This is a genomic window from Duganella sp. CF458 (genome assembly GCF_900113115.1).
Lineage (GTDB): Bacteria > Pseudomonadota > Gammaproteobacteria > Burkholderiales > Burkholderiaceae_D > Rugamonas.
On record NZ_FOOF01000010.1, the window covers coordinates 1 to 114,091 of the forward strand.

The window sequence follows — 114,091 nt, forward strand, 5'->3', positions numbered from 1 at the left end:
GCCGTTGGCGGCATCCAGCGTGCCCTGGCTGTTGTAGGTGCGCACGGTGGCGATATCGAAACCCTGGCCGGCCAGCAGGTCGTCGCGGTCTTGCAAGACCAGGTTACCGGTGGCGGTATTGACATAGGCCTTTTCGCCGCTGCTGCCCAACGTGGCATTTCCAGCAACTCCACCACCCAGGGTTGATGCCGACACCAGATTCAGACCGAGACCGTTACCGCTGATAATCGCTACCATGGCTTACCTTATATTGATCAATTTACAATTATTGAGGCAGCATTTCACATGGCCTCAAGCAATATATCCATGGCATTCAAAAAAAGTTTAGGGAATTGATAAGATTCCTGGCTCGTGGGCATAAAAAAAGCGAGCCGAAGCTCGCTTTCTTATTGCCAGGAAGGCCGCAAGGATTACTTGCGGTCTTTCAGCGGAGGCACGTCGCGCACTGCCGAGCCGACGAACAGCTGGCGTGGGCGGCCGATCTTCTGCTCCGGGTCGGCGATCATTTCGTTCCACTGGGCGATCCAGCCGATGGTACGGGCCATGGCGAAGATACCGGTGAACAGGGACACTGGGATGCCCAGGGCCGATTGCACGATGCCGGAGTAGAAGTCCACGTTCGGGTACAGCTTGCGCGACACGAAGTATTCGTCGTTCAGCGCAATCTTTTCCAGTTCCATGGCCAGCTTGAACAGTGGGTCGTCTTGCAGGCCCAGTTCGTTCAGCACCTCGTGGCAGGTTTCGCGCATCAGCTTCGCACGCGGGTCGAAGTTCTTGTACACGCGGTGACCGAAGCCCATCAGCTTGACGCCGGAGTTCTTATCCTTCACCTGGGCGATGAACGCCGGGATGTTGTCGACGGTGCCGATTTCCTTCAGCATGTTCAGTGCAGCTTCGTTGGCGCCGCCGTGGGCAGGACCCCACAGGCAGGCGATACCGGCAGCGATACAGGCGAACGGGTTGGCGCCCGAGGAACCGGCCAGGCGGACGGTCGAGGTCGAAGCGTTCTGCTCGTGGTCTGCGTGCAGGATCAGGATGCGGTCCAGGGCGCGTACCAGCACTTCATTGACCTTGTACTCTTCGCATGGGTTGCCGAACATCATGCGCATGAAGTTGGCGGAGTACGACAGGTCGTTGCGTGGGTACACGAACGGCTGGCCGATCGAGTACTTGTACGCCATGGCGACCAGGGTCGGCAGCTTGGCGATCAGGCGGATAGCCGAAATTTCACGCTGCTTGGCATCGTTGATGTCCAGCGAGTCGTGGTAGAACGATGCCAGCGCGCCGACGGTACCAACCAGTACCGACATCGGGTGCGCGTCGCGACGGAAGCCGCGGAAGAAGAATTGCATCTGTTCGTGCACCATGGTGTGCTTGGTCACCGTGTCGACGAACTGCTTCTTCTGCACTGCGTTCGGCAGGTCGCCGTTCAGCAGCAGGTAGCACGATTCCATGAAGTCGGCGTTCACGGCCAGTTGCTCGATCGGGTAGCCGCGGTATTGCAGCTCGCCCTTGTCACCGTCGATGTAGGTGATGGAGGAGTTGCACGACGCGGTCGACATGAAGCCTGGGTCGTAGGTGAATTTGCCGGTGGTGCCGTACAGCTTGCGGATGTCGATGACGTCCGGGCCCACGGTGCCCTTGTAGATCGGCATTTCGACCGATGGGCTGCCGTCGGAGAACGATAGCGTTGCTTTGGTATCAGAGATGTTCATGGACTCTTCCTTTGGGAGAGATGCAGCAAATAAAAAAACTTAACTCAGGCTTGGCGCAGGCGTGCCAGTAACGCATGTACATGCGGCAGGTCTATTTCGCCTTCCGGCTCCTTACGGGCCAAGACCAGATCCATCAGTGCATTGTCCGACAAATCGAGGAGCCGCGTGAACGCGTCCACTTCCTCGTCGGTCAATCCTGCTTCGTGCGCATCGAGGAAACGAGTCAGGATAAGGTCGTTTTCCAGCAGGCCCCGTCGTGCGCGCCAGCGTAGGCGCGCACGGTTGGTCGGATCGGCCTGATGCGCTCGTTTTTCGAGTTCGGCCATGTTTATTAAATGGCGCGACGTACCATCAGTTCCTTGATCTTGCCGATCGCCTTGTTAGGGTTCAGGCCTTTCGGGCACACGTCGACGCAGTTCATGATCGAGTGGCAACGGAACAGTCGGTACGGGTCTTCCAGGTTATCCAGGCGTTGGCCGGTGGCTTCGTCGCGCGAGTCGGCGATGAAGCGGTAGGCTTGCAGCAGGCCGGCCGGGCCGACGAACTTGTCCGGGTTCCACCAGAACGATGGGCAGGAAGTCGAGCAGCAGGCGCACAAGATGCACTCGTACAGGCCGTCCAGTTCTTCGCGTTCCGCAGGCGACTGCAGGCGCTCTTTCTCTGGTGGGATCGAGTCGTTGATCAGGAACGGCTTGATCGAGTGGTATTGCTTGAAGAACTGGGTCATGTCGACGATCAGGTCGCGCACCACCGGCAGGCCTGGCAGCGGACGCAGCACGATCGGCTCGCTCAGCTCGTTCAGGTTGGTGGTGCAGGCCAGGCCGTTCTTGCCGTTGATGTTCATCGCGTCGGAACCGCACACGCCTTCGCGGCAGGAGCGGCGCAGCGACAGCGAGTCGTCAACGTCGGACTTGATTCGCTGCAGTGCGTCGAGCAGCATCTTGTCGGTATCTTTCAGCTCGACCGTCAGGTCTTGCATGTACGGCTTGGCGTCCTTGTCAGGATCGTAACGGTAAATCTTGAATTTGAGAGTGCGTGCCATGTTGTGAGGCCCTTGCTTAGAAAGTGCGTGGTTTCGGTTTGAAGGTATCAACCGTCAGCGGTTTGGTGACGACAGCCTTGTATTCCAGGCGGTTGCCTTCCGAGAACCACAGCGTGTGCTTCATCCATTCTTCGTCGTTGCGGTTCGGGTGATCGTCCTGGGCGTGGGCGCCGCGGGATTCCTTACGCGCGTTGGCCGAGACGATGGTCGCTTTCGCAGTTTCGATCAGGTTGTCCAGTTCCAGCGCTTCCACGCGGGCGGTGTTGAATACCTTGGACTTGTCGTTGTACGACACGTGCTTGCGGCGTTCGTCCAGCTTCAGGATCTCTTCCACGCCCTTGGCCAGCATTTCGTCGGTACGGAACACGCCGCAGTACTTCTGCATGGCGGCGCGGATGTCGTTGGCAACGTCTTGCACGCGCTCGCCACCGGTGGAGGTTTCCAAGTGGTTCAGGCGGTTCATGGCGAAGTCGGCGGCGTCCTTCGGCAGCGGCTTGTTTTCCTTCTGCTTCAGGTTCTGCGCGACCACGTGGTTGCCGGCTGCGCGGCCGAACACCACCAGGTCCAGCAGGGAGTTGGTGCCCAGGCGGTTGGCGCCGTGTACGGAGACGCAGGCGCATTCGCCGATTGCGTACAGGCCGTTCACCACTTTCTGGCTGCCGTCGCCGGCAGGTACTACAACCTGGCCGTGGATATTGGTCGGGATGCCGCCCATCTGGTAGTGGATGGTCGGGACCACCGGGATCGGTTCCTTGGTCGCGTCGACGTTGGCGAACTTGTGGCCGATCTCCAGGATGGAAGGCAGGCGCTTCTGGATGGTCTCGGAGCCGATGTGGCGCAGGTCCAGCAGAACGTGGTCTTTGTTGGGACCGCAGCCGCGGCCTTCCTTGATCTCCTGGTCCATCGAGCGCGACACGAAGTCGCGCGGCGCCAGGTCTTTCAGGGTCGGAGCGTAGCGCTCCATGAAGCGTTCGCCGTTCGAGTTGATCAGGATGCCGCCTTCGCCGCGCACGCCTTCGGTGATCAGCACGCCCGCGCCGGACACGCCGGTCGGGTGGAACTGCCAGAATTCCATGTCCTGCAGCGGCAGGCCGGCACGTGCCGCCATGCCCATGCCGTCACCGGTGTTGATGAAGGCGTTGGTCGATGCGGCGAAGATGCGGCCCGCGCCGCCGGTTGCGAAGATGGTGGTCTTGGCTTCCAGGATCATGCATTCGCCGGTTTCCATTTCCAGGGCCACCACGCCAACCACGTCGCCGTCGGCATCGCGCACCAGGTCCAGGGCCATCCACTCAACGAAGAAGTGGGTGCGGGCGCGCACGTTGCGCTGGTACAGGGTGTGCAGCAGTGCGTGGCCGGTACGGTCCGCCGCGGCGCAAGCGCGCTGCACCGGCTTCTCGCCCAGGTTGGCGGTGTGGCCGCCGAACGGACGCTGGTAGATGGTGCCGTCCGGGTTACGGTCGAACGGCATGCCGAAGTGTTCCAGCTCGTAGACGACTTTCGGTGCTTCGCGGCACATGAATTCGATGGCATCCTGGTCGCCGAGGTAGTCGCCACCCTTGACGGTGTCGAACATGTGCCAGTACCAGTTGTCTTCCGACATATTGCCCAGCGAGGCGCCGATGCCGCCCTGCGCTGCCACGGTGTGGGAGCGGGTCGGGAACACCTTGGACAGCACGGCCACGTTCAGGCCGGCTTCCGCCAGTTGCAGGGAGGCGCGCATGCCGGAACCGCCGGCGCCAACGATCACCGCGTCAAAGCGGCGGGTAGGGATTGCAGATTTGATAGCTGCCACGATTTACACACTCCACAGAATTTGCAGCGACCAGGCGGCGCAGGCGATCAGCCAGCCAATGGTAGCGATTTGCAGGAACAGGCGCAGGCCGACCGGCTTGATGTAGTCCATCCAGATGTCACGGATGCCGACCCAGGCGTGGTAGAACAGGGCCAGCAGGGTCACCGCGCTGAACAGCTTGAACCACTGCTGCGCGAACAGGCCCGCCCAGCCTTCGTACGATGGATTCGACGAAGTGAAGATGAGGAAGAACAGGACGGCGGTGTAGACCACCATCAGCACGGCGGTCACACGCTGGACCAGCCAATCCTTGACGCCGTAGTGGGCGCCGACAACCAGGCGTTTTGGGCCGATGTTATTGTTAGCCATTAGAACACTCCAAACAGTTTCAGTGCGACCAGCGCGGTGACGACAACGGTGATCACGATCACGGCGGTAGCGGACTTGCGGGCCGAATCCTTATCCAGGCCAACGTGGGTGTCCATGACCAGGTGGCGCACGCCGGCGCAGAAGTGCTGGGTATAGCCCCAGATCAGGGCCAGCATGACCAGCTTGGCGAACGGGTGGGAGGCGATGAGCATGAAATTGCCGAAGGTCGACTCGGAGCGCAGCGATTCCTGCAGCAGGTACAGCACGAACGGCAACAGCAGGAACATCAGGGCGCCGCTGATGCGGTGCAAGATGGAGACGATGCCAGCCAGTGGCAGTCGGTAGTTCATCAGATCCGTAACGTGGATGTTACGGAATTCTGGCCGCTCTTTTTTTGGGGTTTCCCGCACGGCTTCAGTCATATACAACCTCCCTATGCTTTATTACTAATGATTTGCCAAACTTGGCGAAGCTACGATTTTCGCCGATTTTTGCTGTTACGACCAATATGTATTGTTACATATCACCAAAATATTATTGCAGCGCACCCTAACTGAGATCATTTTGATAATGATGGCGCTCCGTCAGGTACAGGCCGCGGCGCAATTCGACCGGTTTATCGCCGTAAGTGAAGGAAACGCGCTCGGCGCATAGCAGCGGCGTGCCGGCCGCAACTTTCAGCAGCGCGGCATCGCCCTCCTCGGCGCACACGGCGCGGATCTTTTCTTCCGCACGGATCATGCGGGTACCGAATTCGGATTCGAACAGGCCGTACATCGGGCCTTTGTACTCATTCAGGCGTTCCGCCGTCAGGCCCTTGAAGATCACGCCGGGCAGCCACAGTTCTTCCACGATGGTGGGCACGTTGTCGAAACTTTGCACGCGCTTGATGTAGACCACGGCATCGCCCGACTTCAGGTCGAGCAGGCGCGCCACCTCGGCCGGCGCGCGCAGGCGCTTGACTTCAATGAACCGGGATTCCGGGTAATGCGGCACACCTTCGTCCGGCACCAGGCGCAGGAAGCGAAAATGCGCGCGCGCCTCGTGGTGGGTGGACACGAACGTCCCCTTGCCCTGGCGACGCATGACCAGGTTTTCCGCCGCCAGTTCGTCGATCGCCTTGCGCACGGTGCCCTGGCTGACCTTGAAGCGGTTGGCCAATTCGACTTCGCTGGGGATCATCTCGCCCGGCTTCCATTCGCCGGACTGCAGGCTCTGGGTGATCAGGCCTTTGATCTGCTGGTACAGGGGAGAAAAAGTGGGGGACGGAGCGCCGGCCGCGCCAATGGCGTCAGAAGTGGTCTGGTTGGGCGTGACGGGATTCATAGCCCGCTATTCCACCACATCCAACCCCTCACGTCCAGAAAAATCCTATAACTTATATGTCTTATATAAGACATAAGATAGGATTGACAGGCAGTCGACAGGAGCCTACACTCGCCCGAATTGTCGTATCATTACGAGCTTACACCGTTTTCACGTCCACTTTGGAGATTCACCATGGCTAAAACCCCAATGCGTGTTGCCGTTACCGGCGCCGCCGGCCAGATCGGCTATTCCCTGCTGTTCCGTATCGCCAACGGCGACATGCTGGGCAAAGACCAGCCAGTCATCCTGCAACTGCTGGAAATCCCTGACGAGAAGGCCCAGAAAGCGCTGAAAGGCGTGATGATGGAAATCGACGACTGCGCGTTCCCGCTGGTTGCCGGCATGAGCGCCCACGCCGACCCGATGACCGCTTTCAAAGATGTAGACGTAGCCCTGCTGGTTGGCGCCCGTCCACGCGGTCCTGGCATGGAGCGTAAAGACCTGCTGGAAGCCAACGCACAAATCTTCACCGTGCAAGGCAAGGCGCTGGACGCCGTCGCGTCGCGCAACGTCAAAGTCCTGGTGGTCGGCAACCCGGCCAACACCAACGCCTACATCGCCATGAAGTCCGCGCCATCCCTGCCGGCGAAGAACTTCACCGCCATGCTGCGCCTGGACCACAACCGCGCCCTGTCCCAGATCGCCACCAAGACCGGCAAGGCCGTCAAGGACATCGAGAAGATGTGCGTATGGGGCAACCACTCCCCAACCATGTACGCCGACTACCGCTTCGCCACCATCGCCGGCGCATCGGTCAAGGACATGATCAACGACCAGGAATGGAACGCCAACACCTTCCTGCCAACCGTGGGCAAGCGCGGCGCAGCGATCATCGAAGCACGCGGCCTGTCCTCGGCAGCGTCGGCAGCTTCGGCAGCCATCGACCACGTGCGTGACTGGGTGCTGGGCACCAACGGCAAGTGGACCACCATGGGCATCCCATCCGACGGTTCCTACGGCATCCCTGAAGGCACCATGTTCGGCTTCCCGGTGACCTGCGAAAACGGCGAATACAAGATCGTGCAAGGCCTGGCGATCGACGAGTTCTCGCAAGAGCGCATCAACATCACGCTTAAGGAACTGACCGAAGAGCGTGAAGGCGTGAAGCACCTGCTGCCATAATCGTTTCTTACAGTGGAACCGGTTAAACCACCGATCCGCCGTACCCGCCGCGCTGCCGATGGCAGCGCGGCTGCTGTTTCATCTAACGCACCAATGCATCCATCCGAGGTTTTATTCCAGGGCACACGCCAGCCGCTGCTGCTCCCTGCCTGCGACCACTACGCCGGCAGCGAAAAGCTGATGCGCAAATCCATGGCCCTGCAACAAGAGCTTGGTCCCCTGTTCGACATCACCTTCGATTGCGAGGACGGCGCCGCCGCCGGCAACGAAGAATCCCACGCCAAGCTGGTCGCCCTGCTGCTGCTGGACGAAGCCAACGCATTCAACCGCATCGGCGCGCGCGTGCATGACGTGAACAGCCCGTTCTTCGAGCGCGACGTCGAAATCATCTGCACCGAAGCCGGCCACAAGCTGGCCTACATCGTGATCCCCAAGCCGGAAAGCGTGCAGGAAGTCGCGCACGCCATCGAGCTGGTCAACAAACATGCCGCCAAGGCCGGCCGCAGCTCGCCTGTTCCAGTCCACGTCTTGATCGAAACCCACGGCGCGCTGCGCGACGTGCACGATATCGCCGCCCTGCCCCAGGTTGAATGCCTGTCCTTCGGCATCATGGACTTCGTCTCGGCCCATTACGGCGCCGTGCCGGGCAGCGCCATGCGCACGCCGGGCCAGTTCACCCACCCGCTGGTGGTGCGCGCCAAGCTGGAGATCGCCGCCGCCTGCCACGCGCACGGCAAGGTGCCGTCGCATAACGTGACCACTGAAATCAAGGACTCCGCCGTGGTGGCGACCGATGCCCAGCGCGCAGCCGCGGAATTCGGCTTCACCCGCATGTGGAGCATCCACCCGAGCCAGATAAAACCTGTCATAAAAGCATTTACGCCGCGCGCATCCGAGGTAAACGAGGCCGCAACCATCCTGCATGAGGCAGAGAAGGTACAGTGGGGCCCGATTAACCAGCATGGTCGCTTGCATGACCGCGCGAGCTATCGCTATTATTGGACGGTTCTGCAGCGAGCCAAGCTCGCAGGCCTGCCGCTGCCGGACTCCGTTGCCGCCCTAGTCGGGGCGGCCGAATCAAAAGGAACCCAATAATGTCGTTTATGAAACTGATCACCGCCTGCGCCATGGCTTGCGCCGCAGCCACCGCCGCCCCCCTCGCCACCGCCGCTGAGAGCGCAGCTGCCGCCCAGCCGGCAGCCAAGGCCATCACCGCCAAGAAGCCTGCCTCGAAAAAGGCCAAAGCCGCCAAAGCCGCGGGCGCTGCCGGTGCCGTCGGCGCCGCGGCCGCCGTGTCCGAGTCGAGCCTGGCTGAACACAAGGCCACCAGCTACGCCTGCGAACTGGGCAACAAGATCACCATTTACAGCAACGCGGACGACAGCAACAGCATCGTCATGCGCTGGAAAAACCGCCTGCACCGCCTGACTCGCGAAGCCACCTCCACCGGTGCGCAACGCTTCGAGAACAAGATTGCAGGCCTGATCTGGATCGGCATCCCTGCCAAGGGCATGCTGCTGGATTCCAAGGTGAACCGCCAACTGGCGAACGAATGCAAGACATCTGATCAAGCGCTCGGACTTTAATCAATAAGGAGAGGACATGTCCCGCAACACACTGAATACGCTTAAGGATTTCCCGATCGGGGCAAAGAAGGGTAAGTTCTACTCCCTGCCAGCCCTGGAAAAGGAACTGGGCGCCAAGATTTCCCGCCTGCCGGTATCGATTCGCGTCGTACTGGAATCCGTTCTGCGTAACTGCGACGGTAAGAAAGTGACCGAAGAGCACGTCAAGCAGTTGGCTAACTGGGGCGCTACCGCTGCCCGCACCGACGAAATCCCATTCGTCGTAGCCCGCGTTGTGCTGCAGGACTTCACCGGCGTTCCGCTGCTGGCCGACCTGGCTGCCATGCGTAACGTCGCCTCCAAGATGGGCGTCAACCCTAAGAAGATCGAACCCCTGGTGCCGGTTGACCTGGTGGTCGACCACTCGGTCACCATCGACCACTTCCGCGAGCCGAAGGCCCTGGACCTGAACATGAAGCTGGAATTCTCGCGCAACAACGAGCGCTACCAGTTCATGAAGTGGGGCATGCAAGCGTTCGACACCTTCGGCGTGGTGCCACCAGGCTTCGGCATCGTTCACCAGGTGAACCTGGAATACCTGGCGCGCGGCGTGCACAACGGCGCCGGCGTGTACTACCCTGACTCGCTGGTGGGCACCGACTCCCACACCACCATGATCAACGGTATCGGCGTGGTGGGCTGGGGCGTGGGCGGCATCGAGGCGGAAGCCGGCATGCTGGGCCAGCCGGTGTACTTCCTGACCCCGGACGTGATCGGCGTCAACCTGACCGGCGCGCTGCGCGAAGGCTGCACCGCGACCGACCTGGTGCTGACCATCACCGAAATGCTGCGTAAAGAGAAAGTCGTGGGCAAGTTCGTCGAGTTCTTCGGCGAAGGCACCGAGTCCCTGTCCGTGACCGACCGCGCAACCATCGCCAACATGGCGCCGGAATACGGCGCGACCATGGGCTTCTTCCCGGTCGACGACGCGACCATCGAATACTTCGAAGGCACCGGCCGCACCAAGGAAGAAATCGCTGCATTCCAGTCCTACTTCAAGGCACAGGGCATGTACGGCGTGCCGAAGAAAGGCGAAATCGACTTCACCCGCGAACTGCACCTGGACCTGTCCACCGTTGCTCCTTCGCTGGCCGGTCCTAAGCGTCCGCAAGACCGTATCGAAATCGGCAACGTCAAGTCCACCTTCACCGAACTGTTCTCCAAGCCAACCACCGAGAACGGCTTCAACAAGAAGGCCGACGAACTGACCAAGACCTACACCACCAGCAATGGCGTGAACGTCAAGAACGGTGACGTGCTGATCGCCGCTATCACCTCCTGCACCAACACCTCGAACCCGAGCGTGCTGCTGGCAGCTGGCCTGCTGGCCAAGAAAGCTGTGGAAGCCGGCCTGACCGTGGCTCCGCACATCAAGTCGTCCCTGGCTCCTGGCTCCCGCGTTGTGACCGAGTACCTGACCGCCGCCGGCCTGCTGCCATACCTGGAAAAACTGGGCTTCGGCGTGACAGCTTACGGCTGCACCACCTGCATCGGCAACGCTGGCGACCTGACCCCGGAACTGAACGCCACCATCACCGGCAACGACATCGTCGCCGCTGCCGTGCTGTCCGGTAACCGTAACTTTGAAGCGCGTATCCACCCGAACATCCGCTCCAACTTCCTGGCATCGCCACCGCTGGTCGTCGCTTACGCGATCGCCGGCAACGTGACGCGCGACCTGATGACCGAACCGGTCGGCCAGGGCAAGGATGGCAAGGACGTGTACCTGGGCGACATCTGGCCGACCTCGAAAGAGATCGCCGCCCTGATGAAGTTCGCGATGAACTCCAAGGTCTTCAAGTCCAACTACGCCGACGTCAAAGGCAACCCAGGCAAGCTGTGGGAAGCCGTATCGTCGACCGAAGGCCAAGTGTACAACTGGCCTGATTCGACCTACATCGCAGAACCGCCATTCTTCGACGGCTTCGAGATGAAGCCTAAGGCAGCGGAAGCCGGCATCAAAGGCGCACGCGCACTGGGCGTGTTCGGCGACTCCATCACCACCGACCACATCTCGCCGGCAGGCTCGATCAAGGAAGACGGCCCGGCAGGCAAGTGGCTGAAGGAAAACGGCGTGATGAAGGCCGACTTCAACTCCTACGGCTCGCGCCGCGGCAACCACGAGATCATGATGCGCGGCACCTTCGCCAACGTGCGTATCAAGAACAAGATGATCCCTGCCAAGGCCGACGGTTCCGCGGTGGAAGGCGGCATCACCCTGCACCAGCCATCGGGCGAACAGCTGTCGATCTACGACGCAGCAATGCGCTACGTTGAAGAAGGCACCCCGACCATGATCTTCGGCGGCGAAGAATACGGTACCGGCTCCTCGCGTGACTGGGCGGCCAAGGGCACCCAGCTGCTGGGCGTAAAAGCGGTGATCTGCCGCTCCTTCGAGCGTATCCACCGTTCCAACCTGGTAGGCATGGGCGTGCTGCCGCTGCAATTCATCGGCAACGACTCGGTTGAATCGCTGGGCATCACCGGCAAGGGCGAAACCTACGACCTGAAGGGCCTGGAAGGCGACATCAAGCCGCAACAGCAAGCCACCCTGGTGATCCACCGCGCCGACGGCTCGCAGAAAGAAGTGCAAGTACTGCTGCGTATCGACACCCCGATCGAAGTCGACTACTACAAGCACGGCGGCATCCTGCCATTCGTGCTGCGCCAACTGCTGGCTGCGTAAAAAATGGGGACGTACCCCATTTTTTAAGCAACAAAACGCCACCCTCGGGTGGCGTTTTTTATTGCCAAACAAATGGGGACGTACCCCATTTTTTATTGCTGCGCTCATTTGCCGCCAACTCTTGCCGAATCCACTACAATAAGGGTACCAAGGTTTCCCTTTTGACTAAGAAAAGCGCTATGCGTCGCCCATCCAAAGATTCAACCCATAAATTATCTGCCGACAGCCAGCGCCTTATCTCCCTCGCCCAAGCCCTGGGCCAGGCCGCCAGCCGCATTGAAGAGCGTAACTGGGAAAGGGTGCTGGATGCCCAACTGCACAAATTGCTGCGCACCGGACACCAGGATACTGTCGACACGGCACTGAACTCGCTGTTCAGCCTGGACCTGCCCGCCTATGACATCCTGATGGACAGCGTGGAAGCGGTCAGCGAATCCGACACCATCGTGGTGGAAGTCGATGGCGAATCGCGCGAGTACGACATCCTGCTGGTAGCGGCCCCGGTGCTGGCCTGGACGCGCTTCTCGATCGCTTCGGGCCAGATCCCGGCCGACATCCTGAACACGCTGTCGGCCCACTTCTCCGCCCACCTGCTGGCGGACGGCACGCACATGGCGATGTCGTCCACCCTGTATTCGATCGACCATCTGCCGCGCACCCACGCTGAAGCCTATTCGAAGGTGCACAAGCTGGCGCAGGCGGCCTTGAAAGGCCAGGCCGTCAAATCCGACACCAAGGCGGTGGAAACCGCGCCCTTCCTGGCCGACACCCGCTACCTGATGGTGGCCGTGGTGACCCCGCATAACGCTCCGATCTTCCGCTGGCAAATGCCGGCCCACCACGCCGCGCAAGCCGAAGCGCGCCGCGATGCGCTGGCCGCCTGGACCACGCAGGCTACGCCGACCGTGGCGCGCCTGCTGCCCGGCTGCGGCATCGAGCTGCTGCTGCCGGAAGCCTATTACACCGGCTGCCGCGAAGCCGACAAGCTGATTCGCCCGGTCTCGATCCGCGCAGCCGTGCATTACCTGACGCATTCGCTGGCTTGCGAGCCATCGGACCTGCGTGCGGTGATCGCCGGCTTCGGCGACGAGTCCGCACCGGACGGCCAGATCGACGAGTACCGCGTTGCCTTCACCCGCCGCTCCGACAGCGACGTGATGTACGGCGTGGTGTGGCCACTGTACGGCCAGGAAGACGAGGAAGGCACGCCGGCCGAGGGCCTGTCCGGCAGCATGGCCGAACTGCTCAAACCGCGTACCCCGGTCGAGGAAATCGTCGAGCACCTGAACGCCGCCGGCGTGTCGCAGGTGAAGAAGCTGGGTGAGAAGTATGTCGCCGAGTACTGCGACGATTGTGGCGCGCCCCTGTTCGCCGATCCGTCAGGCGAGCTGGTCCACGCTGAAATGCCGGAAGACGCCGCCACCGGCAGCGAGCACTTCCATTAAAGCAAAAAGCCCGCAAATCAACGCGGGCTTTTTTCTTGGAGCACTCACTCCCAAGTGGAATACGGCTGCTTGATCAGGTTGGAATTGAGGTAACGCGCATCGTGCGAGACCTCCTCGCCAGCCCAGTCCGGCTTGTCGAACCTGGCGTCTTCCACCGGCAATTCGATTTCGGCGACGACGAGGCCGGCGTTCTCGCCGAGGAACTCGTCCACTTCCCAGACAAAACCGCCGTAAGGGATACGGCGGCGGTACTTCTCGATCAGCGGCCGCTCGCACAGCCGGTCCAGCAATTCAGCGGCGTCGGCGACGGGCACGGGATATTCCCATTCACCGCGCGCCGCGCCCACATTCTTGCTCTTGATGGTCAAGAGCGCCCGCCCGCCCTCGATCCGCACGCGCACCGTGCGTTCAACATGCGAGGAAAGGTAGCCCTGGCGTAGCAGCACCGGCACGCCTTGCGTACGCCAGCCCTCGCCTTTCACCAGGAACTTGCGTTCGATCTCGACGCCCATCCGCTTACTCGTCCAGCGACAGCAGGATAGGCTGCAGGATCGCAGCGCCCAGCGCCGCACTGCGGGCGCCATTCCAGCCCACGGCCGGAACCGGCAGGTCCGCGTTATCCTTGAACGGCATTTCCAGCGTCAGCGACAAGACCTGGAAATGGTGGCCGATGTACTTGGACGCCAAGGTCAGCATGTCTTCCTTGTACTTGGAAGGCGCGTAGCCCACCGCATCCTGGAAGTCCGGCGTGGCGTTCTTGTAGCGGTCGATGAAGTTCTTCTGGCGCGCCATCTGTTCCGGCGTGAAGTTCTCCAGCATTTCATTGCCTGCCACGAAGTTGTAAGGCAGCGCCTCATCGCCGTGGATGTCGAAGAACATGTCGACGCCGGTCTCGTGGATCTTCTCTTTCACGCACAGTACTTCAGGGGAGCGCTCCAGCGAAGGCGTCATCCACTCGCGGTTCAGGTTCGCGCCGGCGGCGTTGGTACGCAGGTTGCCGCGCGCCGAGCCGTCCGGATTCATGTTCGGCACGATATAGAAGCAGCAGCGCTGCAGCAGCTTGCGCGCGATCGGGTTGGCGTCGTCCAGCAGGGAGTCGATCAGGCCTTCGGTGAACCATTCGGCCATCGACTCGCCCGGGTGCTGGCGGGCGATGAACCAGATTTTCTTTTCGGCTTCCGGCTCGCCGATGACGACCAGGTTCATGTCGCGGCCATCAATCGAGGAACCGATGTCCAGCACGCGTGCAATCGGGTTCTCGGCCACTTCGCCCAGCAGGCGCAGGTGGCGCTCCCACGAATACGGCTCGAAGTAGGCGTAGTACACGCTGTCGTTATGCGGCGTGTGCTTGATCGTCATTACCTGGCCATCGAACGAGGTCGGGACGCGGAACCAGTTCTCGCCATCGTAGCTGGCAGCAGCGTTGTAGTCTTCGAAGCCTTTGGCGTAGGTCGCGTCGCCTGCGTTCAGGAACTTCATCGTCACCGCTTCGCCACGCGCGCCCTGCAGGCGGAAGTGGAACCACTGGTGGATGTCGGCGGCGTTGTCCTTGCGGAGTTTCAGCTCGATGTTCGCGGCGTTGTCGGCGCGGACTACTTCGATGGCGCCAGAGTCGAAATTCTGGCTGATTTTGATGGTCATTACGGTCCCGTTCAGAAGCTTGGGTTGATCGGAACCGCTATTGTACACATCCAAACCGGCAACCCGGTGGCAGCGGACCAAGTGTCTGACCCTGTGGGTCAGACACTGCACTTCCGGTTTTAGTCGACGTTGCGGCCACGCGCCTTCAACGCCGCCCGCACGCCCGCGCCATACGCCGCATCCGCCTTGTCGAAATGCTCCAGCTGCCGCTGAATAATCTCATCACTAACCTGGCTCAACGGGCCGGCAATATTGTCGAACAGGTTTTGCTGCTCCTGCGCCGGCAGCAGTCGGAACAGGTTACCCGCTTGGGTGTAGTCGTCTTCCCTGCCGCGCCCATCGTAGCGCCCGGCCCCGCCGCCCAGCGCCAGCACCGGCTCGCCATGCCCCATGCCCTCGGGGTTACTGCCGTTCGCCTCGGTCGGCGCATAATTCTGCTCCGCACCGCCGAAGCCGGCCGCCATCGCACCGTCGCGCTGCTGGTTATGGAAAGGGCAACGCGGTGCATTGACCGGCAGGTGCTGATGATTGGTCCCCACCCGGTACAACTGCGCATCGTGGTAAGCGAACAAGCGCGCCTGCAGCATCTTGTCCGGCGAATAGCCCATGCCCGGCACCACATTGGCCGGCGACAGCGCCGCCTGCTCCACCTCCGCATGGTAATTGACCGGATTGCGGTTCAACTCCAGCACGCCGACAGGCATCAAGGGGAAGTCCGCATGCGGCCACACCTTGGTCAGGTCGAACGGATTCCAGCCGGAACGCTTTTCCCACACCGCCAATTGCTGTTCGGTCGCTAGCTGGACCTTCACCTCCCACTGCGGGAAATCGCCGGATGCGATGGCGTTGAACAGGTCGCGTTGCGCATGGTCCGGATCCGCGCCGGCCAGGCGCGTTGCCTCCGCCGCATCCAGGTTCTTGATGCCTTGCCTGGTCTTGAGGTGCCACTTCACGTACACGCGCTCACCGGCGGCGCTAACCAGGCTGAAGGTATGGCTGCCGAAACCGTCCATGTGGCGGTAGCCATCCGGCGTGCCGCGGTCGCTGAACAGCATGGTGACCTGGTGTAGCGACTCCGGCGTCTTGCTCCAGAAATCGAACATCATGGTCGGCGATTTCAGGTTGGTGTGCGGGTCGCGTTTCTGGGTGTGGATGAAGTCGGGGAACTTGATGCCGTCCTTGATGAAGAACATCGGCGTGTTGTTGCCGACCAGGTCCCAGTTGCCTTCTTCGGTGTAGAAACGCACTGCGAATCCGCGCGGATCGCGCTCGGTGTCCGCACTGCCACGCTCGCCGCCGACGGTGGAGAAACGCACAAAAGTTTCAGTCTGCTTGCCGATGGCCGAAAACAGCTTGGCCTTGGTGTATTTGCTGATGTCATGGGTGACGGTGAAGGTGCCGTAAGCGCCCGAGCCTTTGGCATGCACGACACGCTCAGGGATGCGCTCGCGGTTGAAATGCTGGAGCTTTTCAATCAGGTGGAAGTCCTGCAGCAGGACAGGGCCACGCGGGCCGGCAGTCAGCGAGTTCTGGTTATCGACAACTGGAATGCCGGATGCGGTGGTGATGGGGGTCTGGCTCATGTACTGGCTCCTTCATGTGATCGGTGAAATCATTCTAAAGAGACACGGACGATTAATAAATTTGATTAATACTATGAAACCGATAGTTAAAATTGCTCGTGAATAGCAATCCCCTCGAACGTGTCCGCTGCCGCGGTCCACGGCCTTGCCTTGAATGCCCGCTGCGCATCCGCGTAGCCGGCCTGCCAGCGCTGGTTGATGCCGGCGCTCGAGAAGTCGATGTCCTTGGTATGGTCTTCGCAACTCAAGTGCGGTGCCTTCAGCAGCACCACGTGCATCGACGTGCCGCAGCCCCACAGCGCCAGCTCGCGCACTTCCGGCGTGGTACGCACTCCTTCCGGCAGCTTCATCGCCAGCTCGCGGATCACGCGCCGCAGGCGGTGCAGCTTGCGCTGCTGTTCGATATGGCTGGCGCGGCTGGCGTACTGGATTTCCTTGTGCTTCTCGAGGACATCGAGCACGCTTTGCGGCTCGCTGCCGTCCGGGTTCCATACCTGGACCGAGAAAATCACCGAGTCACGGCGCGGTTCGTCATCCAGCACCGCTTCGATCGGCGTGTTGGAATAGATGCCGCCGTCCCAATACGGCTCGCTGCCGATACGCACCGCCGGAAAGGCCGGTGGAATGGCGCCGGACGCGATCACATGCGACAGCTCCAGCGCTTCCATGCGCGAGTCGAAATAGCGCATGACGCCATTGCGCGCATTCACCGCGCCGACGGTAAGGCGCGTGTGGCGCTCGTTCAGGTAGGCCAGGTCGACCAGCCCTTCGAGCGTATTGCGCAGCGCATTGGTCCGGTAAAACGAGGCATTCTCCACGCCCAGCGGCGCAGCAGGATTCCACCAGGCGAGCGGGTTCGGGTCGAAGAAAGCGGGAATGCCTTGTGCCAGTGTGAGCGCGTTGGCGAATGCCGGCGGCAGGCTGCCGAAAATATCGTGCCGCTCCATCGCTTCCCAGAAGGCGCGCAGGCGCGGCAAGCGCTGCTCGGGCGGATTGCCGGCGATGATGGCGCCGTTCAGTGCGCCGATCGAGGTCCCGATCACCCAGTCCGGCTCGACACCCGCTTCGTGCATGGCCTGGTAAACGCCAAGCTGGTAGGCGCCCAGTGCTCCGCCGCCCTGCAGCACCAGTACCACTTGTCCCGGCATGCCCTTCTTCACAGGCGCACCGACAGGCCGACGGTGAATGCCAGGTCCGGCGTGCGATGGTTCAGGCCGAGCATGACGCCGGCGTCGACATGCAGGTCGCGCGTGAATGAATAGCCGCCGCCGAAGTCGAAGCTGGCCATGGTGCCGCCATCGCGCGCGTGGGAGATGCGGGGCGTCGCCAGTTCGACAAAGGTGTAGGCGCGCTCGCCAAGGTTTTTCGCCAGGGTGATGCCGAACTGGCCGGTGGAGACATGGCGCCCGCGTTCATCGCGATCGAGGTAGTAACCGGGCATGACGCCCAGTTCCAGGTCGTGCGGCAGCTCCCATTCTATCGGGATACGGAACGACGGCCGGGTGCCGTTGCCTTTGAAGGCGCGCGATCCCGTCGCGAAATCCGCTTGCATGATCAAGCCAACCGAAGGCGCGCCGCCTGCCCCCTCGTGCATCTGCCATTTAAAGCTTACGGCGGCATCGCCCCAGCCTTGCTGGCGCGCCAGGTCGCTGCGGTCGGCCAGGCGGCCGTCCGATTCCAGGCGCACTTCCAGGTCATCCGTTACGCCAACGCGCAGCAGCAAGGGCGTACTGCGTGCTTGCTTCGATTGCAGGACGCCGGTCTCCAACTGGATACGGCCTTTGCCAACCACCTCGGGCGCATCCACGAAATCAGGCCTGTCGGTGGTGATCCAGCTATCGGGCTCCGCCGCCGCGCAACACCAAGGCAAGGTGAAGGCAAAGACAGCGCACAGTACACGATTCGGCATTTCGCTCTCCAAAGCATTTCCGGCTTAGGATAGAAATATGCCATTAATACTGAAGATCAACAATGAAGCTTAACCATATTGATTTGCCCGTCACGGACCTGGAGGCGGCAGCCGACTATTTCCAGCGCGGTTTTGGTTTTGATCGGGTACATGTTCCCGCCCAAGGCATGGCGATCCTGCGCGGCGACGACGGTTTCGCCCTGGTCCTGCAACAGGCAAAGCAGGTTGACTACCCGGCAGGATTCCACATCGGCTTCCTGCAGCCCTCCGACGCGGCCGTGCACGCCGCCTACCAGCGCCTGGCCGATGCCGGACTTCCCCTGCCCCCGGCCCCTGCGGTGAGTTATGGCTGCCTGGCTTTCTGGTGCCAGGCTCCCGGCGGCATCGTCATCGAAGTCAGCCACCGGCCCGGCTAGCCCATTCGGCCAGTGCGCAGGGCAAACGCCCACTCGGGACGGCCGTGGCGTTGCGCCACCTCCGCAGCGGCATGCCAGTCGTATACGACAGCATATTGCTCGACTGCCCAAGCGCTGGCAGTACGTTCGACAATCGCGTAGCGCGCGTGCGGCGTGCCATTTTCAGCCTTGTGCGGGTAAGGCAAATCGTCGTCGTAAGCCTGCAAGCCGACGCTGCCCGGATTCACGATCAGCCGCCCATCATCCAGCAGCACCGAGCGCGGCACATGGGTATGGCCGCACAGGATCAGCGACGCCGGCGCAACGCCTGCCCGCTCCAGCACTTCGGCATAAGTGGCGGCACGCTGCCCTGCAGGATCGACGCTCTCCATCCAGTACACCAGGTCCGAGCCGGGCGTTCCGTGCACCATCAGCACATCGTCCTGCAAGCGCATGGAAGAAGGCAGCGAAGCGATCCACTCGCGGTGGGCGGGCGCGATATGCTCGTGCGCCCAACGGTCCGAGGCCCCCATGCGTGCAGGGTCATGTTCCAGCACCTGGCGCTCGTGATTGCCGCGAATGGTCGGCAAGTCCAGCGCCATCAGGCGTTCGGCGGTTTCGGCCGGCAGCAAGGGGCCGGACAGGATATCGCCCAGGTTCACCGTCACATCAACATTGCGCCGTGCGATGTCGGCCAGCACCGCATCCAAGGCCCACAGGTTTCCATGGATATCCGACATCACTGCAATGCGCATCGCTTAACTCCTAGGTGGCCAAGGCGGCGACTTCCGCCGCGCTGAGGGCACCATTATAGATGCGGAAGTCGTCGATTTTCCCGTTGAAGTAAGGGTCGGCCGAATACTGCGACCGTCCTATCCAGTTCTGGGTCGTGCTGCGCATGCGGAACGGTGCATGGGTCATCTGGCTGTTGGTAGCGACCGCACTGCCGTTCACGTACAAGGTACCCGTGCTGCCCGATAAGGTCACGGCCACATGCACCCATTGCCCGGATGGCAGCGGGGCCGACGACAGGGACTGGTCGCCCCAGCCATTGGCAAGACTGATGGAGAAACGGAGACCAGCGCCAGCAGCCTGCGGCGTCAGGAACATGTAATGCGTGGTGCCGGAGCCGAAGTCGAAAATGCGCGCCCAGTTGCGGCCACCGTCCCAGAACACCCGGACCGCAATGGTGAAGTCGGCCACGCCATCCATCAGCTTCGCCGGCAACGCGACATAATCGTCCACCCCGTCGAGCAGGACGGCATTGCCCTGCTTCCCTGCCGTCCATTGCGCGCCATTCAACAGGCTTGCATGGCGCGCATTGCCGCTGGTATCCGATGCTGTCGTGCCCTGGGTTTCGCTGAACTGCAGTACCGTGTGGGGCGCGGTGCCGGTGACCACGCGCGCCTCGGCGGAGACTGAACTATTACCGGCCGCTGTCTGGGCAGTGACCGCATAGTAATAGGTATTCGGCGCCATGCCGCTATCGGTGTATGTCAGCAGGCCGCTGATCCCGCTGGCAACGGTGGAATACGGGCCGCCGGCGACAGTCGAGCGCAGGACGGTGTAGCTGGTGGCCGTTGCCGTTCCCCACCAGGAGAGCTCGACCTTGCCACCCACCAGGCGTGCGGTCAGGCCGCTCGGTGCCACACTTGCCGCCAGCGGATCGCGGCTGAATGCGAGGGTGCCTCCCCCCAGCTGGTCGCCGTTGCCGCCATCGCCTTCCGCCCGGACCTTGGCCGCCATCTGCGCGCAGAACGGCGCGGCCAGGCCGCGCCGGTTCACGTAGTGGTTATAGATCATTTCCCACCCCGGGCGAATGCTTGGCAGCCCTGCCGGGGAAATGCCCGTGCCAGTGCCCTGCTTGTTGATGTAGGTATCGAAGGGCATCGCGGTGTAATAGGGATTGCCATTCGCGTCGCTCAGATTTGACTTGGCCACATACTCGGCGCCAGCCAGGAAGCGGTTGTTATCGTAGCCATAGAAATCATCGCCCTGGTTCCATGCCATTTCGCAGAACACCCCGGCCAGTCCAATGCCGAGGGTGCAGTGGCCCTGGTCACGCGAGCTCTCCTGCCATTGGCCAAGGTAACCGGAATGGACGAAAGGCACGGCCTGGCTCGACGAGCCATTGCCGCGGCCAGTCCGGTAATAGGAGACCGCCTCGTTATACAGGTCTTCGCGGTCGCACAGTACGCCGATGGCGAGGACGGCCGCCAGGTTGCACTGGTCCCAGTTAGCCCAATAGTTGGTGATATCGGCACCATTATGCTGTTCCAGGAACTGGTGGCTCAGGGGATAGAACACATTCAGCATCATCGACTGGAAGCGCTGCAGGTCGGCGGCGGCCCAGCCCGCATAGCTGCGCATGATTTCCGCGGCGTTGGCGAACTGGAAGCCGTAAATCCCGGCAGCCAGGAACCGGTCGGCGTTGCCGGTAATCGATGTCAACGTGGACGACCATGCGTTCAGGAATTCGACGGCCTTGTTGGCGTAGGCTGAGTCGCCGGAAACCTTCCAGCGCAGCGCCAACTGGTAGGCACGCGCCACGTCGATATAGAGCTGGGCAAAATTGCTGTCGGCGCCGCCGCGGATCACGGTCTGCAAGGGGCGCGGGCTGTTGTTCAGGTGCGAGCGGCCGGTGCCAAGCAAGGCATTCCACCCGTCCGTCCATGGCTGCGCGCCAGCGGCCACCTTGCTGCGCATGCGGGCAAAATCTTCTTCGGTATGCAGCAGGCCAGGATGTTTGAAGCGACGGCCCTGCGCGTTTTGCGGCGGCTGCGGCGCTTGAGTGGGCGGCGCCGGTTGTGCAGCTTGCTGGCTGGCGGATCCTGTTGCATCTGCTGCGCGCTGTCCTCCGCCACCGCAGCCGCCGAGCGCCAATGGGCCGAGCGTTGCCAAGCCGAGCGAGCCGGCGCAAAAGGTCCTGCGGGGAAGGGAAAAAGCTTGGTCTTGCTTGGACATGGTTACCTTTCGAACGACGCGCGGGCAAGACGCCGCGCGGCTTCGATGGTAACTTACCTCAAGGAAACATTTCTATGCGTACATTGATGAAATTTTGCCCGCCAAATGGCATGACGCGGGGTATTTTGGTAATCAGTTACCCGCCAGTGCGTCCGCCACCTTGTCCATTTGGGACGCCTTGGCAATGGCATTGGCAGGCTGCTTACCACTCTTCTGTAATTCCTTGGCCTGCACCGGCGGCGGCACCGCCAAACTTGAGGCCACGCGTACGGTATCCATGGCATACATGGATATCCCAAGTCCCACAGTTCCGATCAATAACCAGCGTACCCACGAGGACAACACGATAATCTCCCGGCCAAAGTTATCTACTAATCAGTTTAGTGTGGAAATTTGCCGGGATTCTATTCTTTTGTCACATGTGCCAGAATTTTTATTGCTGAGGTTGCTGAAACGCCAGGTGCAGAACCAGGCTGCCAATTACGGCCAAGGCCAAGGCAGCTGATTATTGCCCACTGCACCCCGAAAGCTGCAGGCCAGCTTTCGGGGCCGGGGCCCAGCGAAGTCTTTTACTGTTGTGGCTGCTCCGCCATGAAGATCAGTTCCCAGATATGGCCGTCCAAGTCTTCGAACCCGTGGGCGTACATGAAGCCATAGTCCTTCGGCTCGCGCGGCGTCTTGCCGCCGGCAGCCACCGCTTTCCGTACCAGTTCATCCACCTCTTCACGGCTTTCGCAGGACAGGCAGACCAGCACTTCGGTCGCCTCTTTTGCACTGGCGATCGGCTTCGTGGTGAACGTGCGGAAGAAGTCCTCGACCAGCAGCATCGCATAGATGCTGCCATCGTGGATCACCATGCTCGCTGCGTTTTCATCGGTGAACTGCGGATTGAAGGTGTAGCCCAATGCGGCGAAGAACGCCTTGGATTTTTCCAGGTTCTTGACTGGCAGGTTGACGAAGATTTGCTTGTTCATGCTGGCCTCTCTAAAAAGGGATTAACAGGGTGGTTTGTAATCCTACGACGCGCCAGCTTTCCAGAAATCGACACCAAAGGCAAAAGAATTCAGTCTTTCTTTAAGAGGCCGGCGGGCGGCCAACATCGACTGCGCCCGCCGCCCCTTTTCATCAATGGCAGGCCGGGCAAGGCATCGCCAACGCGAACGCCGCATGGTCGCCCTGGTCATAGCTATCCAGCTCGCCGTAGCCATTGGTCGCCGTCGCACTCACATACAGCAGTTCGGAGAACGCTGCATTCGGACACGTCTCCAGCAGGCTGGAAACGACCACCGGCTTCGCATACTGGAAAGCACCCGCCGGCACGAAGCCGTTGCTGCCCATATCGCCGACCGTACCGCTGGTGCTGGCCACAAACAGGTCCGGGCCTGCACCACGCGCTGTCCTGAACGAATAGGTGGCGAAGTTGTTCGGATGGCGCGCCGTGAACGAGAGCAGCGCGGTGTCACCCGGATCGCTGTAATTGTGGAAGCCGCACAGCGGGTCAGGCGAGACACTGCCGCCGACAGGATGCACCTCCGCCTGGCAGCGGTTGTTGTCCACCCTGACCACCATCCGGAATCCCATCGTGTCACCGCCTGGCGACAGGATGCGGTTATAGGCAGGTGCCTGCAATGTGGGCACCGTGCCGGTGGCGAACGGCGCGTCGGCAGCGGTGATGCGCAGGTCGATGCCTTTTGCAGTCCAATTCACCAGTGCCCCAGCCGCATCGAACAGTTCCAGCCGCATTTCGTAGCGGCCCGCGGCCATGTCGTCGGACACCGGAATGCCGCTCGGCGTCCCGGCCAGGCCATCCGTCTGGAAGTATGCCGTCGCCAGGTCGACATGCTCGTTCAGGACAATCCATTCATCGCCCGATGGCGACACCGGAGGACGGATGCGGAACAGGTTGGACAACGGTGCAGGACTTGGCCCGGTGGTCGGCATCGGCCCCATCAGGTCCGACGAATAGCTGGTGCCTGTCTTATAGTGGCGATACACATCGGCCGCCATGGCTTTCGGCGCGGCCAGCAGCGGCTCCGAACCCGGGGCGATCATGCCGGACACGCCGTCCGGTCCACTCAGGCGGCGATACGACCAGCGGTAGTACGGCACACCTTTCGTGGAAATGAGTTCGGTGCGGCTGAAATCGACGCGCGGCTCCAGGGTACCGCCGAATGGCCTGCCGTCGTTGGTCAAGCCTTCCACACCAGCGCTCTGGATCTCGCGCACTGCAACGCCGTTACCGATCGACAGCACGACAACCTGGCATCCCGGCAGATCCGGTTCCTCATCGCAGCCCGGCACGCGCGGATCGGTGATGCGAATCGTGACCTCGCTGCCACACTGGTAGTTCCAGTAGGTATGGCAGTACTTGGACGGATGGTAAATCACCTCGAATCCGTTGCCGAAGTCATACTCGACCCAGAAATACAGGTCGGGATGGTCGCCGCCGCAACGATAGAACAACGTGGTCTCGAAATTGCCGAATTCGTCGGTCATGACCACGGCCATCTCGTCGCAGCGGAACAGCCACCACCAGTGTGGCCAGTGGCAGAACCAAGGCACCAGCAATTTCCAGTTCTCGGCCAGCGCATTGCGCAGCAGCTCGGCCGAACCGCTGCGCAGGTGGCGGGACAGGTCGAAAGACATGTCGATCGCGGCGGGCGGATCGGGTTGCGGATCGAAGCGCAATGCCACGCGGCGCGGGCCGGGACCAGGAAGCGGGATCGGAGGTCGTTCCAGTACTTTGATCAGGTCATCGCGCAGGCGGAAGATGTCAGGATCCGGCAGCTTCAGGATCCACAGCGGAATCCGGTCGACTTCACAGATGTGGACGCGCGCATTGCAGACCGCCCGGTTGTCGGATTGACGCACGACCTTCCCATGCACCCAGCAGAAGCAGAACGGCCACCAGTCGATAATGGCGCCCGGGATCTCGATGCGCGTGAAATCGCGTTCACGCTGCAGTACCGGTTCGTACGCGCCCATACGCTTCAGCCGATCGGCGCTGGGCTTGGCCGCGTCGATGCGTTCGTTCACGGGCGCGATGAGCACCCGGGAAGCGCCCATGCCCCGCGGCGGCATGGGCAGCTCGACCTTGCCGTCGCGGATGTCGATGCGCTGCATCTCCTGTCCGCGCTTGTCGTACACATAGGCCGCGAGCGGCAGTTTGAATTCCGGACGTTCGCCAGTTGAAACCTGGATGGCGAGCGGTTTCGCTGAAACTTGGGATTGCTTGCTCATGGTGTTCCTCGCTCAAGTGATCTGCAGCACAGCAAGGCGGCGCTGCATGCAATGCACTTTAGGGAAGCGAGGACAAGCACGAATTGGTACTGGCACCCAGTTTGCCGGGTGCGCAGCACCTATTTTCTTTGCGTCAGCTACACAGGTAATCAAGCTTTACGCGCCCGCCCGGCAGTTGTTTGACCCCATTCGCGCGCAGCCAATGACGTTCAGGCAGCGGTTCAAACAGTGGCTTGCCGGCTCCAAGCAGTACCGGATGAACCACCAGTTGGAGCTCATCCAGTAAACCCGCTTTCAGCAAACTGGAGACCAACGAGGCGCCGCCCACTGCGTGGATGGCCTTTCCCTCCGACCGCTTCAATTCGCGCACCTGGCTGAGGTCATGCAGGATGGTAGTGTGGGCCCATCCAACCTCGTCCAGGCTGTTTGACAGTACGTAATGCGGTGTTCGCGCGGCGAAATCTGCGTACTCTATTTCTTCCGGAGCGGGCCGGCGTCCGGTGTTCTCAAGCACGGCTACCGGGTTGGCGAGAATGGCCGTCCAATACCCCTCATACGCCGGGTACATGCGGGCACCGAGCAGGCAGGCATCGATACGCGGCGCCAGGTCAAAGCAGTCGCCCCAGCTTTCAACCCAATCAAGTTCTACATCCTCGCCCTCGATGAAGCCATCAAGAGAGACTTGCAAGGCAGCGATAATCTTCCTCATTTTGTCCTCCGTACGGTTTGAGCGCGCCTGAAGTGCACACCTATTCGCACGACGGATCAGCGTCATGAAATTCGACAAATCGCGAGTTCGTTACCGATTAATGACGAAGAATTGGCGTAGGCAGTCTTGCTGTGCCTGCGGGAAATGGGTGTGCGCATCTTCAAATACGGGGCTTGGCCCGGGAGCGGGCTGCCGTAGATCTAATTGCCCGAAATCCAGCGACTGAACGGCTCGGCACTCACACCTTGTGGAACGTACCATTTCTTGCGAGTGGGATCCCATTTCGCGCCCAGTCTCTTGGCCTCATCCTTCTCGGCGTAGGGCACGTTCAGAACTGTGAACTGGGGCTTTTTGGAGGTGGTTGAAGTAGAAGGCGATGTCGCCGCTGCTTCACTGGAATGCAAGGACCAATGCAAGGGTGCCTCGCATGGGACTTCTGTCCCGTCCTTACATACTTCGACCCACCGATCACCATCTTGGCTATTAATCTTAAGTATGTATGGTGGATCAAAAGGCACTGAGTCGTACATATCTCTGCAGTTAAATGGTGGACAACAAATTGTAGCACCTGCTCATAAGGTCCCTTCGCAGTTGTTTCGGGCGAAAGCAAAGTACGGCACAGACGCGTAAAAACAAAAAAGGGCTACAGTCCAAAAACTGTAACCCTTTGATTTGATTGGTCGGGGCGAGAAGATTCGAACTTCCGACCCCTTGCACCCCATGCAAGTACGCTACCAGGCTGCGCTACGCCCCGACTCGAGTTTCAGATTATATCAGAGCAATTTGTGGTTTTGTCAAAGTTACCTCAAACTATACGAATGACGATCGAGCCACACCTGGCCGCACGTGCGGCCGAACTCATTGCGCAAGCCGATGGACTGGTGATTGCTGCCGGTGCCGGCATGGGCGTCGACTCGGGCTTGCCGGACTTCCGCGGCAATGAGGGATTCTGGAAAGCTTACCCTGCCTTGGCCCCCGCGCGCATGGAATTCACCAGCGTGGCGTCGCCGCGCACTTTCCAAGAAGACCCGGCCCTCGCCTGGGGTTTCTATGGCCACCGCCTGAAGCTATATCGCGAGACCGTGCCGCACGAAGGATTTGCGCTTCTGAAGGCATGGGGCGAAGCTATGGAACATGCCAGTTTCGTCTTCACCAGCAATGTGGACGGCCAGTTCCAGAAGGCGGGTTTCGATTCGCGCGCTATTTATGAATGCCACGGTTCGATCCATCATCTGCAATGCCTGGAGCCATGTTGCGGCAATATCTGGCCTGCGGACGATTTCGTGCCGGACGTGGACGGCGACGCGTGCCGCCTTCGCAATCAGCCGCCGCGCTGCCCCGATTGCGGCGGGTTGGCGCGGCCGAATATCCTGATGTTTGGCGATTGGGGCTGGATCGAGCGCCGCAGCGAGATGCAGGCGGGGCGGCTGGAGGGTTGGCTGGCGAACGTGCGGCGGCCGCTGGTGATTGAGCTAGGCGCGGGGACGGCGATTCCTTCGGTGCGGCAGTTCGGGCAAAACGTGGTGCTGCGGGGCGGGCGGATGGTGCGCATTAATCCACGCGAATATGCGGTTGGTGGTGCAGAGGACGTGGGGATCGCCGCAGGTGCGCTGGAGGGATTGCTTGCGATTTCTGCGGCGCTGGGTCAAAACCGGTAAACCTGGCTCAGACCGGCAGGCTCAGACCCAAAGGGTCCGACCCGCCTGGATTCTTCGGTTTATACGAACGTGACCGACAAGCTGGATAGGCCTTCGACGCTGGCGATTAGCGTCTGGCCGCGCGTGACGGCGCCGACGCCCTCCGGCGTGCCGGTGAAAACCAGGTCGCCGGGTTCGAGGCGGAACAGCGTGGAGAGGTTGGCAATAGTCTCGGCTACCGACCAGATCATGTGGTCGGTGCTGCTGGACTGCTTGACCTTGCCATCCAGCGCCACGGCAATGGCAGCACTGTCAATGCCTGGCGCGTCGGCTGCACGGAGCAATTCGCCTACCGGCGCGGAATAGTCGAAGGCCTTGCCGATTTCCCACGGCCGCCCGGCATCCTTCATCTTGCCCTGCAGGTCGCGGCGCGTCATGTCCAGGCCCACGGCGTAGCCGAAGACGTGCTTCGGGGCGTCAGCCACGGGAATATTGCTGCCGCCGGCACCGATTGCCACCACCAGTTCGCACTCGTAGTGGTAATTGCTGGTCTGGGGCGGGTACGGCAGTTCAGCCACGGCGCCTGGCGCCACCGGCACCACGGCTGCCGCATCGCCCGGTTTGCAAAAGAAAAATGGCGGTTCGCGATCCGGGTCCGAACCCATTTCGCGCGCGTGCCCGGCGTAATTGCGGCCTACGCAATAGACGCGGCGCACCGGGAAGCGTTCGTCCGCTCCAGCGATGTGGAGTGCCGCAATCTGGTGTGGTGGGAAAATGTAATTGGCCATGCGTTTGATCCTCAGGTAAGTAGAAGCGCCCTCATTGCAATGCGGAAGGAGGCAACCAGTTCGTCGACCGGCAGGCCGGGATAGTTCAACACCCGCAATTGCAGGCCTTGATACAGGCAGATCACCGCTTGCATGCGTCCTTCGACAGTGGCGTCGTCCGCAGCCAGGCCGTGCTTCTCGCGGCCGGCCTTCAGCATGGCGAGAAAGCGCACGCACATGCGGCGGTCGGCCTCCTGGCTCAGGGCGGCGATGGCCGGGTTGCGGGCGCTTTCGGCGGCGATCTCCAGCGGCAGCGCCCAGTGGTCGGGGTCGAGGTTGTCGCGGACGCTTTGCGCCACGTCGTCGATGATTGCCTGCAGCGGGTCGGGCTGGCTGCCGATATCGCTGATGATGTCCATCACCCGCGTTTCGTTCTCTTCCACGAAGGCGGCAATGATGGCGTCTTTGCTGGCGAAGTAGTTATAGATATGGCCGGCGCTCATGCCGGCCGTCTTGGATATCTCGGACATGCTGGCGCCGTGGAATCCGCTACGGCGGAAACAGGTGGCGGCGGCGTCCAGTACCTGGCGGCGGCGATTGGCGGCGCGCTCTGGATCAATGTGGCGTTTTTCAGTCATAAGGCGTAACTCTGGCCAAGGTAATGAGCTTTGTCAAATTACAACGTGCTATGATGGAACGGCAGTTACTTCATTCTTAAAGGAAAGAGTGATATGCCCTCCCGTACCTCTCGCTCGATTGAGATGCGGCCCGCCGAAGCGGGCGACCTGGCGTTCATGCAGCAGCTTTATTCCAGCACGCGCAGCGCCGAAATTCGGATGGGGGGCTGTGACCTCGCCACCGAAACCCTGCTGCAAGGCTTGCAATTCAAGGCGCAGCAGACCTGGTATGAAACCCGCTACCCCAATGCCGACCTGGCGCTGATCATGGATCGCGAACGCCCGATCGGGCGCCTGTACGTCGATTACGGCCCGGACGAATTGCGCATCCTCGATATTTGCCTGCTGCCCGAATACCGCAATCGCGGCATCGGGCTTGGCCTGCTGCGCAGCCTGCAAGCCCAGGGCGAGCGCCTGCGACTGCCGGTGCTGATCAACATTCCGCTGGGTAGTCCGGCGCAGCGCCTGCTGCTGCGCTGCGGTTTCGACATCCTGGCGGCAGACGGCATCTACAACATCATGGAATGGATGCCGCCAGCCGGCATCGACTAAACCCGGATCAAGCCCAGCCACCAAGCACTTTGTACAGGGTGACCTGGTTGGTCGCCTTCGCCAGGCGCACGCTGATCAGGCTTTGCTGCGCGGCGTAGAGGGTGCGCTGCGACACCAGGGCATTCAGGTAAGACTCCGCCCCTTTCTGGTAACGCGCCTCGTGAATGCGATAGCTGCGGCTTGCCGCTTCGGTCAGCGCCGTCTGCGATTCCACGCGCTCGTCCAGCGTACCGCGTTGCGCCAGCGCATCCGCCACTTCACGGAAAGCCGATTGGATCGCCTTTTCGTAGCGCGCCACGGCGATACCGTTGTCCGCCTTGGCGATATCCAGCCTTGCTTTGTTGGCGCCGGAATCGAACAGCGGCAGCGTCAGTTGCGGCAAGAAGGTCCATGCGCCGGTGCCGGCCTTGAACAGGTTGCCGAGGCTGCTGCTTGCGCTGCCTGCCGTGCCGGTCAGCGTGATGCTCGGGAAGAAGGCGGCGCGCGCCACGCCGATGTTGGCGTTGGCGGCTCTCAGCGTATGCTCGGCTTCCAGCACGTCCGGGCGTTGCAGCAGCACCGAGGACGGCACGCCTTCCGGCAGTTCGGCCAGCGTGCTCACCGCGCTCGGCAAGGCTTGCGGCAGCAGGCTGGCCGGCACTTGGGTACCGACCAGCAGGGCCAGCGCGTTCTCGCCGGCCGCTACCTGGGCGGTGTACAGGGCCATGTCGTTGCGCGCGGCTTCGACACTGGTTTGTGCTTCATACATATCGAGGCCCGATGTAGCGCCGGATTCGAAACGGCGCTTGCTCAGTTCAAACGTGACCTGCTGGCTTTTCAGCGTATCCTGCGCCAGCAGCAGGCGCTCCTTGTCGGCAGCCAGGCCAAGCCAGGTGCTGGCTACTTCGGCCACCAGGCTAAGGCGCTGTGCGCGCTGCGCCTCCTGCGTGCCAAGATACGTTTGCAAGCCCGCTTCCGACGAGTTGCGCAGTTTGCCGAACAGGTCCAACTCATAGGCCGGAATCGCCAGGCCGCCGGTGTACTGGCGGCTGATGTCGCCGCCAGGTGCGCGGGCAGCGCTCTGGCCTACTTGGGCGTTCACCTTGGGCAGTTGTGCGGACCGGTCGATTCCGTACTGCGCCCTCGCCTTCTCGATGTTCAGCGCCGATACGCGCAAGTCGCGGTTGTTCTTCAACGCCAGCTCAACGACTTCGCGCAGTTGCTGGTCGCCGATGAAGTCTTGCCAGGCGATTTCGCTGGCTGGCTTGGCATCGGCCGCCGTATTGGCCGGCTTGTATGCCTCGCCCTGCGGCCAGGCCGCCGCCACCGGCGAATCAGGACGCTGGTAGGTCGGCGCCAGGCTGCAGCCGGCCAGCAAGGCTGCCGCTGCCAGGGTAAAGAGAGTCTTGTTCATATCAGTTCGCCTCCGAAGCGAGGGCCGGTGCGGCAGGTGCGGCCTTGGAGGTCCGGCGACCTATCCATGCACGCACCACCACGAAGAACACCGGCACAAAGAAGATGCCGAGGAAAGTAGCGGTCAGCATGCCGCCCAGCACGCCCACGCCGATCGCGTTCTGGCTGCCGGAACCTGCACCGCTTGCCAGCGCCAGCGGCAGTACGCCGAGGCCGAAGGCGATGGACGTCATCAGGATCGGGCGCAGGCGCAGCTTGACTGCCTGCAGCGTGGCTTCACGCAGTTCGATGCCTTTTTCCTGCAGTTCCTTGGCGAATTCCACGATCAGGATCGCGTTCTTCGCCGACAGGCCGACCACGGTCAGCAGGCCAACCTGGAAGTACACGTCGTTGGCCAGGTGGAAGCCCCAGGTGGCCAGCACGGTGCCGATCACGCCGAGCGGCACCACCAGCAGCACCGAGAACGGCACCGACCAGCTTTCATACAGCGCGGCCAGGCACAGGAATACGATCAGCACGGAGATGGTGTACAGCACCGTGGTCTGCGAACCGGAGTCGCGTTCTTCCACCGACAGGCCGGTCCATTCGAAGCCGATACCTGCCGGCAGTTGCGCCACCAGCTTCTCCATTTCAGCCATGGCCACACCGGAGCTGACGCCAGGTGCCGGCATGCCCTGCACGTTCATCGACGGCACGCCGTTATAACGTTCCAGCCGCGGCGAAGCGTAGATCCAGCGGCCGGAGGCGAAAGCGGAAAACGGCACCATCTCGCCCTGCGCATTGCGCACGGACCACTTGTTCAGGTCTTCCGGGGCCATGCGCGACTCCGGCGTGCCTTGCAGGTAGACGCGCTTGACGCGGCCACGGTCGACGAAGTCGTTCACGTAGGAGGAGCCCCAGCCCACGCTCAATACGCGGTTCACGTCCGCCACGGACAGGCCCAGCGCAGTGGCTTTCTGCTGGTCGATATCCAGCTTGAACTGCGGGGTATCTTCCTGGCCGTTGGGGCGCACTGCCATCAGCAGAGGATTCTTGGCGGCCATGCCGAGCAGCTGGTTACGCGCAGCCATCAGCGCCTCGTGGCCGACGCCGCCCTGGTCCTGCAGTTGCAGGTCGAAGCCGCTGGCGTTACCAAGTTCCATCACTGCTGGCGGAGCAAAGGCGAACACCATCGCTTCGCGGATTTGCGAGAAGGTGCCCATGGCACGGCCGGCAATCGCTTTCACCTTCTGGTCCGGACTCTTGCGCTCGGACCAGTCCTTCAGCCGCACAAAGGCCAGGCCGGCGTTCTGGCCGTTACCGGCAAAGCTGAAGCCCGCCACGGTGAACACGGAAGCCACCGAAGCTTTTTCATCTTCCAGGAAGTGGTGTTCCAGCTTCTCCAGCACTTTCAGGGTGCGCTGCTGGGTGGCGCCGGTTGGCAACTGCACCATCGAGAACAGCACGCCCTGGTCTTCCTCCGGCAGGAAGGAAGTCGGCAGGCGCATAAAGGACACGGCCAGCACTGCCAGCAGTGCGCCATACACCAGCAAGGAGCGCCCGCTGCGCGAGATCATTTTGCCGACCCAGCCCTGGTACTTGGTGCTGCTGCGGTCGAAGCTGCGGTTGAACCAGGCGAAGAAGCCCTTCTCGGAAACGTGGGAGCCGGGTTTCAGGAAAGTCGCGCACAGCGCCGGGGTGAACACCATTGCCACCAGCACCGACAGCACCATGGCAGACACGATGGTCACCGAGAACTGGCGGTAGATCACGCCAGTCGAACCACCGAAGAAAGCCATCGGCACGAACACGGCGGACAGCACCAGCGCGATACCTACCAGCGCGCCGGAGATCTGGCCCATGGACTTGATGGTCGCCTCTTTCGGCGACAAGCCCTCCTCCGTCATCACACGCTCAACGTTCTCCACCACCACGATGGCATCGTCCACCAGCAGGCCGATGGCAAGTACCATGGCGAACATGGTCAGGGTATTGATCGAGTAACCGAGCGAGAACAGCACGCCGAAAGTACCAAGCAGCACCACCGGTACCGCAAGGGTCGGGATCAGGGTGGCGCGGAAGTTCTGCAGGAAGACGTACATCACGATGAACACCAGGATCACCGCTTCAACCAGGGTCTTGACCACTTCTTCGATAGACAGCTCGACGAAAGGCGTGGTGTCGAAAGCCACTGCGGCCTTCATCCCTTGCGGGAACTGCTTGCCCATCACTTCGATTTTCTTCTTCACCGCTTCGGCGGTATCCAGCGCGTTCGCACCGGTAGCCAGCTTGATCGCCACACCCACTGCCGGCGAGCCGTTGTAGCGCGCCACGGTGTTGTAGTTTTCGTTGCCCAGTTCAATGCGCGCCACGTCGCGCAGGTGCACGGTAGCGCCGCTGGCCGTGGTTTTCAGCAGGATGGCGCCAAACTGCTCCGGCGTCTGCAGGCGGCTTTGCGCCGTCACGGTGGCGTTCAGTTGCTGGTCCGGCATGGCAGGCGCGCCGCCCAGTTCACCGGCCGAGACCTCGGCATTCTGCGCCTGGATGGCTGCCGTCACGTCCGCTGGGGTGAGCTGGAAGCCTTGCAGCTTCTGCGGGTCAAGCCAGATACGCATCGCGTACTGCGAACCGAACAAGGTCACGTCGCCCACGCCTTGCACACGGCTTAGCGGGTCGATCACGTTGGCGGCCACATAGTCGCCCAGGTCGGACTGCTTCATCTTGCCGTCTTCAGAGACGAAGCCCAGCACCAGCAGGAAGTTGCGGGTCGCTTTCGACACCACCAGGCCTTGCTGGGTCACTGCGCCAGGCAGCAGCGGCGTTGCCAGCTGCAGCTTGTTCTGCACCTGCACCTGTGCGATGTCCGGATTGGTGCCGCTGTTGAAGGTCAACGTAATGTTGATGCCGCCGGTCGAATCGCTGTTCGACGACATATAACGCAAGCCGTCGATGCCCTTCATCTTCTGTTCGATGATCTGGGTGACGGCGTCTTCCACCGTCTTGGCCGACGCGCCCGGATAGGAACCGGTGATCGAGATCGATGGCGGGGCAATACTTGGGTACTGCGAAATTGGCAGCCCCTTGATCGCCATCACACCCGCCAGCATCACAACGATGGCGAGAACCCAGGCGAAAATGGGGCGGTTGATAAAGAAGCGGGACATGATGGAAACCTCCGCTTAGCGCGCCGCGATGGCCGGCTTGTCGGCAGCTGCGGTGGTGGTCGAACCGGTGGTATTCTTGGCCACGACGGCCGGCGCACCAGGCTTCACTTTCTGCAGGCCTTCAACGATGACGCGATCGCCCGCTACCAGGCCGGACTTCACCAGCCATTTGTCGCCGATCGTGCCGCCGGTCTGCAGCAGGCGCTGTTCAACCTTGCCTTCCTTGTTCAGCACCAAGGCCGTGGCCTCGCCTTTCGGGTTGCGGGTCACGCCCATTTGCGGCACCGCGATGGCTTGCTCGCTGACGCCGGTTTCCAGCACCGCGCGCACAAACATACCGGGCAGCAGGTCATGCTTCGGGTTCGGGAACAGCGCGCGCAGGGTGACGTTGCCGGTGCCCGGATCAACGCTCACGTCGGAGAACTGCAGCTTGCCCGGCAGCGCGTATTTGCTGCCGTCAGCCAGCAGCAACGTCACTGCGGCCTGGCCGTTGGCTTTCTTGAGCGAGCCGCTATCCATTTCGCGCTTCAGGCGCAGCAGCTCTTCGCTGGACTGGGTGACGTCGACATACATCGGGTCCAGTTGCTGCACGGTGGTCAGTGCAGTGGCCTGGCCGGCAGTCACCAGTGCACCTGGCGTTACATTCGAGCGGCTGATGCGGCCGGAGATCGGCGACGCCACCTTGGCGTAATCGACATTGATGCGCGCCGAATCGACAGCAGCTTGTGCGGCTTCCACTTCGGCCTTGGCCTGTTCGTGGGCGGCGACGGCATCGTCGTAATCCTGGCGGCTCACGCCTTCGATTGCCACCAGCTCTTTATAGCGGGCGACTTTCGGAGCGGCGGCAGCCAGGTTGGCTTTGGCCTTGGCCAGGTTGGCCTTGGCGGAATTAAAGGCCGCCTCGTAGGTCGCGGCATCGATCTGGTAAAGCTGGACGCCGGCCTTGACGTCGCCGCCTTCAGTGAACAGGCGCTTCTGGATCAAGCCGCCAACCTGCGGCCGCACTTCGGCAACCTGGTAGGCCGCGGTGCGGCCTGGCAGCTCGGTGCTCATGGCCAGCGCTTGCGGCGCCACGGTGAACACCGCCACTTCGGGCGCCTGCTGGGCGCCGCCCTGGGCTGGACCAGCCTGTTTGCCGCCGCAACCGGCGACCGTTGCGACTACCGCAGCAGCGGCACCCAGCAGCATTAAATTCTTTTGCATGTTTTTCATCTTTTTTCCAGAAAGACTTAGAATGAACGATCATTCTAACATGATTTGGAACTCTGACCCATTGGTCAGTAATTCTACGGAGATGTCGGATCATCGGAGGCGCAGGCATAATCCTGGCTGCGGGCGGTTGGAGCGCCGCCCCGCTTTTTCGGGACCTTCAAATGAAACCGCTGCCTCACACTACGCTTGTACCGGAATTAAGCGCCTGCGCTACATGGCAGGAGGTCTGCAATTTCGTCGATATCTCCCGCGGCGCCGGGACGACCGCCTGGACCTGCGCCGCACAATACGCCATGGTGCTCGCTGCGCGAAATGCCGTCGGCACGACGAACTATTTTGAAGACGCGCTACAGGTGGTGAATAGCTTGGCGCGGGCAAAAGCGGAGATTGACATTGTTTCCTGGCACGCGAACCACGTGATCGCGGAGACCCAATACCTCCTGCGCGCCGCACAGGACTTCCTGGATCAGAACACGATTGCGTGCAACGAATGGCCTCGCCCTCAAGAGATTGCCGATGAAGTGGAAAACATCGCTCGGCGCCGTGCCGCGGGAAACCTGGCCGTTTCAACACTTAAGATACGCTAAGCAAGGACTTCCGGAAAATTCGCAGTGTGGCCGAACGCGTAGAATGGAGCCTTTGATTTGGAGAACGATGTGAAGAAAACAGACTTGGCGAAGAACGACGCGAAGAAGCTGATGGGCAAGATGGTGGCGCCGGGAGCCGCTTCGTTTGGTGCATCCGCCGGTCCTGCCATCGACAAGCGCGAACAACGCAAACGCGATCAGGCACTTGGCCTGGTACCATTCGCAGTCAAACTCAATAGCGATCTGGTGAAACGCTTGCACGCGGTAGCAAGCGAACGCGGGGTTGACCTGAATACTGCCGTCGCCGATGTTCTTGCCAAGGGTCTCGACGCGCCTTAACCAGGCCGAAAATGCTTTCTACGCGCCAGCTCGCGATCAAGAGCATTGGCAAAGTTCTGCCGGTCGCCTTGACTGAACGCGGCGGGCCCGCCGGTGTCGACACCGGCGCCGCGCAATTCTTCCATGAACGCCCGCATCGTCAGCTGCTGCGCGATGGTGTCTTTGGTGTACCACTCGCCGCGGGGATTGAGCGGAAGGCCGCCCTTCTCCAACACCAGGGAGGCCAGCGGGATATCAGCGGTAACGACAATATCGCCGGCGCTGACACGCTCGACGATTTCCGCATCGGCTGCATCGGCACCCGCCGGAACTTGCAGAGCGCGAATAAAGCGCGAGCCCGGAACACGGATCAACTGGTTCGCCACCAGCGTGACGCTGATCTGCGTACGCTCCGCTACGCGGAACAGGATGTCCTTGACTACAGCGGGACAGGCGTCCGCATCTACCCAAATGTGCATGAATTACATCGAATACGAATAAAAGAATCAGACATTGTAATCAAGTTGGCCAAACTATATTCCCCAACAGCCGCTGCAGCTTGGCTGCGCGGTCCGAATTGACCATCGCAACATACGAAATCCTGCCTGCGAGGTATGCCTGGAAGTTGGGATGGTTCTCCCGGTTCTGGGATTCCGGGCCATGGCGCACGCAATTCGTCAGCGTGGCTTTAAGTTTGTCGTACTCGTCGCGCGCGATATTCGGATGAGCATTGACGACGATGCCCGTCACTTGCTGCCGCGTCGCTCCACGCATCAGCCGGGTTTTGCGGGTGTTCACACGGAAGCCCTCTTCGAGCGCAATCGCCGCCACCTGGATGTGGAAGCGCTCGGCGGAGCGCGCAAACGCGTCCCCTCCCGAAAAGGCCAGGTCGTCGGCATACCGGCTGTACGTCGCGCCAAGCGAACGCGCCAGCGAATCGAGCCGCATGTCGAGCCGGTAAGCACACAGGTTGGCCAGCGCGGGCGAGCACGGTGAGCCTTGCGGCAGGTGCGGCGATTTCAGGGCCTGGCGTTCAGGCCAGGACAAGGAACCGCCTGCCTGCTTGTCGCGGAACAGTCCATGGGGCGCGCGGTTGACGCAGATGCGCGCAAGCGTTCCGGCCACGCTCTGCGGGTAGCCGAGCTTTTCAAACAGCGCCTGGATGCGAGAGTGCTGAATGCTTGGGAAGAAATCCTTCAGGTCCATGCGGATGACGGCGTGCCGGCCCGTGTGCCGCGCGGCGTGCGTGACGCAGGAGTGCCCGCGCCTGAAGCCATGCGCGGATGCATGCGGCGGCACCAGGTCCAGGATCTGGCGCAGGATTTTTTGCTGGATACGGCGCAGGCGTTCCTTGGGAATTTCGATCAAGCGCAGCCCACCGCTGCGCTTTGGCACCCAGCGATAGTGGTAATGCTGGAGGCTTGATTGTTCGTCGCGTGCGATGCGCCATTGGTCGGCAAACCAACGCAATGCACCCACCGGCTCATTCAACCATGCGGCCAGGTCTCCGGCTGTCGGCAGCTCCGGCAGCGCGAGTGCGGCCAGCCATGCCGGCTTTGGCGGGCGTATGGGCTGGTCGAGGCAGTAGCGCCGAACGTCCGGCAGCTCGACGAAAGGTGGCTCGTCGCCTTCGTCGCCTTCGTCGCCGTCATCGTCCTCGCCCTCATCATCTTCATCAAGGTCGACGCAGCCACGACCGAGCAGCTCCCAAAGGAGGTCCGCCAACTCGTGCCGGCTGAAGTAATGGAAGTTCTCGCCCGTGCGCGAGATGAGCGCCATGCAGACGCCGGGCGCCCATGGCTGCGCTGCATCGAAAACCCGGGTACACGCCGCGATCAGGTTCTCCTGGCTGCCATCCGTGGCCAGCATCGTGTCGGCAAGGGCCAGCGCGGTAAGTTTTTCGATATTCATGAATAGAAGGAGCGGAGAGCCGTCAACGAGTCTCGTGATGCGTGAGCGGACTATGCGTGGGAACGCAATGCGGCTCATGCGGCGAAATGCAGAACATCAAACATCCCGCGGGGTAACCCCGCAGAGGCTGTCCCTGCACGAGGCAAAGACAGGCCGGCTTGGCGGTTCCGCCCCGCCGACACAGTAGGTTAAATTTGCTTGAAGGTCAACATCGTGACGATTACTGCGTCACTGGAGTCGCGTCGAGCTGCACGCTTTGCAGGAACACCTGCGAATACGACTCGAAGCCGGAATCGATGCCCAGGATAATCCACACCGCGCCATTCGCATCGGTCGTCACCTTCTGGGCCTTTTCGCTCTTCACGGTCTTGCTGGCATACGACACCGCAGTACCGCAAGCCTGGCCATTGGCAATATTACCGATCACCTGCGCATCCTTGCCGCCACCACCCTGGTTGCCGCGATCGATGTTCATGCGAATCTCATTATTGACTGTCATTGCTTTTGGTTCCGTGGCGGTGGCGCCTGCAAAAACCCACACGGCTTCGCCCGGCGCGCCGCCCACACCCATACAACCGGTCTGCGCGTTGCTGGCAAGCTTGAGCGAGAAATTGATGTTGTAAGTGGTGTTCTTTTCCAGTCCGAAGAACTGCTTCTTCACGAACAGGAACAGGTCGTCGCTGCGATTGGTGCCGCCAACCAGGTAGCCCTTGCCGGTCAGCGGGGCAGGCAGGGAGCGCTGCTCGAATACGACATTGGTCGGCGCGGTCTCCGGCGTGTAATCGGAGGAACTGCCGGTCCAGCCGGTAACGCCATCCTTGTCGAAGTCCACCGTCGCCGAGACCTGCTTGGGCCCTTTGTCGGTCTCGTTGCCACCACCGCACGCGGCCAGCACAGACAGCATGGCGACGGAGACGCCGGTTTTCAGGATTGTTTTCATTGACTGCCCTTCTCACAAAAGTTTTTGGAAAACCAATTGTAAAAAGGACCAAAGGCGCCGGGATGGCGCCTTTGTATGTAGAGGTATGTAGCCCTCCCAGACCATTGACTACATTTTTCTACTTCCAGTCACCGCGCAGTTCTGCTACCTGGCGATACAGCAGTTCCGGGCTCACTTCCGTAGGTTCGACTGGTTGGCCAACCGCCAGCGAGAGGTGCGAACGGAAGCCTTTGCGGAAGGCGCGTTCCAGCAGGCCGTCCTTGCTGCGGCTAAGCAGGTGACCCCACAGGCCGCGCAGCGCCATTGGGATCACTGGCACTTGGGTGCGCTCGATGATCTTGCTGATGCCACCCTTGAACTCATTCATCTCGCCGGTGCTGGTCAGCTTACCTTCCGGGAATATGCAAACCAGCTCGCCCTCATGCAGTGCTTGCGCGATATCGACAAAGGCCTTCTCCATCAGCCATGGGTCTTCCTTGGCAGGCGCAATCGGAATCGCCTTGGCGGTACGGAAGATCCAGCCGAAGAACGGAGTCTTGAAAATACGGTGGTCCATCACGAAGCGGATCGGGCGCGGGCTGGCGGCCACGATCACGAGCGCGTCGACATAGCTGACGTGGTTGCACACCAGGACAGCGCCACCCTCTTCGGGAATGCGATGGGCGTCGACTGTCTTCACGTTGTGCACGGTATGGATCAGGAGCCACGCCAGGAAGCGCATCAGGAATTCAGGCACCAGCGAGAAGATGTACACCGCCACGATAGCGTTCATGATCGCGGTGGCCAGGAAAACTTCGGGAATAGTGAAGCCCTGGCCCAGCAGCACGATTGCCACGCCGGTTGCCACCACCATGAACAGCGCGTTCATGATATTCATGCCGGCAATGGTGCGCGACAGGTGCTGCGGGTCGGCGCGCAACTGGATCAGCGCGAACAGTGGGACGATGAAGAAGCCGCCGAACACGCCGATCATCACCACGTCGAAGATGATGCGCCATGCGCCAGGCAGCATCGCCATGGCATAGGCATTCACTTCGCCGGGCGCGCCGTAGCCCTGGCTTGCCAGGTACAGGTCGATGCCGAACACCGACAGGCCGATGGAGCCGAACGGCACCAGGCCGATTTCCACCTTGCGGCCGGAGAGCTTTTCGCACAGCAGCGAGCCGGCGCCGATACCCAGCGAGAACATCGTCAGCAGCAGCACGAAGACACTGTTGTCGCCTTTCAGGTAATCCTTGGCGTATACCGGGAACTGGGCCAGCACGATCGCGCCGTAGAACCAGAACCAGGAGTTGCCAAGCATCGAGAGGAAAACGGAACGGTTGCCGGCCGAGAAACGCAGGTTGCGGATCGATTCGGTGAAGGGGTTCCAGTTTACTTTCAGGTCGGGCTGCGGTGCCGGCGTTTTCGGAATGCCGTGCGCAGTGACCAGGCCGACAATCGCAAAGAACACCGTGGCGACAGCCAGCCAGGTAATGCCGTCCGGCTTGTGGTTGACGATGATCGCGCCGAACACCTGGCCAAGCAGGATGCCGACGAAAGTGCCCATTTCAACGATGCCGTTGCCGCCGGTGAGTTCTTCCGGCTTCAGGTGCTGCGGCATATAAGCGTATTTGACAGGGCCAAACAGGGTCGAGTGCATGCCCATGCCGAAGACGGCGATCATCAACAGGACCAGCGTGTGGCTGAACCAGCCGATGGCCGCCACGCCCATGATGCCGATCTCCAGCCACTTAATAAAGCGCGCCAGCTTGCCCTTCTCTACTTTTTCGGCGATCTGGCCGGAGGTGGCCGAGAACAACACGTAGGGCAGGATGAACAGGCCAGGTACCAGGTTGGTGACCAGCGAAGGATCCAGGGTGGTCCAATTGGATGCCTCGAACGCCAGCGCCACGATCAGGGCGGTTTTGAACAGGTTGTCGTTAAACGCGCCGAGAAACTGGGTCCAGAAAAACGGTGCGAAACGGCGCTGCTTCAGGAGATCGAACTGGCTGGGATGGCTCATGTTGCGTCACGGGAATAGTGAAAATATCGACAACATACAGCACATTGCGCAAGCTCTCAACCCGACTTGCCAAAGTATCGGAATTCAATACTTTACGACAGCTGCATCACATGCGTAGCAGCCGGAGCACGGCGCCTGCGAAGCGCAACGCAGCGCTGGCAAACAGTGGACCTGTCAGCCACGGCAACGGCGCATCAAGCCACCTGCAAAAAAAAGCGGCCAGCAAGCCGGCCGCTAAAGCTTGGAGGAAGCAACGGTGGCGGGTCAGAAGACCCACAGCTTGTCGGCCGGCAGTTGCAGCCAATACTGGCCGTCCTGCAGGCGGTACTTGGAATGGGCGCGCACGCTGATATCGCCTCGTTTGAACAGGCATTCCCAGCGGTCGCCCAGGTACATGCAGGTGACCAGGGCGAGCTGCAGCGAGTTCTCGACCTGGCTGCCATGCACGCGCACCTCTTCAACGCGGATCAGCGGTGCAATCGAATCGCCGCCTTTGCCGCGCGCCGTGGCCTGCAGTTGGTTGCCGGCCACGTCGATCAGCATGCTGTCGCCTTCGCGCGAAACCAGCGTGCCGGGCAGGCGATTGTTGCTGCCCATGAATTCAGCGGTAAACAAGGTTTCCGGCGTTTCGTACATCGACTGCGGCGTGCCCTGCTGCTCGATCTTGCCATTATTGAGCAGCAGAATACGGTCGGAGATCGCCATCGCCTCATCCTGGTCGTGCGTCACCATCAGCGCCGACAGGCCAAGACGCACGATCAGTTCGCGCAGGAAGGCGCGCGCCTCTTCGCGCAGCTTCGCGTCCAGGTTGGACAGCGGCTCGTCCAGCAGGATCACCGGCGGGTTGTACACCAGCGCGCGGGCAATCGCCACGCGCTGTTGCTGGCCGCCCGACAACTGGTGCGGGAAGCGTTCGCCCAGGTGGCCCAGTCCGAGCTGCTTCAGCACCTCGGTCACGCGGCGGCCGATTTCTTCCTTGTTCATCTTGCGCAGCTTCAGGCCGTAGGCCACGTTCTCCGACACGGTCTTGTGCGGCCACAGCGCATAGGACTGGAACACCAGGCCCAGGTTGCGCTGTTCCGCCGGCATTTCAAAGCCTTTGCCGCCATCGAACACGCGGCGCTCGCCGATGTCGATGCAGCCCAGGCGCGGGCTTTCCAGGCCGGCGACGGCGCGCAGCAGCGTGGTCTTGCCGCTGCCCGAGGGGCCCAGCAGCGCCACCACTTCGCCCTTCTGCAGATGCATCGACACGCCCTTCAGGATCGGGTTGGCATGGGTGCCGGTGCCGTAATCCAGGTGCAGGTCTTCGACGGACAGTTCGTTCATTGTGAGGTCTCGTTTCATGATCGTGGTCTCAGTTATGCAGCTTGACGCCGAAGCGCAGCGCGATACCCAGGCCGATGCCGACCAGGGTGATGTTGATAAAGGACAGTGCCGCCACCAGGTCGGTAGAGCCACCCGCCCACAGCGACACGATCAGCGCGCCAATCACTTCGGTACCCGGCGAGAGCAGGTACACGCCGGTGGAATACTCCCGTTCGAAGATCAGGAAAATCATCAGCCATGCGCCCAGCAAGCCGTATTTGATCAGCGGCAGGGTCACGTCGCGGGTCACCTGGCCGCGGCGGGCGCCAACCGCGCGCGCCGCTTCTTCCAGCTCAGGGCCAACCTGCAGCAGCGCAGTGGAAATCAGGCGCATGCCGTAGGCCATCCACACCACCGAATACGCCAGCCACACGGCGAAGATCGTGGTGCGCAGGCTGCGCAGCGCGGGAATGGCGTGCTCCACCAGCCACGCCGCCAGGCCGTTGTCGGAGCCTTTCAGCATGCCGTCCAGCCAGCTGGGCACGAACAGGAACACCCACAGAAAGGCCAGGCCGGCCAGCAGGCCAGGCACTGCACGCGGTACCAGAACGCTGTAGTCCAGGATTCGGGTCAGCAGGTCCGGCTTGCGGTGCATGGCCAAGGCGATGAAGCTGTAGCAGAAGATCGCCAGGCCGCCGCCGATCACGCCGATCAGCACCGTGTTGATGATGCCGCGGATCAGGGCATGCTGTTCGAAGATGTCGCGGAAGTGCTGCAGCGTCAGGACGTCGGCCAGCTTCACGCCCTCGCCCCAGTACTGCACGAAGGAGCGCAGCGCAATGCCGGACAGCGGCATGACGATGGTGAACAACAGCCACGCGCCCAACACTGCAAACGCCAGCCACTTCCAGCGGCCCAGCGGCAGTGCCTTGCTGCGCGCGCCCTTGCCCTTGATCGACACATATTTGTTGGCCGATTTCAGCAGCCAGCGCTGGATCATCACCAGCGGCATGGTCACTGCCACCAGGCACACGGCCACCGCCGCCATCAGGTGATAGGACGGCGTACCCAGCTTGTTGGTCAGCTTGTACAGGTAGGTCGGCAGCACCAGGTGGCCCTCCGGGTCGCCCAGTACCAGCACCAGCCCAAACACTTCGAAGCCGAGGAAGAACACCAGCACGCCCGCGTAGGCCAGCGCCGGCATGATCATCGGCAGCGATACGTTGAACATCACCTGCAGCGGCGAGGCGCCAGCCACGCGGGCCGCTTCTTCCACGTCCGAACCAAGGCTCTTCAGCGCTGACGACGCGTACAGGTAGACGTGCGGCACGTGGGTCAGGCCGGCAATGATCACAATGCTGGTGAAGGAATACACATTCCATGGGATAAAGCCGATCAGGTCTTTCACCCAGGTGGAGTAGAAGCCCACCGGGCCCATCGACACCACGTAGCCAAAACCCATCACCATCGGCGACACAAAGATCGGCACCAGCAGCAGCGGGGAGATCCAGCCGCGACCCGGCAGGTCGGTACGCACCATCAGGAAGGCCAGCATGCCGCCCAACGGCACGGCGATGGCGGCCAGGCCTGCCGCCAGCAGCAAGCCGTTCTTGAACGCCACGGCAAAGTCCGGGTCGTCGAAGATGAAGCGGAAGGCATCCAGCCCAGCTTCCTTGCCGGGCATGAAGAACGGCGCCGACAGGAAGCTCTGGTAAAAGATCAGGAACAGCGGCAGGAAGATGGCGGTGCAGGTCAGCACTGCCACAATCCCGCGCGGCCAATTGATGTTGGCAATGCCGGCACGCCCCGTTCCCTGCAAAGTCGCGGTTGTCATTGGCTGCTCCTTATTTCTTGCCGGCGGTTTCTTTCCACTGTTTCAGGAAAGCCATGCGCTTCTGCGGGCCGAGGAACTGCAGCAGGATCGGGTGCACAGGCACGGGCTTGATCTTGTCCTGGCCGATCTGCTTGACCAGGTCGGACGACGTGGTTTCGCCAGTCACGTCGGCGCGGATGGCGAACAGTTTGGATTCGTTGGCGATGATGGTCTGGCCGCGGTGCGACAGGGTGTAGTCCAGCCACAGCTTGGCGGCGTTGACGTTCTTCGCGCCTTTGTTGATGAAGATCACGCGCGACATCACCAGGGTGTAGTCCTTCGGTAGCTGCACGCCGATCGAAGGGTCGGTCTTGGCACGCACCAGGGCATAGGAACCCAGCACGTTGTAGCCGATCAGGTTTTCGCCGGAGGAGATGCGCTCCATCATGGTGCCGGTGGAGGACTGCACGCGCACCTTCGCTTCGCCGAAGGCGTTCTCCAGCTCCAGGAATTTCGGGTACTCCTTGGCGTCCTGGCTCATGAACATGAAGCCGACGCCGGACTTTTCGATATCATAGGTGGTGACCTTGTCCTTGAACTTCGGCTGCTGGATCAGCTTGACGAAGTCGGCGTGGGTCTGCGGTACTTCCTTGGCATCGACCAGGCGCTTGTTGTAGACAATGGCGGCCGGCTCGAAGGTGGTGCCGTAAGCCTGGTCGTCCCACACCGCCCAGCCGGGAATCTTGGACGCTTCCACCGATTTGTACTTCAGCGCGTAGCCGTCGGAGGCCAGGCGCATCTGCAAATCCATCGCGGAGGACCACATCACGTCGGCGGTATTGCCGCCGGCTGCCATCTCGGAGATGAATCGGTTGTATACCTCGGTCGAATTCATGTCGTTGTATTCGACGGTGATGCCCGGGTACATGGCGTTGAAGTCGCGCACCAGCGGCTGTGCAGCCTTGCTGTCGGTAGCGCCGTACACCACCAACTTGCCCTCTTTCTTTGCCGCCTCGATCACCTTTTGGTAATCGGCCGGATACCCGGCGGGCGATTGTGCGAATGCGGTGCACGCGAACAGGCCCGCGGCGGCCACCAGGGTCGTCTTGATCATTTGTGTCTCCTAGATTTTTTGAGGGATGTTTAGCGCACCAGGCCCAGATGGCTGGCGCGTTTGCCGTAATCGTCCACGGCCTTGTGCACATACTCGTTGAGCGCCTGTCCTGTCAGGCTGAAGGGATATAGTCCCGCTTCCGTCCGCAGCTTTGCGAACTCGGGCGTTGCCATGATGTGTTCGAAGGTTTTCACCCATTGCAGGTAATCGGCATCGGCTACCTGAGGTCCCATCCACACACCGCGAATCACCGGCCAGACAAGGTTGTAGCCTTGCTCGCGCGCCGTCGGCACTGCTGAAAGCTTGCCTGGCAGGCGCTCTTCCGACATCACGGCCAGTACGCGGATCGCGTTGCCGGCCAGGCTGGCTTCCGAGGCATCGCCCGACACGACCTGCACGTAGTTGGCCTGCATTGCGGTGAAGGACTCGCCGCCGCCTTCCAGCGCCACGAAGCGCAGCACTTTCGGATCCAGGCCTGCCTGGCGCACCAGCAGTGCCACCTTCAGCCAGTCCTGGCTGCCGATGGTGCCGCTGACGCCGATCAGCACTTTGGAAGGATCGCGTTTGAGCGCTGCCACCAGGTCGCCCAGAGACTTATACGGAGAATCGGCGCGCACTGCGATCATGCCGTAGTCCGCACCCAACGCCGCTACCCAGCGTACATCGTCCGCCTTGGCCTTGCCGAACTTGCCCTGCGCGAGGTTCAGCAGCGAACCGCCGGAAAACGCCACCAGGGTGTTCGGTTCGGCGCGGCGCTGCGATACCAGCGAGTGCCATGCCACCGCGCCGATCCCGCCCGGGCGATACACCAGCTTCATGGACTGGCCGCCCGGCACCGTCGCCAGGCCTTTCTGGGCCAGCTTGCACGTCAGGTCCATCGCGCCGCCCGGTTTGGACGGCACGATGCACTCAGCGGCTTGCACCTGCCCTGTCAACAGCAGGACCGTAGCGAAGATGGAGAACAGGATCTTCATGGCTTCATTATTATCAGAAGCGGTGCTGGATGCCAACCATGACGCCGTGCTGGCTGTCGCCGAAGCCCGCGTCGTCGCGCGACAGGCCGACCAGCTGGTCATGCTTGCCTTTGGTGTAAGCGACAGTCGCATACAGGTCGGTGCGCTTGGACGCGGCGTAGCGATAACGCAGCACATACATGGTCGGATCGGCGTCAATGCCGGCAGCCAGGTTGCGCTGGTCGATGTGGTAGACCGCGCCGGTGATCGTGACGTTCGGCTGGGGCTTGTATGCCACGCCGGCCCACAGGGTGTTGCCTTTTATGTCAGCCGTGGCGGCTTTGCCGGACGCCAGCTTGTAGCCGCGGCCACCGAGCCAGAATTTGAAATCGCCGGTGGCGTAATAGCCGCCCAGGTGGAACGCGGTGGTCTCGTCGCGATTGCCGGTAGCGACCACGTTGTTGCCGTTGATGCGCTCTGCGGTGAACATGGCGCCCAGCGACTCGGACTGGTAGCTGACGGCGCCGGCGTACTTGGCACTGTCGGCCGAGCTGGTCCCGGCGCCCTGCTGCTCGCCCATGCCGTAGCTGAAGCCATAGTTCCAGTCGCCGGTCTTGCCGGAGTATTTGATCAGGTTATCGAAACCGGTGGTCATGCCGTATTTGCTGGCGAACGTGGCGCTACCGCCGGTCGCCCAGGAGTAGTAAGGCGCAAAGCCCATCGGGTCGAAGCGGATGACGGTGTCGTACACGCTGGTGAAGGAACGGCCCAGCACCACGCGGCCCCAGCTGCCTTCCAGGCCGACGTTGGCCTGGCGCTTGAACAGGTTGCCGTCCTGCGCGCCGGTATCCATCAGGATGCCGCTTTCCAGCTGGTACACCGCTTTCAATCCACCGCCCAGGTCTTCGCTGCCTTTGATGCCCCAACGCGAAGTGTTCATGCCGCCGGAACTGACGTGGGTGACGCTGCCGCCGCCTGGCTTGGCATCGGAAGTGATGTCGACACCCATGTCCAGCAGGCCGTAGACCTGCACATTGGATTGGGCGTTGGCGGAAGAATAGGCGGCAAACATCAATGCGACGGCCGCTGCCATCGAAGTTCTTTTCACAATCAGTCTCCTGGGTTTATAGTTATTTCAGTCATGCCTCGCTCTGGCACGGTTCAACTATAAAATCGCCAACCTTTCAAACGCCTTTCAGGCAAATGCCATGCGAATACTGTTAGTGGAAGACCACACCGAATTACAACACTGGCTTTCCAAAGCCCTGCGCGATGCCAACCTTTCAGTCGAATGCGCCGATAACGGTGCCGACGCCGACTCGTTGCTGCTGACCCAGGACTATGCCCTGGTGATCCTCGACCTGACCCTGCCCCGCATGGACGGACTGGAAGTGCTGAAACGCCTGCGCGCGCGCGGCGGCAAGACGCCCGTGTTGATCCTGACCGCGCGCGGCGGGCTGGAAGACCGCGTGCAGGGCCTGAATCTTGGGGCCGATGATTATCTCGCCAAGCCTTTCGAACTGGCCGAACTGGAAGCGCGCGTGAAGGCCTTGCTGCGCCGCAGCGCAGGCAACGAATCGCTGGTGTACGAATGCGGCGCGCTGCGTTTCGATACCGTCAGCCGCATGTTTTCCTATTTCGGCGAGAACCTGCAGCTCACGCCGCGCGAGCATGCGGTGCTGGAAGCGCTGATCACCAAAGGCGGCAAGCCGGTGGCGAAAGAAAGACTGTTCGACCAGGTGTTTTCGCTGGCCGATGATGCCAACCTCGACGCCATCGAGCTGTACATTCATCGCGTGCGCAAGAAGCTTGACCGCAAGGAGCCTGGTGCCGCCGCCATCACCACCTTGCGCGGCATCGGCTACCTGCTGCAGCCGGCCGAAGCGAAAGCCTGATGAAAGCCATGCTTGCCATGGGCAGCCTGCGCGGCCAGTTGCTGCGCTGGCTGCTGCTGCCGCTGGTCCTGCTGGAAATCATCAACACCATCTCCGTCTATTACAACGCGGTCGATGCGGCCGACATGGCTTACGACCGCTCGCTGCTGGCCTCCACCCGCGCGCTGGCGGAACGCGTCTCGGTGGAGAGCGGCAAGGTGGTGGTCGACGTGCCCTACGTTGCGCTGGACAGCTTTGAGACCGATACCCTGGGCCGCATCTACTACAAGGTCACCGGGATCAAGGGCGAAACGGTGTCCGGCTACGACGACCTGCCCGCAGTACCGGCAAATGTGCCGCGTTCCGAGAACTACCCCGCCCTGGTGCGCTTCTATCACGCCAACTACAACGGACAGCCGATCCGTATCGCGGCGCTGCTGCAGCCGGTGTATGACGACAATATGCGCGGCATCGCGCTGATCCAGGTCGGCGAGACGCTCGATGCGCGCAAAGGGCTGACACTGAAGATCCTGTACGACACCATTGCATGGCAATCCAGCGTGGTGCTGCTGGCGGGCTTGCTGGTGTGGTTCGCGGTCAAGCTGGTGCTACGCCCGTTGATGCGCTTGAAGCACGAGGTGGAATCGCGCGACGTCTCCGACCTGTCCGACCTCGATCCGGCGCTGGTGCATAAGGAAGTGCGGCCCCTGGTGCAGGCCATGAACGCCTCGACCACGCGCATCGCGGGCCTGATCGCCAGCCAGCGCCGCTTCATCGCCGACGCTTCGCACCAGCTGCGCACCCCGCTGACGGTGCTCAAGACCCAGGCCGAACTTGCGCAGCGCGAGTTGGAGCGGGCGGCATCGGCCTCGCCGGAGCTGCGCAATGTGGTGGCCAGCATGGCCGCCACGACCGACTCCACGGTGCACCTGGCGAACCGCCTGCTGATGCTGGCGCGCATCGAGCATGGCGAGAATCGCGAACCGGTGCCGGTGCCGATGCGCGAGACGGTGCAGCAAGTGGCGCTGGAACTGGCTTTGTCAGCTGTGAACCGGGGCATCGACCTTTCGCTGGAAGGCGAAGGAGAAGCCAGCGTCAATGGCCAGGCCTTGCTGCTGCACGAACTGGTGTCGAACCTGGTCGACAACGCCCTGCACTACACGCCGCGCGGTGGCAGCGTGGTGCTGCGCGTGATGCATGGCGAAGCGCAGGTGGTGCTGGAAGTGGAAGACAGCGGTCCCGGCATTCCGCCGGAAGACCGCGACCGCGTATTCTCCCCCTTTTATCGCGCAGCGTCGACCATGCAGGCCAATCCGGGCGGTTCCGGCCTGGGGCTGGCGATTGTGCGCGATATCGCTGTGCTGCACCATGCCGGGCTTGAACTCGACCAGGGTGCGGGCGGGCGCGGCTTGCTGGTGCGCGTCAGGTTCCCGCGCGCCACGCCTCCACCGGCAGCGTGATGGCAATGCGGGTGCCCGACGAGCAGTCCATCGCGAAGCTGCCGCCCAGGGCCTGCACCCGCTCGCGCATGCCCGCCAGGCCCACGCCCGCAGCGGTACGCGCGGGGTCGAAGCCGGTACCGTCGTCGGCTACCGCGATCCGCAAGGCGTCGCCGTGCCGCGCGACCTCCACGCTGGCCGTGCCGGCGCGGGCATGCTTCACTATATTCGACAGCGCTTCCTGCACGATGCGGTAGGCCGAGATTGCGGCATCGCCATCGAGCCCGGCGAAATCGCCCTCGGTGCGCAACGAGAAACGGCAAGCAGGATGGCTGCTGCCGACCTGGCGCAGCATTTCTTCCAGCGCACCCTGCAGGCCAAGCATGTCGAGCATCTCCGGCCGCAAGCGGCGCACCAGTGTGCGGCCGCTGTTGTACAAGCCCAGGGCCAGCTTGGTGATCGCCTGCGCCTTGTCGCGAACCTGCTCCGCTGGTTCGGCCGGCTGCAGCGCGACGGCCAGGCCCGCAATCTGCTGCGCCTCCAGCCGCACCGCAATCAGCGTCGCATTCAATTCATCGTGGATCTCCAACGCGATGGCCTTGCGTTCATCTTCCACCGCAGTGGTCACGCGCTGCAGCAGGCGACGCTTCTCCGCATCCGCAGCGCGTACCGCCTGCATCGATGCCTGCAGCGACGAGGCAAACCCGCTGGTCATCTGCCAAGCCAGCGCCGCGCACGCGAGCAACCCGGCCAGCGCCACGGCCAATTCGAGCTGGAAGCGCGAGCGCGCCTTGCGCAGCAGGGCCGTCGGCGACATCCGAACCTGCACGTATCCCATCGTGCCCACATTGCGATTGCCGCCCCCGGTCACGTACAGCAAGCGCTTATGCACTGCCGCTTCGTAATAGCGCGCCTCGGGCATCGCGTCACCGCGCGGCGCGACTTCCAGCAGCGGCTTGCGCTCCGCATCGAGCAGGGTCACGCGATTGATCGCACTGTCGGTCTGCAGCATGCCGTTGATCGTTACCCGCAGCTCGTCGAACTGCCCGTGCACCAGGCTGATCTCGCTGCTCGCCACCAGCGCGCTGGCCAGTAGCTGCCCGCGCTCCGCCAGCTCCGCATGGACCTCGGACTGGCGCGACTGGTAGTTGTACCAGGTGAGCGTCGCAAACAAGGCCAGCACGGGCAACAAGGTAATCGCCAGCAGCCGCGCGCGCGTGCCGGGGCGCCATTTGGCCCGCATCAGGCTTGCAGCACGCCGTGGCGCACCGCCAGGCGGGTGATGTCGGCCGCGCGTTCAACGCCCAGCTTGTCCTTGATCGACTGGCTGGAATTGCTGATCGTCTTGCTGGAGACGCCGAGCTTATCGGCGATTTCCGCGTTGGTCAGGCCTTCCGCCATCAGCTTGAAGATTTCCAGCGAACGTTCATCGAGCAGGGCCTGCGGCGATTGCTCGCCGAGCACCGACAGGCTGGCCAGTCGCTCCGCGATGGCGGGCATGAAATACAGCTCGCCTTGCGAAGCTCGCTGCACGGCGGTGAAAAGCTCGGACGGGTCGCAGTCTTTCGTCACCAGCGCGCGCGCCCCGATCCGGTAGGCCTCCTTGACCAGGGCGTCCTGGTCGAACTGGGTGAGGAAGATGATGTGCGCCTTGGGGGCCGCCGCCAGGATCTGGCGCGCGGCGTCAAGGCCCGTCATCTGCTCGCCGAAGCGCATATCGAGGATGGCAACATCCGGTGCCAGGGCCTGGTAAGCCTCGACCGCCTCGGTCGGCGTCCGGGCCTGAGCAACGACGTCCACGCCAAACCCGGCCAGTGCCATGGCAAAACCGCCCATGACGACGGGGTGATCATCTGCCAGCAGTACCTTGATCTTATTCATAGCATTCCTCGTTTCCAGATGATGGAAGGATACCACGCCAAGGGGTAGCAAGAAAAATTGCTTGCTTATTTCCATTGAATGGAAGAATATCTTGCCATGGACTGGCAATTCAGCCTACCAACAAGAAGAAAGGAGCATTTCCATGAACTTCGACACCTCCCGCAAAAACTACTCTGGGTTGGCGTTCGTCGCCGTCTTGCACCTGGTTGCCGCCGGTATCGCGCTGAAGAATTCGACGATCCTGATCACACGCGAGGAACCGATTCTGGTGGAGTATTACCCCGACCCGCAGATGCCTGAGCCGAAAGTCTTGCCGCCAAAGGTGCCCGACATTCCGCCGACAAAGTTGCCGGTGATCACGCCGCCCGAATTCCCCATCCTGGAGATAGCGCCGGTCGATCCGCCGATCACCACCGTGCCGCCCGATGGCCCGCCGCGTGAGAAAACGTTGCCCGGCCCGTCAGGTCCCGGCCCCAAAGGCGATCCAGTCGAACCTGCGCGCCGCCAGCCGGTGAACGTGGCCGCGGTGATCGACGCGGCAAGCTGCGCCAAGCCCGCCTACCCTGCGGCAGCGCTGCGCAACGGCGATGAAGGCACGGTCACTCTGGCCTTCCTGATTGGCAAAGACGGCCACGTGGCCAGCGCCAAGGTTGAGCGCACCAGCGGCCACCGCGACCTGGACCGCGCTGCCATGCAAGGCCTCTCGATGTGCGCCTTCAAGCCCGGCACCATCGACGGCGTGGCGCAGGAATCGTGGGCCCGCATGCAATACGCCTGGCGTCTCGACGAGTGAGCAATAGAGCGCGGCAGTAAGGCGAATTCCCCTATCATGCGCCGGTTAACCATGTGGTTGCCGGCGCATGCTCTATGTTCATCAAGCTTTCTTTCCGCCAATTACTTCTCGGCGTCTTCCTGCTGATCGCCCTGCTGCTCAGCGCCACCTCGATCCAGGCCTTGTTGACATTGGACCGGCTGGCCGCTGAAAGCCGCGACGTCGGCCAGCACGCCGTGGTGCTGACCGCGAACGTGCAACGCCTGGCCGAACGCAGCGTGGCCATGGAGCGCAGCGCGCGCCAGTTCCTGGTGCTGGACGATCCCGCCTTCCGCGACCGCTACGCCGCCGCATGGCGCGATGGCGAAGCTGCGCTGGCCGCGCTGTCGGCCGGTCTGCCCTCCGTGCCCAAGGCCAGTTTCGCCGCCTGGCGCGACCAGGGCGAGCAAGCCTGGCACGCGCTGCAGGCGCCGAACACCAAACGCACGCAACGCCAGCAAATGCTGAACGTCGCGCTGGCCGGCCTGTCCCCGATCAATGAAGAACTGGCGGACGAAGTCAAACGCGAAGTCGACCAGCGCAACCAGCGCATCCTGCTTGGCCTGGAACACCGCCGCAGCGTGCTGGCCGGGCAACTGCTTGCCTCCATCAGCCTTGCCGCCGCACTGGCACTCGGCTGCGGCATGTGGCTGGCGCGCCCGCTCGCGCAGATCGAAGGCGCCATCGATCGCCTGGGCGGCAACCGCTACGACCAGCCGATCGACGTCGAGGGCCCCGACGACTTGCGCCGCCTTGGCCAGCAACTGAATTGGCTGCGCCAGCGCCTGGCCAGCCTGGAGGCCGACAAATCGCGTTTCCTGCGCCATATCTCGCACGAGCTGAAAACCCCGCTGGCCGCGCTGGTGGAAGGCGTGGCACTGCTGGAAGATGAAGTAGCCGGCACGCTGACGCCAAACCAGCGCGAGGTGGCCGGCATCCTGCGCCAGAATACGGCCTCGCTGCAAAACCAGATCGAAGACCTGCTGCGCTATAACACCGCCACCTTCGCCGCCCAGCACCTGCAGCGCCAGCCCACCGATATTGCCGCCCTGCTGCGCGACACCGTCGATGCCCAGCGCCTGCAATGGCAGGCGCGCCGCCTGGACGTTTCGCTGGAAGGCAGCGCCCCGACGATCTCGGCCGACCCGGGCAAGCTCGCCATCGCAACCAGCAACCTGTTGACAAACGCCGTGCGCTACAGCCCCGAAGGCGGGGCCGTGCGTTTCGTCATCGGCGAACAGGCCGGCACGCTGGCCATCGATTGCATCGACCAGGGTCCCGGCGTGGCGCCGGAAGATGCGGCCCATATTTTCGAACCCTTCTACCAGGGGATGCGCCAGCCGCCCGGCGCGCGGCGCGGCAACGGCGTCGGCCTGTCCATCGTGCTCGAATACGTCAGCGCCCACGGCGGATCGCTGCAATTGCTGCCGGCCCACTCCGGCGCTCACTTCCGGATTGAACTGCCCTATGAACATTAAAGCCCTGCCTTTGCTGCTGCTCATGACGCTCGCCGCCTGCGCGCAACGGCAGCCCATCACGCCGGCACTGCCGCCATTGCCGCCGCCGCCCGCCCCCGCGCCGTTGACGCTGCTGGTCGCGCCGCAAGACGAAGTTGCTCCGCTGCTGGCCTATCACCAGTCGCTGCGCCGCATGACGCAGGGCGAGCTGCTGAAAGAATTAAGCAATCTGTCGCAGCAGCAGAAAACCCCCAAGGTGCTGCTGCAATCGGCCATGGTGCTATCGCTCACGCGCGGCAGTGGCGACCTGGCAAAGGCCCAGGCGCAATTCGATATCGTCGCCACCGCGCCGGAGCCGGAAGCGCAAGGTTTGCGGCAACTGGCGCAACTGCTGTCGGCACAATGCGCCGACACGCGCCGCCTGGTCGACGACGGCGACCGCTTGCGCGCGCAATTGAAAGACAACCAACGCAAGAACGAACAATTGAACGAAACCCTGGAAGCGCTGAAAGAAATCGAGCGCGGCCTGCCTGCGAGAGCCAGTAAATGATTACCGAAATGCGCGCACCAATCTCCCCCCGCCTGCTGCTGGTCGACGACGACAGCGACCTTTTGCGCCTGCTTTCAATGCGCCTGAGCGCCAACGGCTACCAGGTCACCGCCGTCGGCAGCGCCGAGGCCGCGCTGGCCAACCTCTCGATTGCCCTGCCCGCGCTGGTGATCAGCGACGTGCGGCTGCCAGAGCGCGACGGCATGTCCCTGTTCCAGCAGATCCGCAACCAGCACCCCGCGCTGCCGGTCATCCTGCTGACCGCCCATGGCACCATACCCGACGCGGTGGAGGCCACCTCGCTTGGCGCCTACGCCTACCTGACCAAACCCTTCGACGCCAAGGTGCTGCTGGAGCGCATCGGCCAGGCATTGAGCGTGGCGGCACCACAGGCGGCGCCGGACGCGGGCAGCGGCGCGTGGCGCGCCGATATCATCAGCCGTAGCCGCGTCATGGAAGAAGTGCTGCACGAAGCGCAACTGGTCGCCGCGTCCGACGCCAGCGTATTGATACGCGGCGAAAGCGGCACCGGCAAGGAACTGCTGGCGCGCGCCATCCACCGCGCCAGCCGGCGTGCCGCAGCACCCTTCATCGCTGTCAACTGCGGCGCGATCCCCGAGCAATTGCTCGAGTCCGAACTGTTCGGCCATGTAAAAGGCGCCTTCACCGGCGCTGTCGCCAGCCGTGAAGGCCTGCTGCAAGCGGCGGATGGCGGCACGCTCTTCCTCGACGAGATCGGCGATATGCCGCTGCTGCTGCAAGTGAAGCTGCTGCGGGTGCTGCAGGAACGCGTGGTGCGCCAGGTCGGCTCGGACCACGGCCGCCCGGTCAATGTGCGCGTGCTGTCCGCCACCCACCGCGACCTGGAAGCAGCCATGCTGGAAGGCCAATTCCGCGAAGACTTGTATTACCGCCTCAACGTGATCACGCTTACCCTGCCCTCGCTGGCGGACCGGCGCGAAGACATCGGCCTGCTGGCCACGCGCTTCCTGCACATGCTGGCCGACAAATACGGCAAGACCGTCAACGGCTTTGCGCCTGAAGCGTTGGAGGCATTGTCGCGCGCGTCCTGGCCCGGCAACGTGCGCCAACTCTACAACGTGGTGGAACATGCCTGCGCCCTGGCCACCGCGCCGCTGGTGCCGCTGTCGCTGGTGCAGCGTGCGCTGCGCGTGCCCGCGCTGGAAGTGCTCAGCTATACGGAAGCCAAGCAGCGCTTCGAACGCAATTACCTGGTGCAGCTGCTCAAGCTCACCGACGGCAACGTGGCCGACGCCGCGCGCCTGGCGGAACGCAACCGGACCGAGTTCTACCGCCTGCTGCAAAAGCATGAATTGAACGCCGCGCAGTTCCGCAATGACCCTGTCGTCGAGGGGCGACAGCCATAAAGCCCGTCAAATCAAGACCTTGCGCCCAGGGCCTCGATTCCTGTCGCCATGCAGCGACAAACTTCATGTTGCCGCACAGCTAAGTCATTGATTTCTCTACATGGCACGCGCCTTGCAATGCAAAGGACAACGCACCAGCGTTGACTGCCAACTTAACAATGGAGAGATAGACCATGAAGGATTCCAAACTGATCGCAGGCCTGTTCGCAGCAGCAGCATTCGCCCTCGCCTCGCTGTCCGCGCATGCGCAGCAAGAAGGCGCCATGGCCGGTGCCGCCATCGCCACCGCCGATTCCTCGCTGCAGGCCAAGGTCAAGGCTGCCCTCTCGGACCAGAAAGAGATCATCGTGTCGGCCAACCAGGGCGTCGTGGTCCTGAGCGGCACTGTGCCAAACTCCGATGCCGGCGCCAAGGCGATCCAGGCGGCATCCGCCGTGGCCGGAGTGAAGGAAGTGAAGAGTGAGCTAACTGTCGCCGGCAAGTAATGCCTTTGCTGCAGTAGTACCTCCCTTATCGGGCGACCTGGTGTCGCCCGTTTTTTTCCGGGCTTCGGCCATCCGCAACAACAGGCGCAGCCCGATCCTGTCGGTCCAGTTGAAGTTATTCTGCAGAACCACCACCGCCGTCCGCGTCTGCGCATCGATGCCGATGTAAGCGGTATAGCCGGCCACCAGCCCGATCTGGTGGGCAATCTTGTGGCCATCGATCTGGTCGACGAACCAGGCGCTTGCCGCGGCCTCGGTCTTGCGCTCGTATTGGACTGTCAGCGTCTCGCGCAGGCCTGCATCGAGCAGGCTGTTACCGGTCGCAGACAAGTGCGCATTCGCGTAAGCCAGCAGGTCGCGCGCGTTGGAATAGACTGCCGCCGAGCCGCTCATGATGTCGGTGAACTGCCAGTCCGGGACCAGCGTTCCGCGCCGGATGAACTTGGGCTGGTCGCCTGCGTGACCCAGCGCCCGTTCGCCATAGCCCGGCAATTCCTGCGGCACGTATCCTGTACTTTGCAGGTGTAGCGGATCGAGTACTTTCTCGTGCACCAGCGCATCGACCTTCTTGCCGGTCTTCAGTTCCAGCACATATCCGAGCACGCCGTAGCCGATGTTCGAGTACTGCGGCACGCCGCCATTATGCTTCTTGAACGTCGTCAGGTACTCCAGCAGATAGGGCCGGTCGAAATGGCGGTAGAAGCTTTTGCCGGTAAACAGATACTCCAGAAAATAGAGCAAGGTCCGTTCCGTCATCGGCTGGCGCGGCAGGCCGGCGGTATGCGTGACGAGCTGGCGCAAGGTGATGCGCTTGGCATCCGCGCTCAGTTGCACCTCCGGCGGCAGCAGCGATTCGAGGGTATCCTCCCAATGCAGCACGCCCTCTTGCACCAACACCGACGTTGTCGCCGCCAGGAAGCCTTTGCTCAGCGAACCGACTGCGAACAAGGTATCCCCATCGGGCTGGTGCCCGTTCTCCTGGTGCGTCGTGCCGAAGCCGAAGAACTGCTGTTTTCCATCAGGCGTCAGCACGCCCACCACCAGTCCGGTCGTTTCCCGGGAATCGATCATCGGCTGCGCCATGCCGGCGACTTCGGCGCCGATGTCGCCGCTCAGCGCGAGCCGCTGGGCGGCGCTGGAATCAGTGTCCAGCTGGGTATCGGACAAGGTGCCGCATCCGGCCAGAACGAATGCGATGCCGGCCAAACAAAGAATGCGAAACCAGTTCAATTTGAGCAATGATGTATTCTAATTGGAAACAATTATATCAAAACTTAATGATCTCCCCGTTTGGACGAGCTCAAAGAAAATGGCCCCAGCGGGGCCATTTGAGTTCCGGTTGCCGGGAAAATCAGGCGAGGTTCTCGAGGCGGATCTTGGTGACGTTGCCCACCACGCTGGTCAGCTTTTCGATTTTCTCGATGGCGGCCACCACGTTTTTCTCCTGCGTCTGGTGCGTCAGCAGGATGATGTCGGTGTGCGTTTCGCCCTCCGCAGGTTCCTTTTGCATCATCGCGTCGATGGAGATCGATGCGTCGGCCAGGATACGGGTCAGTTCCGCCAGCACGCCCGGACGGTCGGCCACCGTCATGCGCAGGTAGTAGCTGGTGGTGATCTCGGACATCGGCAGGATCTTGATGTCGGTCATCGCGTTCGGCTGGAAGGCCAGGTGCGGCACGCGGTGCTCGGGGTCGGCCGTCGCCAGGCGGGTGATGTCGACCAGGTCGGCGATCACGGCGGAAGCGGTCGGTTCGGGGCCGGCGCCTTTGCCGTAATACATGGTGGCGCCAATCGCGTCACCCTGGACCAGCACTGCATTCATCGCACCTTCCACGTTGGCGATCAGGCGCTTGGCCGGGATCAGGGTCGGGTGCACGCGCAGTTCGATGCCCTCGCCGCCGTTCACTTGCGCGCGGCGTGCGATGCCCAGCAGCTTGATGCGGTAGCCCAGTTGTTCGGCATACTTGATGTCGATCGCCTGCAGCTTGGTGATGCCCTCGATATGGGCTTTGTCGAACTGCACCGGAATGCCGAAGGCGATTGCCGACAGGATGGTCGCCTTGTGCGCCGCGTCCACGCCTTCGATATCGAAGGTCGGATCGGCTTCGGCATAACCCAGGCGCTGCGCTTCCTTCAGCACGGTGGCGAAGTCCAGGCCCTTGTCGCGCATCTCGGACAGGATGAAGTTGGTGGTTCCGTTGATGATGCCGGCGATCCATTCGATGCGGTTGGCGGTCAGGCCTTCACGCAGCGCCTTGATGATCGGGATGCCGCCCGCCACAGCCGCTTCGAAGGCCACCATCACGCCTTTGGCCTGGGCTGCGGCAAAGATCTCGGTGCCGTGCATCGCCAGCAGCGCCTTGTTGGCGGTGACCACGTGCTTGCCGTTGGCGATGGCCTGCATCACCAGTTCCTTGGCGGTGCCATAGCCGCCAATCAGCTCCACGACGATATCGATTTCCGGATCATTGACGATCGCGAACGGGTCTGCCACTACCCTGCACTGGCCTTCGGTGCGCTCTTTTGCGCGCTCCAGGTTGCGGGCCGATACGGCCACAATCTCGATGCCGCGGCCGGCGCGGCGGCGGATCTCTTCCTGGTTGCGCCGCAATACACTGAACGTCCCGGCGCCTACATTGCCTACGCCCAGCAAACCTACTTTAATCGATTTCATCTTTTAATCCCTGGTTTTGTTAGCTGTGCCCGTGCCGTTTTCGGTAGCCTTCCATGAAGCGCGCGATGCGGCCGAATGCATCTTCCATATCGTCCGAGTTCGGCAGGAACACCACACGGAAGTGGTCCGGGCTATGCCAGTTGAAGCCGGTGCCCTGCACGATAAGGACCTTGGTTTCTTCCAGCAGTTCATAGGCGAATTGCTGGTCGTCCGCGATCGGGTAGATCTTCGGATCGAGGCGGGGGAACATATACAGTGCAGCTTTTGGCTTGACCACGCTGACACCCGGAATCTCGGACAGCAGCTTGTATGCAAGGTCGCGCTGCTTGAGCAGGCGCCCGCCAGGGGCCACCAGGTCATTGATGCTCTGGTAGCCGCCGAGCGCAGTCTGGATCGCAAACTGCCCCGGAGCGTTGGCGCAAAGGCGCATCGAAGCCAGCATGTTCAGGCCCCAGATGTAATCCTTCGCATATTTCTTGTTTTCGCCCGACAGCACCATCCAGCCGGCGCGATAGCCGCAGGAACGGTAGCTCTTGGACAGGCCGTTGAAGGTTACGCAGAACACGTCGTCGCACAGCGCGGCGATCGAGGTGTGGGTGACGCCGTCATACAGCACCTTGTCGTAGATTTCGTCGGCGTAGATGATCAGCTGGTGCTGGCGCGCCAGTTCGATAATCTGCAGCAGCACGTCGTCCGGATACAGCGCCCCGGTCGGGTTGTTCGGGTTGATGACGACGATCGCCTTGGTGTTCGGCGTGATCTTCTTGCGCATGTCGTCGATGTCCGGGAACCAGTCCTGCTGTTCGTCGCAGACGTAGTGCACCGGTCTCCCGCCGGACAGGCTGACCGCCGCCGTCCACAACGGATAGTCCGGCGCCGGCACCAGCACCTCGTCGCCGTTGTTCAGCAGCGCATTCATGGACATCACGATCAGCTCGGACGCGCCGTTGCCCAGGTAAATGTCGTCCATGGTGACATTGGCGACTTTTTTCTGCTGGGTGTAATGCATCACCGCCTTGCGCGGCGCGAACAAGCCTTTGGAATCGGTATAACCCGCCGCGTTGGGCAGGTTGACGATCATGTCGTGGACAATTTCGTCGGGCGGATCGAAACCGAACGGCTGCATATTGCCGATGTTCAGTTTGATGATCTTGTGGCCCTCTTCTTCCATCAGGCGGGCCTTCTCCGGCACAGGGCCGCGGATCTCGTAACAAATCTCGTTAAGCTTGTTGGATTTCTGAACCGGACGCAAAATCAATCCCTTACGTATAAATGCTGCATTGCGAAAATGCCCATTCTGCCGAATTAAATTGGTTTAATCAACCATCGATATGCGCAAAACGTTACAATAAGATCTCTATTGTATTTAAATATAGCGAAAAGTTATGAAGCTCCACTCCAGCACCACCGGCCAGTACCAGACCGTTTCCGGTTATTTCGCAGGTGGAGTCGAGATCAACGGCCGGCCTTTCGACTACAGCCTGCTGGTGCTGCCGGAACGCGCACCGCGCCCCTGGCCGGTGGCGAAATTCGAGGAACTGACGGTCGAACACTTCGAACAACTGCTGGCCGAACAGCCGGATGTGGTCATCCTCGGCACCGGCGAGCGCCAGCGCTTTGTCCATCCACGCCTGGCCGCGCCGCTGATCGGCAAGCAGATCGGCGTTGAATGCATGGACACCAATGCCGCCTGCCGCACCTACAACATCCTGATGGGCGAAGGCCGCAAAGCCCTGCTGGCATTGATCATTGAAAAATAACACTTTGCTCCCATATAAACGCGCATGAGCCAAACCATCCCCGACTTCAGCGCCGCCATGACCAGCGGCCAAACCTTCCAGCTTTCGGGCCGTCCCGCCAAATCCACCGTGCTGTTCTTCTACCCCAAGGACAACACCCCGGGCTGCACCACCGAGAACATGGCCTTCCGCGACCTGCATGACCAGTTCAGCGCAGCCGGTGCTGAAATTTATGGCATCAGCCGCGATTCGCTGCGTTCGCACGAAAACTTCAAGGCGAAACTGGGCCTGCCGTTCGAACTGATCTCCGATCCGGACGAAGCGGTATGCCTGGCCTTCAATGTCATGAAGATGAAAAAAATGTACGGTAAAGATGTACGCGGCGTTGAACGCAGCACGTTTGTGATTGACGCAAAAGGCCGATTGGTGAAAGAATGGAGAGGCGTGAAAGTACCAGGTCACGTCGATGAAGTGCTGGAATTCGTGGCAAACCTGGGCTGATGGCAAGGCCCTCGCTGCGAATGTGTTAGCTCAACGGGAGCTTGTCATTTGAACGTGTCAGCCAGATTTTGAGTCGAGTAAGTCCTTCCACCCACTGTCCCCGGTGGCATGCCCACCGGCTTTCGGGCGACGCAGACGCCCGCCAGGCATCCTTTAGTTTTTCCGAACCACCCCACAGTTCATCCATGCCGGGCAATCGCCCCCGCGTGGATGCATCTTTTTTAGATTGAGATCCTGATGCCACTGCCAAAACTGCCTAGCAAGCCAGCCACCCTGCTGCTGGCTAAAGACTACCCGAAGGCCAGCGGAGCAAATCCGGTTCCCTTCCCTACTGAAGAAAAGGCAGCACCCGCGCCGAAGAAAGCGGCGCCCAAGACTGCTGCCAAAGCAGTAAAAGAACCGGTCGCGAAAAAGACCGCAGCCAAGAAGGCGCCTGCCCTGAAGGCCGTCAAGCTGCCGGACGACGTGCCGGCGCCACCACGCACCAAGGCTGCGCCGCAAGCCCGCGCCAAAGTCACGCCGATCAAGGCCGATGCGCCGCACCCGGCAAAACACAAAGCCCACGAAGTGGTGCTCAAGTCCGCCTCCAGCCGCAAAGCTGATGTGCTGGGCAGCACCAAGCTGTTCGTGCTCGACACCAATGTGCTGATGCACGACCCGTCCTCGCTGTTCCGCTTCGAGGAGCACGATGTCTTCCTGCCGATGATGACGTTGGAAGAATTGGACAACCACAAGAAAGGCATGACCGAAGTCGCCCGTAATGCGCGCCAGGTATCGCGTACGCTGGATGCCTTGATCAGCAACACGGAAGACGACGACATGGAAACCGGCATCCCGCTGAACAAGCTGGGGAACAAGGATGCCAAGGGCCACCTGTACTTCCAGACCAAGGTGCAGGTTGCCGACCTGCCGGAAGGCCTGCCGCAAGGTAAGGCCGACAACCAGATCCTGGCCGTGGTGCGCTCGTTGGAAGCCGAGCAGCCAGGCCGCGCCGTGGTGCTGGTGTCGAAAGACATCAACATGCGCATCAAGGCGCGCGCCCTGGGCCTGCCGGCGGAAGACTATTTCAACGACCATGTGCTGGAAGACACCGACCTGCTGTACTCGGGCATCGTCCAGCTGCCGGACGATTTCTGGAACAAGCACGGCAAGGACATGGAGTCCTGGCAGGAGAACAAGCACGGCCAGTCCAGCACCTTCTACCGCGTGACCGGCCCGTTCATCCCGTCCCTGCTGGTGAACCAGTTCGTCTACCTGGAACCGAACAACGGCGAGTCGCCGTTCTACGCGCAGGTGAAGCAGATCAACGGCAAGACCGCCGTGCTGCAAACCCTGCGCGACTACTCGCACAACAAGAACAGCGTGTGGGGTGTGACTGCCCGCAACCGCGAGCAGAACTTCGCGCTGAACCTGTTGATGAACCCGGAGTGCGACTTCATCACCCTGCTGGGCCAGGCCGGTACCGGCAAGACCCTGCTCGCGCTGGCCGCCGGCCTGGCGCAGGTGCTGGAGACCAAGCTGTATAACGAGATCATCGTCACCCGCGTTACGGTGCCGGTGGGCGAAGACATCGGCTTCCTGCCGGGGACCGAGGAAGAGAAGATGGGTCCTTGGATGGGCGCCTTCGACGACAACCTGGAAGTGCTGAACAAGTCCGACGGCGAAGGCGGCGAATGGGGCCGTGCGGCGACGCAGGACCTGATTCGTTCGCGCATCAAGATCAAGTCGCTGAACTTCATGCGCGGCCGCACCTTCGTCAACAAATTCCTCATCATCGACGAGGCGCAGAACCTGACGCCGAAGCAGATGAAGACCCTGGTGACGCGCGCCGGCCCTGGCACCAAGATCCTGTGCCTGGGTAATATCGCCCAGATCGACACGCCTTACCTGACCGAAGGCTCGTCCGGCCTGACCTATGTGGTCGACCGCTTCAAGGGCTGGGCGCACAGCGGCCACGTAACGCTGGCACGCGGCGAGCGTTCCCGCCTGGCAGACCACGCGAGCGACGTGCTGTAATCCAGCCCGCTGCCGCCCACCAAGCCCCGCCAAGTGCGGGGCTTTTTTCTTGCGCTCTGGCTTCAATCAATATATGATTCATATATGTTTCATATATAAGGAAAAAAATGGGCATTGTGAACATCGAAGACGAATTGCACGACCAGATCCGCAAGGCGAGTGCGGTATCGTGCCGCTCCATCAACGCGCAAGCGGCCTTCTGGGTCAAGATCGGCATGCTGTGCGAAATGAATCCAACCTTGACCTTCAACGAGGTTGTGGCGCAGGAGTTGCGCGCGGCAGGTGTCGAAGTACCGCCGCTGCGGATAACGTCCGTATGACCAAGCGGCCGGAAGAAATCGCGCTAATGGCAGAAGCGGGCAGGCTGCTGGCAAGCGTGTTTGCATTCCTCGACAGAATCAGCCTTCACGGCAAGTCGACCATGCAGGTGAACGACATAGTGGACGACTTCATCGTGCATGAACTTAAAGCACGTCCGGCCAGCAAGGGACAGTACGGCTATGCCTACGCGCTGAACTCCTCGCGCAATAACGTCGTTTGCCATGGCGTCCCCTCACCCACGGAGATCATGCAGGACGGCGATATCGTGAACTTCGACATCACGCTCGAGAAGAACGGCTTCATTGCCGATTCAAGCAAGACCTATTTCGTCGGCAGCGTTTCGCCATCCGCCAAGCGCCTGGTGCAGGCGACCTATGAGGCCATGTGGAAGGGAATCAGGGCTGTCCGCCCCGGCGCCCAGCTTGGCGACATCGGCCACGCCATCGAGCGCCACGCGCGCCGCAGCGGCTACTCGGTAGTGCGGGATTATTGTGGCCACGGCATCGGGCGGAAAATGCACGAACCTCCCCAGGTGCTGCATTGGGGCCGGCCAAAGACCGGCCTTGTACTGCGCGAGGGCATGGTATTCACCATCGAGCCAATGCTCAACGAAGGTGATCACACGGTCCAGACCGAAGACGATGGCTGGACCGTCGTCACAAGGGATGGAAAGCTGTCCGCCCAGTTTGAACATACCGTGGCCGTCACCCGCAGCGGTGTTCAGGTACTGACCCTGAGGCCGGGAGAAAGACCGCTCAACTGAATTCGTCAATCAATTCGGGTCACCGCCGGCGTGCAATCGGGTGCTCGGGATTCAGTTGCAGCAAATCCCACAGGTTGCCGTACAAATCTGCGAAGACCGCAACCATGCCGTAGTCCTGCTGTTTCGGCTCCCGCACAATCTGCACGCCATTCGCTTTCAGGCGTTCGAAGTCGCGCCAGAAATCGTCCGTATTCAGGAACAGGAATACCCGGCCGCCAGCCTGGTTGCCGACAAAGGGCTCCTGCTCCGGCTTGGACGCACGCGCCAACAGGATCGTGGTGCCACAGCCACCCGGTGGCGCCACCACCACCCAGCGTTTGTCCTGCTCCGCCTGGTAGGTATCGTCGAGCAGTTCGAAGCCGAGCGTCTTGACATAGAAATCTATCGCCTCGTCGTAATCGCGCACGACGAGGGCAATGTGGACGATTGATTGTTTCATCTCAAGGTTGCCTTTGTACGTAGTCTTGCACTGCGTGAAAAATCTTCCCCACGTCCGCCGCATACAGACGCGATGCATTCCAGCAGTTGTATTCAATGATGCGGATGCCTTCCGACGTCTCCGCAAGATCCATCGTGAACACTGCGTGGGGGTGATACAGATGCGCGAATTCGCGCGCGGCCGCGAAGATGTCGGCAGGAATATTCGCGTTGAAATTTGCCGTCCCCGCAAAGCGGTACATCGAACCTGTAACGACTTCGCCCTCTACTACGAAAAAGCGATACTCCGCAATGATCGTCTTGCAGGAGGCGATGACCACCGTTTCGTCGCACCAGTTGCGGGCCTGCGGTTGCCTGGCAATGAAAGCTTGAATCGTCTCGCCGGCTGCAAGAATTCCAGCATCGAATGCCTTCTCGTCCTTGCTTGGCTTGATGAACTTGTCACGATCGAATGCCAGCATCAAATTGGCCGCAACCGGATACATCGTCGCGTCGCTGTTCAACAAAGGCAGGCCCAGCCCAGCGTAATAAGCCTGGTCGAATTTCTGCTCGTCATAGAAGATCCCATTCCTGAGCTGGTCCAGGTATCGCGGCCCGTGGCTCAGTTGGTCAGCGAAAATCCCCTCGGCCAGCTCGGAAATCCCGGTAGCGGTATTCAGTAGCGCGTGCAGCCGAGTGCCGCCCCGAACGATAATCTTTTCGTCGGGGTCCGTCAGGATGTACTCGAGGTTTAACACCTTGCTCGAGGATGGCAAGATGCCAAAGCCGTCATATGCAAATCCGAACCGTTCGAGGGCCTCGATCGCATCCGCGCGGTTTGCCATCGAAAAGCCTTCTTTCTGCACCAGCCATTTGACTTTTCCGGTCATTGCTTGCGCACCTTGCGCCAGACCTTGCGTACCACCAGGCCGAGCACGAACAGGATCAGCGCCCACGGCAGCATGTATGCCGTACCCGTGATTGCGGTGGCGATGCCTTCCGACAGGTTGCTGCCATAATCGCCGAGCGAGCGTTTGACCGGCGACCAGAAACCGCGCTGGGTGCGGGACTGGATCGAAATGTTCAGCAAGTCCATATTGACTCGTTCCATCAGCCGCGCTTCGACGCCGGTCGCGGATTCGAGTTCGCTTTGCACCGTCGCCAGCTCCTGCGACAGTTTGATCAGCGCGTCGGCGTTGTTGCCGGCCTTGGCCTCCAGCGCCAGCAGCTTCTCGCGGTAGGAACGCAGCATGTCCAGGCGCTTGGCATTGTCGCGGATCGGGCTTTCCAGGTCTTCCGCCGCCGTGTTGCGCGACGCCACCTCGCCACCGCTTGCCGCCAGCGCGACCAGCGGCTCCACGCCGGCCTTCTTGATGCGGACGCGGATGTGAGCGCGCGATTCGCGGCCGCCCTCGACGCCGGAGGCCAGCAGCGTACACTGGCTGGTCACGTCGGCCTGGCAAGCCGCCACCAGCTTGTCGAGCAGCGGCTTGACGCCGCCTTCAGGGGAGTCGACCGTGACAGAGTGTTCATATGCCAGGTATTTTCCACGTGCTTGCGCGCCGGCAGCTGCGGCATGCTTCCCTGGCGGCCCGCTGTATGCGAGCTCCCCGGCCGCGCCCGAAGGGTGATGCTGTGAGCAGCCCTGCAGTGAAAACAGCAAAAGCAACGCCAGCACGCTTGACCTTACCATGGTAGGAAGGACTAAAGTATGTTTACCCATAAGACGAAAGGAACTCCAAATGTATGAACTGACTGTGGAAAATATGACTTGCGGCCACTGCGTCTCGGCCGTGACGCAAGCCGTGCACACCGTTGACCCGGCAGCGTTTGTCGAGGTGGACCTGAAGGGCAAGCACGTCAAGGTCAACTCCGCCTCGGCGCTGGAACCGATCAAGGCGGCCATCGTGGACGCGGGCTATCCCGTCACCCGTGCGGCTTGATGCGGACACCCTGCTCCAGTTCCGGGTAATGCCGGAACACGTCGTCCTCGTTGTTGACGAGGCGGCGCTTGGATGCCAGGTAGGCCGCGACCCTGGGACGCGAGGCCACGCGTCCGGCTAGCCGCTGCAAGCCAGGCCAACGGCCGTCATAGGCCGCCATCGCCTTCGGGAAGGCATAGCGCAAGCCGTCCAGCAGCTGGAACAGCGACAGGTCGACATAACTGAGCTTGGAACCGACCATCCAGCCGCCGCGCGACTGGTTGACCCGCAGCACAGTTTCGAAATAGTCCAGGTACTTGGGGATGCGCTCGATCACAAAATCACGCGCCCGCGTCTTCGATTCCCGCGCCTGCTCTTCGTAATACATATTGACCGAGATCGGGTGGTGCGTATCGTGCGCCTCGCCGACGATGTCCGCGATGGTGAGCTGTAGTTGGTTGCACCACAGCCGCCCTGCTTCGGAGCGCGGCGCGAGCTTGTGCCGCGCCCCGAGGAACATCAGGATATTCGCTGTCTGCCCGATCATGAGTTCGCCCGCCTGCAGGATGGGTGGGGCAAACGCTGCACGCGGGTGGATGCCGCCGGCGATCAACTCGGTCATCGCCTTCATGCCGCCTTTGCCACGCGCCACATCGATGTAGGGGACGTCGGCCTCCTCCAGCGCCAATCGCACGAATTCGCCGCGCCCCTGGATCGTCGGCCAGTAGTAAAGCTTGTAAGGCTCCATCAGTGCACCTCCTGTGCCAGCAGCCATGCTTCAACGGCGCGCACTTCCTCGCGCGGATCGTCGCCCTCCGGCCGTACAACATAAAAGTCGAATCCGCCCAGCACCGGGCCTACCGGCGCTTCCAGCAGCCCCATACTGATTTCTTCACGCACCAGCGGTAAGGCGGTAAGCACCACGCCCTGCCCCGCGATCGCTGCCTGCACTGCATGCGACTCCTCCGAAAAGCGCGCGCCTGCGGCGAGGTCCAGCGCGACGCCTGCCGCTTTCGCCCATTTATCCCAGGTAATCGCGCTCTTCAAGCCACGCTGCCAATCGAAATGAATCAGAGGATGTCGCGCCACGTCGCCGGCCTTGCGCAGCTTCAGGCGCGGACTGGCGACCGGTGCGAATCCCGCCTGCAGCAGGCGCTCAGCATGCAAGCCCGTGAAGTGCCCGCCGCCGCCGCGTACCGCCAGGTCCGCCGCGCCTCCAGCCAGGTCAACCGGACTATTACTGGCCTGGATGTTGAGGGCGATGCCGGGGTGGGCCGCGTTGAACGAAGCGAGCCGCGGCACCAGCCAGCGCGCCGCGAAAGACGGCGTAGTCGACAAAGTGACGCTGCGGCGCTGCTCGCGCCGCAGCCGTTCAACACCCGCGGCAATGGCGTCAAAGCCGTTGCCGGTCGCTTGCAGCAGGATGCGCCCTTCGGGCGTCAATTCGACAGCACGGGTCTTGCGCAGGAACAGCCTCACTTCCAGCGCCTCCTCCAGCGCACGCACCTGGTGGCTGATCGAGGTGGCGCTGACCGAAAGCTCCTCGGCAGCCAACTTGAAGCTTTGCAGCCGCGCGGCTGCTTCAAAGCTGCGCAGGGCGGGCAGGGATGGCAGGCGGCGTTTCATGCTATTTACTATACATGAATTCAGTTCATCCATCCGCTGAGAATTGATCGTTTGTCACCGTCCGTGGCCAGGCGCACAGTATGCCCATCGCAACGTGACGGAGAAAGACAAATGACCACCATCCTGCATATTGATTCCAGCGCCCGGCCGGGCCGTTCCGGCGAACAATCGCATGGCTCGCATACGCGGCGCCTGACTGCACATTTCATCGAGCGTTACCTGCAGCTCGATAGCAGCACAAAAGTCATCTATCGCGACGTCGGGGCGGCGCCGCCATCGCCGGTTTCCGGCAGTTGGGTGCATGCCGCATTCACCCCGCCTGCAGCCCGCGAGCCGTGGATGAAGGAAGCCCTGGCCCAGAGCGATACGCTGGTTGATGAACTGCTGGCGGCCGATATCATCGTCGCCGGCGTACCGATGTATAACTTTGGCCCACCGGCCCAGTTCAAGGCATGGATCGACAACATCGTGCGCGTCGGGCGAACTTTCGGTTTCGACCGCTCACGGGCTGGCGAACCTTATTGGCCGCTGCTGGCGGATGCCGGCAAGCAGCTTGTGATCCTGTCCTCGCGCGGCGACCATGGCTACGATCCCGGCCAGCGGCTGGAGGGCATCAACCACGTCGAAGCTTCGGTGCGCAGCGCGTTCCGCTACCTGGGCGTGACGCAGGCATATGGCGCGGCCATCGAATACGATGAATTCGGCGACGACCGGTTGCAGCGCTCCATTGCCGATGCCGAACGCGCCACCGCGCGCCTTGCGGAAGCCGTCGCAGCCCCGCGCATCGCGGCCAGCCGCCGCGCCGCCTGAGCGCCGGCAGGACTCGGGCAGCTTGGCTATAATGGCCTGATGCCCGAACTCCACACCATCTTACTGCTCGCCGCAGCTGGACTTTTCGCCGGCACGCAGAATGCGTTGGCCGGCGGCGGTTCCTTCATCACCTTCCCGGCCCTGCTTCTGGCCGGCCTGAATCCCGTCGCCGCGAACATGACTTCCACGGTCGCCATGTTCCCGAGCCAGGCGACATCGGCCATCGCCGGACGCAAGTTCGCCGAAGGTGTCAGCGGCCTGACCTTCCCCCAGCTTTTCACGATCAGTATCGTCGGCGGCATTTTTGGCGCCATCCTGTTGTGGATCACGCCCCCGACCTTTTTCGCCAAACTGGTGCCCTGGCTGGTCCTGTTTGCCACCACCATGTTCGCCTGGGGCGCCTTCCGCCGCCAGCCGGTGCAGGCGGCATCCAGCATGCCGAAGTGGGTGCTGGCGGTGATCCAATCCTGTATTGCGGTCTACGGCGGCTACTTCGGCGGCGGCATCGGCTTCCTGATGCTGGCAGCACTGACCATCGCCGGCCAGCAGATCCGTGCCGCCACGGCCACCAAGAATATGCTGGCCATGGCGATGAACGCCTCCGCCACCCTGATCTTCGCCTTCTCCGGCATGATCAGCTGGCCCGCCGCCCTGGCCTTATGCGCGGGTGGTATTGCGGGCGGTCTTCTGGGTTCGTGGCTGATCTACCGTCTTCCCCCGCAACTGATGCGCATCTTTGTGGTGATCGTCGGCGCAGTGCTCACCGTGTACATGTTCCTGCGCTGAACCGAGGGTCTGCAGGATCGGGCAATCCGGGCGGTCGTCGCCGTGGCAGGTTTTCGCCAGGCTTGCCAGGGTGTCGCGCATTTCGGTCAGCTCCACGATGCGCTGGTTCAGCTCATCCACATGGCTCATCGCGATAGTCTTCACGTCCGAGCTGGCACGGCCGGTGTCCTGCCATAGCGACAACAGGTCGCCAATCTGCTCCAGCGAGAACCCCAGGTTGCGGGCGCGCTTGATGAAGCGCAGCGTATGCAGGTCATTTTCGGCGTAAACGCGGTATCCGCTGTCGGTGCGCGCGGTTTCGCGCACCAGGCCAATGCTCTCGTAGTAGCGGATCATTTTGGCGCTGACGCCGGATGCGCCGGCGGCTTGTCCGATATTCATTCCTTTACTCCTTCGAAGGTTGCCAGCGGCGCAGCAGCAAGGCATTGCTGATCACGCTGACCGAGCTGAATGCCATTGCCGCGCCGGCCAGCAAAGGATTCAACATGCCGAGCGCCGCCAGCGGAATCCCTGCCACATTGTAGATGAAGGCCCAGAACAGGTTCTGGCGGATCTTGCTGAAGGTGCGATGCGAGATGTCAATCGCGTCCGCCACCAGCAGCGGTTCGCCGCGCATCAGCGTGATGCCTGCGGCATTCATGGCCACGTCGGTACCGGTGGCCATGGCGATGCCAACGTGCGCCGCCGCCAGCGCCGGCGCATCGTTGATGCCATCGCCGACCATGGCCACGCGCTTGCCTTGCGCCTTCAGCCTGGCGATGACAGTGGTCTTGTCGGCTGGCAGGAGGTTGGCTTCCACGCTGCCGATCCCCATTGCCAATGCCACCCCTTGCGCACTGCCCAGATTGTCGCCGGTCAGCATGACAGTGGCGATGCCGCGGGCATGCAGCCGCGCGACGGCGGCACGGGCATGTTGTTTCGGCTGGTCGGCGAAGGCCAGCAGGCCAAGCAACTGCTTGCCGCCGGCGTCGGCCAACCAGGAAACCGTGTGGCCGGACGCCTCCAGCTCGCCGGCATGCCGCTGCAACGGCGCCAGGTCGACGCCGCGTTCCGCCATCAGGCGTCCACTGCCCAGCAGCAGTGCCAGGCCGTCAACGGTCGCCGCCACGCCGCGCCCGGCCAGCGTGGTGACAGCGTGTGCGGTGAGCGTGGGCAATGCGTCAGGGGCACCGGTTTCCGCATCGAGCACTGCACGGGCCAGCGCATGCTCGCTGCCGCGTTGGATCGCCGCGGCAAGTTGCAGCGCTCGAGCGGCCGGCACGCCATTCGGCAGCATGTGCGCCAGCACCGGCTTGCCTTGCGTGAGCGTGCCCGTCTTGTCGAACACCACGGTATCGACCTGGCGCGCCATCTCCAGCGCTTCGGCATTCTTGATGAGAATCCCATGCCGCGCCGCGACGCCGGTACCGGCCATGATCGCAGCCGGCGTGGCAAGACCCAGCGCACATGGGCAGGCAATCACCATCACCACCACCGCATTGATCACGGCCTGTTCGACGTTGCCGGCCCCCAGCCACCAGCCGGCAAAGGTCAGCGCCGCGATCACCAGCACCACCGGCACGAACACCGCCGCCACTTGATCGACCAGCTTTTGCACCGGCGCCTTGGCCGACTGCGCGTCTTCCACCAAACGGATGATTCGCGACAGCATGGTCTCTGCGCCGGTTGCGCCGGTACGTACCAGCAGCAAGCCCTCGCCATTGATTGCGCCGCCGGTGACATGGTCGCCAAGCTGTTTCGCAACCGGCAGGCTCTCGCCGGTAATCAAGGACTCGTCGACGTGGCTGGCGCCATCCACCACGTCGCCATCCACCGCCACGCGCTCGCCGGCGCGGATCACCACGATATCGCCCACCCGCACCTGGTCGATCGGCAGGTCGGCATCCGGCTCGCCGTGTCTGCGGACGCGTGCAGTCGCCGGCCGCAGGTCCTGCAATGCCCGGATGGCGGAAGCGGTCTGTCGCTTGGCGCGGGCCTCCAGCCATTTACCCAGCAGGACCAAGGTCAGCACCACCGCCGAAGCTTCGAAATACAGGTGTGCCATGCCCTGCGACGGCGCCAGCACCAGGTAGACGCTCAAGCCATACGCTGCCGAAGTGCCCAGCGCCACCAGCAAGTCCATGTTGCCGGCACCTGCTTTCAGCGCCTTCCAGCCCGCGCGATAGAAGCGCGCACCGAACACAAACTGCACCGGTGTCGCGAGCAGCCATTGCAGCCAGGCCGGCATCATCAGGTGCATCCCAAACCACTCCGCCACCATCGGGACCAGCAGTGGCGCCGACAGCGCGGCGGACAGGATCACGGCCAGGCCTTCAGCAATGCGCGGCGTGGCACCGCCTGCCGGAGCGGCCACTTCGCTGGCGGCGTAGCCCGCCTTGCCGATGGCCTGCTGCAAGGCGGCAAAGGCCAGCGGCGCATCGGAATCGACGCGCGCGCTCTCGGTTGCCAGGTTGACAGCGGCATGCGCCACGCCCGGCACGCTCGCCAGCGCCTTTTCGACGCGGCGCACGCACGATGCGCAACTCATGCCTTCGATACGGACGGTTTGCTGGAACTGACTCATGGGATACTCCTCGCCTATGCTCTGGCGACCAGTATCAAGTATCCCATGATGGGAAGGTCAAGGCTTTTTTATCGGACTTCGCAGTCGACGGCCCGTGGTGGCTGGCTGTTGGCCGTCGACTTACCACCTTGCACGGTGGTATTGAAGATCGGCGGCGGATTGAACTGCATGCCCGGGTTCTGCGGCAAGATCACGGGCGGCATCGCCGTGCCCGGCGTAAAACCGAACTGGCCGGCATTAAAGCTGAGGTTGCCGCCCCCATTGTTGAGATGGATCATGCCGTCCAGCACCTGTACGTACAGGCCGGGCGCGCGTGCTGTTTCTGCCGCCGGCAACCTGGCGCCCGGCGGCACCATTTCGGCCACGAACAAGGTACCGCGGATGCCGATGGTCGCGGCCGGCGTCTTCAGCTCGAACTTTTCCTTGCTGCGCTTGCCCAGCAGGCCCGACACCGAGCGCAAGCCGCCCTTGACCAGGTTGAACTGGGCCCGGTCCGCCTCCTGCCTGCCGCTGTCAAAGCTGAAATTCTCAATGGTCAGCGTGCTGTCGGGCCGTAAGGTGATCTCGCTATTGTCGATAAAGCGCACCAGGGCATAGGTATTTTTCTGCGTCACCAGCGTATCGCCGTTCTCGACTTCCGACTTGATGGAGAGCACTTTCGCCGTGCCGTCGGCCTTGCGCGCCATCAGCGGTCCGCTCAACTGGATCACGGTGCCTGCCACAGGGGCCGCCAACGCCAGCGCGGCGCTCAGCCACAGCAGCGCCAGCACCAGGCCGTGGCCGGCCAGCTTAGTTGCAGTACATTTTTGCAGGGGCATCATGCTGTTTCGCTCCGCTGGATTTTTCCTGGGACAGTTGGTCGCTCTTGTCGTCTTTCTTGGCTTTGTCTTTTCCTTCATCCGGTGCACTGGTCAGCGAAGCCTGGCCGGGCGCGGCGCCGTCGCTGGCGCTATTGATCACCTGGATGGTCTGGTTGACGGCGGCCTGCACCGGGTTGGTGGGCTGGGCCTGCGTCGGCGGAAGGACCAGTTGGCAGCCCGGCAAGGTCGGGTCCAGCTGGCACTGGTCGATGGACGTCGGCGGAATCGTCGGCGGATTCACGGTTGCGCCATTGACGCCGATGCTGCCGCCGGGCGCCTGCACGGTGCCGGGCGCATAGCTGACCTGGGTAGCGGCAAGCAGCGTAACGTTGCCCTGCTGGCTTTTCACCAGTGCACCGCCGTCTATCAGCAAATTGTCCCCGCCGCTGCCGCTATTTCCCGCTTCCAGCAGGATATTGCCTGAAGTGGATAGCACACTGCCGTAAATACTGAGCGGGCTGTGCGCGCTCAGGCGGATATCGCCGCTGTCGCTGTTCACCAGGGCGCCGGGCGCCAGCGTCGTGGGGCCGTAATTGTCGAGCGCGATCGCACCGCCATTGCCGGACGCCAGCTTCAACTGCAGCACGGTGAGCGGCGCCGGTGCCCCGGCATTGTTGCTGATGACGATAGGCGCCAGTCCGCTGGCCGCCGTGCTTTCGGCATCCAGCTCGGACACGAAGGTCTGCAGCGCCGCCGCAGCGCTCCCGATATTGGCGCCCGAGCGCGCCACCAGCTTGTTGGCCTTGATGGCCGCGCCGTCGGTCGCCAGCGCACCATCCGAACGCAGCGTCGCGGTCCCGGCAACCTGGACGCCGTTGATATCGTAGCCGCTGCCCTTGCTCGTATCGCCCCCTTGCAGGCGCAGCACCGACAGCGCCTGGTCGCTGCGGAAGTCGAGGTTGCCGGAGGAGACCACGGCTGCGATATGCGCCACCTGGTTGCCGCTGTGGTCGAGCTGCACATTGCCACCGGCTTCAATGCCCAGTTCCAGCACCTTCAGGGCCGCTGCCGCATTGGCGCTGTCCTGCGTGATGCCGGCAGTGGTGAGCAGGCCCAGGCGCGTGGTCAGCGGATTCAGGTTGGCCGCGCCGCCAATGTGGATGGCGCCTGCGCCAAAGTTGCTACCGGCGCCGGTGTCGGCAGCGGTGCTGCCCGCGTTCGCGCCCGGTTTGGTGCCCGGCATGGGTTCGCCGCTGCCGTCATCGCGGTTGCCGATGCCTACCGTTGCGGCGGCAATCCTGTTCAACTGGGTCAGCGACAGGCACGCCGTACCGCAGGCGGCGCCGATGCTGATGCTGTGGCCGGCCGTGGCCGGCGTCAGCGAGGCCAGGTTGGCCGTCACGTCGGCCGTAAAGTCCATCGCATCGGCATTCAGGTGCACGACATCGGCCTGCAGCGGCGCCGCCACCTGCAGCAAGCCCGAGCGCGCTTCCAGTTCCAGCTCGCGGCCCGGCAAGTTGAGCGCACCGCCCACCTTCATGCCGCTGGCGGCGGTGATGAACAGGCGCGGCGTGGCCAGTGTCGCCAGGCCGTTGCTGGCCAGGTAGGTGGTGGGCGCGCCGCTCGGGGCACTGCCGCCCAGCTCGATGGTGCCGGCGCTATCGATCCCGATCATGCCTGCCGCCATGCCGGTACCGGCCGCGCCGGTCAGGACCACGGAGCCGCCGCGCACCTTGATGCTGTGCGCGCTGACCATGGCATTGTTGGTCAGGATGCCGCCTGCCTCGGCGCCCAGGCCGGCAGCGGCGGGCAGCTTGAGCGTTCCCAGCAAGTCCACATTGCCGCTCGTCTGCAGTACCAGCGAAGTGAGCGCCGCAGAACCGCTGAGGTCCAACTGGTCTGCAGTGATATTGCCGGAATGGAAAACGGGCTTGCCACTGGAGTCGAATATGACACCCCCGATCACCAGGTTGGGCGCCGCCAGGCGGCCCAGATCGGCATTGCCCAGCACCAGCCCGCCACTCTCGTTGACGGGCGTGCCGCCCACCCGGATGGCGGCGCCGCCCATGCTGGAAACACGTATGCTATGTGCGGCATTGGCCTGGCCCGCCAGGCTCATCGCATTGGCCTCCAGGCCGATATCGCCGCCACTGAGCTGGGAGCCGATTTCACTGACCAGGCTGCCGTTTGTGGCACGCAGCAGCATGGCGCCGCCGCTGACCGCGGCCGTCCGGGCCAGCCGCAGCGAGGCGCCTTCCAGCTGGACCGGTTTGCCATTGCCATTGACCGGGCCGTTGATCAGCAAATCGTTGGCGCGCACGCGCAGCTTGGCAAAACCGGCAGCATTGCCGGCATCGGATTGGCTCAGCGCCAGCACCGCGAGCGTGCCGCTATCGACATAGTCCAGGCTGCCCACCCCATCGGCCCGCAGGCTGCCTACCTGGTTGCCGCTGCTGCCCAGGTTGACCTGGCCGCTGCCATCCAAGGTCAGGCTGGCCGCGCGCACCGGCGTGCTGATGTCCTGGTTCAGGCTGCTCGCTTTCAAGCGGACATTGCCGGGCGTTTGCACGCCGCCCTGGCCGTTGCCAAATGTCAGGTTCAGGTTGCCGATGTTGCTGAAACTGATATCGCCGGAAGCCGAGGCCGCCAGGCCCATCACTTGGTTGGCCCCGTCCAGCGCCACCGAGCCGGCGTTGATCAGCAGGACCGGCGCGATGATCGCACCGCCGCCACTGACGGCGCCACCGGTCTGCAGGTAAAGTCCGGACTTGGGCTTCAGCACCCCGTTCACCGCGATGGCGCTGCTGGCCAGGGTCAGCAGCGCATTGCCGGCATTGCTGCCCGCCAGGTCCAGCATGCCTTCCACGCTCAGCAGTCCGCCATGCTGGGCGAAGCCGATATTCAGGTTTTGCGTGATGATCGATGCCAGTTCCGCACCGTCCAGGCCCAGTACGCCAGGCGTGCCGTCGCTGGCCTGGCCCAGCTTGATGGCCGTGCTGGCGTGATACGGGTTGAGCGAGACGCTGTTGGCCGCTTGTAGCTGGGCGCCACTGCCGATGCGCATGCTGTCGGCCTTCCAGCGCATTTCCTGCCCCGCCAGCAAGACGCCCGCGCCCACCTCGATTTCCGCGCCGCTCAGCTCGATGACGCCGATGCCGGTCTCGATCCCGGCCGTCAGTTTCACCGCGCCGCTGCCGCTTGCTGCGCCGGATGCCTGGTCATTCGCTTGCAGCCGCAACATGCCCCCGTTGGTGGCCAGCTTGCCCTTGACCATGATGTGGTTGCCGGCCTGCGCCAGCAAGCCCACGCCCGGCGCGGCAATGGCAACCGGGTCGACAAAGGTGATGTCGTGCCGCGCCTGCAAGGTGACATCGGCGCTGGCACCGTTCAACAGCGCGGTGGCCAGTTCCGTGACGCCGGTGGTGGGCCCGGAGAAAAAGGAGGCGACATCGGACAGCGTGGCCGGCATGGTCGGCGTCAGCTTCACTTCGATATCGAAGGGGTCGAGCAGCCACTGGCCGCGCCGGCCCTGTGGCGCGCCCGCGTCGACGCGCAGGCCGCCCAGTTCCAAGCGGTGCGCCGAGGTTTCCACCAGGCCGCCGTCGCCGCCCAGCGCCCCGCCGCGCGCCGAAATACTGCCCTGCACGCTGGCCACCTCGTCGGCCCAGACGATCACCTTGCCGCCCTTGCCGCTACTGAGGGCATCGGCCGCCAGCACCACGTCCTTGCCGACATACACCTGGCGTGCATTGGGCACCTGCGGGTTGGCGCCGCGGTAGTCGCCGCCCACCAGCACGCTGCCGCCGCCCGCCTCGCCGCTGGCGTCGAGGCGGGCATCGCCAACCAGGCCGACCTGCGGCCCCAGTACGGCCAGCGCGCCGCCGCCGCGCGCCGTGGTGCGGCTGCCCCCTTCCAGCATGGTGCGTCCGCTGGCGCGCAAGAGTACCTGGCCTTGTGCACCGCGCACGGCGCTGTCGGCACTGACCGTGCCGCGCTGATTGACCAGCGCGCCGAACATGCCGATGCGGCCGCCTTGCGCCACCACTTGCCCCAGGTTCAGGGCTTGGTCGGACGGCGCCGACAGCACGACCTGCAGGGCCGGGTCGGCGCTGTCCACCAATTGCACGCTGTGGCCGGCGGCCAGCATCACCGCGCCGCCCGGGGCATGGATGATGCCGCTGTTTTCCACTTGCGGCGCCACCAGGTAGACCTGGCCGCCTTGCGGCGTATTGATCAGCCCCTGGTGCGCGACCTTGCCGGCACCGGCGCCGCCGCTGAAATGCAGGCGCCCGGCCAGGAAGTCGGCATCGGACAAGGCCAGGCTCGACGCCACCAGGCCTTGCACGTCGATACGGGCGCCCTGCCCGAACAGCACACCGTTCGGGTTGAGCAGGTAGACCTGGCCGTTCGACTGCAAGCTGCCCAGGATGCGGCTGGGATCCTGCCCGGTGATACGGTTCAGTACCTTGCTGCCGGCGCCCTGTTGCACAAAGCGCGTGAGCTCGTCGGCGCCGATCGAAAAGCTGCGCCAGTTGATGATGGTGTTGGGTGCATTGGCCACGGTGAAGACGTTGCCTTGCTGGCTGAAGCTGGCCTGGCCGGCAGCCACTTGGGGCGCCACGGGATTGGCCTGCGCGCCGCCGAAGCAGGCCGTAAGGGCCACGCCGAGCAGCCTGCGCTGCAATGTGCTGTGCTTGCTGTAGTCCATGTCGATATCCTCAATAGGCAAGGCCGAGCCGCAGGTGCAGCCTGCCGCTGCCGTCGCGCCCGCTTGGGCCGCCTTGCACCACGTGCCCGTAATCGAGTTGCAGGTTGGCCTGGCTGCCCAGCAACAAGCGTAGCCCCAGGCCGATACTTGCCACGCTGGCAGTGCGCAATTCGCCCGGCAGCGCATCGTTGCGCCGCACATGGGCGCGGTCATGGAAGGCCAGCAGGCGGCATTGCCAGCGTTCACCGCACAGGGGCGGCGTGTACAGTTCCAGGTTGAGGCCTGCCCCTTTGTCGTTGGCCAGTTCGCGCTCGGGCAAGCCGCGCACCGAGGCGCCGCCACCGACGCCGAACTGCTCGCCCGGCACCAGGGCGTCCAGGGTGTACTGGGCGTTGGCGATGGCGCGCCATTGCCACTCGCCCGGCAAGAGCCGGCTGATGCTGGCGCCCGCGCGCAGGATGGTGTAGTCGTCTGGCGCCCCGGCGCGCGCGCGGTGGAAATCGTCCTGGCCGCCGCGCTTGCCCCCCGGCAGGTTGCGCAGCAAGGTCAGCGACAGTCCGCTGTCGCCGCGCGGCGAGCTCCAGCTTCCCTGGTAGCCTACGCTCAGCGGGCGCACGGTGACATGGTTGCCCAGCTCCTGGCCGAGCAACAGCACGCTGTTGCGGAACGCCTTCGACTCGGCGCCGAACAGCAGCTTCCCTTCGTAACCGGCATGGCGCGCCAGGTAATGACTGTAGCGCGCGCCGAATACCGTGCCCTGGCCGCTGACCGCCACGCTGAAGGCGCCCACCGCCACCGTGCCGGAATCGATGTTCGAGTAGCTGGCGTAGAAGTCCAGCGTGTCGCCCAGCTTGTAGAGCGGTATGTGGTAGCCCAGTCCGTACACCTTGACCCGCCCCGGCTCTTTGGCCGAGGTGGTGTATTGCAGGCTGGCCAGGTGGTCGAGGCCAAACAGGTTGGCGTGCTGCAGGCCGAACCCGATGTGGGCGCGGCCGGTCTGCTCGGTGCCGCTGTTGTCGACATTAAGCATGGCCTTCCACTGCCGTTCATCGGCCACCTCCAGCAGCGCGTCGACCTCGTCCTCCCGCGCGCCGCTTTGCAGCTTCATGGTGACCTGGCGGGCGGGATGTTCATTGGCCAGCTTCAGCGCCGCCGAAATGTCGTCCAGGTTCGGCACCTCGCCCGCGCGCAGTTGCGGCAATGCGCGCCGCACATTGGCCTCGTCCACGTGGCGCTGGCCGCGCACCTGGACCTGCCCGATACGGGTCTGCACCACCTCCAGCCGCACTGCCCCGCGCGCCAGTTCCTGCTCCGGCAGCGTGACGGCGACCAGGCGATAGCCGGCCGCCTGGTAGGCCGCCGTCAGCGCCTCCAGCGCCTGCTGCACGTCGCCGAAGTCGCGCCCGCGGCCCGTATAGGGCGCCAGCAGCCGCGCCACCTGTTCCGGCGGCAGCAAGGTATTGCCGCGCACATCGTAGCGCTCGATGTCGAAACGCACGATCTCCGGATCGGGGACGGGAGCGGCGGCCGCATGGGTGGCCGCAAGCAGTGTGACAGCAGAAAGCAGCGCAAGGCGTCGTGGGATTTTTTTCATGTCAGGGGAAGGAAGGGACAGCAGCCGCAGCCGGGCGGCCGAGGCTTGCAAATGCCAAGGATGTGCAGCAGGCGCGAAAAAGGGAGGCTTTATCCAGTGAGTTGGCGCTGGCCACGTCACCATGCATAGCCATAACGCAGCGTCAGGCGGCTGCGCGCGTCGTCCGGCATGATGTCCGAACGCACCACACGGCCAAGGTCAAGCTGCATGCTGGAGTTCCTGTCGATCTTCATGCGCACCCCGATGCCGGCACTGCCCACATTGCGGCTACGCAGCTGGCCATTGGACGCGCGGTTGTAGCGCAGCGCATTGCGGTCGTAATACAGCAAGGCGCGGCAATGGCGGGCGGCGCCCAGGCAGATATCGGGGGAATACAGTTCGACGTTGCTGCCCAGGCCGCCGTCCCGCACCGCGTCGCGGTTGGCCATCAGGCGCAAGGCTGTCGAGGCGGCCGGCGCCAGGCTGTCCTGCAGCGAAACGGCGCCGGCGGTGTAATGGGTATTGACGCTGGCCCGCACCATCCAGTCGCGCGGCAGGGTCTGCGTCAGCGACGCCGCCAGGCGCGTGGTCGGGGTGGTACCGGGCAGGCCGGGCAGATTCGATTGCGGATAGGCGGTCGCGGAAAAATCGAAAGAAGGCGCACTCCGGTCGCGCTCACGTTCAAGATTGCGTTCGTGGCCGGGCGGCGCGGCAAGCGCGCCGGTGCAGGCGGCAAGGGCCAGGATCGGCACAAGGCTAGGCTTCATGATCGTTCTCCCGGCATGCGATTGCCTGGCAAAGAAGCAACTCTTCTTACCTTCAGTTTAGGACATAAATGCCCCAACCACAGCTACATTCTACGCCTGCGCAGGTGCGCGCACCGTTGAGTGTTGCTTATTTGCTGTCGAAATTTGTGACCCCATCCCACCCCGCTCCGGGCGGCTGTTGCCGGTAGTGCGCGATGCGTTCCAGGTACAAGGTGTACAGGGTGCTTTGCGGCGTTGCAGCAGCCAGCGGCGCCAGCACAGCCTCGGCCGCCTGCCAGTCCTGGGCACGCACCAGGGCCAGCGCTTGGTGCCACTGCTGCAAGCCGGCCCGAGCTGGTGCATCCAGCTCGCCTTGCAGTCCCAGCGGCTCGAAGATGGCCACCGGCTCCAGCTTGCCCTTGACCCGCACCAGGTCCAGCTCGCGCCAGGCAAACCCAGACGCCGCCGCCCGCGTCGCGGCGCCCGCCACGATGCCCGCCCCGTACACCTTGGTGATGCCCTCCAGGCGCGAAGCCAGGTTCACCGCGTCGCCCATCACCGTATAGGCGCGGCGGATGCGCGAACCCATGTCGCCCACGTGCATCGGGCCGCTGTTGATGCCAATGCCGATGCGCAGCGCAGGCCAGCCGCGCTGTTCGAATTCCCGGCTCAGGCGAGCTGCCGTGGCTTGCATCGCCAAGGCGGTTGCCACCGCCCGTTCGGCATGGTCGGCGCAGGCCACCGGCGCGCCCCAGAAGGCCATCACGGCGTCGCCGATATATTTGTCCAGGGTGCCGCGGTGGCGGTCGCGGATCTCCTCCGACATGGCGGTCAGGTAGCGGTTGATGTATTCGCGCAGCTCCTGCGGCGACAGGCCCTCGGCAATGGTGGTGAAGCCGCGCACGTCGACGAACATCACGCTCAGCTCACGGCTGGCGCCTTCCATGCTGTACTGGGCCGGGTTCTCCGCCATCTCCGCCACCAGCTCCGGCGCCACGTACTCGCCGAAGCGCGACACCAGCGCGCGCCCGCGCCGGACTTCGAAGAAATAGCCCCAAGCCAGGTTCAGCACGAACAGCGCCATGCCAAGCAGCAGCAAGGTGGCCAGGTTCAGCACCGCGTCATAGCGGCGGTACAACAGGAAATTCAAGGCCACCGTGCCGGCCAGCGCCGCCAGCGACAGCAGGATGCCCCAGGCCGGCGCCAGTACCGGCAACGCCAGCGCCAGCACGCCGCCCAGCACCAGCGCCTGCAGCACTTCGATCTGCGTGGCCACGTCGGGCCGCTGCTTGAAGCTGTCGTCCAGGATCGACTTGACCAGGTTGGCGTGGATTTCCACCCCCGGGTATTCGGCATTGACCGGGGTGGCGCGCAAATCGTTCAAGCCCGGGGCGCTGGTACCGACCAGCACGATGGTGCCGGCCAACAGCCCGGGTTTGGCGCGCCCTGCCAGCACGTCCGCCGCCGGCACATAGCGGAAGGCGCCGCCGGCCGGGCCGCCGCGGCCGCGGAACTGCACGGTATTGGTCAAGCCTTCGCCCACCGGGATGCGCAGCTTCCCTTCGCTGTGGAACAGGGCAATGGCATCCAGCCCGCCGGCCTGGCGTTCGGCCGTGCTCAGGGTATCGACGCTGCCCTGCCATAGCGGCGCGATGGCGCGCCCGCCCAGCGCGGCCGATACCGTGGCCAGCGCCAGCGTTGGGTAATAGCCGTCGCCGATGCGTTGCAGCAGCGCCGAAGAACGCACCAGGCCATCGCTGTCGACCAGCGCGGTGAAGATGCCGGCGCCGGCCGCCGCCGCCTGCAAGGACGCGATATTGGCTTCATAGCCCTGCGCCGTATAGGCATCAAGCGTGCGCCCGTTCAGGCTTTCGAGCGTGAAGGCGGGCGCCGGCAGCACGCCCTTGCGCTGGCTGCCCGACAGGCTGTAGCCCAGCACCACCGGCTGGCCGCGCATGGCGGCGGCCAGCCGGCCGTCGTAATCGAGCTGCGGCTGCAATCCGGCCAGTGCGCGCGCCAGTCCCGGCACCTGGCGCAATTCGCCTTGCGCCAACCGCTCCAGCACCCCGTAGCCGGAACTGGTATCGGGTTCGGGAAAGGAAATGTCGAAGCCGACCGCCGCCACCTGGTAGTGGCCGGTCAGTTGTTCGACCAGGCGCGCCACCTTGTCCCGGCTCCAGGGAAAACGCCCCACTTCGGCCAGGCTGCGCTCGTCGATGTCGACGATGACGATGCGCGGGTCGAGTTCGGGCGCTTCCAGCCGCATGCGCAATCCGGCGAAAAAGCTGTCCGTACGCGCCAGCGATTCGGACGGCAGCAATTGCACCAGCTGCAGCACAGCCAATGCCGTGAGCGAAAGCCCCAGCAGCCAGCGCGCACCGTAGCGTTGCAGCAGCCGGCGCATCACGGCGTGTATCCGGGGATGCGCGATTCGTCGACCGCGTCGACCTGGCGCGGGTCCATGTATTGCCGTGCGAATTCCAGGTACACCTTGCGGCGGATGAAGATATCGAACAGGTCCGGGTCGATATGCCCGTTCAGGCTGAACTTGCCGAGGATGTCGAGCGATTCGGACAGCATCTTGCCCTTCTTGTAGGGCCGGTCGCGCGCAGTCAACGCCTCGAAGATGTCGGCAATCGCCATCACGCGCGCCGGCACCGACATCTGCTCGCGCACCAGGCCGCGCGGATAGCCTTTGCCGTCCATCCGCTCGTGGTGGCCGCCGGCGTATTCCGGCACATGCTGCAGGTGCTGCGGCCAGGGCAGCGATTCGAGCATGCGCACGGTGACCACGATATGGTTGTTGATCACCTTGCGCTCGGCCTCGGTCAGGGTGCCGAAACGGATGGTCAGGTTTTCCACCTCTTCCTCGCTGAGCAGCGCTTGCTCCTGCCCGTCCGGCGCGGTCCAGCGCCGCCGGGCGATCTGGCGCACGCGCTGCTGCGATTCGGGCGCCATGCCCTCGCCGCCGATATTGGCCTGGCGCAGGAAGTCCCGCTCGGCGCGCAACTGCCCCAGCTCCGCGGCCAGCGCCGCCTGCAGCGCCGGGCCGTCGCCGCCATCGAGCTGGGCCCGCAATGCGCGCAATTCGGCGTCGCGCAACAGCACTTCGTAGCGCGTGTCGAGCAAACCGATACGGTCGTAGATGGTCTGCAGCTTGGTCGCCTTGTCCACCACGTGCACCGGCGTGGTGATCTTGCCGCAGTCGTGCAGCAACCCGGCCAGCCATAGCTGCTTGCGCTCGCCCTCCGACAAGCGGAAGCCGGCCAGCGGCCCGCTGTCGGCCGCATGCGCCGCATCGGCCAGCATCATGGTCAGCACCGGCACCAGCTGGCAATGGCGGCCGGTGTACGGCGACTTCTCATCGATGCCGATATTGATCAGGTTGACCAGTGCTTCCAGCAGTTGCTCGAGCTGGGCCACCAGCTGCTGCTTGGTCAGCGCCACCGCAGCCTGCGCCGCCAGCGCCTCGATGAAGCGCTGGTCGGTGGCGCTGAACACGCCCTCCGCATTGCCCGCATTGACCAGCTGCAGCACGCCCAGCAGCTGTCCTTCGTGGTCGCGCATGGGCACGGTCAGGATCGAACGCGTGCGGTAGGCAAAGCGCTGGTCGAACTGGCGCATGCCGGAGAAATTGAACTCGCTGGCTTGGTAGACATCGCCGATGTTCACGGCACGGCCCCGGTTGGCCGCATACGCGGCGACCGAATCGAGCTTGGGCACGCCGGCCGCGTCCACCAGCGGCACCGGCGCGATGTCGATGGCGGCGCCGCTGCCCCCGCCCAGGTGCAGGCCCAGGGTATCGTTGACGGCGATATGGAACAGCAGGTTGGCGCGCCCGGCATCGGGGCGGTACAGGGTGCCGCCGTCGGCACCGGTCAGGTGCTTGGCCGCCAGCAGGATGCGCTCGAGCAGTACCCCGGTATCCTGCCCGTCGCCCAGGGCGACGCTCAGTTCGGTGAGCTGGTCCAGCCGCGCCGCCAGCTGGGTCGGGGTCAAGTCTTCCATGCTTGAAGTGTATCCCTGCCGCGCCGGCGCACACAAGAATCTGCCTGTGGCGGACAAAAAACGCTATCATCACTCTTGCCAATTCGACTAGCTTTTTAACAGGCGATCACGCTACCACCACTGGGGGACGTCCATGAAATTCACGTTCTGGGGAGTGCGCGGTTCGATTCCCTCCCCGGGGCCGCGTACCGTGCGCTACGGCGGCAATACCACTTGCATTGAGGTACGCAGCGACGACGGCACCCTGATCGTGCTCGATGCCGGCACCGGCCTGTTCGCGCTGGCGCAGGCCTTGCTGGCAGGCCCCCAGCGTCCGATCGAAGCCAACCTGTTCATCAGCCACAGCCACTGGGACCATATTCACGGCCTGCCCTTTTTCTCGCCCTTGTTCGTGACAGGCAGCCGGGTACGCCTGCACGGCGCCGGCGATCCGGCCATCGGCAAGGGCATCGAGCATGTGATGGGCGTGCAGCTCCAATACAGCTATTTCCCGGTTGGCGAAGCGCAGATGGACGCCACCATCGAATACCGCACGCTGGCGCCGGACGAAGCGGTCGATGTCGGCGACGCCCGCGTGCGTCATGTGCTGATGAACCACCCGGTCACCGACCTTGGCTACCGCATCGACTGCAACGGCAAGTCGCTGTTCTTCACCGGCGACCATGAACCGCCCGGCGACGCGGGGCACGCAGCGGCCATCGACGCCCTGGTGCAGGGCGTCGACGTGCTGATCGCCGATTGTTCCTACACCCGCGACGAATATCCGTCCAAGGTGGGCTGGGGCCACGGCACCTTCGACAGCGCACTGGCGCTGGCGCTGCGCTGCGGCGTACGCAGCCTGTACTGTACCCATCATGAACCGACCCGCAGCGACGACGAGCTGGAAGCGGTGTTCGCCGAAGTCATGGCGCGCCACGCCGGCCAGCTGGGCGGCCTGCAAGTGTTCCTCGCTTACGAGGGACTGGAAGTCAACCTATGAGCAAAGCATGAGCGAATACGACCAACAGCCCGCCTCCGGCGCCGAGACGGAACGCCGCCTGGCCTTCTTCCGCAAGCTGCAGGCCGTCACCACCAAGATCCACGCCACCAGCAACCTGGACGAGATCATGCTCGACCTGGGCATGGAGTTCTGCGACCTGTTCGAATGCGACCGCTTCACGCTGTATGCGATGGACCACGAGAAGAACTACATCGTGTCGAAGGTGAAAACCGGCATGACCAGCTTCCGCGACCTGAAGCTGGCACTCAACGCTTCCAGTATTGCCGGCTACGTGGCCATGACGCGCCAGACGCTGAACCTGCGCGACGTCTACGACGCCGACGAGCTGCGCAGCATCTCGCCGGAGCTGCATTTCCAGCAGGGCGTCGACCAGCGCACCGGCTACCGTACGCGCCAGATGCTGGTGGCGCCGCTGGTGTCGCTGGCGCACGACAGCCTGCTGGGCGTGGTCCAATTCATCAACACGCGCAACGGCGAACCGTTTTCCGCAATCGCGCTGGAAGGCGTGCGCCAGCTGGGCGACACCCTGGCGGTGGCGTTCAGCCAGCGCCTGAAACCGACCCCGCTGCCGCGTACCCGCTACGATGCGCTGGTGGCCGACAGCGTGCTGTCGCCGCAGGAGCTGGAACAGGCCCTGCGCAGCGCGCGCGAACAGGAAACCGATGTCGAGGCCGTGCTGGTGCAGGACTTCCACGTCAAGCCTGCGGTGCTCGGCGCTGCGCTGGCCAAGTACTACACCCTGCCCTATGAGCCGGCGCGTCCCGACCGCGTGCGCCCGGCCGACCTGCTGAAGAAGCTGCCGCTGCAATACCTGGAGGAGTCGGGCTGGGTGCCGCTGGAGGAAAACCGCGAAGGCCTGCTGGTGCTGACCATCGATCCCGACCGCGTCACGCAGTCGCACATCGTCAACCAGGTCTTCCCGCGCGTGCACGTCAATTACCGCGTCACCACCCGCGCCGAATTTGCCCAAACCCTGGCGCAGTTCTTCGGCGCCGGCGGCTCGGCCAGCGTGGACGAACTGCTGTCGGGCATGGGCAGCGATGGCGAGGATGAAGGCGATGCGCCGCCGGACGTGTCGGAGGCGGTGGAAAACGAACTGGTCAAACTGCTCAACAAGATCATCATCGACGCCCACCGCCAGGGCGTGTCGGACATCCACATCGAACCCTTGCCAGGCAAGGGCAAGACCGGTATCCGCTTCCGTAAGGACGGCACGCTGGTACCCTATATCGAAGTTCCCGCCGCCTTCCGCGCCGCCATGGTGGCGCGCATCAAGATCATGTGCGACCTCGATATTTCCGAGCGCCGCAAGCCGCAGGACGGCAAGATCAAGTTCAAGAAGTACGGGCCGCTCGACATCGAGCTGCGCGTGGCCACCATCCCTTCCGCCGGCGGCGTGGAAGACGTGGTGATGCGCATCCTGGCCGCCGGCGAGCCGATCCCCCTGGACAAGCTGGGCGTGCTGCCGGCCAACCTGGACCGCCTGCGCGCCACGGTGGAAAAACCGTATGGCCTGTTCTTCGTCTGCGGCCCCACCGGCTCGGGCAAGACCACCACCCTGCACTCGGTCCTGAATTACCTGAATACGCCGGAAACCAAGATCTGGACCGCCGAAGATCCGGTGGAGATCACGCAAAAAGGCTTGCGCCAGGTACAGGTCAACCGCAAGGCAGGCTTGGAATTTGCCACCGTGATGCGGGCCTTCCTGCGCGCCGATCCCGACATCATCATGGTTGGCGAAATGCGCGACAAGGAAACCGTGAGCATGGGCATCGAGGCATCGCTGACCGGCCACCTGGTGTTCTCCACCCTGCACACCAACAGCGCGCCCGAATCGGTGGTGCGCCTGCTGGACATGGGCATGGACCCGTTCAATTTTGCCGATGCCCTGCTCGGCATCCTGGCGCAGCGCCTGGCCAAGCGCCTGTGCGGCAATTGCAAGCAGTCCTACCATCCCGGTGAAGCGGAACTGGACCTGCTGCTGTCGGAATATTGCGAGGAGCTCCTGAATACCAGTGCCTTCCAGCAGAATGCCCTGGCCGCCCGCCAGCAGGTGCTGGCCGGCTGGCGCGAGCGCTACGCCGACGCCGAGGGGCGTTTCACCCTGTACCGGCCGCTTGGCTGCGAGCAGTGCAACAAGGGCTATCGCGGCCGTGTCGGCCTGCACGAGCTGATGATCGGCAGCGACCGCGTCAAGAAGCTGCTGCAGGAACATGCACGGGTGGCCCAGTTGCTGGCCGCCGCGCTGGAGGATGGCATGCTGACACTGAAGATGGATGGCATTGAAAAAGTCCTGCTGGGCATCACCGACGTGAAGGCGGTGCGTGCGGTGTGCATCAAATGATCTCGCACGTCTTTCTTCCCATCGGGGACTTCGGGCGCGCCTATCGATTCCACGCTGCCATCATGGCGGCGCTCGGCCATGCACCACGCTTCTGCGACGAAGCCAGGCCGTGGGCGGCCTGGCAGCCGGCCGGCGGCGGCCGCCCGCTGTTCATCATCGGCAGCCCCTATAACGGTGGAGCGCCAGCACCGGGCAACGGGCCGATGACCGCCCTGTTGGCGCCCTCGCGCGCTGCCGTCGATGCCGCGCACGCCGCAGCCCTGGCCAATGGCGGCTGCTGCGAAGGGCCGCCCGGCCTGCGCCCGCAGTATCACCCCGATTACTACGGCGCCTATTTCCGCGACCCGGACGGCAACAAGATCGGCGTCTGCTGCCACGCCCCGGTCCAGGAGCCGTAGGCCCTGCCCTACCGCTTAGTAGCCGATGGCGATCAAGCCCTGCGGCGAACTGCGCAGGTTGCCAAGCGCTTCCGTGGTTTGCACCAGGCGGTAAGAATCGCCCAGGGTGCCGAAGCGGTCCAGCCGGTACTTCGCACCCGGGATCAAACCCGCCGCAATCAGCACCTTGGGTGCCGCCATGGTCTGCCATTGCAGGCTGCTTGCCGGGGCGTTGTCCCGATTGAACGCAATCACGGCCTGGCCATTGAGCAGCAAAGCGGCGGTGTTGGCTTCGCTGTCGAGCCGCTTCGCCGTGTCCAGCACGGTGACGTCGCTGCGCCCATCGTTGTCGCCGACGCTCATCACGTGCAGGAAATGCTGCGGTCCGCTGCCCAACTTGCCGGCCGGCGTCGAGATCTCGACACGGTAGGATCCCACATCTTCGAGGTTCAGTTGCTGGTTGCTCGGCTCGGCCGTGAAATTGCGCCACACATAGTCATTGTCCGCCTGGCGCTCCCGCACCATGAAACGGCAGTCCTGCGCATTGCTTCCGACCGGATTGCTCTGGGGGCAGCTGTAGCCTTGACCCTGGCCGCCCACATACGCCAGATCCGCTTCGGCCGGCAGCAAGGTCTGCACCGTCACCATCCCTTCGCCGTTGCGGATGGTGATGCGGCGATCTTCGCCGGTTTGTGCGGCAGCTTCAAAACGCCCGCCATGCTTGAAACTGGTCGACGCGTTGACTGCCGGGACATTGGCGCTATGCAGCAGGAAGGTCGCGCCCAGCTTGTCGATGGTCTGCACCCGGTCGAACACAATGCCCACCGGCTTGCGGGTCGGGTCGCCGCGCAGGAACAGTACATGGCGCACAAAGCCTTGCGATTGGTCCAGCTTCGATGGGGCATAGGCCTTGCTGGCGTTGCCGACCGCGTATGTGTACTTTTCCGTGTTTTCAAATCGTGTGATGCCATCGAGATGGTTGACTGCTCCCGGCTGGATCTCCTCGATCGTGGGGTAGGTGATTTGCACGCCATTCTGCGACTTGAACCATTGGCCACCATCGTTGCTGACCTCCTTGGTGCCGAGCATGAAGCGTTCGCGCGGATCAAAGACGACGATGCTGTTGTGCGCAATCGTCCGCGTGTAATAGTTGTTGAAGTGCGAACTGTTATAGTTCTCATACAAACCGCTATCCAACAGCAGCGGCTTCTTGTAGCTCAAGGAAATGCTGTTCTGGTCCAGGTGCTGGTGGTTCTGCGAAATGAAGCTGCTTGACTTGAATTCGAGCAAAGTGGCATTTGAAAAATCCCAGCTGTCGCGCATCAGCACTTGGCCCGCTTGGCGGAAGTGGCGTGCTTTTTCCAGCTCGTTCAACTCGCCCGGCATACCGGCGGCCGGATAAAACAGGCGATCATAAATCTCGTCGCGGCTTTTCGTGCCGCGCGCCGGCCGTACCACCTGCTGGTAGAACGCCAGGGCATGCATATCCTGCTTCTCGACGGCGGCATGCAATGCCAGCTCGCCCACCAAGGCATTCTTGACGTCGAAGCTGAAATTGTCGCCGAGTGCCGGGAAGGTGTTATTCGCCCGCAGCCCATAGATCAAAGGATAGATCAGCTTGCTTGTCCAATCATTGCTGAAATACCCTGCCCCGACCGGCAATTCCATCGCTTTGCGCCACAGCAGCAGCCGTTCGCCGAACTGGTTGCTGGAGGCACCATAGGCATAGCCGATCGGATAGCCGCCATCGATCGCGATCCGTGAGCGCGCTTTCATGAAACCTTTCTCGAAGTGCGCATACGCGGTCTCGATCATCGGCACCACTTCCGGGTGCTCGTTCGCGATGGCGAGCAAGCCCAGCGTGGTGTTGCCGACGGCGCTGGCATGGTGGCCGCTAATGTAGTACGGCGCGATTGTCGGGACCGAGCCGGGCGTAAAGCGGTTCCAGTTTTCAAACATCGGCTTGCGTGCGCAATCGAACACGCTGCCGGTATTGGTCACCGCCTGGTAGCCGCAGATCAATGTGTTCAAATCCTCCGACTGCTTGGCCGAGCGCCCGGCCACAGTCGATTTGATGGTGCGCGCAATCTTCTGCGTGTAACTGAGGCCTTCGGGGTCGCCTGGCACGGGCGTATCCACCAGGTCGTCATACATCCAGTCATACATGACGCCGAGAGCGCTCACCCTTCCGCCCATGCTCCATTCGGTTCCAAGCGTCACCGGCGCCACCTTGAACAGCTTGTCCAGGTAGTTGATGGCTGCCGCCTTGTAATACGGACTGCCCGTCATGCGGTATCCGAGCGCCAGGTCGCGTGCGTGTTGCGCAATATGGGCCCGGTGTCCGGTGCCGACGTTGCACGCCTCAGGCGTGCTGGGCGGCGCTTCAAGCGTCGGGCATTGCAACAGGATCCCGGCCAGCCGGTCCGTGTAGGAGGTGAAGGCGGCCCACGCGGTATGGATGTCGCGATCCTCGACCGTGCCGCGTTCGACGATAACGTTGCCGTTCAGGTCGGTGACTTTGATCTGCTCGATGGTTTCGCCCACACGGCCGGTGAACGCCAGGTCCTGGTCGTCCGGTTGCCATGCTACGCGGTTGCCGTTGCCATCCGTCTTCCAGGCCATGGCAACGTAGGAGGCGTCACCGATGCGGTACTGGACGGAGCGTTTCGCGGCATCCCAACGCACCTCAATTCTTGTCGGCACATCGAGCGGGACGGTGGGGGCGGCCACGGCAATCCAGCCGGGGTAGGATCTGCTGACCAGGCCGATCTGAAGTGTCGCAGCGCCTGGGCCATACTTCTCAAGCCGCCGGATGAACAAGCGGTTCGAACTGGCAGCGAAATCGCTAAAGATTGGCGATTCCAGGAGCGAATTCGGCGCCGTCGTCCGCGGCGTGAACGTGAAGCTGAGGACGCCACCTTGGTAAGGGAAGTTGGCGGGGGCGAGCGGGATTTGGGCCTTGAGGCGGTCGAAGTCCTCCTGATGGCCGAGGATGTATGGATGGCTGCTGCGGATTGATGTCGGCAATACCTGGGCGCTAGCGGATGCCGCACATGCTGTGGCGGCCAGCATGGCGATAAAACGGATCTTCAATTTATTGCTCCCCGTCAAATTTTAGGAAGCGCGATATTATCAAAATTAATTGCAAAAACAATAAGCGCAATCAAGCGTGCGCGTGCCTGGCCGGTTGCCGCCTGCCGCTTAGAGCGTTTTCTCGAAGCAGGCCGCCGCCGGGTTGCCGGCGTAGCGTCCGAAATTGTCGGTGCGCCGGTAGCCGTGCGCCAGGTAAAACTGCACGGCGCGCCTGTTGGCCAGGCGCGTTTCCAGCCGTAGCGCACGATAGCCGATCCGGCGTGCTTCCCCCTCCAGCCACGCCAGCACGGCGCTGCCGATGCCTTTGCTGCCGGGCCGCGCGTACATGCGCTTGATCTCGGCCACGCTGTCGCCCACCGGCCGTAACGCACCGCAGCCCAGCGCCTTGCCCTGCGCATCGCGCGCCACGGCAAAGCGGCCCGCCTCGCCGTGCGTATCCTCCGCGCTGAATCCCGAGCGCCCACTGTCGCCGGTGATTGCCTGCAGCGCGGCATCGAGCTCCGCCATCAGCGCCACCGCATCGGGCTCGCACGGGTCGGCGGCGGCCACGCACGGCAGCAGCTTGTACATGAAGGTCGTCGCACCAGGGCGGCCGTCCGGCATGGTGGCAAATTGCGGAATTTCGCCGCAGCGCGCATAGCCAAGCTTCAGGTACATGCCTTCCGCCGGCTCGCCGCTGCAAGTGTCGAGCACAATCAGCGTGCGGCCCAGCATGCGCGCCGTCGCTTCGGCATGTCGCACCAGCGCCTGCGCCAGCCCTTGGCGGCGCGCCCGCGGGTGCACCAGCATTTTCGACAGTTCAGCGCGATGCCGCCCGTTCGGCATGCCGGCCAGCACCAGTTGCAGGGTGCCGTCGACCTGCCCCGCTGCGCCGCGCACGATGAACAGGCGGCGCTCGCCGCGCGCCAGCGCGCCTTGCAGGCCGAGCCAGAACGCACGCGCTTCCTCACGCGGGCATGGCAGCTCGAAGCCGACGCTGGCGCCAGCCAGCACGCAGGCGTGCAGCACGTCGGCCAATTGATCGGCATGCGCCAGCAGGCCGGCGCCATCCAGTTCTTCTATGGTTCGCATATCGCAATCAGGTAATGGGCCGCATCCGGGCCGGGACAGGAAAAGCGCGTCGCACCGTGCAGCTGGAAGCGCAGGCAATCGCCGGGCTGCAACCGGTGCACGCTGCCGTCGATGGTGTAATCCAGCACGCCGGACAGCATCCACATATGCTGCTCCAGGCCGCGCAGCGGCGGCTGCGCGTAATCGATCATGGCGCCTGGCGGCAAGCGTCCTTCGATCATTTCCGCCTTGAAGCCGCGCGCCGGCGGCGACACCATGCGGCGCACAAAGCCGGTGGCCGGATCGCGCCATTCGGCCTGCTCCTGGCGGCGGATCAATTGCACCGGCGCCTGCTCCGCTTCGGCGATCAGGCGCGACATCGGCATGCCATACACCGCGCACAGCTTGCCCAGCATTTCCGCCGTCGGACTGGTTTCACCGCGCTCCAGGCGCGACAAGGTGGCACGGCTGATCCCGCTCTGCGTGGCCAGTTCTTCCAGCGACAGCGTGCGCGCTTCGCGCAAGGATGCCAGGCGCCGCACCAGGCGGTCTTCGAACGAATTTCCCATAAATGGGAATATATCCCATTTTTGAGATGATGGCCACAAAAAAAACCCGGCCGCGGCCGGGTTCTTCGCAGGCGCCTGCGCCGTTACATGATGTGCCTGCCGAACCACCAAGCCACCGCCGCTACAAACGCGGAAGCAGGAATGGTAAAGATCCACGCCCACACGATATTGCCCGCCACACCCCAGCGCACGGCAGACATCTTCTGTGCCGAACCCACGCCGACGATCGCGCCGGTGATGGTATGGGTGGTGGAGACCGGTACGCCCCAGAAGGACGCCATCAGCAGGGTGATCGCACCGCCGGTTTCGGCGCAGAAGCCGCCCACCGGTTTCAGCTTGGTGATCTTCTGGCCCATGGTCTTGACGATGCGCCAGCCGCCGAACAGCGTGCCGAACGAAATCGCGCCGTAGCAGGCCACGATCACCCACACCGGTGGCGCGGCATCGCTCGAAGCCACGTGGCCGGAGGCGATCAGCAGCATCCAGATGATGCCCATGGTCTTCTGCGCGTCGTTACCGCCGTGGCCGAGCGAGTAGCCCGCGGCCGATGCCAGCTGCAGGCGGCGGAACCAGCCGTCAACCTTGCGCGGCGTCGATTTCACGAATACCCAGGATACGATCAGCATGATCACCGAACCGAGGAAGAAGCCCAGCAGCGGCGCCACCACGATGAAGGTCACGGTCTTGATCAAGCCGCCGGAGATCAGCGCGCCGGTACCCGACTTGGCAACCGCCGCGCCCACCAGGCCGCCGATCAGGGCGTGCGAGGAGGAAGACGGAATGCCGTAGTACCAGGTGATCACGTTCCAGACAATGGCCCCGACCAGCGCCCCGAAGATCACGTAATGGTCGATCACCGAGGGCTCGATGGTCCCCTTGCCGATGGTGGTCGCCACCTTCAGGCCGACCACGAAGATCGCGATGAAGTTGAAGAAGGCAGCCATCATCACGGCGGTTTGCGGTTTCAGCACGCCGGTGGACACCACCGTGGCGATCGCATTCGCGGCATCGTGGAAGCCGTTCATGAAGTCGAACACCAGTGCGAGGAAGATCAGTGCCCCCAGCGCCCAGATGCTAATTTCGAGGTTGCTCATGAAATGATCTTTTTAATTATGCGTTTTCGACGATGATGCCTTCGATGATGTTGGCAACATCTTCGCAGCGGTCGGTGACGGTTTCCAGGATCTCGTAGATCGCCTTCATCTTGATCAGGTTGCGCACGTCCGGTTCGTCGCGGAACAGTTTGGACATGGCGGCGCGCATCACGTGGTCGGCGTCCGATTCCAGGCGGTCGATTTCTTCGCAGATGCCGACGATCTTGGAGGCGTTGTCCATGTTCGACAGCAGGGCCACGGCATCCTTCACCTTTTCGCAGCAGGCCAGCACCAGTTCGGCCAGGCGCTTGGCTTCCGGGGTCACCGAGTGCAGGTCGTACAGCGACACGGTCTGGGCCGCGTCTTCCATCAGGTCCAGGATGTCGTCCATGCGGGTGATCAGCTTGTGGATGTCATCGCGGTCCAGCGGAGTGATGAAGGTCTTGTGCAGCAGGTCCACAGCCTGGTAAGTGATCTTGTCGGCCTGTTTTTCGATGCTTTCGATGGCGTGGACACGGTTTTCCAGGTCGTCGAAGTTGGCCATCAGGCCCAGCATTTCTTTGGCGCCCTTCACGCAAAGTTCGGCATGCTGGTTAAACATGTCAAAGAATTTGCCCTCCGTGGGCATCAAGCGTCCAAACATTTTTGTTCTCCGTTGGTTGATTCGTCGGTACTGCAGCAAAGCCACCCAGCGTGGCCCGCCTGGTAATCAGTCGCCTTGGTAGATCGACAGGTTACCGGTGTAGTTGCCAAACTTGGTGTACGCACCGATCCAGGTCAGGCGAATAGCGCCAATTGGACCGTTACGCTGCTTGCCGATAATGATCTCGGCGGTGCCTTTATCCGGCGAGTCGGGGTTATAGACTTCGTCGCGATACAGGAAAATGATCACGTCCGCGTCCTGCTCGATAGCGCCGGATTCGCGCAGGTCGGACATGACGGGACGTTTGTTGGGACGTTGTTCCAGCGATCGGTTCAGCTGGGACAGTGCAATCACGGGGCAATGCAGCTCCTTGGCCAGGCCCTTCAGGGAACGCGAGATCTCGGAAATCTCGGCCGAGCGGTTATCGCCCGGCTGGCTGCCCTGCATCAGCTGCAGGTAGTCGACCACGATCAGGCCCAGCTTACCGCATTGGCGGGCCAGGCGGCGCGCCCGGGCGCGCATCTCGATCGGGTTCAGTGCCGGGGTCTCGTCGATGTAGACCTGGGCTTCATTCATTTTCTGGATGGCGTGCGTCAGGCGCGGCCAATCCTCGTCGATCAGCTTACCGGTACGCAGGCGATGCTGGTCCAGCAGGCCGACCGAACCCAGCATACGCATGGCCAGCTGCACGCCGCCCATCTCCATCGAGAACACGGCCACCGGCAGGCCCGCCTCCACCGCCACGTTTTCGGCGATGTTCATGGAGAACGCCGTCTTGCCCATCGACGGGCGCCCCGCCACCACCACCATGTCGCCCGGCTGCAGGCCGGAGGTCATCTTGTCCAGGTCGGTCCAGCCGGTCGGCACGCCGGTGATTTCGGAGCCGGAATCGCGCGAATACAGTTCGTCGATGCGCTCCACCACCTGGGTCAGCAGCGGCTGCACCGGCAACCAGCCGGCGGCGCCGCGCGAGCCGGCTTCGGCGATGGCGAAAATCTTCGCTTCCGCCTCGTCCAGGATCTGCTTTACATCCTTGCCTTGCGGGCTGAAGGCATTGCCCGACACTTCGTCGGCCACGGTAATCAGCTTGCGCAGCACGCCACGGTCGCGCACGATTTCCGCATAACGGCGGATATTGGCGGCCGATGGGGTGTTCTGCGCCATGGCGTTCAGGTAAGCCATGCCGCCCACCTCCTCCGCCTTGCCCAGCATGCTGAGCGCCTCGAACACGGTCACCACGTCGGCCGGCTTGCCCGAGTTAATCAGGCGCACCATCTGCTCGAAGATGATGCGGTGGTCGTAGCGGTAGAAGTCTTCCGCATTCATGAAGTCCGCAATACGGTCCCACGCCGCGTTGTCGCGCAACAAACCACCGATGACAGATTGCTCTGCCTCGATCGAGTGCGGCGGGATGCGGAGGGAATCGACTTGTGGGTCGGACTGGGGTGCGGCGTTCATGGCGCGCATTATACCTGCTTCGGCCAGCCGGGAATAATCCCTGAAAATAAAAAAAGCCGGGCGAACCCGGCTTTTTTGCGGTATTTGCGACGCTGATTAAGCAGCTTCGCCAACCACGGCAACGGTCACTTCTGCCACCACATCGGTGTGCAGGGCAACAGCCACTGGGAACTCGCCGGTGGTCTTCAGGGGACCGGTTGGCAGGCGCACAGCGGACTTTTCCACTGCGAAGCCAGCTTTGGTCAGGGCTTCAGCGATGTCGAAGTTGGTCACGGAACCGAACAGACGGCCGTCAACGCCGGCTTTCTGCGATACGGTCACGGTCATGCCGTTCAGCTTCTCGCCTTGGGCTTGGGCAGCAGCCAGCTTGGCGGCAGCAGCTTTTTCCAGTTCAGCGCGCTTGGCTTCGAATTCAGCAACAGCAGCAGCGGTAGCGCGGCGTGCCAGTTTCTGAGGGATCAGGAAGTTACGGGCGTAGCCGTCTTTCACTTTCACCACGTCGCCCAGGTTGCCGACGTTGATAACTTTTTCCAGCAGGATGATTTGCATAGTTTTCTCCAGGTACTTAGATCTGAGCCGCTAATTAAGCGTGGTGCAGATCGGTGTATGGCAGCAGGGCCAGGTAGCGGGCGCGCTTGATCGCGGTGTCAACTTGACGCTGGTAGTGCGCCTTGGTACCGGTCAGGCGTGCTGGCATGATCTTGCCGTTTTCCTGGACGAAATCTTTCAGGGTGTCTACGTCTTTGTAGTCCACTTGCTCAACGTGAGCTGCGGTGAAGCGGCAGAACTTCTTGCGCTTGAACAGTGGGTTTTGTTGCTTACGCTTTTCTTTCAGCTTGAGCTTGTTTTTGTCGAACTTTTTACCGAATGCCATTTTAGGCTCCTGTATTTAAATGTGCGCTGCTTAAACAGCACGAAAATCAATGATGTGAAACACCAGGGTTCTGCTATTGCGGTTCTTCTTGGCCAGGAAACCGGTGAACTCGTACAAGCCGCCAAGGGGCGCCTGACTGAAGCGTTTTGACAACTCGCCCGCCGCAACGGCAGGGATCTCAAACTCGGTCAGTCGGGCAATGCCCGCCTCTGTCTGCTGCGAACTGTGCTGCAAGCTTGCATTCACAATCGGCAGGCCGGCCGGGGTGTAACGAATGTCATCCCGTTCGGCGATCAGGGCGGTAACCCGGAGCTGGTTGTACAGACCGTCTCCTGTCAGGAATTAGGCCGCTGCAGGGGCTGCTGGGGCTTCGGCGCGATGGCTCTTGGCCGCGTCTTCACGCTGGACCGACTTCATCATTGGGGAAGGAGCGGTTTCCGCTTTCTTCATCTTGACGGTCAGGTGACGCAGCACGGCATCATTGAATTTGAATGCAGTTTCCAGCTCGACCAGGGTCTCGTTGTCGCACTCGATGTTCAGGCAGATGTAGTGTGCCTTGGCCAGTTTCTGGATCGAGTAAGCCATTTGACGGCGGCCCCAATCTTCAACACGGTGCACGTTACCGCCGCGCGAGGTCACGCTGGTCTTGTAACGTTCGATCATCGCGGGCACTTGCTCGCTCTGGTCCGGATGGACGATAAATACGATTTCGTAGTGACGCATTAATAACTCCCTTAAGGACTGTGAATATAGCCCACCCCGGCGTCAAGACGGGTGTGGGAAGAGGTAAGCCCGCAAGCATAGCAGACTTTGCCGGCTGGCTCAAGGATTACTGATGGCGCGCAAGGCCGCCAGCCCGGGGCGCTGGCATGCTAAGGCATGGACCGCCCTGACCTGGCATGGAGGCTGTTGCTGAAGCACCGCTTGCCGGAGGTACTGGCCCGGCTGTTCCCGGAGGTCCACGACTTGATCGATTGGCCGACAGGATATTATCTCCCTGACAACAACCTCCCGCCGACCACCGCCGATAGCCGCACCGGCGAACGCGCAGTCGATTTCACCGCACTGGTGGCGCTGCGAGACGCAAGCAAGGCCTGCCTCCATGTAGAAGTCCAAGCTACCCGCCAGGCAGGGTTCGCGGACCGTATGGCGTTGTACCATGCCCGACTGCGCGACCGTTTTGGCATTCCAGTCATCAGCCTGGCAATCCTTGGCGACGTCGGCCCAGCTTGGCGCCCGGACTTCGCCACCGACCTGCAGGGTGGCTACGGCACCACGTTTCAGTTCCAGATCGCCAAGTTGCTGGATTTCCGCCCGCAGGTGGACAGTCTGCTTACCAGCCGGAAGCCAGTTGACCTGGCGCTGGCGGCGCATTTGCTTGGCCTTGCGACGCGCCGTCGAGCAGAATGGCGATGCCAGGCAAAACTCCGCCTGCTCCAGTCCTTGCACGCCCATCGCGGCAAATGCCGGGAACTTAATGCACTGCAGGCGATCATAGACTGGTTGATGCCGCTACCCACCGAATGGCAAAGGAGATTGGCTATGGAACTCGAAGAATTTATCCTGGATCACGAGAAAGAGGACAAGAACAGCCTGAACTACCTTATCCCCGAACTGATCCTCCAGCGATGCAAAAAGCAGGCCGCTGCCGAGGGCGCCGCCTTGGGCGAGGCAAGGGGCCAGGCCATCGGCGAGGCGCGCGGTGAGGCACGCGGTGAGGCACGCGGCATAGCCCGGGGCGAGGCCCGGGGCCAGCGACAAACGCTCAAACTCCAGCTTGAAGTCCAGTTTGGCAAGCTATCGCCGAAGCTGCTGCGCACACTGGAGCGGGCGGACGCGGGCCAACTGGAACGCCTGGCCATCGCGCTACTCGACGCCGGTTCGCTGGAGGGGGCGCTAAGCGCTGCCGGCTTGCGCCCCTGAGGAATTGGCGGCCACCCCTGGCTGCTTGCGCACCGAGCGCAATATGCCCACCAGAAAGCCCAGACCGGCCGCAAACCAGATCAGTGAAGCGAGCACATCGAAGGTCCAGACGCGCTCGGGAAACTTGTACAGGTAGGGCAACACAAGCAAACCACGCAGCAAGCAGATGGCAGCGATGGTCCCCTGCACCATTTGCGCAAAAGGCAGCCAACGCAGCAGCCCCGCCCCTGCCAGCGCATAGGCCGCGCACACCAACATCAGCAGCCCGATCCCCAGCGCGCCTGCCGGTGCAAGCAAACCGCCCGCCTGGGCCGAAGCCACTACCTTGGGCGGCGCCTGCAGGAAGGCATACCACTCCGGCCCCAGCCAAGGCGCCGCGAAATGGATCATGGCACCGAACAATGAAATCCCCGCCGCCAGCAAGAAAGCATATCGTCCCATCCGGCCCTCCAAAGGGTTATCGAATCGACATTAAGCCGAATATTTTCTGCCCTTGCAACAAATTTGCTTGCAATTCGTTCCACACTGTACAAAAATACAGACTGTCTATATTCACAGTCCACCTTAGCGCCATGATCAAGCTCACAGCACGACAAGAACAGATCCTCAACCTGATCAAGGATGCGATCGACAACACCGGCTTCCCCCCCACGCGCGCCGAGATCGCGGCGGAGCTTGGCTTCAAATCGGCCAACGCCGCGGAAGAACACCTGAAAGCCCTGCAACGCAAGGGCGCCATTGAAATCACCGCCGGCACCTCGCGCGGCATCCGCCTGACCGGCAACTTCGGCGGCGCCTCGACGGGCACGCCAACTCCACGTCCGGCCGCGCGTTCCAAAGTCGAGTTCGACGACATGCCAGCCGTACCTGCCGGCATGCTGGTCTCGCTGCCCCTGATCGGCCGCGTGGCCGCCGGCTCGCCGATCCTGGCACAGGAGAACCTGGAAACCACCTACAGTGTCGACCCCAAGCTGTTCTCGGCCAAACCGGATTTCCTGCTGAAAGTGCGCGGCGAATCGATGCGCGACATCGGCATTATGGACGGCGACCTGCTTGCAGTGAAAAAGACCGATAGCGCCCGCAACGGCCAGGTCGTTGTGGCCCGTATCGGCAACGACGTCACGGTCAAGACCTACCGCAAGACCGGCAGCAAGATCGAACTGCTGCCGGAAAATCCGGACTTCAAGGTCATCACCGTCAATCCAGAAGACGACTTCGCCCTGGAAGGCCTGGCCGTCGGCCTGATGCGAACCTGGCACTGAGGTTCAAGCTGTTTGGCGGTGCCGAATCGGGCCGTGCCGTCAAGGTGCGGCCAGGGGGCGCCCTCTGCGCCATCCCTGCGGCGGCCCGGTGTTGTGCCGTTTTAAGCCAGCCTGCTCCCCGATTCCTGCAGTCTGTCGCACTTGAGTGCCACGGCATGGCCCGCCCGCGTTATCCTTCTTGCATCGAAAAAAACAAGAGGAGATCACATGCACGTCCGCCGTATCAGCTCGATCCTGTGCACATTCGCACTGTCCGCTTCCGCCGTTTCCGCAGCCTACGCCGCAGCCCCGCAACAGCAATTCGCCGACATGGGCGAGCTGCAGCTTGAAAACAAAGCCACCATCAGCGATTGCTCGATCGGCTACCGCACTTTCGGCACCATGAATGCGGACAAATCCAATGTCATCCTGTTCACGACATGGCACACGGGGACCAGCCGCGATGCGGCAGGCATGCTGCAAAGCGGTGCCTTGTTCGATCCCGCGCCATGGTACGTGATCGTGGTCGATGCCCTGGGCAACGGCGTGTCCTGCTCCCCGTCCAACAGCAAGGCCCAGCCAGGCCCAGCCTTCCCGCAATTCTCGGTACGCGACATGGTCGCCAGCCAGCACAAGCTGCTGACGGAAAAGCTGGGTATCAAGCATGTGCACGCAGTCATGGGCTATTCGATGGGCGGCATGCAAGCCTTCCAGTGGGCGGCCAGCTACCCGGGCTTCATGGACGTCGCGATCCCGATCGCCGGCACTCCGCGCCTCACATCCTCCGACATGCTGTTCCTGCGCATCGTGGAAAAGTCGGTGCTCGACGAGCCGGCCTATGCGGGCGGGCGCTATGCCAGGAATCCGCCGCTGCCGATGTACAACCTGCTGTTCGCCATGAACTTCGACAGTCCCGCGCACCGCAGCGCACGCACTGCGCCGAAGGACTTCGAAAAATTCTTCCGTGAGAGCCTGGTCTCCGATCCGGACGCTACCGACGCCAACAACTCCCTGTGGCAGATCCGCGCAGTGCTGGGCCACGATATCGCCCAGGGCGGCAAGCTGGAAGAAACGGCACCCCGCATCAAAGCCCGCCTGGTGCCGATCAATGCAGCGCAAGACCACGTGGTCAATCCTGCGCCGGCAATCGCCTTCGCCAAGCTGCGCAAGGAAGAAGCCACGGTACTCGACACCGACTGCGGCCATGCCGCCCTGCGTTGCGCCATGCCCGCCATGAAGGCTGTTGTGGAAAAAGCGCTACGTTAAGGCAGCAGCCTATGCCGCCAATCCTGCAGTTCGTCGCTGCCACGCTCCCCGGGTGGCCGCGCTGACTTACAGTCACAAACAGTCACAAAAAACACACCACTACCGGGGAGATTAGATGTTCAAGCCATTGTGCATTGCAGCCGCGATGCTGGCAGCGCAATCCGCGTTCGCCTTCGATAACCAGGCCAACCACTACCGTCTCAGCATCGACAAGGATGCCAAACGCGCCCACGTCGAAGCCGACGTCTGGGTCGAGGGGCGCGAACTGGTGCTGTTCAATTGCATGCCGATCCCGCAGTTGAAGAACGGCCAAGCCGACCTGATCGAGAAGCTCGCCGTGCACGACATGGCCGGCGGCTCCGTCGCACTCACCGACAAGGGCGAAGGCGAGTACGAGGTGGACGGCGACCGCCGCCTGCGCCTGTCCTACGATATCCGCCTGGAGCACGACAAGTACCAATGGCCGGGCGGGAACGAGGAAGTGTCCTATCACACCGACGAAGGCCTGATGTCGGTGGGCTACCCGCTGTTTATCGTCCCCGGCGTGAAGATGCTGGGGCAAACCGAAGTGAGCTTCGACCTGCCGACCGGCTGGAAAGCCAACACCCCCTGGCGCAGCGCCGCCAAACCGGCGACCTTCGTCGTCGATTCGCGCCGCGAGCTGGTGAACAACGCCCTCTTCTTCGGCACGGCGCGGGCGGAAACTTTCAAAGCCGGCGGCGTTGAAATGACGCTGGTGATGGGCAAGCAATACTGGAAGCGCCGCGACGCCTTCATCTCCATGATCGACAAGCAGATGAACAGCTACCAGAAGCTGTACGGCCGCGGCCCGGTCGCCGACCGCTTCCTGATCGTCATCAACCAGGGCGATTCGGGCGACGGCGGCGCGTTTGCCGGCTCCTTCAGCCAATACCTGAAAGACGACGGCAGCGAAGTATCGCGCCCGATCTGGGGCAAGGTGATGGCGCACGAACTGGCCCACTTCTGGGACGGCCACTCGCTGGTGCCGAAGCACGAGAGCGAGGAATGGTTCAAGGAGGGCGTGAACGACTACGTCACAGTCGTCACCATGGCGCGCAACAAGCTGATGGACCGCAGCATGCTGATCCAGCAGCTGGAAAACCTGGCGCGCGGCCAGAACGTCGCGCGCAATGTGCAAGGCCTGACCGTCACCGTGCGCGAGGCCGTCAAGGACAAGCACCGCAACTGGCTGCTGGTCTACGGCGGCGGCACGATTGCCGGCCTGGCGATGGACGTGGAGCTGCGCAAAGCCAGCCAGGGCAAGGTCAGCCTCGACACGCTGCTGAACGCGATGTACAAGGAATTCGGCCACCAGGGCAAGACCTACGAGCAGGCCGACATCGTCCGCATCGGCAAGGCCATCAGCGGCGTCGACCTCGACCCTTTGCTGAACAACATCGTCGCCACCAGCAAAGCACCTGACCTCGGCCCGCTGTTCAAGGACATCGGCCTGCGCCTCGAACAGTTCGGCATGCTGGAAACCTACCTGCTGCGCGATCCAACGGCCACGCCGGAACAGAAAGCCCGCTTCACCGCCATCTTCGGCGTTTCCTACTAATGGACGAGCCCGTGTCCCACCTTGGGGTCACACCCGAAATGGGACACGAGTTCAGCCGTGCATCGGTCGAGCCCGTGTCCCGAAACGGGTGTGACCCCATGGTGGGACACGGGCTGATGCGTATCAATCCAAGGCGTTCTTGAAGTCGGCGATCAGGTCGGCAGTGTCTTCGATGCCGACGGAGACGCGGATCAGGCTGTCGGCGATGCCCATCGAGGCGCGGCGCTCCGGGCCCATTTCGTAGAAGATGGTGTGCGACACCGGAATCACCAGGGTGCGCGTGTCGCCCAGGTTGGAGGTCGGGATGGCCAGCTTCAACTTGTTCAGGTAGTCGAAACAGTCGCTGCCGTCCTTCAGCTCAAAGCTCAGCAACGAGCCGAAGTCCTTGAACAATTCCGCGGCGATGCCATGCTGTGGATGCGACTTCAGGCCAGGGTAATACACCGCCGCCACGCGCTCGTCGGCTTCCAGCATCTCGGCCAGCGCGCGCGCGTTGGTCGAAGCACGGTCCATGCGCAACGCCAGCGTTTCCGCGCCAACGGCGATATGGTGCGCGGCTTCCGGCGCCAGCGAGGCGCCGAAATCGCGCAGCGCCTTGGCGCGGATCTGCACCAGGCCCCATTGCAGCGCCGGGTTCTTCTTGTAGTTCTCGAAGATATTCGGGAACCTGGTCCAGTCGTAAGCGCCGGTATCGGTCAGCGCGCCGCCCAGCGCATTGCCATGGCCGCCAATCGATTTGGTCAGCGCGTTCACCACCAGGCCCGCGCCCACGTCCTTGGGGCGGAACAGGTATGGCGAGGTCATCGTGTTATCGACGATGTACAGGATGCCGTGCTCTGCGCACAGTTCGCCGATGCGTTTCAGATCGGCGATCTGGGTGCGCGGGTTGGCGATCGTTTCCACGAACACCATGCGCGTTTCAGGCTTGAGCGCCGCAGCCACATTGGCCACCTCGGTGGCGTCGACAAAGTCCACGCCCACGCCCTGCCCCGCCACGGTCTGCCACAGCGAGTTGGTATTGCCGAACAGGAAAGACGACGACACGACATGGTCGCCGGCACGCAGCAAGGCCTGGAACACGGCGCCGATGGCGCCCATGCCCGTGGCAAAGCAGATCGTGCCGACGCCCTGCTCCATCTTGCTGACCTTGTCCTCCAGCGCGGCAACCGTCGGGTTGCCCTGGCGGCCGTAGCGGAAGCCCGGCTCCTTGCCCTGGAAAACCGACGCCAGCTGGCGCGCGTCGGCATAGCCGAACGTGACCGAGGTGTGGATCGGCTTGTGCAGCGAGCCGTGCTCGATGCCTTTCTGGCGGTCGTTGTGCAGGATGGTGGTCGTGAAGCCGTAGTTCTTCATCAGGATTCCGATGCGGTATTCAGGTTCAGCTGCGTGCGCGCCGCGTCTTCCGCGACCTTGGCCTTGGTCGGGTTGTGGCGCGCCTGTTCGATGCGGTCCAGGTACTCGGCCGATACGTCGCCGGTGATGTACTTGCCGTCGAAGCAGGATGCTTCGAACTCGGTCAGCGCAGGGTTCACGTCGGCGATGGACTTCTTCAGGTCTTCCAGGTCCTGGTAGACCAGCGCGTCGGCGGTGATCTCTTCGCAAATTTCCTGCACCGTGCGGCCGTGGGCGATCAGCTCGTCGCGGGTCGGCATGTCGATGCCATACACGTTCGGGTACAGCACCGGCGGCGCGGCGGAGGCGAAGATCACTTTCCTGGCACCGGCTTCGCGTGCCATCTGCACGATTTCTCGGGAGGTGGTGCCGCGCACGATGGAGTCGTCCACCAGCAGCACGACCTTGTCCTTGAATTCGTCGCCGATGGCGTTCAGCTTCTGGCGCACCGATTTCTTGCGCATCGCCTGGCCCGGCATGATGAAGGTGCGGCCGATGTAGCGGTTCTTGATGAAGCCTTCGCGGTAGTCCACGCCCAGGCGCATCGCCAGCTGGATTGCGGCGGGACGCGAGGAGTCGGGGATAGGCATCACGACGTCGATGCCTTCGGCCAGGCCTTCGCGCTTGATCTTGTCGGCCAGGTATTCGCCCATCTTCAGGCGGGTGTTGTATACGGATGCGCCGTCGATCACAGAATCAGGACGCGCCAGGTACACGTATTCGAACACGCATGGATTCAGTTTCGGCGCATCGGCGCAGATTTGCGCGTGCAGCTTGTTGTCCATGTCGATGAAGATCGCTTCGCCCGGCAGCACGTCGCGCACGAAGCGGAAGCCCATGCCTTCCAGCGCCACCGATTCCGAGGCGATCATGTATTCAGGGCCTTCCGGGCCATCATTGATGCCCAGGCACAGCGGACGGATGCCGTTCGGGTCACGGAAGGCCAGCATGCCGCTGCCGGCGACCTGCGCCACAGCGGCATAGCCGCCGCGCACGCGCTTGATCAGCACCGTCACCGCCTGGAAGATATTGGCCGGCGACAGCGTCACGCCGGTGGATGCCTTCTGGATCTCGTGCGCCAGCACGTTCAGCAACACTTCCGAGTCGGAGTCGGTGTTGATGTGGCGGCGGTCGATCTTGAACATCTCGTCCTTGAGCTGTTCCCAGTTGGTCAGGTTGCCGTTGTGCGCCAGGGTGATGCCGAACGGCGCGTTGACGTAGAACGGCTGTGCTTCCTCTTCGCTGGAAGAGCCGGCGGTCGGGTAGCGGCAGTGGCCGATACCGGAGTTGCCGTTCAGCGAACGCATGTTTCGGGTGCGGAACACGTCGCGCACCAGGCCATTGGCCTTGTGCATGGAGAAGGTGTTGCTTTGGTTGGTTGCGATGCCTGCAGCATCCTGGCCGCGATGCTGCAACAGCAGCAGCGCGTCATACAACATCTGGTTGACTGGTTGGTGGGATACGACGCCGACGATGCCACACATGGTGTGCTCCTAAACTTGGTGCTGCGGATTTAAAGAATTCTAAAAATGGACATGCTGCGCCATCGCGGCGGGCAGGAATGGTTTCACGGTACGCGCGCCGGATTCCGCCACGGGACTCAACAGCGCGTTCTTCCAGAATTCCTGCCTGGGCATCGTGGTCATCCCGCACAATATGACGCCAACCAGCACAATCACAATGCCGCGGCCGAACCCGAACAGGGCTCCCAGGCCGCGGTCGGCGAACGACAGGCCGCCCGCCTCGATCAACGCATTGATTGCCATGGTCAGCAAGGCCATGAGAATGAGCACGCCGATAAACAGTGCAATGAAGGCAACGATCAGGCGCACCACCTCGCCCGGCAGGGCTTCCGGCAGCATAGGGGCCAGCCATGGGCCGTAAGCGTTGGCGACGACGAAGGCGACGATCCAGCCGGCCAGCGACAACACTTCTTTGACCAGGCCGCGCATGGTACTGATGACGATGGATGCGATCAGCACGAAAATAACCAGGTAATCGAAAATCGTCACGTCAGCGCAGCCTCAAATCGTCCGTCAGGCCGGGGTAAGGCTGCCGCTCAGGCCCAGTTTGCCCAGCTTGGCCTTGGCCTTTTCGGCTTCTTCCTTGTTCGGGAAGGGGCCGACCCGCACGCTGGTCAATTCGCCGTTGGCGGTGTTGACCTTCTGCGCATAAGACTTGATGCCGGCTTCGCTCAGCTTGCGCTGCAGCTCGTCCACTTTTTCTTTCGCGGCGAAGGCGCCGACCTTGATCACGTACTTGGTCGCAGGCGCTGCCTCGGCCGGCTTGCCTTCCAGGATGGCCATGGCGCGCGCATCGTCGGTATGGGCAGGCTTGGCTTCCGGCTTGGGTTCCGGTTTCTTGGGTTCAGGCTTCGGTTCGGGATGCTTCACCTCGGCCTTGGCGACTTTCGGCTCGGTCGCTTTCGGTTCGGCCGCTTTGGGCGGCTTGGCAGGTTCGGTCACGGCCGGTTTGTTCGGCACATGGACAATCTCTTCGCCCTTGTCCAGCGATGCGCCGGCCGCAGCGACCGGGGCCACGTTGCGCGACGCTGGCGCCGGCGCCACCGCAGGACCGCCATTCAGCGGTTCGCCCGGCTTGTCCTTGGACGGCATGCTGATGGCGATATCGGACACCGACGATTTCGGCTCGGAGTCGAGCAGCATCGGCAAGCCGATGGCGACAGCCAGCGCCAGCGCGATGGCGCCGACCAGGCGGCGGCGGGCGCGCTTTTTCTCCGGCAGTACTGGGTCTTGAGTATTTTTGCCGCTATTGCGGCGCGGCACCGCGTCGGCGCCAGCGCTGGATGCGCGCTTGGAACGGGCCTTCTCGTCCAGGGCCCTGTCGTCCTGTGCGCGGTAGTAGCCGCTGTCTTCACCAGCAGCATCTTGCTTGTCTTTGCCAAATTTCGATAACAAGCCCATGCGGAATTTTCTCAGTGGAGTGAGGATTTTTTCGCCGCCATGACGCCGGCGACGGTCAGGAATGATCCAAAGACCACAATTCTATCATTCTCGCCCGCCCGGCTCATTGCATTTGCGAATGCCTGGCCTGGGTCATCGAAAATATTAGCGGTTTTTTCGCCCATGTTTGCTTCAATTGCCTGCACTTTGGCGGCCAGCTCGGACGCGGTGGCGGCACGCGGCGATGGCAGATTGCTAAGACACCAGTGGTCGACGCATGGCGCCATGGCCTTGATCACGCCGTCGATATCCTTATCGTGCATGGATCCGAACACCGCGAAGGTGTAGGGGCTGAAGCCCATATTGCCGACATTCTGCGCCAGCGCCGCAGCCGCGTGCGGGTTGTGCGCCACGTCGTAGATCACGCTCGGACGCCCAGGCAGCACCTGGAAGCGGCCCGGCAGCTCCACCATCACCAGGCCGGTACGCACTTCCTGCGCGCCCACCGGCAGTTCCATCTTCAGCGCCTCCAGTGCCGCCAGCGCCGCGCAGGCGTTCAGCAACTGGTTGGCGCCGCGCAGGCCGGGATACGCCAGCGAATTGCGGCGCTGCGAACGACCACCGTAATTCCACTGTTGCTTGTCGCCCGCGTAGTTGAAGTCGCGCCCCATCAGCCACAGGTCGGCGCCGATTTCCGTGGCATGGTCGATCAGCGCCTGTGGCGCGACCGGGTCGCTGCAAATGGCCACTTTGCCGGTACGGAAAATGCCGGCTTTTTCGAATCCGATCTGCTCACGCGTGCCGCCCAGGTAATCGACATGGTCGATATCGACGCTGGTCACGATCGACACGTCGGCGTCGATCACGTTGACCGCATCGAGACGCCCGCCCAGGCCTACTTCCAGGATCACCACATCGAGCATCGCTTGCGACATCAGGTGCATGATGGCCAGCGTGGTGAACTCGAAATAGGTCAGCGAAATATCGCCGCGCGCCCGCTCCACGGCATTGAAGCTCTGCACCAGCTGTTCGTCGCTGGCCATGTCGCCGTTCAGGCGCGCACGCTCGTTGAAGTGGAGGAAGTGCGGCTTGATGTACAGGCCGACGCGGTAGCCGCCCTGCAGCAGGATCGATTCCAGCATGGCGCAGGTCGAGCCCTTGCCATTGGTGCCGGCCACCATGATGACCGGGCACTTGAATGCCAGCGCCATGCGTTCCTTGACTGCGCGCACGCGGTCCAGGCCCATATTGATAACGGTTTCGGCGTGGCGCGACTCGATCAGCGCAAGCCATTCAGGGAGGGTATTCGGGAGATTGGACATTGTCGCCAGGGAGGGATTTTTGGGCGCGCAGCGCAGGAGGCTGCGCGCGCCGGTAATACTTAGAACTCGACGTAAAGCTTAGGCCAGCACTTCCGCGGCCTGGTTCTGCATCAGCGCCAGCAGGCGTGCGATTTCTTCGCGCATCTGGCGGCGGTCCACGATCATGTCAATCGCGCCCTTGGTCAGCAGGAACTCGGAACGCTGGAAGCCTTCCGGCAGCTTTTCACGCACGGTGTTTTCGATCACGCGCGGGCCGGCAAAGCCGATCAGTGCTTTCGGCTCGGCCATCACCACGTCGCCCATGAAGGCGAACGATGCGGACACGCCGCCCATGGTCGGGTCGGTCAGCACGGAGATGAACGGCAGCTTCTTCTCGGCCAGCTTGGTCAGCATGGCGGTGGTTTTCGCCATCTGCATCAGCGACAGCAGCCCTTCCTGCATGCGCGCGCCGCCGGTGGCGGTAACGCAGATGAACGGTACCTTCTGTTCCAGCGCCACCTGGGCCGCGCGGGCGAAACGTTCGCCAACCACGGAACCCATGGAGCCGCCCATGAATTCGAATTCGAAGCAAGCCACCACCACCGGCAGGCTCATGATCGAGCCGCCCATCGCGATCAGGGCGTCGGTTTCACCGGTGGCTTCCATCGCCTGCTTCAGGCGATCGGGGTATTTCTTGCTGTCCTTGAACTTCAGCGTGTCGACCGGCAGGGTCTCCTGGCCGATTTCATAACGGCCGCCGGCATCCAGCAGTGCATCCAGGCGCTCGCGGGCGCGGATACGCATGTGGTGGTCGCACTTGGGGCAGACGTGCAGGTTCGACTCGAGGTCGGTACGGTACAGCACTGCCTCGCAGGATGGGCATTTCACCCACAGGCCTTCAGGCATTGTCTTGCGAGCGGCAGCTTCCGAGCGCTGGATGCGCGGTGGCAGCAATTTTTCCAACCAGCTCATAAATTTCTCCTCTTGCACTAACTTAGGCCGGAAGTGTAGCCGGTTCTGCCTGTCCTGTCGAACAAAACAGGCAGAATATTGCTCTCAATTCAACGCTTTTCGTCGAGGGCCTGGCGAATGCCGGAAACGAACGATCGTACCGATTTTGCAGCGTTTTCCGGGCCGGCCGCCTCGATTTCCTGGATGATGCGGCTGCCGATCACCACGGCATCGGCCACGCCCGCCACCGCACGGGCGGTTTCCCCGTCGCGGATGCCGAAACCGACGCCGAGCGGCAACTCCACGTGCCGGCGGATCATGTCCAGCCGGCGCGCCACGTCTTCGGTATCGATATGGCCGGCGCCGGTGACGCCTTTCAACGACACATAGTAAGTGAAACCGCTGCCGACGCGCGCCACTTGCTTGACGCGCTCCTCGGTCGAGGTCGGGGCCAGCAGGAAAATCAGGTCCTGCCCTGCCGCGCGCATCTTGGCGGCAAATTCCTCGCATTCTTCCGGCGGATAGTCGACCACGATGGCGCCATCGGCACCGGCGGCGCGGCTGGCGTCGATGTAGGCGTCGGCGCCAAGGCGCTCGATCGGGTTGGCATAGCCCATCAGCACCACCGGCGTGCTGCTATTGGTCTTGCGGAATTCGCGCACGAAGTCGAAGCAGTCGCGGATGCCGACGCCGTTGGCGAGTGCGCGCTCGCAGGCGCGCTGGATCACCGGGCCTTCGGCCATCGGGTCGGAGAATGGAATGCCCAGTTCGAGGATGTCGGCGCCGCCGTCCACCAGGGCATGCATCAGTTCCACGGTCTTGCCGGGTTGCGGGTCGCCGGCGGTGATGAAGGTGACCAGGGCTTTCTTGTTTTGCGCTTTCAGGGCGGCGAAGGTTTGTGCGATACGAGTCATGTTTTTTTCCTTTCAAACCGGTAAGGCAGTGCCTGACCCGCGGGGTCAGGCACTGGTACGCGGCGGTCGCTGGCCGGTGTTAGAACTGCAGGCCGGCGCGCTGGGCGACGGTGTGCATGTCCTTGTCGCCGCGGCCCGACAGGTTGGCCAGGATGATCTTGTCCTTCGGCAGGGTTGCCGCCAGCTTGGCCGCATAGGCCAGCGCGTGCGAGCTTTCCAGCGCGGGAATGATCCCCTCGATATGGCAGCAATCATGGAAAGCCTGCAGGGCCTCGTCGTCGGTAATCGACACATACTGCGCGCGGCCGGAATCCTTGAGGTAGGAGTGCTCAGGGCCCACGCCCGGATAATCCAGGCCGGCCGACACCGAATGCGTTTCGATGATCTGCCCGCCCTCATCCTGCAGCAGGTAGGTGCGGTTGCCATGCAGGACGCCGGGATAGCCGGCCGTCAGCGAAGCGGCATGCTTGCCAGTATCGAGCCCCTCGCCCGCCGCTTCCACGCCCACCAGCGCAGTCGCAGCCTGGTCGATGTACGGGTAGAAAATACCCATCGCATTGGAGCCGCCGCCGATGCAGGCCACCACATAATCGGGCTGGCGACCGGTCATTTCCGGCATCTGCTGCAGGCATTCCTCGCCGATCACGGACTGGAAGTCGCGCACCATCATCGGGTAAGGATGCGGGCCCGCCACGGTGCCGATGATGTAGAAAGTGTTTTCAATATTGGTGACCCAGTCGCGCATCGCCTCGTTCAGCGCATCCTTCAGGGTCTTGGAGCCGGATTCCACCGGCACCACGGTCGCGCCCAGCAGCTTCATGCGGTACACGTTCTGCGCCTGGCGCTTCACGTCCTCGCTGCCCATGTAGACCACGCACTCCAGGCCGAAGCGCGCGCAGATGGTGGCGGTGGCAACGCCGTGCTGGCCGGCGCCGGTTTCGGCGATGATGCGCGGCTTGCCCATGCGCTTGGCCAGCAAAGCCTGGCCGATCACGTTATTGATCTTGTGCGCGCCGGTGTGGTTCAGGTCTTCGCGCTTGAAGAAGATTTGCGCGCCGCCCAGTTGCCCGGACCAGCGCTTGGCGTGGTACACAGGCGAAGGACGGCCGACGAAGTGCTTCAGCTCATAGCGGAACTCTTCGAGGAACAGTTCGTCCTTGCTGTAGCGGTCATAGGCCTGGCGCAGCTCGGCCAGCGCGTAGCTCAGGGTTTCGGCAACGAAGGAGCCGCCGTAGGGGCCGAAATGGCCGGTGGCGTCCGGCAGGTGGTAAGACGAGGCGTGGAACAGGTGCGCTGGAGGCGCATCAAGCGGGGTTTTCATGGTGCGGGTCTTTCTCAATGGTGGCATCGGCCGCCCGCGCGCCGCGGATGAAGTCCGCGATCAGGCGAGCATCTTTGATACCCTTGGCGCGCTCGACGCCACTTGAGACGTCAACCGCGTAAGGGCGAACGCTGGCCACTGCGCCAGTCACATTTTGCACGCTCAAGCCACCACTCAAAACGGCCCGATGCGCGAGATCTTTTGGGATTAGAGACCAATCGAAAACCTTTCCTGCGCCGCCATATGCATCCACGAAGGTATCGAGCAGGAGGCCCGAGAACAAGCTGCTGGATGCGCGGCAAAGTTGCTCATATTCTAGCAGTTCAGCGCCGCTTGTGTCGGGTTTGACGCGGAAAACCCGCACAAAGGCGCGGCCGGCAGCACGCGCCGCCTCGGCGCACTGCTGCGCTGTTTCATCGCCATGGAATTGCAAAAGCGATACCGGCGCCAGCGCCACGGTGGCCGCCACCTGCTGCGCCGTGTGGTTGACGAACAGGCCGACCGGCGTCACGAACGGCGGCAGCAACGCAATCAGTTCGGCGGCGCGTGCCGGCGTCACATAGCGCGGGCTCTTGTCGTAAAACACAAAGCCCACCGCATCGGCACCGGCCGCCACGGCGGCCTGGACGTCTTCTTCGCGGGTCAGGCCGCAGATCTTGATGCGGGTGCGTGGCATACGTGGGATTCCTTAGAAAGCAGGCAGGATGCTGGGCTCCTCTTGCGGCAAGCCCCATTGTGCGTCGTAGGCGATTTTGGACAGGTACAGGCCGTCCGGCATGAAGGTCGGCGCCGCCTTGGTGCGGTCCTTCCCTGCCAGCAGCTGGCCCAGCCAGTCGGTGTTTTCGCGGCCCTGGCCGACGTAAACCAGGGAGCCGACCAGGTTGCGCACCATATGGTGCAGGAAGGCGTTGGCGCGCAGCGTCAACAGGATCATGTCGCCGTGGCGCTCGATCTCGATCATCTGCATTTCCTTGACCGGCGTCTTGGCCTGGCACATGGCGGCGCGGAACGCCGTGAAGTCGTGGGTGCCGATCAAGGGCTTGACGGCTTCGCGCATGCGCTCCACGTCAAGCTTCCAGTGCGTGAACCCGGCACGGCCCGCCAGCAGCGGCGAGCGCACCTGGTGGTTGTACAGCAGGTAGTGGTAGGTACGGGAACGGGCGCTGAAACGGGAGTGGAATTGCTGCTCCGGCGTCGGCGCCTCAGGCAGGTAGCGCGCCCAGCGCACGCCGATCGATTCGGGCAGGAAGGCATTGATGCCGCGCACCCAGGCGTGTTCGGCGCGATCGAGCTCGGTGTCGAAGTGCACCACCTGGTTCAGCGCGTGCACGCCGGCGTCGGTGCGGCCGGCACATGTGGTGCCCAGCTTGACGCAGGCGAAGCGCTCGATGGCTTCCTCCAGCTTGTTCTGCACGGTCTGGCCGTGTGGCTGGACCTGGTAGCCAAGCCAGCCGGCGCCGTTGTACTGAACCCCTAATGCAATGCGTTTCAAAATAAAAAATGCCCGGTCAGATTGATCTGTGACCGGGCATTATACGGCGAATCAGCGTTTAACCGAGTTGCGCGCGCATGGCGGAAGCACGGGAGACCTGGTCGTCGCTGCCGCCGCGGATCACTTCATCCAGCAGCTCGCGGGCGCCTTCCTTGTCGCCGATTTCCTGGTAAGCCACAGCCAGGTCCAGCTTGGTGTCCATCTCCATATGGAGGGCGGACATCTCGTCCTCGTTTTTCGGCGCTTCAGCCACCTGGTTGGCACCGCCCAGGTCGAGGTCGATGCCGGACAGGTCGAAGTCGGCTGCAGGCGCCGCCGCTACCGCCGGTGCCGCCTCTACCGGCAGGTCCAGCGCGAAGTCGTCCGCCGACAGCGGCGCGGCTGCCACCGGCGCCGCGGCTGGTGCGCTCGCGGCAGGCAGCGAGAAGTCCATGCTGCTCAGGTCCGCCAGCGGGTCGGCAGCGGGTGCGGCCGGCTTGGATTCGCTTGGCAGGTCCAGGTTGAAGTCCATGCCGATACCGGCCATCGCGTCAGGCGCCGGGGCAGCTTCCAGGGTTTCCACCTTGGCGGCCGGCGACGCCAGGCCCAGGTCGAAGGACAGGTCTTGCACTTCTTCCGCAGCCGGTACCGGTGCCGGCGCCGCTTCCGCGACCATCGGCGCAGCCGGGGCAGGCTCGTCGAAGCTCAGGCCACCGAGGTCGAAGTCCAGGGTGTTGCTGTCGGCAGCTTTCGGGCTTGGCTTGGATTCTTCGGCCAGGGACGGCAGCGCGCCTGCGTCGCGGTCCAGGTCAAAGTCCATCACGCTGGCAGCGGCCGGCGCGGCTTCCTGGCTCAGGTCCAGGTCCAGGCCATCGGCAGCAGCATGCGCCGGAGCAGCGGGCTCAGCAAACATCGCAGCGAAGTCGTTGAGCTCATTCGACTCGCTGGCTACGAAAGGGGCGGCACCGGCGGCAGCGGCAGTACCCGCACCGCCAGCGGCTTTGGCTTGCGCAGCGCTGACGTACAGCGGATTGTCCGGATCGATGCCGACGCCCAGCGCAGCGGCTTGCGCCCACTCGTCGCCCTGGCCCTTGGTCATCGAATACAGCTCGCTGGCCTGGGTTTCGAAGGAACGCGCGTCTTTGCGGCCGGCGTAGATTTCCAGCAGCTTCAGGCGCACTGGGTGGCGTTCAGGATGAACCCGCAGTGCTTCCTTCAGGATTTCCTCTGCCTGGGCATCACGGCCGTAAGCAATGTACACATCGGCTTCCGCGACCGGATCGACTTCATTGGTGTCGAGCTGGCTGGCCGATGGCGCGAAGTTGGAGTTGAACACGCTGTTGCTGGTATCCACGCTCTGGCCGCCGGTTTCGGCGAACAGGGAATGCGCGGTGGTGCCAGGATCGCCCAGCACGCTGGCCGCTTCCGTATTCATCATCGCCATCTCTTCGGCAGCCTTGCGGCGGCGCACCACCAGCAGGGCGGCCAGGCCGAGCAGCGCAGCCACGCCGGCGCCGATCAGCTTGATGTTTTCC

105 protein-coding genes, 1 tRNA gene and 1 pseudogene (1 of these 107 cut by a window edge) are annotated in these 114,091 nt (G+C 62.8%); 32 read left to right on the forward strand and 75 right to left on the reverse strand.

What is annotated here, in order from left to right:
- The 8 genes from BM269_RS29090 to BM269_RS16170 all read right to left on the reverse strand — a co-directional run.
- On the reverse strand, window positions 1-237 hold a 237-nt coding region (locus BM269_RS29090), incomplete at its 3' end, for a DUF6531 domain-containing protein (protein ID WP_211482706.1).
- Between the two features lie 173 nt (window positions 238-410).
- Window positions 411-1,715 (reverse strand): citrate synthase, encoded by a 1,305-nt coding sequence (gltA, locus tag BM269_RS16140; protein ID WP_090438780.1) that lies wholly within the window; start codon window positions 1,713-1,715, stop codon window positions 411-413.
- A 44-nt stretch (window positions 1,716-1,759) separates the two neighbouring features.
- The gene (locus BM269_RS16145; protein ID WP_055931468.1) at window positions 1,760-2,041 is read right to left on the reverse strand and encodes an FAD assembly factor SdhE; all 282 of its coding nucleotides are present in this window, start codon (window positions 2,039-2,041) and stop codon (window positions 1,760-1,762) included.
- Between the two features lie 5 nt (window positions 2,042-2,046).
- Window positions 2,047-2,757 (reverse strand): succinate dehydrogenase iron-sulfur subunit, encoded by a 711-nt coding sequence (locus BM269_RS16150; RefSeq protein WP_090438782.1) that lies wholly within the window; start codon window positions 2,755-2,757, stop codon window positions 2,047-2,049.
- A 16-nt stretch (window positions 2,758-2,773) separates the two neighbouring features.
- On the reverse strand, window positions 2,774-4,552 hold the full coding sequence (gene sdhA / locus BM269_RS16155) for a succinate dehydrogenase flavoprotein subunit (RefSeq protein WP_090438786.1): 1,779 nt from the start codon (window positions 4,550-4,552) through the stop codon (window positions 2,774-2,776).
- A gap of 3 nt (window positions 4,553-4,555) precedes the next feature.
- A complete protein-coding gene (sdhD, locus tag BM269_RS16160; RefSeq protein ID WP_090438791.1) occupies window positions 4,556-4,921 on the reverse strand; it encodes a succinate dehydrogenase, hydrophobic membrane anchor protein in 366 nt (121 codons plus the stop codon).
- A complete protein-coding gene (sdhC, locus tag BM269_RS16165) occupies window positions 4,921-5,343 on the reverse strand; it encodes a succinate dehydrogenase, cytochrome b556 subunit (protein ID WP_090438794.1) in 423 nt (140 codons plus the stop codon). Before sdhC ends, sdhD begins: the two co-directional genes overlap by 1 nt.
- A 127-nt stretch (window positions 5,344-5,470) precedes the next feature.
- Entirely contained in the window at window positions 5,471-6,247 is a 777-nt protein-coding gene (locus BM269_RS16170; protein WP_090438797.1) for a GntR family transcriptional regulator, read from the reverse strand.
- 174 nt (window positions 6,248-6,421) lie between these two features.
- On the opposite strand from BM269_RS16170, the gene BM269_RS16175 reads away from it, so the two are divergent.
- The 5 genes from BM269_RS16175 (at window position 6,422) to BM269_RS16195 (ending at window position 13,167) form a co-directional block, all read left to right on the forward strand.
- Window positions 6,422-7,411 (forward strand): malate dehydrogenase, encoded by a 990-nt coding sequence (locus BM269_RS16175; RefSeq protein WP_090438800.1) that lies wholly within the window; start codon window positions 6,422-6,424, stop codon window positions 7,409-7,411.
- A 93-nt stretch (window positions 7,412-7,504) separates the two neighbouring features.
- Window positions 7,505-8,506, forward strand: coding sequence for an HpcH/HpaI aldolase/citrate lyase family protein (locus BM269_RS16180; protein ID WP_090438803.1), 1,002 nt, complete (start codon window positions 7,505-7,507; stop codon window positions 8,504-8,506).
- Window positions 8,506-8,997 carry a hypothetical protein gene (locus BM269_RS16185; RefSeq protein WP_090438806.1) on the forward strand — a complete coding sequence of 164 codons (492 nt, stop codon included), beginning with the start codon at window positions 8,506-8,508 and terminating at the stop codon, window positions 8,995-8,997. Before BM269_RS16180 ends, BM269_RS16185 begins: the two co-directional genes overlap by 1 nt.
- 16 nt (window positions 8,998-9,013) lie before the next feature.
- The gene (gene acnA / locus BM269_RS16190; protein ID WP_090438809.1) at window positions 9,014-11,722 is read left to right on the forward strand and encodes an aconitate hydratase AcnA; all 2,709 of its coding nucleotides are present in this window, start codon (window positions 9,014-9,016) and stop codon (window positions 11,720-11,722) included.
- A gap of 179 nt (window positions 11,723-11,901) precedes the next feature.
- Window positions 11,902-13,167, forward strand: coding sequence for a DUF2863 family protein (locus BM269_RS16195; protein ID WP_090438812.1), 1,266 nt, complete (start codon window positions 11,902-11,904; stop codon window positions 13,165-13,167).
- A 44-nt stretch (window positions 13,168-13,211) separates the two neighbouring features.
- Here BM269_RS16195 and BM269_RS16200 read toward each other — a convergent pair whose 3' ends face one another.
- From BM269_RS16200 to BM269_RS16220, 5 genes are all read right to left on the reverse strand, one after another.
- Entirely contained in the window at window positions 13,212-13,679 is a 468-nt protein-coding gene (locus tag BM269_RS16200) for a CYTH domain-containing protein (protein ID WP_090438815.1), read from the reverse strand.
- A 4-nt stretch (window positions 13,680-13,683) separates the two neighbouring features.
- The gene (locus BM269_RS16205) at window positions 13,684-14,808 is read right to left on the reverse strand and encodes a M14 family metallopeptidase (protein ID WP_090438818.1); all 1,125 of its coding nucleotides are present in this window, start codon (window positions 14,806-14,808) and stop codon (window positions 13,684-13,686) included.
- A 119-nt stretch (window positions 14,809-14,927) separates the two neighbouring features.
- Window positions 14,928-16,391 carry a catalase gene (locus tag BM269_RS16210; protein ID WP_090438821.1) on the reverse strand — a complete coding sequence of 488 codons (1,464 nt, stop codon included), beginning with the start codon at window positions 16,389-16,391 and terminating at the stop codon, window positions 14,928-14,930.
- 86 nt (window positions 16,392-16,477) lie between these two features.
- On the reverse strand, window positions 16,478-17,539 hold the full coding sequence (locus tag BM269_RS16215) for a patatin-like phospholipase family protein (RefSeq protein ID WP_090439486.1): 1,062 nt from the start codon (window positions 17,537-17,539) through the stop codon (window positions 16,478-16,480).
- Window positions 17,540-17,547: 8 nt separating this feature from the next.
- A complete protein-coding gene (locus tag BM269_RS16220; RefSeq protein WP_090438824.1) occupies window positions 17,548-18,300 on the reverse strand; it encodes a transporter in 753 nt (250 codons plus the stop codon).
- A gap of 62 nt (window positions 18,301-18,362) precedes the next feature.
- Here BM269_RS16220 and BM269_RS16225 point away from each other — a divergent pair, with 62 nt between their 5' ends.
- Window positions 18,363-18,716, forward strand: a complete 354-nt coding sequence (locus tag BM269_RS16225; RefSeq protein WP_090438827.1) for a VOC family protein — start codon at window positions 18,363-18,365, stop codon at window positions 18,714-18,716.
- On the opposite strand, the gene BM269_RS16230 is transcribed toward BM269_RS16225, so the two are convergent.
- The 8 genes from BM269_RS16230 to BM269_RS16260 all read right to left on the reverse strand — a co-directional run bounded on the left by BM269_RS16230 (window position 18,713) and on the right by BM269_RS16260 (window position 26,362).
- Window positions 18,713-19,450 (reverse strand): metallophosphoesterase family protein, encoded by a 738-nt coding sequence (locus BM269_RS16230; protein ID WP_090438830.1) that lies wholly within the window; start codon window positions 19,448-19,450, stop codon window positions 18,713-18,715. The two genes, BM269_RS16225 and BM269_RS16230, sit on opposite strands and share 4 nt — an antisense overlap.
- A 10-nt stretch (window positions 19,451-19,460) precedes the next feature.
- The gene (locus BM269_RS16235) at window positions 19,461-21,659 is read right to left on the reverse strand and encodes a LamG-like jellyroll fold domain-containing protein (protein ID WP_090438834.1); all 2,199 of its coding nucleotides are present in this window, start codon (window positions 21,657-21,659) and stop codon (window positions 19,461-19,463) included.
- Window positions 21,660-21,791: 132 nt separating this feature from the next.
- On the reverse strand, window positions 21,792-21,938 hold the full coding sequence (locus BM269_RS29465; protein ID WP_170860396.1) for a hypothetical protein: 147 nt from the start codon (window positions 21,936-21,938) through the stop codon (window positions 21,792-21,794).
- A gap of 290 nt (window positions 21,939-22,228) precedes the next feature.
- Window positions 22,229-22,633, reverse strand: a complete 405-nt coding sequence (locus BM269_RS16240) for a VOC family protein (RefSeq protein ID WP_090438837.1) — start codon at window positions 22,631-22,633, stop codon at window positions 22,229-22,231.
- A 151-nt stretch (window positions 22,634-22,784) separates the two neighbouring features.
- Entirely contained in the window at window positions 22,785-24,899 is a 2,115-nt protein-coding gene (locus tag BM269_RS16245; protein WP_090438840.1) for a hypothetical protein, read from the reverse strand.
- Between the two features lie 133 nt (window positions 24,900-25,032).
- Window positions 25,033-25,608, reverse strand: coding sequence for a dihydrofolate reductase family protein (locus BM269_RS16250; RefSeq protein ID WP_090438843.1), 576 nt, complete (start codon window positions 25,606-25,608; stop codon window positions 25,033-25,035).
- Window positions 25,609-25,808: 200 nt separating this feature from the next.
- On the reverse strand, window positions 25,809-26,138 hold the full coding sequence (locus tag BM269_RS29835; protein ID WP_229204680.1) for a DUF5710 domain-containing protein: 330 nt from the start codon (window positions 26,136-26,138) through the stop codon (window positions 25,809-25,811).
- 147 nt (window positions 26,139-26,285) lie between these two features.
- A tRNA-Pro gene (locus BM269_RS16260) sits at window positions 26,286-26,362 on the reverse strand.
- 64 nt (window positions 26,363-26,426) lie between these two features.
- Here BM269_RS16260 and BM269_RS16265 point away from each other — a divergent pair.
- Window positions 26,427-27,266: an SIR2 family NAD-dependent protein deacylase gene (locus BM269_RS16265; protein ID WP_090438847.1), complete on the forward strand. Its 840-nt coding sequence runs from the start codon at window positions 26,427-26,429 to the stop codon at window positions 27,264-27,266.
- A gap of 59 nt (window positions 27,267-27,325) precedes the next feature.
- Here the strand turns inward: BM269_RS16265 and BM269_RS16270 are convergent, their stop codons facing one another.
- Together BM269_RS16270 and BM269_RS16275 are read right to left on the reverse strand one after the other, a co-directional pair.
- On the reverse strand, window positions 27,326-28,033 hold the full coding sequence (locus tag BM269_RS16270; RefSeq protein ID WP_090438850.1) for a fumarylacetoacetate hydrolase family protein: 708 nt from the start codon (window positions 28,031-28,033) through the stop codon (window positions 27,326-27,328).
- A gap of 11 nt (window positions 28,034-28,044) precedes the next feature.
- Window positions 28,045-28,650, reverse strand: coding sequence for a TetR/AcrR family transcriptional regulator (locus BM269_RS16275; protein WP_090438853.1), 606 nt, complete (start codon window positions 28,648-28,650; stop codon window positions 28,045-28,047).
- A 93-nt stretch (window positions 28,651-28,743) separates the two neighbouring features.
- Between BM269_RS16275 and BM269_RS16280 the strand changes: the two genes are divergently transcribed.
- On the forward strand, window positions 28,744-29,241 hold the full coding sequence (locus BM269_RS16280) for a GNAT family N-acetyltransferase (protein ID WP_139232760.1): 498 nt from the start codon (window positions 28,744-28,746) through the stop codon (window positions 29,239-29,241).
- 7 nt (window positions 29,242-29,248) lie between these two features.
- Here BM269_RS16280 and BM269_RS16285 read toward each other — a convergent pair whose 3' ends face one another.
- The 3 genes from BM269_RS16285 to BM269_RS16295 are packed head-to-tail and all read right to left on the reverse strand — an operon-like array spanning window position 29,249 to window position 34,979.
- Entirely contained in the window at window positions 29,249-30,634 is a 1,386-nt protein-coding gene (locus tag BM269_RS16285) for an efflux transporter outer membrane subunit (protein ID WP_090438859.1), read from the reverse strand.
- Between the two features lies 1 nt (window position 30,635).
- Window positions 30,636-33,776 carry an efflux RND transporter permease subunit gene (locus BM269_RS16290; RefSeq protein WP_090438862.1) on the reverse strand — a complete coding sequence of 1,047 codons (3,141 nt, stop codon included), beginning with the start codon at window positions 33,774-33,776 and terminating at the stop codon, window positions 30,636-30,638.
- 15 nt (window positions 33,777-33,791) lie between these two features.
- A complete protein-coding gene (locus BM269_RS16295; protein WP_139232761.1) occupies window positions 33,792-34,979 on the reverse strand; it encodes an efflux RND transporter periplasmic adaptor subunit in 1,188 nt (395 codons plus the stop codon).
- A gap of 170 nt (window positions 34,980-35,149) precedes the next feature.
- On the opposite strand from BM269_RS16295, the gene BM269_RS16300 reads away from it, so the two are divergent.
- On the forward strand, window positions 35,150-35,575 hold the full coding sequence (locus tag BM269_RS16300; RefSeq protein WP_090438865.1) for a hypothetical protein: 426 nt from the start codon (window positions 35,150-35,152) through the stop codon (window positions 35,573-35,575).
- Window positions 35,576-35,644: 69 nt separating this feature from the next.
- Complete coding sequence (locus BM269_RS16305; protein ID WP_090439491.1) at window positions 35,645-35,914, forward strand: hypothetical protein; 270 nt, start codon at window positions 35,645-35,647, stop codon at window positions 35,912-35,914.
- Here BM269_RS16305 and BM269_RS16310 read toward each other — a convergent pair.
- The 9 genes from BM269_RS16310 to BM269_RS16350 all read right to left on the reverse strand — a co-directional run bounded on the left by BM269_RS16310 (window position 35,911) and on the right by BM269_RS16350 (window position 47,042).
- Window positions 35,911-36,372, reverse strand: coding sequence for a YaiI/YqxD family protein (locus BM269_RS16310; RefSeq protein ID WP_090438867.1), 462 nt, complete (start codon window positions 36,370-36,372; stop codon window positions 35,911-35,913). The two genes, BM269_RS16305 and BM269_RS16310, sit on opposite strands and share 4 nt — an antisense overlap.
- A 40-nt stretch (window positions 36,373-36,412) precedes the next feature.
- A complete protein-coding gene (locus BM269_RS16315; protein ID WP_139232762.1) occupies window positions 36,413-37,804 on the reverse strand; it encodes a reverse transcriptase family protein in 1,392 nt (463 codons plus the stop codon).
- Between the two features lie 220 nt (window positions 37,805-38,024).
- On the reverse strand, window positions 38,025-38,744 hold the full coding sequence (locus BM269_RS16320) for a hypothetical protein (RefSeq protein WP_090438873.1): 720 nt from the start codon (window positions 38,742-38,744) through the stop codon (window positions 38,025-38,027).
- Window positions 38,745-38,862: 118 nt separating this feature from the next.
- The gene (locus BM269_RS16325) at window positions 38,863-40,749 is read right to left on the reverse strand and encodes an MFS transporter (RefSeq protein WP_090438877.1); all 1,887 of its coding nucleotides are present in this window, start codon (window positions 40,747-40,749) and stop codon (window positions 38,863-38,865) included.
- Window positions 40,750-41,013: 264 nt separating this feature from the next.
- Entirely contained in the window at window positions 41,014-42,075 is a 1,062-nt protein-coding gene (locus BM269_RS16330) for an ABC transporter ATP-binding protein (RefSeq protein ID WP_090438880.1), read from the reverse strand.
- 28 nt (window positions 42,076-42,103) lie between these two features.
- On the reverse strand, window positions 42,104-43,888 hold the full coding sequence (locus BM269_RS16335; RefSeq protein ID WP_090438883.1) for an ABC transporter permease: 1,785 nt from the start codon (window positions 43,886-43,888) through the stop codon (window positions 42,104-42,106).
- Between the two features lie 10 nt (window positions 43,889-43,898).
- Window positions 43,899-44,981: an ABC transporter substrate-binding protein gene (locus tag BM269_RS16340; protein ID WP_090438886.1), complete on the reverse strand. Its 1,083-nt coding sequence runs from the start codon at window positions 44,979-44,981 to the stop codon at window positions 43,899-43,901.
- A 29-nt stretch (window positions 44,982-45,010) separates the two neighbouring features.
- On the reverse strand, window positions 45,011-45,955 hold the full coding sequence (locus tag BM269_RS16345; RefSeq protein WP_090438889.1) for a tripartite tricarboxylate transporter substrate binding protein: 945 nt from the start codon (window positions 45,953-45,955) through the stop codon (window positions 45,011-45,013).
- 13 nt (window positions 45,956-45,968) lie between these two features.
- On the reverse strand, window positions 45,969-47,042 hold the full coding sequence (locus tag BM269_RS16350; RefSeq protein WP_090438892.1) for a porin: 1,074 nt from the start codon (window positions 47,040-47,042) through the stop codon (window positions 45,969-45,971).
- A 100-nt stretch (window positions 47,043-47,142) separates the two neighbouring features.
- On the opposite strand from BM269_RS16350, the gene BM269_RS16355 reads away from it, so the two are divergent.
- Window positions 47,143-47,829 carry a response regulator gene (locus BM269_RS16355; RefSeq protein ID WP_090438895.1) on the forward strand — a complete coding sequence of 229 codons (687 nt, stop codon included), beginning with the start codon at window positions 47,143-47,145 and terminating at the stop codon, window positions 47,827-47,829.
- On the forward strand, window positions 47,829-49,268 hold the full coding sequence (locus tag BM269_RS16360; protein ID WP_090438898.1) for a sensor histidine kinase: 1,440 nt from the start codon (window positions 47,829-47,831) through the stop codon (window positions 49,266-49,268). Before BM269_RS16355 ends, BM269_RS16360 begins: the two co-directional genes overlap by 1 nt.
- On the opposite strand, the gene BM269_RS16365 is transcribed toward BM269_RS16360, so the two are convergent.
- Together BM269_RS16365 and BM269_RS16370 are read right to left on the reverse strand one after the other, a co-directional pair.
- Window positions 49,231-50,490, reverse strand: a complete 1,260-nt coding sequence (locus BM269_RS16365) for an ATP-binding protein (protein WP_090438900.1) — start codon at window positions 50,488-50,490, stop codon at window positions 49,231-49,233. The genes BM269_RS16360 and BM269_RS16365 overlap by 38 nt on opposite strands.
- On the reverse strand, window positions 50,490-51,128 hold the full coding sequence (locus tag BM269_RS16370) for a response regulator transcription factor (RefSeq protein ID WP_090438903.1): 639 nt from the start codon (window positions 51,126-51,128) through the stop codon (window positions 50,490-50,492). Before BM269_RS16370 ends, BM269_RS16365 begins: the two co-directional genes overlap by 1 nt.
- 142 nt (window positions 51,129-51,270) lie before the next feature.
- On the opposite strand from BM269_RS16370, the gene BM269_RS16375 reads away from it, so the two are divergent.
- The 5 genes from BM269_RS16375 to BM269_RS16395 all read left to right on the forward strand — a co-directional run bounded on the left by BM269_RS16375 (window position 51,271) and on the right by BM269_RS16395 (window position 55,819).
- Entirely contained in the window at window positions 51,271-51,921 is a 651-nt protein-coding gene (locus BM269_RS16375; protein ID WP_090438906.1) for an energy transducer TonB, read from the forward strand.
- A 74-nt stretch (window positions 51,922-51,995) separates the two neighbouring features.
- Window positions 51,996-53,417 carry a HAMP domain-containing sensor histidine kinase gene (locus BM269_RS16380; RefSeq protein WP_090438909.1) on the forward strand — a complete coding sequence of 474 codons (1,422 nt, stop codon included), beginning with the start codon at window positions 51,996-51,998 and terminating at the stop codon, window positions 53,415-53,417.
- The gene (locus tag BM269_RS16385) at window positions 53,407-53,946 is read left to right on the forward strand and encodes a hypothetical protein (RefSeq protein WP_090438911.1); all 540 of its coding nucleotides are present in this window, start codon (window positions 53,407-53,409) and stop codon (window positions 53,944-53,946) included. Before BM269_RS16380 ends, BM269_RS16385 begins: the two co-directional genes overlap by 11 nt.
- Window positions 53,943-55,334: a sigma 54-interacting transcriptional regulator gene (locus BM269_RS16390; protein ID WP_229204682.1), complete on the forward strand. Its 1,392-nt coding sequence runs from the start codon at window positions 53,943-53,945 to the stop codon at window positions 55,332-55,334. The genes BM269_RS16385 and BM269_RS16390 overlap by 4 nt, the downstream gene beginning before the upstream one ends.
- 173 nt (window positions 55,335-55,507) lie before the next feature.
- A complete protein-coding gene (locus BM269_RS16395) occupies window positions 55,508-55,819 on the forward strand; it encodes a BON domain-containing protein (protein WP_090438914.1) in 312 nt (103 codons plus the stop codon).
- On the opposite strand, the gene BM269_RS16400 is transcribed toward BM269_RS16395, so the two are convergent.
- The 3 genes from BM269_RS16400 to BM269_RS16410 all read right to left on the reverse strand — a co-directional run bounded on the left by BM269_RS16400 (window position 55,799) and on the right by BM269_RS16410 (window position 59,745).
- The gene (locus BM269_RS16400) at window positions 55,799-57,025 is read right to left on the reverse strand and encodes a serine hydrolase domain-containing protein (RefSeq protein WP_211482707.1); all 1,227 of its coding nucleotides are present in this window, start codon (window positions 57,023-57,025) and stop codon (window positions 55,799-55,801) included. The genes BM269_RS16395 and BM269_RS16400 overlap by 21 nt on opposite strands.
- A 145-nt stretch (window positions 57,026-57,170) precedes the next feature.
- Window positions 57,171-58,493, reverse strand: coding sequence for a homoserine dehydrogenase (locus BM269_RS16405; protein WP_090438917.1), 1,323 nt, complete (start codon window positions 58,491-58,493; stop codon window positions 57,171-57,173).
- A gap of 19 nt (window positions 58,494-58,512) precedes the next feature.
- Window positions 58,513-59,745, reverse strand: a complete 1,233-nt coding sequence (locus BM269_RS16410) for a pyridoxal phosphate-dependent aminotransferase (protein ID WP_090439499.1) — start codon at window positions 59,743-59,745, stop codon at window positions 58,513-58,515.
- Between the two features lie 133 nt (window positions 59,746-59,878).
- Here BM269_RS16410 and BM269_RS16415 point away from each other — a divergent pair, with 133 nt between their 5' ends.
- From BM269_RS16415 to map, 5 genes are all read left to right on the forward strand, one after another.
- On the forward strand, window positions 59,879-60,253 hold the full coding sequence (locus BM269_RS16415) for an Mth938-like domain-containing protein (RefSeq protein ID WP_090438919.1): 375 nt from the start codon (window positions 59,879-59,881) through the stop codon (window positions 60,251-60,253).
- Between the two features lie 24 nt (window positions 60,254-60,277).
- Window positions 60,278-60,733 carry a peroxiredoxin gene (locus BM269_RS16420; RefSeq protein WP_090438922.1) on the forward strand — a complete coding sequence of 152 codons (456 nt, stop codon included), beginning with the start codon at window positions 60,278-60,280 and terminating at the stop codon, window positions 60,731-60,733.
- Between the two features lie 237 nt (window positions 60,734-60,970).
- Window positions 60,971-62,749, forward strand: a complete 1,779-nt coding sequence (locus tag BM269_RS16425) for a PhoH family protein (protein ID WP_090438925.1) — start codon at window positions 60,971-60,973, stop codon at window positions 62,747-62,749.
- A gap of 107 nt (window positions 62,750-62,856) precedes the next feature.
- Entirely contained in the window at window positions 62,857-63,069 is a 213-nt protein-coding gene (locus BM269_RS16430) for a ParD-like family protein (protein WP_090438928.1), read from the forward strand.
- Entirely contained in the window at window positions 63,066-63,833 is a 768-nt protein-coding gene (gene map / locus BM269_RS16435; protein ID WP_090438931.1) for a type I methionyl aminopeptidase, read from the forward strand. The genes BM269_RS16430 and map overlap by 4 nt, the downstream gene beginning before the upstream one ends.
- A 19-nt stretch (window positions 63,834-63,852) precedes the next feature.
- Here the strand turns inward: map and BM269_RS16440 are convergent, their stop codons facing one another.
- From BM269_RS16440 to BM269_RS16450, 3 genes are read right to left on the reverse strand one after another with little or no spacing between them, the layout of a single operon-like run.
- On the reverse strand, window positions 63,853-64,272 hold the full coding sequence (locus BM269_RS16440) for a VOC family protein (protein ID WP_090438934.1): 420 nt from the start codon (window positions 64,270-64,272) through the stop codon (window positions 63,853-63,855).
- A 1-nt stretch (window position 64,273) separates the two neighbouring features.
- Window positions 64,274-65,140 carry an ATP-grasp domain-containing protein gene (locus BM269_RS16445; RefSeq protein ID WP_090438937.1) on the reverse strand — a complete coding sequence of 289 codons (867 nt, stop codon included), beginning with the start codon at window positions 65,138-65,140 and terminating at the stop codon, window positions 64,274-64,276.
- Window positions 65,137-65,913 (reverse strand): DUF4349 domain-containing protein, encoded by a 777-nt coding sequence (locus BM269_RS16450; RefSeq protein WP_170860397.1) that lies wholly within the window; start codon window positions 65,911-65,913, stop codon window positions 65,137-65,139. Before BM269_RS16450 ends, BM269_RS16445 begins: the two co-directional genes overlap by 4 nt.
- Window positions 65,914-65,992: 79 nt before the next feature.
- On the opposite strand from BM269_RS16450, the gene BM269_RS16455 reads away from it, so the two are divergent.
- Window positions 65,993-66,193 (forward strand): heavy-metal-associated domain-containing protein, encoded by a 201-nt coding sequence (locus BM269_RS16455; RefSeq protein WP_090438943.1) that lies wholly within the window; start codon window positions 65,993-65,995, stop codon window positions 66,191-66,193.
- On the opposite strand, the gene BM269_RS16460 is transcribed toward BM269_RS16455, so the two are convergent.
- Window positions 66,177-66,920, reverse strand: coding sequence for a glutathione S-transferase (locus BM269_RS16460; RefSeq protein ID WP_211482708.1), 744 nt, complete (start codon window positions 66,918-66,920; stop codon window positions 66,177-66,179). The genes BM269_RS16455 and BM269_RS16460 overlap by 17 nt on opposite strands.
- A complete protein-coding gene (locus BM269_RS16465; RefSeq protein ID WP_090438946.1) occupies window positions 66,920-67,798 on the reverse strand; it encodes a LysR substrate-binding domain-containing protein in 879 nt (292 codons plus the stop codon). Before BM269_RS16465 ends, BM269_RS16460 begins: the two co-directional genes overlap by 1 nt.
- Before the next feature lie 111 nt (window positions 67,799-67,909).
- Here BM269_RS16465 and BM269_RS16470 point away from each other — a divergent pair, with 111 nt between their 5' ends.
- Together BM269_RS16470 and BM269_RS29840 are read left to right on the forward strand one after the other, a co-directional pair.
- The gene (locus BM269_RS16470; protein ID WP_090438949.1) at window positions 67,910-68,608 is read left to right on the forward strand and encodes an FMN-dependent NADH-azoreductase; all 699 of its coding nucleotides are present in this window, start codon (window positions 67,910-67,912) and stop codon (window positions 68,606-68,608) included.
- Between the two features lie 39 nt (window positions 68,609-68,647).
- Window positions 68,648-69,394 carry a sulfite exporter TauE/SafE family protein gene (locus BM269_RS29840; RefSeq protein WP_090438952.1) on the forward strand — a complete coding sequence of 249 codons (747 nt, stop codon included), beginning with the start codon at window positions 68,648-68,650 and terminating at the stop codon, window positions 69,392-69,394.
- Here the strand turns inward: BM269_RS29840 and cueR are convergent.
- From cueR to BM269_RS16515, 8 genes and pseudogenes are all read right to left on the reverse strand, one after another.
- Window positions 69,392-69,775, reverse strand: a pseudogene (cueR, locus tag BM269_RS16480) (Cu(I)-responsive transcriptional regulator); the annotation flags it as partial. The gene BM269_RS29840 and the pseudogene cueR sit on opposite strands and share 3 nt — an antisense overlap.
- A gap of 4 nt (window positions 69,776-69,779) precedes the next feature.
- Window positions 69,780-71,957, reverse strand: a complete 2,178-nt coding sequence (locus BM269_RS16485; protein ID WP_090438955.1) for a heavy metal translocating P-type ATPase — start codon at window positions 71,955-71,957, stop codon at window positions 69,780-69,782.
- Window positions 71,958-72,025: 68 nt separating this feature from the next.
- Complete coding sequence (locus BM269_RS16490) at window positions 72,026-72,778, reverse strand: FecR family protein (protein ID WP_307153629.1); 753 nt, start codon at window positions 72,776-72,778, stop codon at window positions 72,026-72,028.
- A complete protein-coding gene (locus BM269_RS16495) occupies window positions 72,747-77,465 on the reverse strand; it encodes a two-partner secretion domain-containing protein (protein ID WP_090438958.1) in 4,719 nt (1,572 codons plus the stop codon). Before BM269_RS16495 ends, BM269_RS16490 begins: the two co-directional genes overlap by 32 nt.
- A gap of 10 nt (window positions 77,466-77,475) precedes the next feature.
- Window positions 77,476-79,059 (reverse strand): ShlB/FhaC/HecB family hemolysin secretion/activation protein, encoded by a 1,584-nt coding sequence (locus BM269_RS16500; RefSeq protein ID WP_090438961.1) that lies wholly within the window; start codon window positions 79,057-79,059, stop codon window positions 77,476-77,478.
- 116 nt (window positions 79,060-79,175) lie between these two features.
- The gene (locus BM269_RS16505; protein WP_090438962.1) at window positions 79,176-79,805 is read right to left on the reverse strand and encodes a ShlB/FhaC/HecB family protein; all 630 of its coding nucleotides are present in this window, start codon (window positions 79,803-79,805) and stop codon (window positions 79,176-79,178) included.
- A gap of 127 nt (window positions 79,806-79,932) precedes the next feature.
- Entirely contained in the window at window positions 79,933-82,188 is a 2,256-nt protein-coding gene (locus BM269_RS16510; protein ID WP_170860408.1) for a CHASE2 domain-containing protein, read from the reverse strand.
- On the reverse strand, window positions 82,188-83,792 hold the full coding sequence (locus BM269_RS16515) for a GAF and HD-GYP domain-containing protein (RefSeq protein WP_090438967.1): 1,605 nt from the start codon (window positions 83,790-83,792) through the stop codon (window positions 82,188-82,190). The genes BM269_RS16510 and BM269_RS16515 overlap by 1 nt, the downstream gene beginning before the upstream one ends.
- 133 nt (window positions 83,793-83,925) lie before the next feature.
- Between BM269_RS16515 and BM269_RS16520 the strand changes: the two genes are divergently transcribed.
- From BM269_RS16520 to BM269_RS16530, 3 genes are read left to right on the forward strand one after another with little or no spacing between them, the layout of a single operon-like run.
- Complete coding sequence (locus tag BM269_RS16520) at window positions 83,926-84,771, forward strand: MBL fold metallo-hydrolase (protein ID WP_090438970.1); 846 nt, start codon at window positions 83,926-83,928, stop codon at window positions 84,769-84,771.
- A gap of 7 nt (window positions 84,772-84,778) precedes the next feature.
- Window positions 84,779-87,136 (forward strand): GspE/PulE family protein, encoded by a 2,358-nt coding sequence (locus BM269_RS16525; RefSeq protein ID WP_090438973.1) that lies wholly within the window; start codon window positions 84,779-84,781, stop codon window positions 87,134-87,136.
- On the forward strand, window positions 87,133-87,534 hold the full coding sequence (locus BM269_RS16530; protein ID WP_090438975.1) for a VOC family protein: 402 nt from the start codon (window positions 87,133-87,135) through the stop codon (window positions 87,532-87,534). Before BM269_RS16525 ends, BM269_RS16530 begins: the two co-directional genes overlap by 4 nt.
- A gap of 15 nt (window positions 87,535-87,549) precedes the next feature.
- Here BM269_RS16530 and BM269_RS16535 read toward each other — a convergent pair whose 3' ends face one another.
- The 10 genes from BM269_RS16535 to rpsF all read right to left on the reverse strand — a co-directional run bounded on the left by BM269_RS16535 (window position 87,550) and on the right by rpsF (window position 97,017).
- The gene (locus tag BM269_RS16535) at window positions 87,550-90,606 is read right to left on the reverse strand and encodes a heparinase II/III domain-containing protein (protein WP_090438978.1); all 3,057 of its coding nucleotides are present in this window, start codon (window positions 90,604-90,606) and stop codon (window positions 87,550-87,552) included.
- 108 nt (window positions 90,607-90,714) lie between these two features.
- Window positions 90,715-91,677, reverse strand: coding sequence for a GNAT family N-acetyltransferase (locus tag BM269_RS16540; RefSeq protein ID WP_090438981.1), 963 nt, complete (start codon window positions 91,675-91,677; stop codon window positions 90,715-90,717).
- Window positions 91,665-92,225 carry a helix-turn-helix domain-containing protein gene (locus BM269_RS16545; protein WP_090438984.1) on the reverse strand — a complete coding sequence of 187 codons (561 nt, stop codon included), beginning with the start codon at window positions 92,223-92,225 and terminating at the stop codon, window positions 91,665-91,667. The genes BM269_RS16540 and BM269_RS16545 overlap by 13 nt, the downstream gene beginning before the upstream one ends.
- 83 nt (window positions 92,226-92,308) lie before the next feature.
- A complete protein-coding gene (locus BM269_RS16550) occupies window positions 92,309-93,319 on the reverse strand; it encodes an inorganic phosphate transporter (RefSeq protein WP_090438987.1) in 1,011 nt (336 codons plus the stop codon).
- A 16-nt stretch (window positions 93,320-93,335) separates the two neighbouring features.
- Window positions 93,336-93,962, reverse strand: a complete 627-nt coding sequence (locus BM269_RS16555) for a DUF47 domain-containing protein (RefSeq protein ID WP_090438989.1) — start codon at window positions 93,960-93,962, stop codon at window positions 93,336-93,338.
- A gap of 66 nt (window positions 93,963-94,028) precedes the next feature.
- Window positions 94,029-95,420, reverse strand: coding sequence for a replicative DNA helicase (locus BM269_RS16560; RefSeq protein ID WP_057259720.1), 1,392 nt, complete (start codon window positions 95,418-95,420; stop codon window positions 94,029-94,031).
- A 96-nt stretch (window positions 95,421-95,516) separates the two neighbouring features.
- Window positions 95,517-95,969 (reverse strand): 50S ribosomal protein L9, encoded by a 453-nt coding sequence (gene rplI, locus BM269_RS16565; RefSeq protein WP_090438992.1) that lies wholly within the window; start codon window positions 95,967-95,969, stop codon window positions 95,517-95,519.
- A 34-nt stretch (window positions 95,970-96,003) separates the two neighbouring features.
- Entirely contained in the window at window positions 96,004-96,294 is a 291-nt protein-coding gene (gene rpsR / locus BM269_RS16570) for a 30S ribosomal protein S18 (RefSeq protein ID WP_028104935.1), read from the reverse strand.
- A 30-nt stretch (window positions 96,295-96,324) separates the two neighbouring features.
- Window positions 96,325-96,618, reverse strand: coding sequence for a primosomal replication protein N (gene priB / locus BM269_RS16575; RefSeq protein ID WP_090438995.1), 294 nt, complete (start codon window positions 96,616-96,618; stop codon window positions 96,325-96,327).
- 18 nt (window positions 96,619-96,636) lie between these two features.
- A complete protein-coding gene (gene rpsF, locus BM269_RS16580) occupies window positions 96,637-97,017 on the reverse strand; it encodes a 30S ribosomal protein S6 (RefSeq protein WP_090438998.1) in 381 nt (126 codons plus the stop codon).
- A gap of 186 nt (window positions 97,018-97,203) precedes the next feature.
- Between rpsF and BM269_RS16585 the strand changes: the two genes are divergently transcribed.
- Entirely contained in the window at window positions 97,204-98,217 is a 1,014-nt protein-coding gene (locus tag BM269_RS16585; protein ID WP_170860399.1) for a hypothetical protein, read from the forward strand.
- Here BM269_RS16585 and BM269_RS16590 read toward each other — a convergent pair.
- Window positions 98,191-98,658, reverse strand: coding sequence for a hypothetical protein (locus BM269_RS16590; RefSeq protein ID WP_090439004.1), 468 nt, complete (start codon window positions 98,656-98,658; stop codon window positions 98,191-98,193). The genes BM269_RS16585 and BM269_RS16590 overlap by 27 nt on opposite strands.
- A gap of 131 nt (window positions 98,659-98,789) precedes the next feature.
- Between BM269_RS16590 and lexA the strand changes: the two genes are divergently transcribed.
- The 3 genes from lexA (at window position 98,790) to BM269_RS16605 (ending at window position 102,303) form a co-directional block, all read left to right on the forward strand.
- Window positions 98,790-99,479, forward strand: coding sequence for a transcriptional repressor LexA (lexA, locus tag BM269_RS16595; RefSeq protein ID WP_090439007.1), 690 nt, complete (start codon window positions 98,790-98,792; stop codon window positions 99,477-99,479).
- A gap of 207 nt (window positions 99,480-99,686) precedes the next feature.
- Window positions 99,687-100,724, forward strand: coding sequence for an alpha/beta fold hydrolase (locus tag BM269_RS16600; RefSeq protein WP_090439010.1), 1,038 nt, complete (start codon window positions 99,687-99,689; stop codon window positions 100,722-100,724).
- A 115-nt stretch (window positions 100,725-100,839) separates the two neighbouring features.
- Window positions 100,840-102,303, forward strand: a complete 1,464-nt coding sequence (locus BM269_RS16605) for a M61 metallopeptidase family protein (RefSeq protein ID WP_090439013.1) — start codon at window positions 100,840-100,842, stop codon at window positions 102,301-102,303.
- 123 nt (window positions 102,304-102,426) lie between these two features.
- On the opposite strand, the gene BM269_RS16610 is transcribed toward BM269_RS16605, so the two are convergent.
- The 11 genes from BM269_RS16610 to BM269_RS16660 all read right to left on the reverse strand — a co-directional run.
- Complete coding sequence (locus BM269_RS16610) at window positions 102,427-103,656, reverse strand: cystathionine gamma-synthase family protein (protein WP_090439016.1); 1,230 nt, start codon at window positions 103,654-103,656, stop codon at window positions 102,427-102,429.
- On the reverse strand, window positions 103,656-105,179 hold the full coding sequence (gene purF / locus BM269_RS16615; RefSeq protein WP_090439018.1) for an amidophosphoribosyltransferase: 1,524 nt from the start codon (window positions 105,177-105,179) through the stop codon (window positions 103,656-103,658). The genes BM269_RS16610 and purF overlap by 1 nt, the downstream gene beginning before the upstream one ends.
- 39 nt (window positions 105,180-105,218) lie before the next feature.
- A complete protein-coding gene (locus BM269_RS16620; RefSeq protein WP_090439021.1) occupies window positions 105,219-105,707 on the reverse strand; it encodes a CvpA family protein in 489 nt (162 codons plus the stop codon).
- A gap of 24 nt (window positions 105,708-105,731) precedes the next feature.
- Complete coding sequence (locus BM269_RS16625; protein WP_090439024.1) at window positions 105,732-106,619, reverse strand: SPOR domain-containing protein; 888 nt, start codon at window positions 106,617-106,619, stop codon at window positions 105,732-105,734.
- A gap of 11 nt (window positions 106,620-106,630) precedes the next feature.
- Window positions 106,631-107,920 (reverse strand): bifunctional tetrahydrofolate synthase/dihydrofolate synthase, encoded by a 1,290-nt coding sequence (gene folC / locus BM269_RS16630; RefSeq protein ID WP_090439027.1) that lies wholly within the window; start codon window positions 107,918-107,920, stop codon window positions 106,631-106,633.
- A 78-nt stretch (window positions 107,921-107,998) separates the two neighbouring features.
- Window positions 107,999-108,871, reverse strand: a complete 873-nt coding sequence (gene accD / locus BM269_RS16635; RefSeq protein WP_090439030.1) for an acetyl-CoA carboxylase, carboxyltransferase subunit beta — start codon at window positions 108,869-108,871, stop codon at window positions 107,999-108,001.
- Window positions 108,872-108,960: 89 nt separating this feature from the next.
- Window positions 108,961-109,764: a tryptophan synthase subunit alpha gene (gene trpA / locus BM269_RS16640; RefSeq protein WP_090439033.1), complete on the reverse strand. Its 804-nt coding sequence runs from the start codon at window positions 109,762-109,764 to the stop codon at window positions 108,961-108,963.
- Window positions 109,765-109,843: 79 nt separating this feature from the next.
- Window positions 109,844-111,085, reverse strand: a complete 1,242-nt coding sequence (gene trpB / locus BM269_RS16645; protein ID WP_090439036.1) for a tryptophan synthase subunit beta — start codon at window positions 111,083-111,085, stop codon at window positions 109,844-109,846.
- Window positions 111,069-111,761: a phosphoribosylanthranilate isomerase gene (locus BM269_RS16650; protein ID WP_090439039.1), complete on the reverse strand. Its 693-nt coding sequence runs from the start codon at window positions 111,759-111,761 to the stop codon at window positions 111,069-111,071. Before BM269_RS16650 ends, trpB begins: the two co-directional genes overlap by 17 nt.
- A gap of 12 nt (window positions 111,762-111,773) precedes the next feature.
- The gene (truA, locus tag BM269_RS16655) at window positions 111,774-112,577 is read right to left on the reverse strand and encodes a tRNA pseudouridine(38-40) synthase TruA (protein WP_090439042.1); all 804 of its coding nucleotides are present in this window, start codon (window positions 112,575-112,577) and stop codon (window positions 111,774-111,776) included.
- Between the two features lie 58 nt (window positions 112,578-112,635).
- Window positions 112,636-114,091: the final stretch of a motility hub landmark protein FimV gene (locus BM269_RS16660; protein ID WP_090439046.1), read on the reverse strand. It continues 1,481 nt past the right edge of the window; the window shows 1,456 of its 2,937 coding nt (coding positions 1,482-2,937); the start codon falls outside the window, past its right edge; the stop codon is at window positions 112,636-112,638.

Excerpts from the sequence above, each read along its gene's own strand:
- gltA (WP_090438780.1), bottom strand. The coding sequence starts at position 1,715 with ATGAACATCTCTGATACCAAAGCAACGCTATCGTTCTCCGACGGCAGC.
- BM269_RS16145 (WP_055931468.1), bottom strand. The coding sequence starts at position 2,041 with ATGGCCGAACTCGAAAAACGAGCGCATCAGGCCGATCCGACCAACCGT.
- BM269_RS16150 (WP_090438782.1), bottom strand. The coding sequence starts at position 2,757 with ATGGCACGCACTCTCAAATTCAAGATTTACCGTTACGATCCTGACAAG.
- sdhD (WP_090438791.1), bottom strand. The coding sequence starts at position 4,921 with ATGGCTAACAATAACATCGGCCCAAAACGCCTGGTTGTCGGCGCCCAC.
- sdhC (WP_090438794.1), bottom strand. The coding sequence starts at position 5,343 with ATGACTGAAGCCGTGCGGGAAACCCCAAAAAAAGAGCGGCCAGAATTC.
- BM269_RS16170 (WP_090438797.1), bottom strand. The coding sequence starts at position 6,247 with ATGAATCCCGTCACGCCCAACCAGACCACTTCTGACGCCATTGGCGCG.
- BM269_RS16175 (WP_090438800.1), top strand. The coding sequence starts at position 6,422 with ATGGCTAAAACCCCAATGCGTGTTGCCGTTACCGGCGCCGCCGGCCAG.
- BM269_RS16180 (WP_090438803.1), top strand. The coding sequence starts at position 7,505 with ATGCATCCATCCGAGGTTTTATTCCAGGGCACACGCCAGCCGCTGCTG.
- BM269_RS16185 (WP_090438806.1), top strand. The coding sequence starts at position 8,506 with ATGTCGTTTATGAAACTGATCACCGCCTGCGCCATGGCTTGCGCCGCA.
- acnA (WP_090438809.1), top strand. The coding sequence starts at position 9,014 with ATGTCCCGCAACACACTGAATACGCTTAAGGATTTCCCGATCGGGGCA.
- BM269_RS16195 (WP_090438812.1), top strand. The coding sequence starts at position 11,902 with ATGCGTCGCCCATCCAAAGATTCAACCCATAAATTATCTGCCGACAGC.
- BM269_RS16200 (WP_090438815.1), bottom strand. The coding sequence starts at position 13,679 with ATGGGCGTCGAGATCGAACGCAAGTTCCTGGTGAAAGGCGAGGGCTGG.
- BM269_RS16205 (WP_090438818.1), bottom strand. The coding sequence starts at position 14,808 with ATGACCATCAAAATCAGCCAGAATTTCGACTCTGGCGCCATCGAAGTA.
- BM269_RS16210 (WP_090438821.1), bottom strand. The coding sequence starts at position 16,391 with ATGAGCCAGACCCCCATCACCACCGCATCCGGCATTCCAGTTGTCGAT.
- BM269_RS16215 (WP_090439486.1), bottom strand. The coding sequence starts at position 17,539 with ATGCCGGGACAAGTGGTACTGGTGCTGCAGGGCGGCGGAGCACTGGGC.
- BM269_RS16220 (WP_090438824.1), bottom strand. The coding sequence starts at position 18,300 with ATGCCGAATCGTGTACTGTGCGCTGTCTTTGCCTTCACCTTGCCTTGG.
- BM269_RS16225 (WP_090438827.1), top strand. The coding sequence starts at position 18,363 with ATGAAGCTTAACCATATTGATTTGCCCGTCACGGACCTGGAGGCGGCA.
- BM269_RS16230 (WP_090438830.1), bottom strand. The coding sequence starts at position 19,450 with ATGCGCATTGCAGTGATGTCGGATATCCATGGAAACCTGTGGGCCTTG.
- BM269_RS16235 (WP_090438834.1), bottom strand. The coding sequence starts at position 21,659 with ATGTCCAAGCAAGACCAAGCTTTTTCCCTTCCCCGCAGGACCTTTTGC.
- BM269_RS29465 (WP_170860396.1), bottom strand. The coding sequence starts at position 21,938 with ATGGATACCGTACGCGTGGCCTCAAGTTTGGCGGTGCCGCCGCCGGTG.
- BM269_RS16240 (WP_090438837.1), bottom strand. The coding sequence starts at position 22,633 with ATGAACAAGCAAATCTTCGTCAACCTGCCAGTCAAGAACCTGGAAAAA.
- BM269_RS16245 (WP_090438840.1), bottom strand. The coding sequence starts at position 24,899 with ATGAGCAAGCAATCCCAAGTTTCAGCGAAACCGCTCGCCATCCAGGTT.
- BM269_RS16250 (WP_090438843.1), bottom strand. The coding sequence starts at position 25,608 with ATGAGGAAGATTATCGCTGCCTTGCAAGTCTCTCTTGATGGCTTCATC.
- BM269_RS29835 (WP_229204680.1), bottom strand. The coding sequence starts at position 26,138 with ATGTACGACTCAGTGCCTTTTGATCCACCATACATACTTAAGATTAAT.
- BM269_RS16265 (WP_090438847.1), top strand. The coding sequence starts at position 26,427 with ATGACGATCGAGCCACACCTGGCCGCACGTGCGGCCGAACTCATTGCG.
- BM269_RS16270 (WP_090438850.1), bottom strand. The coding sequence starts at position 28,033 with ATGGCCAATTACATTTTCCCACCACACCAGATTGCGGCACTCCACATC.
- BM269_RS16275 (WP_090438853.1), bottom strand. The coding sequence starts at position 28,650 with ATGACTGAAAAACGCCACATTGATCCAGAGCGCGCCGCCAATCGCCGC.
- BM269_RS16280 (WP_139232760.1), top strand. The coding sequence starts at position 28,744 with ATGCCCTCCCGTACCTCTCGCTCGATTGAGATGCGGCCCGCCGAAGCG.
- BM269_RS16285 (WP_090438859.1), bottom strand. The coding sequence starts at position 30,634 with ATGAACAAGACTCTCTTTACCCTGGCAGCGGCAGCCTTGCTGGCCGGC.
- BM269_RS16290 (WP_090438862.1), bottom strand. The coding sequence starts at position 33,776 with ATGTCCCGCTTCTTTATCAACCGCCCCATTTTCGCCTGGGTTCTCGCC.
- BM269_RS16295 (WP_139232761.1), bottom strand. The coding sequence starts at position 34,979 with ATGCAAAAGAATTTAATGCTGCTGGGTGCCGCTGCTGCGGTAGTCGCA.
- BM269_RS16300 (WP_090438865.1), top strand. The coding sequence starts at position 35,150 with ATGAAACCGCTGCCTCACACTACGCTTGTACCGGAATTAAGCGCCTGC.
- BM269_RS16310 (WP_090438867.1), bottom strand. The coding sequence starts at position 36,372 with ATGCACATTTGGGTAGATGCGGACGCCTGTCCCGCTGTAGTCAAGGAC.
- BM269_RS16315 (WP_139232762.1), bottom strand. The coding sequence starts at position 37,804 with ATGAATATCGAAAAACTTACCGCGCTGGCCCTTGCCGACACGATGCTG.
- BM269_RS16320 (WP_090438873.1), bottom strand. The coding sequence starts at position 38,744 with ATGAAAACAATCCTGAAAACCGGCGTCTCCGTCGCCATGCTGTCTGTG.
- BM269_RS16325 (WP_090438877.1), bottom strand. The coding sequence starts at position 40,749 with ATGAGCCATCCCAGCCAGTTCGATCTCCTGAAGCAGCGCCGTTTCGCA.
- BM269_RS16330 (WP_090438880.1), bottom strand. The coding sequence starts at position 42,075 with ATGAACGAACTGTCCGTCGAAGACCTGCACCTGGATTACGGCACCGGC.
- BM269_RS16335 (WP_090438883.1), bottom strand. The coding sequence starts at position 43,888 with ATGACAACCGCGACTTTGCAGGGAACGGGGCGTGCCGGCATTGCCAAC.
- BM269_RS16340 (WP_090438886.1), bottom strand. The coding sequence starts at position 44,981 with ATGATCAAGACGACCCTGGTGGCCGCCGCGGGCCTGTTCGCGTGCACC.
- BM269_RS16345 (WP_090438889.1), bottom strand. The coding sequence starts at position 45,955 with ATGAAGATCCTGTTCTCCATCTTCGCTACGGTCCTGCTGTTGACAGGG.
- BM269_RS16355 (WP_090438895.1), top strand. The coding sequence starts at position 47,143 with ATGCGAATACTGTTAGTGGAAGACCACACCGAATTACAACACTGGCTT.
- BM269_RS16360 (WP_090438898.1), top strand. The coding sequence starts at position 47,829 with ATGAAAGCCATGCTTGCCATGGGCAGCCTGCGCGGCCAGTTGCTGCGC.
- BM269_RS16365 (WP_090438900.1), bottom strand. The coding sequence starts at position 50,490 with ATGCGGGCCAAATGGCGCCCCGGCACGCGCGCGCGGCTGCTGGCGATT.
- BM269_RS16370 (WP_090438903.1), bottom strand. The coding sequence starts at position 51,128 with ATGAATAAGATCAAGGTACTGCTGGCAGATGATCACCCCGTCGTCATG.
- BM269_RS16375 (WP_090438906.1), top strand. The coding sequence starts at position 51,271 with ATGAACTTCGACACCTCCCGCAAAAACTACTCTGGGTTGGCGTTCGTC.
- BM269_RS16380 (WP_090438909.1), top strand. The coding sequence starts at position 51,996 with ATGTTCATCAAGCTTTCTTTCCGCCAATTACTTCTCGGCGTCTTCCTG.
- BM269_RS16385 (WP_090438911.1), top strand. The coding sequence starts at position 53,407 with ATGAACATTAAAGCCCTGCCTTTGCTGCTGCTCATGACGCTCGCCGCC.
- BM269_RS16390 (WP_229204682.1), top strand. The coding sequence starts at position 53,943 with ATGATTACCGAAATGCGCGCACCAATCTCCCCCCGCCTGCTGCTGGTC.
- BM269_RS16395 (WP_090438914.1), top strand. The coding sequence starts at position 55,508 with ATGAAGGATTCCAAACTGATCGCAGGCCTGTTCGCAGCAGCAGCATTC.
- BM269_RS16405 (WP_090438917.1), bottom strand. The coding sequence starts at position 58,493 with ATGAAATCGATTAAAGTAGGTTTGCTGGGCGTAGGCAATGTAGGCGCC.
- BM269_RS16415 (WP_090438919.1), top strand. The coding sequence starts at position 59,879 with ATGAAGCTCCACTCCAGCACCACCGGCCAGTACCAGACCGTTTCCGGT.
- BM269_RS16420 (WP_090438922.1), top strand. The coding sequence starts at position 60,278 with ATGAGCCAAACCATCCCCGACTTCAGCGCCGCCATGACCAGCGGCCAA.
- BM269_RS16425 (WP_090438925.1), top strand. The coding sequence starts at position 60,971 with ATGCCACTGCCAAAACTGCCTAGCAAGCCAGCCACCCTGCTGCTGGCT.
- BM269_RS16430 (WP_090438928.1), top strand. The coding sequence starts at position 62,857 with ATGGGCATTGTGAACATCGAAGACGAATTGCACGACCAGATCCGCAAG.
- map (WP_090438931.1), top strand. The coding sequence starts at position 63,066 with ATGACCAAGCGGCCGGAAGAAATCGCGCTAATGGCAGAAGCGGGCAGG.
- BM269_RS16440 (WP_090438934.1), bottom strand. The coding sequence starts at position 64,272 with ATGAAACAATCAATCGTCCACATTGCCCTCGTCGTGCGCGATTACGAC.
- BM269_RS16445 (WP_090438937.1), bottom strand. The coding sequence starts at position 65,140 with ATGACCGGAAAAGTCAAATGGCTGGTGCAGAAAGAAGGCTTTTCGATG.
- BM269_RS16455 (WP_090438943.1), top strand. The coding sequence starts at position 65,993 with ATGTATGAACTGACTGTGGAAAATATGACTTGCGGCCACTGCGTCTCG.
- BM269_RS16460 (WP_211482708.1), bottom strand. The coding sequence starts at position 66,920 with ATGGAGCCTTACAAGCTTTACTACTGGCCGACGATCCAGGGGCGCGGC.
- BM269_RS16465 (WP_090438946.1), bottom strand. The coding sequence starts at position 67,798 with ATGAAACGCCGCCTGCCATCCCTGCCCGCCCTGCGCAGCTTTGAAGCA.
- BM269_RS16470 (WP_090438949.1), top strand. The coding sequence starts at position 67,910 with ATGACCACCATCCTGCATATTGATTCCAGCGCCCGGCCGGGCCGTTCC.
- BM269_RS29840 (WP_090438952.1), top strand. The coding sequence starts at position 68,648 with ATGCCCGAACTCCACACCATCTTACTGCTCGCCGCAGCTGGACTTTTC.
- BM269_RS16485 (WP_090438955.1), bottom strand. The coding sequence starts at position 71,957 with ATGAGTCAGTTCCAGCAAACCGTCCGTATCGAAGGCATGAGTTGCGCA.
- BM269_RS16490 (WP_307153629.1), bottom strand. The coding sequence starts at position 72,778 with ATGATGCCCCTGCAAAAATGTACTGCAACTAAGCTGGCCGGCCACGGC.
- BM269_RS16495 (WP_090438958.1), bottom strand. The coding sequence starts at position 77,465 with ATGGACTACAGCAAGCACAGCACATTGCAGCGCAGGCTGCTCGGCGTG.
- BM269_RS16500 (WP_090438961.1), bottom strand. The coding sequence starts at position 79,059 with ATGAAAAAAATCCCACGACGCCTTGCGCTGCTTTCTGCTGTCACACTG.
- BM269_RS16505 (WP_090438962.1), bottom strand. The coding sequence starts at position 79,805 with ATGAAGCCTAGCCTTGTGCCGATCCTGGCCCTTGCCGCCTGCACCGGC.
- BM269_RS16510 (WP_170860408.1), bottom strand. The coding sequence starts at position 82,188 with ATGCGCCGGCTGCTGCAACGCTACGGTGCGCGCTGGCTGCTGGGGCTT.
- BM269_RS16515 (WP_090438967.1), bottom strand. The coding sequence starts at position 83,792 with ATGGAAGACTTGACCCCGACCCAGCTGGCGGCGCGGCTGGACCAGCTC.
- BM269_RS16520 (WP_090438970.1), top strand. The coding sequence starts at position 83,926 with ATGAAATTCACGTTCTGGGGAGTGCGCGGTTCGATTCCCTCCCCGGGG.
- BM269_RS16525 (WP_090438973.1), top strand. The coding sequence starts at position 84,779 with ATGAGCGAATACGACCAACAGCCCGCCTCCGGCGCCGAGACGGAACGC.
- BM269_RS16530 (WP_090438975.1), top strand. The coding sequence starts at position 87,133 with ATGATCTCGCACGTCTTTCTTCCCATCGGGGACTTCGGGCGCGCCTAT.
- BM269_RS16540 (WP_090438981.1), bottom strand. The coding sequence starts at position 91,677 with ATGCGAACCATAGAAGAACTGGATGGCGCCGGCCTGCTGGCGCATGCC.
- BM269_RS16545 (WP_090438984.1), bottom strand. The coding sequence starts at position 92,225 with ATGGGAAATTCGTTCGAAGACCGCCTGGTGCGGCGCCTGGCATCCTTG.
- BM269_RS16550 (WP_090438987.1), bottom strand. The coding sequence starts at position 93,319 with ATGAGCAACCTCGAAATTAGCATCTGGGCGCTGGGGGCACTGATCTTC.
- BM269_RS16555 (WP_090438989.1), bottom strand. The coding sequence starts at position 93,962 with ATGTTTGGACGCTTGATGCCCACGGAGGGCAAATTCTTTGACATGTTT.
- BM269_RS16560 (WP_057259720.1), bottom strand. The coding sequence starts at position 95,420 with ATGAACGCCGCACCCCAGTCCGACCCACAAGTCGATTCCCTCCGCATC.
- rplI (WP_090438992.1), bottom strand. The coding sequence starts at position 95,969 with ATGCAAATCATCCTGCTGGAAAAAGTTATCAACGTCGGCAACCTGGGC.
- rpsR (WP_028104935.1), bottom strand. The coding sequence starts at position 96,294 with ATGGCATTCGGTAAAAAGTTCGACAAAAACAAGCTCAAGCTGAAAGAA.
- rpsF (WP_090438998.1), bottom strand. The coding sequence starts at position 97,017 with ATGCGTCACTACGAAATCGTATTTATCGTCCATCCGGACCAGAGCGAG.
- BM269_RS16590 (WP_090439004.1), bottom strand. The coding sequence starts at position 98,658 with ATGGGACGATATGCTTTCTTGCTGGCGGCGGGGATTTCATTGTTCGGT.
- lexA (WP_090439007.1), top strand. The coding sequence starts at position 98,790 with ATGATCAAGCTCACAGCACGACAAGAACAGATCCTCAACCTGATCAAG.
- BM269_RS16600 (WP_090439010.1), top strand. The coding sequence starts at position 99,687 with ATGCACGTCCGCCGTATCAGCTCGATCCTGTGCACATTCGCACTGTCC.
- BM269_RS16605 (WP_090439013.1), top strand. The coding sequence starts at position 100,840 with ATGTTCAAGCCATTGTGCATTGCAGCCGCGATGCTGGCAGCGCAATCC.
- BM269_RS16610 (WP_090439016.1), bottom strand. The coding sequence starts at position 103,656 with ATGAAGAACTACGGCTTCACGACCACCATCCTGCACAACGACCGCCAG.
- purF (WP_090439018.1), bottom strand. The coding sequence starts at position 105,179 with ATGTGTGGCATCGTCGGCGTCGTATCCCACCAACCAGTCAACCAGATG.
- BM269_RS16625 (WP_090439024.1), bottom strand. The coding sequence starts at position 106,619 with ATGGGCTTGTTATCGAAATTTGGCAAAGACAAGCAAGATGCTGCTGGT.
- folC (WP_090439027.1), bottom strand. The coding sequence starts at position 107,920 with ATGTCCAATCTCCCGAATACCCTCCCTGAATGGCTTGCGCTGATCGAG.
- accD (WP_090439030.1), bottom strand. The coding sequence starts at position 108,871 with ATGAGCTGGTTGGAAAAATTGCTGCCACCGCGCATCCAGCGCTCGGAA.
- trpA (WP_090439033.1), bottom strand. The coding sequence starts at position 109,764 with ATGACTCGTATCGCACAAACCTTCGCCGCCCTGAAAGCGCAAAACAAG.
- trpB (WP_090439036.1), bottom strand. The coding sequence starts at position 111,085 with ATGAAAACCCCGCTTGATGCGCCTCCAGCGCACCTGTTCCACGCCTCG.
- BM269_RS16650 (WP_090439039.1), bottom strand. The coding sequence starts at position 111,761 with ATGCCACGCACCCGCATCAAGATCTGCGGCCTGACCCGCGAAGAAGAC.